Here is a 107870-nt window from a genome sequence, read left to right as displayed (position 1 = left end):
AAGAGTCGGGTTTCCCGGCTCTTTTTTTTTAATTTTTGTTATGCCTCACAAAGTTCCCTGATTTTTACATTTAGATACACATTATTTCCATTTGTTACTCGATTACGAAGTTTGTAGCATCTTTAGGGTGGATTAACTGGCGAGTGAATGGAAAACTGCGTTCAGACACAGGAAGACACCAAACTTTCAGGAATAGTTCCGTAAAGAATTATTTATGGCAGTGGCAGGTGTCTAAATAACACCAATGAGGGTAATAATGATGAAACGCAACATTCTTGCAGTAGTAATCCCAGCTCTGTTAGTCGCAGGCGCAGCAAACGCCGCTGAAGTTTATAACAAAGATGGCAACAAGCTGGATCTGACGGGTAAAGTTACCGCTAAACACTATTTTTCTGATGACAGCTCAAACAATGGCGATAAAACTTACGCTCGTTTAGGCTTCAAAGGCGAAACTCAGATCACCAGCGAACTGACTGGCTATGGTCGTTTTGAATATGAATTCAGCGCACGTAACGCTGAAGCAGACGGCGGCAAAAGTGACAAAACTCGCTATGCTTTTGCTGGTCTGAAATTCGCTGATTACGGTTCTTTCGACTACGGTCGTAACCTCGGTATTGCATACGACTCACTGGCTTGGACCGACGTCCTGCCTGAATGGGGTGGCGATCAGTCTAACTCTGATAACTTCCTGACTGGCCGTTCTACTGGTGTTGCTACCTACCGTAATAAAAACTTCTTCGGTCTGGTTGATGGCTGGAACTTCGCTGTTCAATACCAAGGTAAAAACAGCAAAGACACCCTCAACAACCGTAGCGGAGCTAACAGTGTCGCTACTCAAAACGGTGACGGATGGGGTATTTCTTCTTCCTACGAATCTGATATCGGCTTAGGTGTTGTTGGTTCTTACGCAGCAGTTAACCGTACTGATGAACAGAATGCGTTTGCTTCTGGTCGTGGTAAAAAAGCTGAAGCATGGGGTACAGGTCTGAAATATGATGCTAACAGCATCTACTTGGCTGCTACCTACAATGAATTCCGCAATGTAAGCAATCTTAACAACCCAGGTAGCACGAATTTTGTTGCTACTGATACCGTGTTCGCTGACAAAACCAAAGTCTTTGAAGCTGTTGCCCAATACAATTTCGACTTCGGTCTGACTCCGTCGCTGGGCTACGTACAAGCTAAAGCTCAGGACGATGCTAACAATCGTAACGATTACATCACCAAATATGTTAGCTTGGGTGCGACTTATGCATTCAACAAAAACATGTCTGTTTACACTGAATACGATATCAACCTGATCAAATCTGATAATGTTTATGGCATCAGCGACGACGATAAAGTTGCTCTTGGTCTGACTTACCAGTTCTAAGTTGCCTCAGCATAACGTAACGAGTTAATCGTTCGTATTGCATGAAAAGACAGGGCTTCGGCTCTGTCTTTTTTATTGTGTGCTGAACAGCACCTTACGAGCCGTCGCCAGCAACGCAGAAAAACTCTGCCAACGTTTTTTTGTTTCTGCTTTACGCCACGCTGCGCCAATTATTCTCGCCTAACCAGTCTTTTATTTCGTCTCTCTCCTTCTCCCTGTTATTTCCCTTTCTTTTTGACATCAACGGTTGGCAAAGCCTTTTACTGACGGTACTCTGAGAATTCTTATTTCATCTCAGTTATGGAACATTCTGGCAATGTTTGAAAATATCTCTGCCGCACCGGCCGATCCTATTCTCGGGCTGACGGATCTTTTCCGCGCCGATGACCGCGCGAATAAAATCAATCTGGGTATTGGTGTCTATAAAGATGAAACCGGTAAAACTCCGGTTCTGACCAGCGTAAAAAAAGCAGAACACTATCTGCTGGAAAATGAAACCACCAAAAATTATCTGGGCATTGACGGTCTGCCAGCATTCGGTCAGTGCACGCAGGAGCTGTTGTTTGGCAAGCAGAATGCCATCATTGCAGACAAACGAGCCCGCACGGCGCAAACGCCGGGCGGAACCGGTGCGTTGCGTGTAGCCGCTGATTTCATTGCAAATCAAACGTCGGCAAAACGCATTTGGATCAGCAACCCAACCTGGCCAAATCACAACAACGTCTTCTCCGCTGTCGGTTTGGAAGTGTGCCAGTATGACTACTACGATGCCGCAAACCATGCGCTGGATTTTGATGGCCTGCTGAATAGCCTGAACGCTGCACAAGCGGGTGACGTGGTGCTGTTCCACGGCTGTTGCCATAACCCAACCGGTATCGACCCTACCGCTGAGCAGTGGGCTACGCTGGCCGAGCTGTCGGTAGCCAAAGGCTGGCTGCCGCTGTTTGACTTCGCCTATCAGGGCTTTGCCCGTGGGCTCGAAGAAGATGCGGAAGGCCTGCGTCTCTTTGCTGCAAAACACGATGAACTGATCGTTTGCAGCTCGTACTCTAAAAACTTCGGTTTGTACAATGAGCGCGTCGGTGCCTGCACGCTGGTTGCCGCTGATGCCGCAACGGCAGACAAAGCATTCAGCCAGGTGAAAGCCGCTATTCGCGCAAACTACTCCAACCCACCGTCACACGGCGCGACCGTTGTTGCGACCATTCTGGGCAACGACGCGCTTAAAACCATGTGGGAGCAGGAATTGACGGCGATGCGTGAGCGCATTCAGCGTATGCGTCAGCTGTTCGTGAACACCTTGCAGGAAAAAGGCGCGCAGCAGGATTTCTCCTTCATCATCGACCAGAATGGGATGTTCTCATTCAGCGGCTTGACCAAAGAGCAGGTTCTGCGTCTGCGTGACGAATTCGGCGTTTACGCGGTGAATTCTGGCCGAATCAACGTTGCAGGAATGACGCCAGAAAATATGGCTCCGCTCTGCGAAGCAATTGTTGCCGTACTCTGATTCTTCTGCAATCAAAAAAGCCGACATAAAATGTCGGCTTTTTTATTTCTGCGTTTCAAGTCTATAAAACACTACCAAATCGCGGCATCTTCACGCAGGAAAGGGTTGGTTTTGCGCTCATGTCCTAAGGTCGACATCGGGCCGTGTCCCGGGATAAACGTCACATCATCACCCAGCGGCAACAGTTTGTTTTTGATGGACGCAATCAATGCCTGATGATCTCCCTGTGGGAAATCGGTACGCCCTACGCCACCGTTAAAAATCACATCACCCACCTGCGCCAGACGCGATTCCGCATCAAAGAAAACAATGTGACCCGGAGTATGGCCTGGGCAATGGAAAACCGCTAGTGTCGTCTCACCCACGCTGACCTCATCACCTTCCTGTAGCCAACGCGATGGCGTCAGCGGCGCGCATTCTTCCAGACCAAACATCCGGCTCTGTGCCGGTAACCCTTCCAGCCAGAAAGCGTCTTCAATCTGCGGGCCAATAATTGCGACCTGATAGTGCTCGGCTAACTCCGCAGCCGCGCCAACATGATCCAGATGACCGTGCGTTAACAGAATCTGTTTAACCGAAATTCCTGCATCCGCGACGGCACGTTTGATTTTTTCTGCATCACCACCGGGATCGACAATCGCCGCTTCATTGGTTTTTTCGCACCATAACAACGTGCAGTTCTGGCTAAATGCCGTCACCGGGACAATTTGATATTTCATATCACTCCATGTTGAATAAACTGAGCGGCTCGCGATGTCTCAGCGAGCCGAATCAAAAAAGTGTCGTGCTGCGGTAGCAGATTACCAGGTGCGGACGGGGCCGGTATCGATGTGAACGAAATCGCTGCGTGGGTAGTAGCCAACGCCGCCGGCACGCATTTTCATCGCCGCTTTACGAATATTAGCGAGTTGAACGCCTTCAATGTGGAAATCCATCGCCTGCCCTTTCGTGTGGTAGCTCTGCTTTGCCACACCTCTGCTATGCGCGCGTAATTCATTATTCGTATCTATCGCGCGATAACCAGAAATCAGCTGTACGGGCTTGTTGGTGCCCAACATCACCTGTAAGCGATAGAGCTGATCGAAGAGTTGGGGATCAATCGTTTTGACTTTATTGGCGCGATAGTCGCGGAAAAAGTGATTCAGGCGGGAAAGTTCTGACTTGTTATACCGTTTGCCATCAAAGAATTCCGTTTTCAGCCGCTCTCCGGTATTCAGATTGTTCAGCGTCAAAATTCGTGGTCGGGGTGTAGATAACGTCGCAAATGCCTGACCGGGAAGCAGTGCGATACCCAACGCGGCACCACCCAGTGCAAGCCACTTACGGCGATGATTGTCAATGTGATCCATAGAACAAGTACCCTGGCTAAAGAACGGTATAAAAGGAGGCACAAAACGTGCCGCCTTGAACCTTAACTGCCAGAGAAAAGTGAGTCAACCCGCTTTGCTTACGGGTTTGCGGGAGATCGCATCGATCCCCCGCAAAACGATAAAATACCGATACCGCTAATGCTCGTGTTTTCAATACTTACTGAAGCAACAGCCCTGCTCTGGACAGCACTTTCGTCCCGGCACGAGCGGTGTCATCATAATTGTAAATATCTGTTCGGAACTGCGGTCTACCATCTTCCGCCACCCACGCGGTCAGGTAATAGAGGTTGACCGGAATCCGATGTTTCATTGACACAAAGGTGGTATTTCCCTGATCCAGCGTGGAAGAAATACGACTATTATTCCACCCCGCATCCTGCAATAACATGCTAGCCAGTTCCGATGCTTTATTAACCCGCACGCAGCCGGAGCTCAGCGCCCGGATATCACGCTGGAACAGATTGTGATTAGGCGTGTCGTGCAGATAAATTGCTTCTGAATTCGGCATATTGAATTTATAGCGTCCCAGCGAGTTATTCGCACCTGGGGCCTGACGCAGTCGATAAGGGAAGCGCTCTGCGGAAACCATCGGCCAATCGATCATGGAAGGATCGATCGCTTCAGCATCCTGACTCCAGCCGGACAACACCGTGTAGCCATGACGCTGTAGATAACCGGGGTCGCGTACGACTTTAGGAATGATGTCCTGCCGAGTCAGCGTCGTAGGAACATTCCACGGCGGATTGACCACCACGTTATACAGCGAGCTGCTCATCAATGGCGTTTTGCGTTTAGGCTGTCCAACAATGACGCGCGATGACAAGCGTTCAGCGCCATCCTGATAATAGATCAGTGAATAATTGGGGATGTTCACCATGATACCGGTGTGAACATTGTCCGGTAACAGACGCAGACGCTGGATATTCAGCGCCAGCAGCGTTGCGCGCATTTGCGGGGACACATTGAGCCAATCACGCGTACGCTTACCAATAACGCCATCATCCTCCAGCCCTTGCCAGTGCTGGAAGCGTTTAACCGCGTCAACCAGTTCGCCAGTATAACGATCGTCGATAGCACCGCCCTCGACCAGCGGAGCCTGCCCTGTTGTCGATACCGTCGTCGCGGCGGTATTTTCGTTAAATAGCGTAATGCTCTCCGTTGAAGACAGCATGCCAGTACGTTGCAGAATCTCACGCAGTACCGCCAGTTCACGACTCTGCTGTTCCGGACGCAGAGACTCCACCAGATTCAGGCTCGGCCACGGTCGATTGTCCGTCAGCATCGTCTTCAGCGCTTCATGCATTTTGGCGTATTGCGAATGCTGTGGTGCCAGCGAAACCACATAGGCCGCGCTGGTGCCGGATTTCACGGCCTGTTGCCATTGCGAAACGATATTGAGCGCCGGCGATTGCAGACGGTAAGGTACGCTGCTGTACAACCAGTCATTACCGCTACGCTCTACACCCGAGACGAACTGCAAATAGCCCAGCATCGCATCCGAGAGCACGGCATCGCGCGCAAATCCGGTCAATTGCGGATCGGTCAGCCAGGTTACCCACGTAGTGAACTGCGGCTGTACGCCCGCTATCGCTAATTCGGCCAGCTGTTGTTGAAACTGTTGAACCGCACGGTTATCTGCCCACATAGGTTGCATCTGATGCTGGGCATAAAGCGATGATAAATCAGAGAGATAATGTAACGTCATACCGTGCGGCAGCGCGGCCAGAAGCCCTGCACGGCTATTTTCTACAGACACCACGCCCGAGCTTTGCGATAAGCCGGATACCACCGTCGGAGATGCTGCCAGCACCGAAAACGAAGGAGACAGGCTTCCGACCCAAATACAACCCACGCGTAACAGCAGCCTGACCATTTTTCGTTTATGTAACAACAACATCCATTTATCCCCTGTACTCATTAATCACTATGCTTTCACGACAATCCACGCTGGATATGGAAATAACAAACCGAATTCGCTCGTATACGGTCATACTCGCGTAAGCACATTCTTTCACTTTGCTCGTGTAGAAAACGAGAAAGAATGAAATGTGATCGTTTTTATATCGCGCCCGTTATTACGGTACGCCACCTTGCAACATAAAACCGCAAATCCTTCTACGGCCTGCAATCGTTTTATCGTCAGTATATAAAGAGAAAAATATTTTTGCTTCTTCTTCTGGGTATTATCTTAATATTTGATGAACCTATTCGCCGTCAGCATTCTTTTTAAGCAACGCGTTACGAAAAAATAAAGCCGCTTAAAAAAGCGGCTTCAGACTGTTGACAAACCGATTTTCTGAACGAAAACGGGAGTAACGGAATAGAAGAGTAAAGCGTTTGCGCCAGGGATAGCGCAATTCGAGCGTACATGGATGTATTTACAGCGACTTTACGATCTATCCGTTACTCCCGCTCAACAGACTTTGTCAGCAACCTCAAGTCGCTTAAAAAAGCGGCCTTATCATTATAGGAGAACATAGCGGCAAAGTTTACAACGACCACCTTTACCGCTCCCCACTACGAGGCTTGCTCTTGCGTCTCTGGCGCTTCCGTTCCGAAACCGCGCAGCCCGACCACATGGACGTGCTCGTTGTTCTGGTAGACTTTACGCACCAGCTTATAGGTGGTTCCCTTCTCGGGACTGATATTTTCCGGTGCCGCGATGACCAACTGCATTTCCAGACGATCGCAGAGCTCGAACAGTGTCGCAATCGACTTAGCATCCAGACGTGCCGCCTCATCGAGGAAGAGCAGACGACATGGAATAATATCTTTGCCACGCAGGCGCTTAGACTCTTCTTCCCAGCTCTGCACCACCATGACCAGAATCGACATCCCAGTACCAATGGCTTCCCCGGTCGACAGCGCGCCACTTTCCGCCCGTAGCCAGCCATCCGCGCCACGGTTAACTTCAACTTCCATTTCAAGGTAGTTTCGGTAATCCAGCAGCTCTTCACCGATGGTTTGCGGCGTGCGCTGTCCCATATCAATTTCAGGATTCAGGCGCTGATACAGTTTTGCCAACGCTTCCGAGAAGGTCAGACGGTTGCTGTTAAACAGATCCTGATGCATTTCCTGCTGTTCGGACAACACGTTGAGCAACGTAGTATGCGTTTCGCGCACGTTGACGTTGAGACGAACGCTCTTCACCTGACCAAATGCGACCGCTTGCAGCCCTTGGTTCAGCATCCGAATGCGGTTCTGCTCGCGCTGGATCGTTTTACGAATGATGTTTGCCACGCTGCGTGAACTGATGGCCAGCATCTGCTCACGCGCCGTCAGCTCTTCTGTCAGACGGTTAAGCTCGATCTCCATCTGCTCAATCGCTTCTACCGGATCATCAGTGCGGATAATATCCTGACGGATACGCTCGCGCAGATGCTGGTAAACGGCGATATAAAACTGGATCTTGCGCTCAGGCCGCTTCGGATCTTCGGAAAGCCGCAGCACATCGCGCAAATGTTCGTTATCTGCAACCGCCAGACGCAGCGCACCCAGCGCTTTATCCGACATGGAACGCAGTTCATCGCCTTCCATATAAGCGAGTTCACGACGGTGCAGGCGACGCTCGACGCCGTTGTCTTTCACCAAACGCATGACCGCGCACCAGCCCGCTTTCGCCGTAACAACCTGCTCACGCATCTGATGGTAATCACGCTCCAGTTTGCGCAACTTCTTCTGCAAACTGTCCATTTCTGCTTCACAGAACGTAATCTGTTTTTCCAACTGATTCCGCCGCGAGCGGTTGGTGCTTAATGCCGCATGCAGCTCATCACGACGTTGACGGGCACGCGCTTCGGCATCAGCATCCGCACGGACGCCGATATCCTGAAGCTCTTGCGTCAGCTCCTTCAGCATGTCCTGCTTGGCATCGTAAGAACTTTTCAGCGATGCCTGAACCTGACTGTACTGCGTCAGCTGTGCCTGATGCTGGCGGAGCTGTTCACGCGCTTTTGTCCGTTCCGCTTCAGCCTGTTCCAAACGATGGCGCAGTTTGTCATTTAAGCCCGCATTTTCACCCAACATTCCGGCCGAATCGGCATAGCTGAAGTGCGCGCGACGCTGTACAACTTCGGTCAACGCAAACGCCTGCTGTTTTGCCTGCCGCTGTGCGTTCTGTGCCTGCGTATAATCTTCCTGCAACTGCTCATGCTGCTGCGGGTCATTTTGCAGGACAGAAACCAATGGTTCCAGCTTAGCCAGCGTTGCACCATGCTGCTGAATGAAACGAGCAGACTCTTCGGTTTCATCCAGCTCTGCACGAATCTCTTCCACGCGATCCTGCAATGTTTCATCGCAAAGCAGGCTAATTCGCGGAATCAGTTTATTCAGCTGTGCGCTAGCTTCTTTCGCCTGATCGTACTGCTGACGCTGCTGTTGGTTTTCGCCATCAAAGCTCGCCATCGCCCGATCCAGCTCGCCACGACGGGAACTGAGGGTACGGATTTCCGCTTCGGGATCATCATCAAAAACGACAGCCAGATGCGTACCGATAAAGCGGCTGAACGACTGGTGCAGGCGCTGTGTTTTCTGCACGTCGAATGACAGCGTCGCGTACTGTTCGGCCAGCGCTTCACGCTCATCACGCAGGCTTTCCAGACGCATTTCCCGCGCAGCACGGCCAAACAACGGCACTTCAGGGAAACGCGAATAACGCCACTGACGCTCCGCGACTTTCACCACGACGGCACGTTCCAGCTCTTCAACGGCAAATACGCTGTCATCAAACGACTGCGGATCCCCCTCGATCAGATACAGGTCTTCCGGGCAGTCTTCCAGACCGGCAAGCTGATCGCGTACCAGAGAAAGATCGGACACCACAATGGCATGGCGGGAGGGACCATACAACGCGGAGAAGTACGGCGCATCATCCAACGTCACGTCATCATAAATCTCAGACAGCAGCACGCCGCCAAAGCGTTCCGCCAGCGCATTCAGGCGCGGGTCTTCCGAACCGCCGGGCTGACTCAGGCGCTCAATCTGCGCTTCGATCTGCCGTTTACGCGCTGCGATGTCATCACGTTCAACCGTGGTTTCACGCTCACGCTCCAGCAACTGCTGCATGAATTCCGTCACCTGACGGCTATCTTCAAACGTTTCGCCGCTCTGCTCGCTCAGTTGCGTCAACATTTCCTGTGCAGCCAGCCAGACTGGCGCACGCGCCGTCAGCTTCTGAATGCGCTGTTGAGTCTGCTCCAGCTCCTGACGTAGCGCCATGCGACGCTCACCCGCTTCTGCCACCAGCGATGACAGCGTTTCGATGCGGGCATCAAGTTCTTGCTGGAGTGATTCCAGCGCTTCCGGTTGATAATCCTGACCGTTGCGTTTGCTGAAATCCTGCAATAATCGCTCGGCATCCTGCTGTTCGCGCAGGCGCTGTTCCAACTCAGACAGACGCATCCTCAGCGGCTGTACCCGCTCCGCCTGATAGCGTTGTGAAGCGCTATCGCGCAACAGGTCGCGGGCAACCTGCCAGGCTTCGTTGCGATTCACCGCACCGGCAATCTTGCTCACCAACTGATAGGCTTGTTCAAATTGACCGTGCGCCGCATCGGCCACGCTCAGTTTCTGCTCCAGCAGCATCAAAATTTCTGTCGCTTCCTGCTCTTTCGCCTGATAGCTGTCCAGCCACTCATCAGCATTTTCAGCCGTTAAATCTGGCAACTGACACAGCGACCGCGCGCGTTCCAGCGCCTGCTGAGCCTGCTGATACTGAATGGCGCGCGTCTGCTGCACGTCCAGTGCCTGCTGATAATCGGCAAGCTGGCTTTTCAGTTCATCCACTTCCAGCTCGGCAGCATCGGCGCGTTCTTCGTTTTCTGCCTGCTGCTCCCGCGCTTCTTCCACCACCTCGTTTTGTTCCTCGAGGCGATAGCTCAATTCTTCCAGGTCGGCGTTATAGCGCTCGATTTTTTCCTGCTGACGCATCGCGGTCTGCACCAGATTCAGGTGGTCGCTTGCTGCCTGATAATCCGTTTCCAGATCGCCTTCGGCACCACTTTGCTCCGCCAGCTCCCGCGCCATTTCTACATGACGATAGTGCTCACTCGACAGTTGCTTACGGCTGGAGAACAGGTCACGCCGCAGTTCCAACACCCCATCCAGATGAATACGACGCTCATTGGCGTGCCGCATGTAGTCGGCGGCAACATAGGAAGTCGCTTCAGAGATCAGGTGCTTAAACAAGTCGCGATCGGACTGGGTAACGCGAATCGCTTCCAGCGTCATGCGGTTTTCACGCAGCGCGGCTTCCATATCCTGAAACGCTTTCCGCACGCCGCTGTTTTCCGGCAGTAGGTAGTCACGCAGCGAGCGAGTAATCGCGCTGGAGATACCGCCGTACAGCGACGCTTCGATCAGACGATAGAACTTACTGCGATCGGAAGCAGAACGCAGGCGACGCGGCACCACGCCCAAATCAAACATCAGCGAGTGATAGTCGGTGATGGAGTTAAACTGCTTGAACTGAACACCTTCCATCTCCTCGACGCGCTCTTTCAGCTCTTGCAATGAGAGCACGCGGGCCTGACGATCGCCGACCATCTGCGTCAGAATTTGCGTCGGCTGTATCGCCGTCGGCAATCCCTGAATGGTGAAAGGCTTGATGTCAACTTTACGGTCGCGCCCTGCCACCTGCTGGAGACGAACCCCAACCAGCACGCGCTGATGACGCGAGTTAACGACATCCAGCGTGGAGTAGCAGACGCCGGCACGCAATTTACCGTGCAGACCTTTATCGCGTGAGCCGCTGGTGGCACCGGCTTCGGTGGTGTTCCTGAAGTGCAACAGCGTCAGGTCAGGGATCAGCGCCGTAATAAAGGCGGCCATCGTAGTGGATTTCCCGGCACCGTTACCGCCGGATAGCGTGGTAACCAGTTCATCCAGATCGAAGGTGCGGGCGAAAAAGCCGTTCCAGTTGACAAGCGTTAGTGAGCGAAATTTACCGCGTTCAATCATTCCTGTTCATCCTCAACACTTATTCATCCTCGCCCGTTTCTGGCGCGGTATCATCGGTGCGATCGTTATCGTCGCTGTCATCTTTCAGCGACAAACTACCTTCAACAGGCATCGCTTCACCATCGCGAATCATGCGTAGCTGTGCTTCGCGGGCATCATCGCCGCTGCGCACATCAGCTCCGAAGCGGAACACCGATTCAGTAATTCTGAATTTGCTGCTGTCATTGCCCATAAAGTAGATCATGCCTAACCGACGTAAGCGGTTGAGTGAGGTTCTGACTTTTTCCTGTAATTTTTGGCGATCCAGATCGGAGCCGGTAGAACGCTGGTTAACCAGCTTCAACAGCTTGCTTTCATCCGCCAGACTCAGTAGCTCTTCATACAACTCCTGCTGGCTGAAAATGCCTTCGTGCGCCAAACGCTCCGGACTCAGATAGAGATAGCAGAGAATTTTCCCTACCATCATATCCAGCTCAGACAATACCGAGCGCGAGATGAGCGTGGTAGAACGCGGACGCAGATAGAAAAATCCTTCCGGCGCGCGGATCAATTCCACGTTATAACGGCTGTAGAAGGCTTCCAGCACCTCCTGAAAATCCATCAAAAATACGTGGTTTTCCAGTTCTTCAATACCAATATGGCGACCAGCGCGCAATTGGCTGTCCAACGCAGGGAAGAGGTTATTCGACAGCGCGGTTGCCAGCTTCACTGGCATAAATTGTTCAATATTTGTCGATGACATGGGCCTGCACCTTGGCTCCGTAATCATTGATCGCCTGCCACAATGCAGGCAATCCGGTGAAATCTGTTTCGGCTACGCCCAGACGTACTGCCTGGTCGACCACGATTCGGGCAACATCAAAATGCCGCGAGCGAGGATGCTGCGCGAGGTACTCACGCATCACTTCACTCAAATTCAGTGGGATCTGTTGCGCTTTATATTTATGCAGCGCCTGCTCGACCAGCGCGATTAACTGCTCGCGCATTTCACTAAACTCTTCGTATTCCAGCTCCGGCGGCAGTTCACCGGTGACTTCTTCACTGCGCAGCGTCAGCTCTTCGTCACGCATATCCAGCAGACGATCCGCGTTGGCAAACGTCAGCGCCCAAGGGCTATCAAAATAGCTCTGCACCGACTGACGCAACCGCTGGGCAAAGACGCGGTTTTTATCCATATCAATCGCGGTACGGATAAACTTATGTACGTGGCGGTCATAACCAATCCACAGATCTATCGTCTGCTGTCCCCAGCTCACAATGCGATCGAGTTTGTTTTGCAGGTCAAACACCAGCTTGTCGACAAACTCCAGATTATGCGGATTATTCATAATCGCATCCTGAATGCTCAACAGGCTCGTCTGCAATTTGTCGCCAGCGGCTTCCAGCGTATCCTGCAACTCACGCAGCGTCGATGACGTTTCCGTCAGCAGTTGTTCACAGCTACTGATCGCTGCTCGCCAGTCCTGATTTAACAGCGCGGCGATATCGTCTTTAACACCCTGCTGCTGCTCATCCATTACGCGCTGTGACAGATCGATACTGTCAAAAATTTCTGCAACGGAGTATTTCAGCGGCGCAAAGACGTTGCGGTGCCAGTGAAACTCATCACCGTCTTCCTCCGCCGCATCAGCGGCACGGCTGAGCTCTTGCGCCACGATAGAGAGCTGCATAGAAAGGCGCAGCGTCGAGAACTCACGCTGCCGGATGTAATAATCGGTAATGCCAATCCCCAGCGGCGTCAGACGATAAATCGCATGACCTTCGGCCTGCTCGCTGGTAAAGCGGTTAAGCAAGCGCTGGCGCACCAGATCGTTAATCGCGTTATTGGCGCGAAGGGTAATGGTTTCGTTCGTCTGATCAAATCCCTGACTCACATGACGGAAGGCATCAATCAGCTCACCTTCACTCATTTCACCATCCATGCGTTCGCCGTTAAGCGTGGCAATCGCCATCAAAAACGCCAGGCGTTCGGTGGGGAGGGAAATGGAGAAATCGTTTTTTCGTGCCCAGGCGACCAGTTCGGGTACAGTCTGGGAAAAATCACTCATAATGCATCCTTTAAATGGGGTTTATGCGCCATGACATGGATATAACGGCCCAAACTCACAAAAGGCTCTTGCCGACAATACCGCTGTTCAATTTCCAGAATGTCGTCAAATTTCTCAACTTGCTGCTGTTTATTTTTCAAGTAGTCATGAAACACGCGCACGCCAGTTTTCCCGCTAATGGCCAGCCCCATCTCATCAAGCCAGCCGTACACGTCTTGCGGGTTCAGCGGGTGATCCGGCGAGAGCGAGCGCCGTTTACCCTTAGGCATCCCAGCCTGAACATAATCAAAGTTACCCACCACCATGTTACGCATCAACAGCCCATGATGGTTATAGAACATCAGGGACAATGCGCCCCCCAGTGACAGACAATCGTACAGTGTTTTCAGTACCTGCTGCGGTTGCGCGACCCACTCCAGCACCGCATGGAACAATATCAGATCGGCGGGGCTATCCATATGTTGCGCGATATCCTGTGCGGCACACTGCACAAAACGCATATTATGGGTAACGCCCTGCGCCGCTGCCGCATGTTTGGCGCGCTGAATCATCTCACCGGAGACATCGCACAACAATACCTGATGTCCTAAAGCTGCCAGACGACAGGCTATCTGCCCTTCACCGCCCCCCGCATCAAGGATACGCAAAGGCCGCGCTGGGAGCTGGGTCAAAAGATCGCTAAGATCCTGCCACAATACCGCCAGCCGAAGTCTCCCCTTCGTCGTGCCATAGATATTCTGAGCAAATTTTTCGGCGATATCGTTAAAATTGCGATCCTGCATCAGTCATTGTTCCGCATCATATAAACGGGGATCTCGTGCAGGACATGTCTGCGCGATGCGATTTTTTACAGCCTGCCATTTTGGCACAGGCTGGCTTAGAATAAATGGCCTTACCGCATGATATCTTCCCAAATGCGGTTTTTTCACTCAAAAGGAATGCAATTTTATGCTTTTCACACTCAAAAAGTTCGTCGGTGGCCTTCTTCAGCCCCTACCATTGCTATTGCTTCTGATGGGTGTTGGCCTGTTGCTGCTTTGGTTTACCCAGCGGCAGCGCACGGGAAAAGCGATAATAGTAGCCAGTTGGCTGATGCTTATTCTGCTCAGCTTGCAGCCTGTTGCCGATCGGTTGCTATTACCATTGGAATCACACTACCCAACTTGGCGACAAACGCCGCAGGCGAGCAAAGCCGACTATATTGTCGTGTTAGGCGGGGGATATACCTATAACGCGGAATGGGCACCCAGTTCTAATCTCATCAGCAACAGCCTCCCACGCGTCACGGAAGGTGTTCGCCTTTATCATGCCAATCCTGGCGCAAAGTTGATTTTTACCGGTGGAGCCGCACAGGGTAACCCTGTCAGCAGCGCGAAAACCGCGGCGCTGGTCGCCGAAAGTCTGGGCATTCCCCAGCAGGACATTATCATTCTGGATACGCCAAGGGATACGGAAGAGGAAGCGACAGAAACCGCTAAGATTGTTGGCGAACGCCCTTTCTTGCTGGTGACCTCGGCCAATCATTTGCCTCGCGCCATGCGATTTTTCCAAGCTCAAGGGCTAGCGCCGATTCCCGCGCCAGCCAATCAGATGGCGATAACCTCCGCGCTCAACCCGTGGGAAAAAGTGTTCCCTTCCGCTTACTATCTATCGCACAGCGAACGAGCCTGGTATGAAACGCTCGGTCGACTCTGGCAGGCACTGAAGGGAACCTCGGCAGCACCGCACGACGCGGAACATCCGCGGGCTCACTCAAGCCAGGGAGAGAGCTCTCGGGAAGCGACATCAAATAGCTGACGGTCTAGCTGTCCCGTGTGAATATAGCGGGATACGGCTTCCCAAATGACATAGAGCCAGCGCCGGTAGACAAAGGATTCAGATACCGGTGCCTGTTTCAGGTAGTGATAAAGCAGTTGCTCCGGCATGCCGGACTCACAAAGCCGGAAGAGTTCATACTCTCTCGGTGCCCACAACATCATTCCCGGATTGATCATTGCCAATAGCTGATCGCTACGCGCATCCTTCAACATACTGCGCAGCGACAAATTACCGTGTACCAACACACAGCCATCCTCAAAATCGTCAAACAGCATTTTTAAGCACTGGCGCGAGCGATACAGCACGCTCCGATCCTGCTGCGTAAGCTGCGACGCATTAACATTGAGCAACGTGGACCACAGGACTTCCAGACGCTGTTGATACCAACTGAACCAGTCATTGTCCTGCGTGCTGTCCACGGAACCGACGCAGCCGTGACTATCAATTCGGTGCCAGGCCAATACATTTTCAACAATTTGATCCATCAGCAGCGTCCAACGCTGGCCGTTTCGTGGCGGCGCTTCCACCGACACGCCGCGCAAGCGCTCAATCAGCAGCAGTTCCCGATAAGGCTGCTGTTGCGTCACGACCAATCCATAAACGGTTGGCAGACGCACGTCGCCCTCACGCGCCAGCATCGAAAGTTTGTAGGCTTCCTGCTGCGCCACGCCCTGACAAACATAACTTTTAGCCAACAAAGGAATGGCGTTGCCTTCTTTATCATACAAGGCATACAGATCCGCATACGGCTGCTCGCTTATGCGCTCAAGTCGGCTGAGGCTTTCCCCCAACACCGTACTGAGTTCCGATTTCAACTGTTCCATCAACGGCTATACCTCAGTTGAGCCAAATAGCTCCATTCACCATGATGCGACGAGCGGATGACAAATACTTCAACGCAGATCAAATAAAAGGGGATCAATGGCGGCAGAGATAACGCCCTGCTGGGATTGTTGCAGCGATACTCCCTACTCGTCAGCAGGGAATATCGGCGTGACAGGCTAGCGTGTTAACACGCTGCTCTTATTCGCGCTCAAAGGCACCCAGATCTGGGGCTGATCCTTTGTAAGGCAGTTTGACATCCCCACCCTTGTTGATCAGCGCACTGCCTGAAGCAAGACGCAGACTTTTCAGTACTGGCAAGCTGCCGTCAGCCTGACGCGGTGCGTCCCATCCGGTCACGGAAACGCTCTCGAAATCAGAATCTGATACCGCAATTTTCAGATCCCACGAGTTATAGCGCATGTTCGCGCCATCGGAGAACGACAGGTCTTTACCACCGTGAGAAACGTTGTTGCGCAGCGTACCCAGTCCAATCGCTTTTCCGTTTGCATCGATGCCGCGGATAGTAAAGTTCGGGTTATTTTTATAGCCCGTGTTGTTAAAGAAATCGTTCGCTACCGGATGGTGATTGGCATAAAAACCCGCTGCTTTATTTAAAAACGCCACCGAGTTACGCACGGTATGCTTCACCGCATTCGCCACATAAACACCACCGTAGCCACCGATTTTAAAACCGTTACCGTTACCCGCAGCCAGTGACTGTGTCGTCCCCGGTAAATAACCGTGCGACCAGGCCCAGGAATTTTCAATCAGCACCGGAGAATAAGCATTAATTAAATCGAAGCCATCATCCGAGTTTGACCACGCCCGGCAACCGCGGAAAATATTACCCGGTTGGTTAGCAGGGATATGCGCACCAAAGCCATCACCACTTTGGCCAGCACCATTAGAGGTCAGTGGATCGTAATTATGGTGAGAGTCACTATTCAATACCAGGTTATTCCCACCACGCTGGATGAACAGCCCCGTTCCCATGATATGGTGAATATTCAACTGCTCGAATATATTATTGCTGCCCCTTATCCACACGCCCCAGGATTCATGGTTAAGGTTATTACGCTGTGGGACACCGGTTATTTCCAGTCCTTTTACGGAAACCCAGTCTGCAACGACGTTGAACCCTTTGACCCGGCAATCGTCCTGCATCTGGCTGAAATCAAAAATCGGTACTTCCCCGCTAGATGCCCAATACTCAATGCGCTTACCTTCAGTACCACTCTTACTCAGCGTGATCGCATTCACTACATCAGTACGCGTCGTACAGACATTGAGCCCTTTGGTAAACACGTATTTACCACCACGGATCCACAGGCGGTCGCCAGGGTTTAATGTTTTCTGTGCGCGGTCGATTGTTTCCCAGGGGGAGTTTTTACTGCCGTTATTCGCGTCGTTGCCGTTGGGTGCCATGTAATAAACCGCCGCGCTGCTGCCTGCAGCGGCTCCCATTAACATACCGCCGAGAAAAATTTTTGCGATATAATGTTTAGCATTCATATCATTACCATCCTTAGTTGAAATAACAAAATCGCCATGCGAGAACATGGCGAATTGATAGTAACATTTAACTATGAAAATAAAAGTTCCACTCGCGACAAATCAATTCAGTATGGAAATAAGCCATCCATATAAATAAAGAGGCACAGCGTAATTTGAGAGTTTTTAAGAATAGTTATCTAAATAAGTGCTAAATAATTTAAAAGATAAAATAGCCTATTAAGAGAAACGTCATGGGGGAAAGGCTATTCCGACAAGAATAGACTCCCCCATGACGTGCTTATAACAGGCGGGTGTGGCAGGTGTTACTGACTCGCCATGACGTGCCGCACACGGGCCAGATCTTCTGGGGTATCCACGCCGACGCTAGGAATGGCTTTGGCGACCGCAACGTGAATCTTCTCGCCGTACCACAGCACGCGCAGTTGCTCCAGTAATTCGATTTGCTCCAGTTGGCTCGGTGCCCAACTGACATAACGACGTACAAAGCCCGCACGGTATGCATAGATACCGATATGGCGTAGGAAGTGATCGCCAATGGTTTCCTTAGACTGAGCAAAACGCTCTCTGTCCCAGGGAATCGTCGCACGGGAAAAATACAGCGCGTATCCTTCAGCGTCGGTAACGACTTTTACCGCATTCGGATTGAATGCTTCTTCACTGGTTTCAATCGGCACCGCCAGTGTCGCCATTCCTGCTTTACTGGCAGCGAGGTTTTCCGCCACCTGACGAATGATAACCGAAGGAATGAGCGGTTCATCGCCCTGAACGTTCACGATGATGTCATCATCGGTAAAACCGTAACGTTCAATGACTTCAGCCAAGCGCTCTGTACCAGAATTATGATCGGCGCGGGTCAGGCAGACTTCACCGCCCGCTTGCTGCACGGCCGCCTCGACGTCCGGATGATCGGTGGCCACAATAACGCGCTGCGCCCCCGATTCCAGCGCCCGTTCCATCACATGGACGACCATAGGTTTACCATTGATATCCGCCAGCGGTTTACCCGGCAGGCGGCTTGACGCAAAACGCGCAGGAATGATCACAGTAAAGGTCATTGTGTTATCTCATCAGCCCCGAGTTTACGCGCTTCGTTTTCCAGCAGCACAGGGATACCATCACGAACCGGATAGGCCAAACCATCGGCCTTGCATATCAGTTCCAGTTTCTCTTTATTAAAGTACAGCCGACCATTACAAACCGGACAGGCAACAATCTCAAGTAAACGGTGATCCATGCTTCCTCCATCTTTGACCGATCGATGACCGGCATGTTCTTTCTCGCTACAGCAGCGATCTAATAATAAGGTGATATCCACAAGGGATATCTGAAACCGTGATAGCAGACCAATTTATGCTCTGTTACCCGTATTCCGATTAAGCACATGTTCCAGTTTGTCGAGCAATTGCGTGCCGTAGGGCTCAGCCAGCACGGCATCGACGGGCAGATACCACCAGTTACTCTGAGCAAATGCCTTACATTTTACGGCATCTTTTTCCGTCATTAGCAGCGGCTGTGTCGCACCCTGAGTCAGCGAGTCGAGCTGTTCTGGCTGGTACGCTTGATGGTCAGCAAAGGCAACTTCACGTGCAATGCTAACACCAGCATCGCGCAGCGTAGCAAAAAAACGCGGAGGATGCCCGATGCCTGCCATCGCAACGACATCATGCAACTGGTTCAGCGGTCGTGACTCACCAGAAAGCAAGTTAACCGCCATACCCACCGTGAGTGTCATGCCTATCTCGTTTGTTCTCGGCGTCCCGCCGTTAACAATAACGGCATCCACCGATGCCAGACGGCTTTCTCTTTCCCGCATTGGGCCCGCAGGCAGCCACCATCCGTTGCCAAAACGCCGCATCCCGTCAATCACAACCAGTTCGATATCTCTTTCTAACGCATAGTGCTGCAATCCATCGTCGGTGATCACCATATCTAGCGTGTACTGTGCCAATAATGCGCTCACGGCATCCCGCCGACGGGGAGCGACCGCCACGGGCGCACCGGTACGCTGGAAAATCAGCACCGGTTCATCGCCAGCCTGCGCCGTCGTGACCGACTCATCCAGCAACAGCGGATAACGTTCAGCTTTCCCACCATAACCACGTGATACTACGCCGACACGATAACCTCTGCGTTGCAGTTGTTCGACGAGCCAAATGACGACCGGTGTTTTCCCATTGCCACCTGCCGTCAAATTCCCCACAACCACGACGGGCACGGGAGAACGCCAGCTTTTCCGCCATCCCCATCGATAGCTCTGGCGAATCAGAAACGTGATGAGTCCGTATAGCCACGAAAGCGGCAGCAGCAGCCAATAGAGCCGTGATTGCCCAGACCAGATACGTTCAATCATTCGCCAAACTGCATTCTATGTAACTGAGCGTAGGCACCGTTCTCCGCCAGTAGCGCAGCATGATTACCACGCTCAATGATTCTGCCGTCCTCAACCACCAGAATCTCATCCGCCTTTTCAATCGTGGAAAGGCGATGTGCAATCACCAACGCAGTACGATCTTTTTGCAGTTCGTCTAAGGCAGCCTGAATGGCACGTTCCGATTCCGTGTCCAGCGCCGACGTCGCTTCATCCAATATCAGGATCGGGCTATCCCGCAACAGCGCACGGGCAATTGCGATACGCTGGCGCTGCCCGCCGGAAAGCATCACGCCATTTTCACCAATGACCGTATCCAGACCGTGTTCCATCTTGTTGATGAAATCCATCGCATACGCCATTGTCGCCGCACGCTCAATTTCCTCGCGGCTATAGTGCTCATTGCGGGCATAGGCGATATTGTTTGCTATCGTGTCGTTGAACAGATGGACGTTTTGAGAAACCAGCGCCACCTGATTACGTAAGGAGGACAGGCGATACTCACGTAAATCGTGACCATCGAGCAGAATTTCACCGGATTGAATGTCGTAAAAACGCGTGATCAAACTGGCAATCGTTGATTTACCGGAACCCGAGCGACCAACCAACGCCACCGTTTTACCCACGGGGATATGCAGATTGATATTTCTCAGCGCTAGATTTTCTCTTCCAGGGTAAGCGAAATTTACCTGACGGAATTCGAGTTCACCTTTCGCACGTTCGATGTCGAGTTTGCCCGTGTCACGTTCCTGCTCCATATCCAGAATCGCAAACAGCGTCTGACACGCGGCCATACCGCGTTGGAATTGCGCATTGACGTTGGTCAGTGATTTTAACGGACGCATCAGTGCGATCATGGAAGAGAACACCACCGTGATCGTCCCCGCAGTTAGTGTTTCCATCACGCTGGGGAAACTGGCGGCATACAGTACAAAGGCCAACGCCAGCGAAGCAATCAACTGAATAATAGGATCGGAAATCGACGACGCGGACACCATTTTCATGCCCTGCTGACGCATCCGGTTGCTGACCTGATCAAAACGCTTGGTTTCTACTTCCTGACCACCAAACATCAGCACTTCTTTGTGGCCTTTAAGCATTTGCTCCGTGCTGGTGGTGACATGCCCCATCGTATCCTGCATATTTTTACTGATATTGCGGAAGCGTTTGGACACCATGCGCATGGCAATCGATACGATCGGCGCAATCACAATCAGAATGATGGACAGTTGCCAACTGTAGTAGAACATCAGAATAAACAGGCCGATAATTGAGGCCCCTTCTCTGACAACCGTAATCAACGCACCTGACGACGATGCCGCGACCTGCTCTGAATCGTAGGTGATGCGAGAAAGCAGCGTACCTGTTGACTGCTGATCGAAAAACGACACCGGCATACCCATAATATGGGAGAACAGGCGGCGGCGCATATTCATCACCACTTTGCCGGAGACCCAAGAAACGCAATAGCTGGAAACAAAACCTGATGCCCCTCTTACTAGCATCAACCCAATGACGACCAGCGGCATCCAGAGCAATACGGAACGTTCCGCTTTGCCAAACCCTTCATCCAACAAAGGTTTAAGCAGGGAGAGCATCAAGGTATCGCCGGCTGCGTTAATAATGAGTGCAATTGCAGCAGCAGCAAGCCCTGCCTTAAAAGGAGAGATCATCGGCCAGAGGCGACGAAAGGTCTGCCAGGTGGAGAGATCTTTATCATTCAGCATGTAGTAAACCTGAATCGGGAAGAAATAGCCGACCATTTTACTCATTATACCGCCCTACGCCAAACCACTGATGATACCAACGAGGCGATATGTGATCCCTGAACCGCAGAATGTGCCATGAATCGCTGAAAAAATGTGCACTTAACTGCCCGGATGACGCAGTATCCAGCCATGAGTAGCCATAGTGCCGATATCGTTCAACAACCTTTACTGAAGGCAGGCGCCACGGGTTATAACGTGCCGCAGAAGCCATAGCAAACTCGGCATTAACTGCACGAATAAAGGCAGGCGATGATGATGTCTTACTGCCATGGTGAGGGATTTGTAACAAATTCGCACGCAGGGCATGGCGATCTAACCTAATCAATGCCTTTTCCGCATCTGACTCCAGATCGCCTGTCAGTAAGATGCTGTATTTTCCATCATCAACGCGAATAACGCAGGAGTCGTTATTTTCCGCGCGTTCTACGAGCGCTAACGGCCACAGCACCGTAAACGTGAGATCCTGCCAACGCCAACGTTCGCCGCGTAAACAAGGACGATGATGCATCGCGTTGGTCGCGCTATATATCGTTGCTCTAGGGTAAGCCACCTGTAGCGTTTTCAGCCCCCCAATGTGATCCATATGGCTATGGCTCAGGATAATGTTTTCCACGTCAACGCCCCGCCATCGCAGGTAGGGTAGAATTTCTCGCGTCGCCATATCGCCTCCTTCCCAACGGTTTCCCGTGTCGTATAGCACCGCTTTCCCACGCTGCTCGATCACAATCGCCAGACCATGCCCGACATCCAACATGTCCACGCGCCAGTCCGGCTCATCAGTCTTTATGCGAAAAACCAGTAAAACCACAATCAGAGCACTGACACTCATCGGATAGACGCGCCACCAGCTAAAGCGCCATATCACAACCGCGCCCCAGCCCGCGACGCTCACAAGCAGCAGCGATGCATCAAGATATACCCACCCCGTCTGTAGATACGTCAGCGGAGCGAATACCACACGCAGCGAAATATCCGCCAGCCACCAGAGCATTTCACTCAGCGGCGCGAATGCCAGCGTGCTCAATGCCAGCAAAATGAGCGGCGTGGTAAGGAAGGACACCAAAGGCACAGCCCAAAGGTTTGCGGGCAGCGAAGTGATACTGAAACCGTGGAAAATATGAAGTTGCAAGGGCATCAATAGCAGCGTGATTCCCATTTGCAGGTGGATCCAGCGCAGCCAGAACCAACGCCGTCGGGTCTGTAGCCGATGAGGAAGCGGTGCCCACTGAAACCAGAAAATGAGCGATGCGACAGCGAGGCAAGATAGCCAAAAACTGTCTGACAGTACGCTCAATGGATCGCTGACCAGAATCAACGCGACACACCATAGCCAGACCTGCCAAGCTGAACCGTTGATGTTCCACACTTTTAGGCAAACCCATACGCTAAGCGCCAGAGCAGATCGTACCGCAGGCGGATTTCCCCCTGCCAGCCAGACATACCCCCAGGCAACCACAGCGCTCGTCAGTAATGGGAAACGATAGCCCATCCACTGCACGGGAAAGCCATACTGTAACGCCCGCGCCATTCCCCAACCAACCAGACCTGCAAGCACGATATGGAGGCCAGAGATCGCCATCAGGTGCATCGTCCCGGTATTCTGAAGTAGCGCCTTGAGCTCTGGGCTAACCGTTTTCATCTCACCAAACGTCAGCGCCAGTAAAATAGAACGCCACGCTAATCCCTGCACCTGCTGCTCCGCCTGTACAATCGTGCGCTGGCGAAAGTCACAATGGCTATCAACCGCCTTTGCCGTTATCACACGACCTGACAACGGTTGCCGTTTGGCTATCGCCCAGCGTTGGCTATCAAAACCGCCTTCATTTAGTCGACTGTGAATAGGTCGTAAACTGGTGGTAATTGCCCAACGTTGACCACCACACCAGTTTTCCATAGCCGGTGATAAGGTCAGTTGAGCATATAACGGAGGGAAGATCCGGCGCTGATTGATCTCTTCCAGCCGAACCGTGATCCCATCCTCATCCTGCTCATTGAATCGTATGCTGCTGATCGTCACGACAGCGTTAACCTTACCCTGCGTAACGCGCTCGATTTGTAACAGTAAAGTTTGAGCATTCAACAAGGCCCAGCAAAAACTCATGGCAACAAGCGCCACACAGCGTATCCCCGCGTGACGATATCCTACCAACATCACACAGGTGGATAGCCCAATGCCCCACCACAGCAGCATTTGCGTGGGAATCTGCGGTAAGAAAAGCAACGGCAAAATACCCAGCACGCTCGCCCAAGCCAGACTATTTACTGACATCATCCCTTTTACTGACATCGTCCTTTGCCATGACACAGCCTTCCCTCTTCCCTGTGGTTCGTCCTAGCATGTTGCAGTAACTCAAACTGATGCAATAGGACGAAAACTTCAGGTAGGGAAACGCTTCGCAAGAAAACGACTAAATTGCAAACAATGCCATTCAGCGTGCGAGCTGGATTCCAGTTTTTCAGGTGTTTGATACTGCGATAATTGACGGAAAATTGATTGCAAAGAAGGAAGTGAATAATGAGGCGATTAAAAAGAAAAAGGACCGCAGAAGCGATCCTTTTACAGGCGCTATTTACCGTAACGTTGGTTACAGTAAAAACGATGCGTCAGGTTACTTAACCTCGCCCATCGCTTTCAGCTTTTTAGACAGCTCACGGCGCTCTTTCGACAGATCGGCGTTTTTGATGATGTAGTCATCAACACGGTCTTCATAATCACCGCGCATGTTGGCGATGATATTTTGCACGTCTTCAATGGACATGCCAGGTTTAAGATATTCGCTCAGGTTGTCCAGCAGCAGGACGCGCTTCTGGTTATCACGAATTTTCTTTTCGTTGTCGACGATTTCACGCTGAAGTTTGTTTTTACGACGAAACATGCGCACGAATTCCAGCACATCCTGGAAACACGGCTTAGTGTCCTTATCCATCTTTTACCCTTACCTTAAGTCATACATAAATTCTTTATGTATTCACCATACAGGTTATACCCAGCGTCTTTCAAGCGGTGCTTACGCCCTTTGTGCTAACACCTCGCTAAGCGGATAATCTGTCATCGATAATATACCGCGATACACTGATTATGAACCTGCTCGATGGCCACTTCGGTATCGAAAATATCTTCCAACACCTCGGACACCATGATGTCTTCCGGTTTTCCCGTGTAGATGATCCGCCCTTTGCGCATCGCAATAATGTAATCCGAATAGGCGGAAGCAAAGTTGATATCGTGGATAACCAGCACAATGGTTTTGCCTAGTTCATCGGCCGCACGGCGAATCTGTTTCATCATCGCCACCGCGTGTTTCATATCCAGATTATTCAGCGGTTCATCCAACAACACGTATTCCGTATCCTGACACAACACCATCGCGACATAGGCTCGCTGGCGTTGGCCACCGGAAAGCTCATCTAAAAAGCGATCTTTCAATTCGGTCAGGTTGAGGAACGCCAGCGCGGCGCTGATGCGTTCACGATCGTCAGCATTCAGCCGCCCTTTGGTATAGGGATAGCGACCAAACCCCACCAGCTCCGCTACCGTTAAGCGGCTGGTAAACTGGTTTTCCTGCCGCAACACGGACAAACACGTCGCCAGCTTATCGCTTGGTGTGGTCATCACGTCCATGCCGTTGACTTTTACCTGTCCGCGATCCGCATCCAGCAGGCGACTGATGATGGACAACAATGTCGACTTCCCTGCCCCATTCGGGCCGATAATCGACGTGACGCCACCACGAGGCACCGTCGCGGTGACATTATCTAATACCTTAACGTTGTTATACGCTTTGGTTACATTGCCGATCTCAATCACACGGAAACCTTTTTCAGTAGCAACACAATAAACAGCGATCCACCCACAAATTCGATCACGACCGACAGCGCCCCAGACATATCCAGCAGATGCTCAAGTACCAGTTGTCCACCAACCAGTGAAATAACGCCCAGCAGGAAAGCGGCGGGCAGCAACAGGCGATGCTGGCTGGAACCAATCACTAAATAGGCTAGGTTCGCAACCATAAAGCCCAAAAAGGTGAGCGGGCCGACCAGCGCCGTTGAAATGGCAACCAGTACGGAAACCAGCAGCAGAATGATCGTGACGCTGCGTTTGTAGTCGATACCCAGGTTAATCGCGTTATTACGCCCCAGCGCCAGTACATCAAACCGAAAGCGCATACGCCAGATCACCACCGCGACCACCAGCGTAATTCCAACCGACAGTGCCACCAGTTCAGGCACGGTGCGGGTGAAGGTGGCAAACATCCGCCCCTGTAAGATGGCGAACTCACCGGGCGTCAGCAAACGCTGCATTAAGCCCGCCATGCTGCGAAACAACGTGCCGCAGATAATCCCGACCAGTAAAACCAGATGCAGGTTATTGCGACTGCCGGTAAACAGCCAGCGGTACAGCAGCGCGGAGAAGAGAATCAGCAGCAGCGTCTCAAGAACGAATTTGCCTTCAACGCCCAGCCCCGGAATACCGCTAATGCCGAAAACAAACACCAGCGAGGACTGAATCAGGATAAACAGGGCTTCAAACCCCATAATCGACGGCGTCAGTACCCGGTTATTCGTCACCGTTTGGAACAGCACCGTCGACGCACTGGCAGCAAACGCCACCAGCAGCATCGTCGTCAGCATCAGCCCGCGGTGCGTCAAAATGTAGCGCAGGTTGCTGCCTAGATTGATGGTCATAAACAGCACGATCACCACGACAGCCGTAACAGCCAGCCACATCAACCGCTGCGTCGGCGATAACCCCGCACGTTTTTCGCTGACGGTTCCGGTCAGCACCGTATTACGTTCATTGACTGACATGGCGTTTCTGGCTTAGCAATAAGAGAAGGAAAACGGCAGCGCCAATGACGCCAAGAATCACGCTCACCGGAATCTCGAAAGGATAGCGAATCACGCGGCTGATAATATCGCAGCACAGCACCAGACCGCCGCCGAGCAGACACACCCACGGGATGGTTTTGCGCACATTGTCGCCCATCATCATGCTGATCAGGTTCGGCACGATCAGCCCGATAAACGGTAAGCTACCAACTACCACGACCACTACGCCGCTGACGATGGCGATAATGCTCAGCCCCATCAGCATCACCTGCCGATAGTTAAGGCCGACATTGACGGAGAACTCGCGCCCCATGCCTGCGACCGTGAAGCGGTCAGCGATCCAGCAGGCTACCAGCGTTAACGCACCAACCAGCCAGAGCAGCTCGTAACGCCCCTGCAAGACACCGGAGAAATCGCCCGATTCCCAACTGCCAAGCGCCTGTAGTAGATCAAAATACATCGCGCCAAACGTGGTGATTGAACTGATAACCGCACCCAGCATAATGCCAACCAGCGGCACCACCAGCGCGGATTTCAGCACAATTCGCTGTAGCAGCATCATGAACAGGAAGGTACCGGCTAAAGCGAACAGGCTCGCTACCACCATCTTGGTGAAAATCGTCGCACCGGGCACGGCGATCATCACCACCAGCAAACCTAAGCTAGCCGACTGTGTTGTCCCCGCCAGAGACGGTTCAACAAAACGGTTTTGCGTCAGCAACTGCATGATGAGGCCAGCCACACTCATGGCGCTGCCTGCCAGCAGCAAAGCTAGCGTGCGGGGAACGCGGCTGATAAAGAAAATATCGCGCATTTCTGGGTCGTTCCACACAGCCTGCATATTCAGTTGCCCTGCCCCAACAAACAGGCTGACAACGATCATGCAGGCCAGAAAAACCAGACCCAGCGAAGAGTAAAAAGACTTCATTGATTCTGCCGTAACCTGCCGTTATTGCTTATCTAACGCGTCACTGACGGTACTCACGAGGTTTTTATAGCTTTGCAGCCCCCCAGCGATATACAGCGATGCAGAATCCAGGTAGATCACGCGATTATTTTTCCAGGCGTTGGTTTTGTGAATCAGCGGATTATCCAGCACCTGCTGGGCTGATTCTCCACCCGGGCGACCAATCGCACTGTCACGATCGAGAATGAACAGCCATTCTGGGTTCACGCTCAGTAAGAATTCTGAGGTCACCACGTTGCCATGACGCCCAGACTCAGGGAACTCAGTCGCGGGTTTAAAACCCAGCTCATCAAACACGAAGCCGAAACGCGATTGAGGGCCGTAGGCAGACATTTTGCCGCCGCTGACCATCAGAACCAGCGCATTACCTGCATTTTCTGTTTTAGCGCGCGTTTGGGCGATCTGATGTTTGAAATTATCAATCTGTTTCTTCGCGTCATCTTCTTTACCGAAGATGGTGCCCAGTTGCTCGATGCGCTGGATAAAGCTCGTCATAAACTGGTGCTCATCCACATCCATCGAGATCGTCGGTGCAATACCGCTCAGCTTTTCGTAGGCGTCGCGCGTACGTCCACCGGCAATAATCAGATCGGGCTTCGCGCTGCTGAGCGCTTCATAGGCAGGTTCAAACAGCGTCCCGGCGTTCAGGTAAGTATCGCTGTTGTATTTTGATAAAAACGCGGGCAGCGGCGTGCTGCTTTTTGGTACACCGGCAATCCCTTCAACCTTCAACGCATCCAGCGTATCCAATGAGGCAGGATCAAACACCATCACTTTCTTCGGCGGCTGTGGAACCTGAGTGGTGCCCTGCGCATGCTCAATGCTGACCGTGTGGCTTCCTTCTGAAGACGATGCCTGCTGATCGCAGCCGGCCAGAACAAACATAGATGCCAATAACGTCGCCTTCACTGCAAACGCTGCATTCAATCGCACCGCATTTAACCGCATAAGTGTGTTCTCCATTTCGCTGTTTGTTGCCGAATGCCACCCCGCAGCGGACGCTACGCGGCAATAAAGAATTTAATTATCATTCGCATTAAAACGAAAATTGTAACCGAATGGACACAGTCATGCCTAGCGATTCTGTCTACCCTCCTATTGATGTAAGTCAGGGAAGTGGTGCAAATCAGGAAAGCGCCACAGAAAAGTTGATTCAATGGTATCCTTGCGGTTTTCCAGATTGTTTTGCCTGATTTCAGGCTCAGCGCGCACACGTAGCTAACTGCATATATGGCCGAGAAAACACAACCCACTTTTTTCATACATGACTACGAGACGTTCGGTAAACATCCAGCGTGCGATCGCCCTGCGCAGTTTGCGGGTGTCCGTACCGATATGGACTTCAATATTATCGGTGAGCCGCTAGTCATTTATTGTCGTCCGGCGGATGATTACCTGCCGGAACCAGAAGCGGTGATGATCACCGGAATTACGCCACAGGTTGCGCTGGCAAAAGGCGTCAATGAGGCGGAGTTCGCTCGTCAGATCCACGACGCGTTCAGCGTGCCCGGCACCTGTATTATGGGCTACAACAATATTCGCTTTGATGATGAAGTCAGCCGCAATATTTTCTATCGCAACTTCTACGATCCTTACGCCTACAGCTGGCAAAACGGCAATTCCCGCTGGGATTTGCTGGATGCGTTACGCGCCTGCTATGCCCTGCGACCTGAAGGCATCGTGTGGCCGGAAAACGATGACGGCTTGCCCAGTTTCCGCCTTGAACATCTGACGAAAGCCAACGGTATTTCGCACGAGCAGGCGCATGATGCGATGTCCGACGTTTATGCCACCATCGCTATGGCGAAGCTGTTCAAGCAGGCGCAGCCTAAACTGTTTGAGTATCTGTTCCCGCTACGTAACAAAAACAAAATTTCCGCGCTGATTGATATCCCGCAAATGAAGCCGCTCGTTCACGTGTCGGGCATGTTTGGCGCGGCGAGGAGCAACACCAGTTGGGTTGTTCCACTCGCCTGGCATCCGGACAACCGTAATGCGGTCATCATGTGCGATTTGGCGGGCGATATGACGCCGCTGCTGGAGCTCGACAGCACAGCCTTGCGTGAACGGTTATACACCCGCCGGGATGCGCTGGAGGCGGATCAGAGTGCCGTTCCACTCAAGCTGGTGCACATCAATAAATGTCCGGTCTTAGCACCAGCCAATACCTTACGACCGGAAGATGCGGAAAGATTAGGCATTGATCGTCAACGCTGTCTGGACAATCTCGCACTGCTGCGTAGCAACGCGAGCGTCAGGGAAAAAGTGGTGGAGCTGTTTGCGGAAGCCCCCGCGTTCACCGCATCTGATGATGTCGATTTACGGCTTTATGATGGCTTCTTTGGCGATGCTGACCGTATGGCGATGAAGATTATTCAGGAGACTGCCCCGCAAAACCTGCCCGCACTGGATCTCACGTTTGCCGATAATCGTCTGGAACCGCTGCTCTTCCGCTATCGCGCCCGCAATTTCCCCGGCACGCTGGACGACCGCGAACAGCAGCGTTGGTTGCAGCATCGGCGTGCGGTCTTTACGCCGGAGCGCTTGCAGGACTATCTGTCAGAACTCAGCAATCTGTATCAACTGCACGAAGACGATAAAGAGAAGATGGCACAGCTAAAAGCGCTGTACGCCTATGCGCAGGAGCTAGTGGGCTAAGATAGCCGCTTAAAGCCATAAAAAAGCGGAGCACAGTGGCTCCGCTTTTCTCTTTTTGGCGTGTCGTCGGTTTAACTTTAAACCGGTTCTTCGCTACATTGCGGTACTGGCTGACGGAAACTGCGTGTCACAAACGCCAGATAGAGCAATCCAATCGTTGCCCACACCAGACCCAGCGTCATCGAGCTCGCTTCCAGGTTCACCCACAGCGCCCCTACCGTTAGAGCACCCAGCACGGGCAGTACGAGGAAGTTAATGGTGTCTTTCACGGTACGGTTACGGCGTTCACGAATATAGAACTGTGAAATGACCGACAGGTTCACGAACGTAAACGCCACCAGCGCACCGAAGTTGATCAGCGCCGTCGCCGTCACCAGATCGAACGACACCGCAGACAGTGCAATGGCGCCAACCAGCAAGACGTTCAAAGACGGCGTACGCCATTTCGGGTGGATATAGCCGAAGAAGCGCTCAGGAAATACGCCATCACGCCCCATGACATACATCAGGCGAGACACACCTGCATGTGCCGCCATACCGGATGCCAGTACGGTGACGCAGGAGAACACCAGAATAACGGACTGGAAGAATTTACCCGCAACATACAGCATGATTTCCGGCTGAGACGCATCCGGCTCTTTAAAGCGCGAAATATCCGGAAAATACAGTTGCAGGAAGTACGCCACGGCAACAAAAATCACCCCGCCGATCAGCGCCGTCAGGAAGATGGCTTTTGGAATCACCCGACCTGCATCCTGCGTTTCTTCCGACAGCGAGCTGATGCCGTCAAAACCGAGAAACGAGAAACAGAGAATGGTTGCTCCAGTGATCATCGGCACCACGTGGGCGTTCTCAGACCAGAACGGACGCGTACTGGTCAGCGTACCGGCCCCTTCGCCCAGATAAACACCGTGAATCACCAGACCGAGGAATACCGCCATGATCGCAACCTGCACCACCACGATAATGGCGTTCAGGTTAGCAACCAGACTGATACCACGCAGGTTAAACAGCGTCATCAAGCCGACCAGCGCCGCCACAAAAATCCATGACGGTACACCGGGGAAGATCGCTTCCAGATAGATTTTCGCCAGCAGGATGTTGATCATCGGCATGAACAGATAGTCCAGCAGTGACGACCAGCCGACCATAAACCCGACGTGCGGGCTGATCGCTTTTTGCGCGTAGGTATAAGCAGAACCCGCAGACGGGAAACGTTTTACCAGTTTGCCATAGCTCAGCGCCGTGAACAGAATGGCGACCAGCGCAAACGCATAGGCCGTTGCCACATGGCCGTCGGTCAGGCCAGACACGATACCGAAGGTATCAAAAATGGTCATCGGCTGCATGTACGCCAGCCCCATCATAACGACAGGCCACAGCGTGAGCGTTCTTTTTAACTGAGCACGTTTTGCGCCAGCATTAGGCAGCTGAGAATCAAGCGACATGACGCACACCTCCGTTCATCACGGCAGGAGCATACGCACCGAAAACAAATGAATGGATACAGGACTCGCCTGAATCACGATGAGAAGAGGTGGCTGTAACAGCACCAGAGATAACTTGCGACTGCGTCGCGCCATAACCAATACCTTTGCAGCACAAACCGGCGGGCACCGGTGCGAAACGTGTTAATTGCCCCATTTTTCCTTTCCTCACTGTGCTCACAGGCACACACAAAATTATCTATCCGGATCGTTGTCCGGCCTCTTTGGTTGAAGACCCTATACCCAGCAAACCTGAGCCACAGAGAAAGGTAAGAAACCACACCAATCCCCCTGTAACCTGAAGGTTGACGAGCATAAATGTAAAAAAATAACCGACGCTATTAGACGTCGGTTATTTGCAAGGCGCGTATTCTGCACCACTCGATCTCATCTGACAAGGCTCTGAGAACGTTGGAAACCATTTATTTATCCCCACCCTTCTTCGAGAAGCCTGTACGTCGGCTTTTCGCATGACTTATGGGTAATAAGTAGGATAAATAAGCGAATACTCGTTATAAAAACGTTGCTGTTATGTGTGAAGCCCACATAAAAAGTGGTGCTTAAAAATTACCACTCCTGGAATCGCTTTTTCTTTTCATTTTGTAATCTTTCCAACTCAAAAATCACCTGCTGAAGATCCCGTTCCTGCGATGCGTTCAGTGAAGGAAACTTGAAGCTCAAACGCTGCGTCAACTTCACTTCACCTTTGTTATCGACGATCTTCACCATTGCCTGACCGACGAACTGCAAATCAACACAGAAAAAACCGTGGTCAGCCAGATCCATCTCCACGCTCTTAATGATATCGCCTTCGGTCAACAGCCCCGTGGTATCACGGTCGGTATACAGGCTCAATCCTCCCAGAGAAAGATCTTTGATGGTGAACAGGAAAATGCTCTCATCCGGTAGTTCGCCACGGCACGTCAATGGCGGCCACAGCGGCGTATTGATGCGGAAATAGGTTCTACGCTGGATGAGATAAAGCAGTTCAGGAATCTGCGCGCTAAAGGCTGGCAGCCCGTCGTAGTCCACCGTTTTTGCAATTTCGGCATTAAATTCGACTTTTGCCCCTGCGGGTTCAGCGACAAAAGACAGTGCACCTGCATACAGCGCGCGGTTATTCTCACGCTCAATGCCGCCTAAATCGAAGACAAACAGGTTGTTGTCGGGTACAACGTCAAGAATTTTACTGATAAACTGTCCATGAGGATGGTGAACCATCAGAGACGTAGCATTCTTCTTTAATTCGCGCAGCGTTGCACAGATGGCCAGTTTGTTGCGCTTAACAAACTGCTCTTTCAAATTTTCATCCACCGCTTTCATCCCCACCATTATTTACATGGACTATGTGTCAATGGTTTATATTGATGCACGCCTCTTCGTTATCTTTCAAGTCCCATGTGTGCCAACACGATGCCACCGCACTGGCTGCATATTGAAAACGATTACTCGGAGTCCCTGAAATAGCACGATACATACCCTAAATAATTCGAGTTACAGGAGGGTGGCAAGCAAAGAACACATTCGTCGAGAATGAATTTAACCAGCCAGCACAGAGGCAACTCGAAGTATGAGGGGTATAGTTAGTGAAAACTATATCGGCAATTTTCTCAATAAATTTAGTGGAACAAGAGGAAAAGTGTTAAGGCGCAGTCAAATAATGAATCGCATCGCTGCCAGCGCCTTTTATCGCACCTGTTCGTTTGCTATTCTGCAGGGTAGTGATACAGCAGCCAGGTTAAGGCCAGTAGATCGGCGCTGCCGCCTGGGCTAAGGTTTCTGGCAATCAGCGCGTCGTCCATCTCTCTTAGCGCCTGACGATCCAGCGGACCTGTCAGCAATCTCCGTGCGTAATCTTGCACAAACGCTAATCCGTCCATGCCACCGCGTGAAACGACATTGGTGTCCGGATTGTGGGCCATCAACACCAGCAGCGTCCGTAACAGCGCGGTTTCGTCATCCTCTCCGGCGGCAATAGCCTGAGTCAGGGCGGGCAACGCGTACTGGCATACGGTATTGAACCCACTGGCAGCCTCTCCCCTCGCCCCCGTCAGTCCATGACGCTGATAAAGATGTTCACCCGCCGTCGCTGCACCAGAACATGCCGCTAGCTCATTACGCACCAGATCGTGACACATGGCAGCGACGCTATCGCATAGACTGCGCTGCGTTACACGCTCTCCCCGTCCTGCCAGCCAACCGGCGGCGGTACACAATAGGCCAAATGCGAAAATCCCACCTTTATGGGTATTCACGCCTTTCGTCGCCGACAGCATCGCCTGTTCACAGGCGATGCCGATAGGCCGAACCTGAAACAGCAGTTGCGCTAGCGGTACGCTGGCGTGTTGATAACCCGCCTCGGTAAAATGCCGGAACCAGGGAGAGATCGCCTGAATGCTGGTCTGAAACAGCGCAACATCCATATCGCGGTGAGATCCGTTATTGGCGCGATCCACCAGTCCGGGCTTCGGCGTCAGCATGACTTCCATCGTCAGCGCATTGGCCACCCGTCGGTCGATATCGGGTAACGCGCCGCGTTCCCCGATATCGACGATTGCGAAACGGGATACTGCGGCCGACAGGATACCGTCAGGCTGGCGTAAAGTAGGCATGAACCTTTTCCTCAATGTGCTCAAGCAGCTCAGGCAGTGAATGGCGACGCGAACGGCTACAGGCGTGTGCCATCTGGTCGCACAATAGGCAGGTGCGCCCGCTGTGCGCCAACATCGACCGGCCAATCGATCCGTCTTCTGGGCTGAAGATGTCGAAATCCCATAGCCGCCCCAGCTCATGGCTATCTTCCAGCGCAATAGTCGCAGCCTTCACGGACAGCGCATCTTTGGTGATCGACCATAGCCCTTCTGCGCCTGTTGCCAGCCAAAGTGTTTGCTGCTCCAGCACCGTCCATCCCCGCTTCTGACACAGCAAGGCAAACGATTTGATAGCTTCGGCCATCACCTGCCGATAGCCTTCGCTATCTTTTATCGGCCCTGGCGTGACCAGCGTCAGCGACACCAACGTCACACCGTGGCGGGCAAGCCACTCTTGTTGGCGAACTGCGCGGCGTTCCTTCGCCGCGAGTAAGGTTTCCAGCGAGATGGAAACAGCATTTGTCATCGTCGATTCCCTCATGCGTTTACCGCTTATTCGTCGGCTTCCTTCACCTGACGAACAACGTCAATTACGCTGCCATCGCGATAGCGAATAACGCCGACGATGCGATCGTGAAACTCGATAGCGCGTGGTTCACCCACCAGCGCAATCGCACGCTCATACAGCGCCTCAATCGTCATCACCGTCAGCCCCGCCTGTTTCAGGCGTTCAGCAACCTCAGGTCGCGCGGGGTTGACGGCAATGCCGTGATCGGTCACCAGTACGTCAATACTTTCTCCCGGTGTAACCCGCGTCGTCACCTGACGCACCACGGTCGGGATGCGGCTACGAATCAACGGCGCAACAACGATGGTCAGGTTCGCTGCCGTCGCGACGTCACAGTGTCCACCGGACGCACCACGCATCACGCCATCGGAGCCGGTGATGACGTTGACATTAAAGTCGGTGTCAATTTCCAGCGCGCTGAGAATCACCATATCCAGTTGATCGCAGCAAGCCGCTTTAGAACTCGGATTGGCATAAACGTTAGTGGAAATCTCGACATGATTCGGGTTCTTTGCCAGCGATGCAGCCGCATTGGCATCGAAACACTGGGTATCGATCAGCTTTTCGATCAGCCCTTTTTCGTGCAGATCGACAATCCCGCCCGTGATGCCGCCGAGGGCGAAGCGTGCCACGATGTTCTGCTGGCGCATTTTATCTTCGAGGAAACGCGTACAGGCCGTCGAGGCCGCGCCGGAGCCGGTCTGGATCGAGAAACCATTTTTGAAATAACCGGCATGTTCAATCACGTCTGCCGCGGAACGGGCAATTAGCAGCTCACGCGGGTTGCTGGTGACGCGCGCCGCGCCTACGCTAATTTTGGCCGGATCGCCGACTTCATCCACCTGAACGATGTAATCCACCTGATCCTGCACAATGCTGGCCGGCATGTTCGGGAACGGCACCAGTGCCTCAGTCAACAGCACTACTTTTCGAGCAAACTGCGCATCGACCATCGCATAGCCCAGTGAGCCGCAACTGGATTTCCCAGTGGTGCCGTTGGCGTTGCCAAATTCATCGCTGCACGGTACCCCGAGGAAAGCGACATCGATATTCAGTTCACCGCTTTGCAGCAAATGGACGCGCCCCCCGTGAGAATGAATCTGTACCGGTTCTTTCATTAATCCATGAGAAATCGCATCGGCCAGCTTGCCACGCATCCCCGAAGTGTAAATCCGGCTGATCACGCCCGCTTTAATGTGGTCGATCAGCGACGCGTTACAGCTCATCAGCGAGCTGGATGCCAATGTCAGATCGCGAAAACCCATTCGTGCCAGCGTATCAATCACCCGATTAATGACTTTATCGCCTTCGCGGAAATGGTGGTGGAAAGAGATCGTCATCCCGTCTTTCAGTCCGCTGTGACGAATCGCCTCTTCCAGATCGGCGCACAGTTTGCGTTCATGTTTTTGTGCGACATCATTCAGCCACGGCGTATGTTGATTCGCATTGACGAAGGGTTGCAGATGGCTTTTTTCTGGGTACTGCTTTTGCAGTGCTTCAATAAAATGACTCATTGTCTAATCCTGTGATTCCTGAGAGCGGCAATTGCGGTGCAATCACGCAATAGCTATTTGCGAACGCCGGAGGCCTGAGCACGTTCCAGCACTCTTCTGGCGTGGTCGATAATCGGCCCGTCGATCATTTTCCCGTTCAGGGAAATGACGCCCAGACCAGCACGTTCACCCTCTTCAGCGGCTTTGATCACCAGATGGGAATAGTCCACTTCGTCCTGTGTCGGGGCATAAGCGTTGTGTAACAGCTCAATCTGGCGCGGGTTAATCAGGGATTTACCGTTGAAGCCCAGCTTACGGATCAGATCGACCTCTTTCAGGAAGCCTGCATCGTCATTGACATTGGGATAGACCACGTCGAAGGCGTCGATACCGGCAGCACGAGCGGCATGCAACACGGCGCAACGGGCATAAAACAGCTCCGTGCCGTCACCGCGTTCCGTCTGCATATCCATCACGTAGTCGAACGCCGCCAGCGCTATCCCGATCATGCGCTCGGAAGAGCGTGCAATCGCGACGGCGTTAATGACGCCGACCGCAGACTCAATCGCAGCCATGATGCGCGTAGAACCGACTTCACGCCCGCAGGCCTTTTCGATACGAACCAGATGGTGCTCCAGCTCATCGACATCGTCGGTGGAATCGGTTTTCGGCAGACGGATCACATCCGCACCGCCGCGCACGGCGGCTTCCAGATCCAGCAGGCCAAACGGCGTACTGAGCTGGTTAATACGCACGACGGTTTCAATATCACGGTACATCGGGTGTTGGAGCGCATGGAAAACCAGCAGGCGTGCGGTATCTTTCTCGCGCAGGGAAACGGCATCTTCCAGATCGAACATGATGGAGTCAGGCTTATAGATAAACGCATTAGACAGCATGGCGGCGTTCGCGCCCGGGAGGAACAACATACTGCGGCGAAGCTTATTCATTACAATTTCTCCCATTCAATCTGCTGTCCGTCTGCGGCGCGCAGTACCGCGCTTTGCACGCGAGCACGGATGACACAATCCAGCGCGCCTTTGTCATCCACAATGATCGTCCCTTCCTGTACGCCCAGTTCTTTCAGCGTGTCATTCACGACCTGTTTGATTTGGTGACCGAACTGTTTCATGACTTCGCTGTTAATGACCACGGTGAGTTTCCCGTCAGCCGGTGCCACTTTGACCAGCAAATCACTGGATTCAAAGGTGCCTGCTAAGGACTCCTTAACAATCTTCATAGACTTATCCTGATTAATTTTAATTACGCGTATTCGGGTTCGTAGTAGCGCTGTAAATGCGCAAAAGTTGAGGCTGGCACGATGTCCTGAATACGGCTGTACTGCCGAAGCTTGAGTAATTTCCTGACTTCCGAAGCGGAAATAGCCAGTCCTGAGGTTTGCCGTTTACGTTCAATTTCAACCACGCTTAGCGCTGGGGAAGAGACCGTCTGGTCTTTCTCCAGCCAATAGTGCATGTCCTGGTTGTACTGATACGTCACCGGGCAAAAGGGTTCGGTGCCGACGAAACGCTGGGTAATGCCGAGCGCTGACGCGATATATTTCCTGAAAATGAGTAAATCCAGCGCCGCATGGGCACGGGTGATGAGTTTCTCTTCCTTCAGGAAATAGCCGGGAAAGGTCGCCTTAGAGATCATGTAGTTCGAGCCGGCATGTACCGTCACATTGCGGATGTGTTCCACGCCGCGCTGCACCATCTCCAGGCGCTCGCTAAACGGGAAAAAGGACACGTCTTCCCGCACCACGAAGACGTGCAGCCAGTCACACGACTGTGCCGCATGCTCGGCCAGATAGCGGTGACCCAGCGTGAAAGGGTTCGCGTTCATCACAATCGCGCCGACCTTTTTATCTGTCCGCGTCGCAAGCGGTTCAGGGTACGCAAAAGCCGCCAAAGACTGGCAATACTGCTGGATGCCAATCGGCGTGTTTTCCATCAGCACTGCGTTATCCTGATAACACACCAGCGGATAGAAACCACATCCGCGAAAGATGTCGACATTTTCCGGTCGGGTATAGAGAAACAGGTGGAAGTGGCCGCGCTGCGCCGCCTGCTGCATCACTTCATTCACCACCTGCACGCCCAGATTGAGGTGTCTGAATTCAGGATCGACCGCAACGCACTTTATGGTGTTGGCGGCCAACCCCGCGCAGGCAATCAGCCGCCCGCCCCGTTTGCCCACCACCACGATGTCAATATCGTCATCCATGCCGAGCTGGCAGTGTGCGAGGAACTGGCGCACCGCGTTCCTCTCCTGCTCCCGAAGGCGCACATCCAGCGTGTCAAAAAAGACGGAATCATTGGCATACATCACGGTTCTTCCTGCAACTCGAATTATTTAGGCAATCTATTGCAAGCTGCCGGTTTAGCGCCGGCAGCCTGGTACTTACACGGCTATTCAGTGCGCGACGGCTTCAGCGGCTGCCGGAACCGATTTCACCGGCACAGCCGCATCCACGATCGTGTTACGCAAATGGCCAATGTTTTCGATTTCAACTTCAATACAGTCACCCGCTTTCATAAACAGCGGTGGATTGCGTTTTTTACCCACGCCGCCAGGTGAACCAGTAATGATTACGTCGCCGGCACTCAGCTCGGTGAAGGTGCTGATGTATTCAATCAATTCTGCCACTTTGTGGATCATGCTGCTGGTATTGTCGTCCTGCACCATGCGGCCATTCAGATACGTGCGGATTGCCAGCACATGCGGATCGGGAATTTCATCCGTGGTGGTCAGATAGGGGCCAAACGCACCGGTTTTCTGCCAGTTCTTACCTGCGGTAAACCAACTGTGCTGCCAGTCACGCGCAGAGCCGTCCATGTAGCAGCTGTAGCCTGCAACATGAGAGAGCGCGACATCCTGAGCAATATTCTGTCCACCTTTACCGATAACGACCGCCAGCTCGCCTTCATAATCGAACTCGCGGGAGTAATGCGGTTTGATCACTGGCGTCGCGTGTCCGGTTTGCGAATCCGCAAAACGCACAAATAATGTTGGCGCGGGATTCTCTTCATTAAATTCCTGACGCTTAGCGGCGTAATTCATCCCCACGCACAGGATTTTCCCTGGTGCGGTAATAACCGGTAAGAACGTCACATCCGCGACCGGAATATCCGGCGTACTCATACTGAATTCGTGTGCCACGTGTAACGCATTCTGCGCCAGCAGTGCTTTCAGATCGGGATAGCGGTGGCCAATTTTACCGCCGAGATCGATTAATCCCGTTGGCGTATAAATGCCGTAACTGTTCTTACCGTTATAACGATAGCTTGCAAGTTTCATAATATTTCCTATGCAAAATAAACCCACGCGCAGTGGCAGTTTTTATTCTGTTAACTCAGCTCATTCTTCAACGTAATACTTATTTAACTCAGCGACTTTTTATTTTCTGAATGACATCAGACTAAAAAGTTGGCGAGCACGAGCAGTGAAATCGATACGTTAATCGCACCGCCGATACGCGTAGCAATCTGCGCGAATGGCATCAGCACCATACGATTACCTGCCGTCAGAATGGCGACGTCACCGGTACCCCCCTGTCCGCTCTGGCAGCAGGAAATAATGGCAACATCAATCGGATGCATACCGATTTTTCTACCCACAAAGAAACCGGTCGCGACCAGCGTCACCACAGTAGAAATAATCACCAGTAGGTTTTGAATCGTAAACGCGTTCACCAGTTCCTGCCACGGCGTAATCGCCACGCCAACGGCAAACAGAATCGGATACGTCACAGAGGTCTGGAAGAATTTGTAAACGACCTGAGAACCTTCCAGCATTTTCGGTGAAACACCGTGAGCCAGCTTCACCAGCACCGCCGCGAACAACATGCCAACGGGTGCAGGCAGGCCAATGACTTTGTGACCAAGCATACCCACCATGTACAGCAGGATTGCCAGCAGCGCGCCAGAGGCAATCGTCGTGACATCGGCTTTTCCGCTAAAAGCGGAAGCTGGTGTACTGCCTGCGCCGCCACTCAGGTTATTGTCTTTATTCGGCATCAGTTCGCCTTCACCAGTCAGGTGTGGATAGCGTTTACCCAACTGATTCAGCACACCGGCAAGGATGATCGCGGTCAAGCTGCCCAGCATGACGATAGGCAAGACGCGCCCCAGCGCAACGCCCTGATCCATATGCAGAATCGTGGCATAGCCGATAGACAATGGGATAGCACCTTCACCCACCCCACCCGCCATAATCGGCAGAATCAGGAAGAAGAAGATTTGGAACGGATCCAGGCCGAGCGCAATCCCTACGCCCATGCCCACCAGCATGCCGGCGACTTCACCGCACAACATAGGAAAGAAAATACGCAGGAAGCCCTGAATCAGCGTCTGCCGATTCATACTCATGATGCTGCCGACAATAATGCAGCAGATATAGAGATACAGGATGTTGGTGCTTTTATAGAATTTGGTCGTGGATTCAACGACAACGTCCGGCAGCAGGCCATAATGCACCATCGCCGAAGGGATAAAGGTCGCGCAGATTGCCGCCGCCCCCATCTTGCCGATAATCGGCAGACGTTTACCAAACTCGCCGCAGGCAAACCCGAAGAACGCCAGCGTCGCCACCATCACGACGATGTCGCTCGGCAGCTTACCGCTCAGGCAGTCGATGCCGATTAATACTCCCGCCAATACAAAGAGTGGCACAGGGATAATACCTACTTTATAGGTATCCAGAACGTGCCACCATTTTTCCTTTAATGAGGCCTTCCCAGCCGCCTCATTATTTACCACAATATATGAATCATCAGTCGTGCTCATAACTCTGTCCCCGTTTTATTTTGTCCGCGAATGATAGGGGGCGGTTACTTATTATTATGTGATTCTCTTCAAATTAAAAAACGAGTTTTAAAGGCGTTTATGGTTTTTATGGTTTATATTAAAAAATCGTTTACTACGCAGGCAGTTAGATGATTTTACGCTCAGAATAAATTTTACGGTTTCTATGGAGTTTATGGTTTTTATTTCCTAAAAATAACTATGTTGATAAAACGTAATTAAGTTGTTTACTAAAGAAAACAGAGTCGTTTAATTTTATCTATTTATTACCCTCATCATATTGGTAACAACATATTTAAACGTGTTATTGCTCACAAGTTTTTTCCTCTCAGCCCATTCTTATTACCATTCGTGATAAATTCATCAGCTATTTTTCGTTCACCAGCAGGCTACCGCACATCATGAGAGTGAGACTTTCCTTTCATATCAAATTATTTATCTATTTGATTGTCTTCTTCTCTTCGTTACTTCTGATGACGGGTATTTATTACTATCACGATATCGATAAGCAGTTGTATTCCGAGCTGGGTACACGAGCACAGGTACAGGCCAGAGAAATCGCCATCATCCCGTCCCTGATTGAGTCGGTGAAGCATAAAGACACCAGGCAGATCAGCACGCTCGTTCAGCAATTGAAGCTACGCAGCGACGCCAGCTATATCGTGATCGGCGATGATCAGGCACATCACCTGTTTCATTCTGAAGATGCCAGTCTTGTCGGCACGCAGATGGTGGGCGGTGATAACGTTGAGGTGCTCGCCGGGAAAAGCACTATCACCGTGCGCCGGGGCGGCATTGGCATTTCTCTACGCAGCAAAGCGCCGATCGTGGCTGATGGTCAGGTTATTGGCATTGTCTCCGTCGGCTATCTGAAAACCCATATCGATAATCTGACGTTCAGTAAACTGGCGCATATCCTGCTGGCGATTCTGGCGATGTTTGTCGCGCTGTTTCTCTTTTCCTGGTGGTTCTCACGGAATCTGAAGAAACAGATGTTTGGCCTCGAACCTCTTGAGATTCGTATGCTAGTCAGGCAGCAGAAGGCGCTGCTCGAATCGATCTACGAAGGGGTAATCGCGATCGATAAGCAGCACCGTATTGCTGCCATTAACCATGCCGCCAAAGAAATCCTCGGGCTGAACGAACCGTCTTATCTGTTGCGCGGCAAGCCGATTGATACGGTCATTAAACCCGTACCCTTTTTCTCCGGCGAGGCCATGTGGAACAGCGACACCCACGATGAAATCTGCCGTTTTAACCACGCGACCGTGATTGCCAGCCGAGTGCGGATCATGCTGGAAGATGAGCTTCAGGGCTGGGTCATCAGTTTCCGCGGTAAAAACGATATCCATACGCTTAGCATGCAACTCAGTCAGGTGAAGCGTTACGCGAATAGTCTGCGCATTTTGCGCCATGAACAGTTGAACTGGACAGCGACGCTGGCCGGGCTGCTACACCTAAAACGCTATGACGAAGCCATCAAATATATTGAAGCGCAGTCCGAAAGCGCACAGGTGGTGCTGGATTTTGTTTCGCGCCGCTTCTGTTCACCCGCGCTGTGCGGGCTGCTGCTGGGCAAGTACGCGACGGCACGGGAAAAAGGCATTGAGATTGTTTTCGACCCACGCTGCCAGCTCACCCACATTCCCCCCACGCTGAGCGAAACGGAGCTGATGTCCATCATTGGTAATTTGCTGGATAACGCGATGGAAGCCACATTAGCCACCACCGCGCCACATTATCCTGTCGAGGTGTATATCTATAACAGCGAACAAGAGCTGGTCATTGAAGTCGCCGATCAGGGAACAGGTATCGATCCGGCCATTGCCGACAGCCTGTTTGAAATGGGCGTGACCAGCAAAACACAGGGCGATCACGGGCTGGGGCTACATCTGGTCGCCAGCTACGTCAATCAGGCTCAGGGAATGATCGAAGTCTCGGCCAACCAGCCGAATGGCAGCATATTTTCCCTATTTATTCCGATGTCCCCCCAATAATTTAAGCAGCGCGTAGTGAACAACGCACAGGCCGCTTGAGGTATAGCGGACACACTATTTTATAATTCAGAGACTAACAGGGATTCACACCATGCAGCACACTGAACATTTCGATGTCTTAATCGTTGAAGATGAAAGTAAGCTGGCAACTATTCATGCTGAATTTATTGAGAAACATTTCAATCTGCGTGTCATCGGGATTGCCGCTACGCTTTTTGAAGCCAAAAAGCTCCTTCAGCAGCACAGGCCGCGCCTGATCCTGCTGGATAACTACTTGCCTGATGGCGAAGGGGTTTCGCTGATTGAAAGCCAACTGCTCAAAGGGATGGATTGTTCCGTCATCTTTATTACCGCCGCCAGCGATATGAATACCTGTGCTCAGGCGATTCGTTGCGGGGCCTTTGACTACATTATCAAACCGCTTTCCTACCCACGGCTGCGATCTTCACTAGAGCGATTCATTCAATTCGTGAAAACGCAGCACACCTACAAAATTGTCGATCAGCAGAACGTCGATATTCTCTATCAATTGCAATCATCCGGCACAGCCACCTCCTCGTCAGCAAAAGGTATTGAAGAGAACACGCTGGGGCTGATCAAGCAGATTTTTGCCAACGATGACGGCGAGACACTCTATTCTGTCGATGATATCGTCGAAAAAACCGGACTCAGTAAAACGACCGCCCGACGTTATCTGGAGTTCTGCGTTGAAAACCAACTCCTCGACATCGAAATGCGTTACGGCAAGATTGGCCACCCACGCCGGCTGTATCGCACAAAAAACACCCACTAGCCCCCCTATCCTATGGCGGAGAAGTGAGCCGTCATAGGGTATTCAGCACAGCCAGACGACTGAGTGCGATAAAAGTTGAGATAAAAAATCCGATAACGTCATTGACTAATCGGGATATTTCATCCGTATTAAGTCAAAATTCAACCACTCATTATTTTCATCCTATTTATATTTCAATACATGTCTACATTAACTCATTCCTACTCAAGTTTTTAAAAATTAAAAAAATAATCACAACTTTCTGCGCTTATTCTTATAACAATTAACGTAATACAGATTGGTAATTCAACCGGTGCCCGCTGTGCAGTTGTCCAACAATAAGAGAGAGACCTCACAAATTATTATTAGCTTCTTCGCTGATACTAAAAAAAACCACTATAAATCCGATAAGCACTATGGGTCATATCGTTATTGATTGTTACCGATAACAGCAATTCATCCCCGGAGAGACGTCATGTTCTTAGCCAAAAAAATCAGAAATCTTAAAATATCCCAAAAGCTGTATCTTGGGTTTGGGGTGATCCTGCTACTGGTCATCATTGCATCACTACTGAGTGCAGGTCGCTTCAGAGAAATTCGTGATATTTATGAGAAAACCAACCTTATTTACAACATCAACATAGAAGTCTTTCAGGCCAAAATAAATCGCCTGAAGTATTTTTATTCGTATGAAGAGAAGTCGCGTGAAACCATGGCGGGCTTCGTTAAACATGCTTCAGAGTTAACCACTGAAGCGAAAACGCTCACATGGAGTCCCGAAGGCGCTCCCCTCGTCAACGATCTCGGCCAGAACCTGACCGAATTCCAGAACGCGATCGCTGAGATGGGGAAAGCCACGCAGCGCGTGGTAGAAAATCGCGACAAAATCAGCGCCGCCAACGGGCAAAACATTACCGCGGATTTTTACGCCAAACTGCGCCAGCAACCTGCTGATAGCGCAACGCAATATCGGGCTGAAGATTTGGCAGCACAGGTTTCAGAACTCAAGCAGTTATCCTATGAGTTGCAGCTTAAGCAAAATGCCGATGCCGCGACGAAGCTCGATGAGGCTTTTGGTCGCTTTGACAGCAGCTACCAGGCCGCCACTGCGGCACTGACGCCTGAACAACAGGTCGCCGCAGAGGGGCTGCGAAGCTATGTCACCCTCTATAAAAAGCTCAACGCTGATTACTTCCAGAGCGTCAACAATCTGAAAAAAGCCGAAGATGGCGTGAAGGTCGGCGGGGATAAAAGCAGCGCTTCTATTAAAGCGCTTATCGCTATCGTCAAAGAGAAGAATGACGCACTGGCATACGGTTCCGCTACCATCACGATGATCATTGGCCTCATCGCCGTCGTGATCGGCATTATCATTTCGCTGCTGATTACCCGCCAAATCACCCGCCCCGTGATTCATAACCTTTCTCTGGCGGAAAAAATCGCCGCAGGCGATTTGACGTCAACAATCGTGGCTGACCGCGATGATGAGCTGGGTCAGCTAACCGCCGCCATGGGAAGAATGAACGAGAAGCTGCGCCATATGATCAGCGATGTGCGTGATAGCGTGGACAGCGTGTCCACCTCTGCGGCCAAGATTGCCGCGGGTAACAGCGACCTCTCCTCGCGCACCGAGCAGCAGTCTGCCGCCGTGGTAGAAACCGCCGCCAGCATGGAAGAACTGACATCGACCGTGAAAAATAATGCCGAAAACGCCAAACAAGCGAGCCAAATCAGTACCGAAGCCTCGCAAAATGCGTACAAAGGCGGCGAAGTGGTTCGGGATGTAGTGGATACGATGTCAGGCATTTCAGACAGCTCACGGAAGATTGCCGACATCACTGCCGTTATCAACAGCATTGCTTTCCAGACCAATATTCTGGCGCTCAACGCCGCGGTAGAGGCCGCACGCGCCGGTGAGCAAGGTCGCGGATTCGCCGTGGTTGCCAGCGAGGTGCGGACACTTTCTCAACGCACATCGCAAGCGGCAAAAGAAATCGCCAGCCTGATATCTGAATCGGTGTCACGTATTAATGTAGGAACACAACTGGTGGCCAATGCGGGAACGGCGATGGATCAGATTGTCTCCTCTGTCTCGCGGGTTAACGACATCATGGGGGAAATTGCCTCCGCCTCCGATGAGCAAAGCCGTGGCATTGAGCAAATTTCCCGCGCCATTAGCGAGCTGGACACCACCACACAGCAGAATGCCGCGCTGGTAATGGAATCCTCAATCTCCGCTAACTCGCTGGAAGAACAGTCTGCGATACTGGAAAGTATGGTCGCGAACTTCCGCCTGTCCGACCACGAGGGACGCAAACCCAAAGCCAATCTCTCCGGTTTGCCGCCACAGCAGAAACGCCTGCCGCCTGCATCAAAACAATCGCAGGATTCAGGCTGGACCACCTTCTAACGCTCGCTCCTTCAGCCCTGATATGACGTCAGGGCTGAATTCAACGATAAATAAATCATTAAATAATCAGTAAATTACGTTATTTTGGACGTATTTCCATAAAATGCTATGCATTTGCACAATCGACATTGATAGCCATCACAAAATGTTATTATCCCCGACTTCGGCACTAACATCGCGATAAGAAAATCCGATAACTCATAGTAGTTATGAAATGAAACAGCAGTGAGAAATGAAATCGTGCTTAGAAACAACATTGTCGTTAACAGTGAAATAATCGTTAGCAATAAAACCGTAGTCATTATTACTAAAATCGTCCTACATGGAGAGTTATAATGCAGAGTCTTGCCAGTCGAATCCGTAACACAAAAATCGCACATAAACTGTATGCGGGATTTGGCATTATTTTATTACTCGTGATTGTTGCCTCATCGCTTAGTACAAAAAGATTTAAAGACATCAAAGACATCTATGAGAAAACCAATCTTATTTACAGCATCAACATTGAGGTGTTTCAGGCAAAAATAAATCGTGTTAAATATTTCTACGCCCCAGATGAGAAGACAAAAGATATTCTGGCAAAATTTGTTAAAAGCGCGACGGACTTAACAGACAGTGCAAAAACGCTGGCCTGGAGCGCCGATGAATTAGGCCACATCAACAGCTTAAAAGAAAACTTAGAAGGCTTTCAGACATCGGTATCCGCAATGTCTGTTGCAACACAAAAAGCGGTTGCTATTCAGGGAAAAATAAATCAACTCCATGCACAAGCCACGCTGGAACCTGTTGCACAGACCATTCATAGCACCAGTTCATTCCCCGATAACGATGCCTATTACGCGATGAGCAGACTGGCTTTCTTGTTAAGTGAAGTGCAAAAGCTGAGTTATGAGCTGCAAATAACAAAAGATGAGAAAACAATCACTGCACTGAATAACCGTTATGCGGAAACGGAATCCGCCTATCAGGCCTTACCGATTTTACCTGCCGATCTGAAAGGTCAGGCTGACGCATTACGCAATTACATCAAACAATATCAACAGATTAACGCAGACTATTACACCGCTTTCGATGACGTGAAAAAAGCAGAATATCTGGTCATGAGAGCAGGAACGAAAAGCAGTGCCGACATCAACGCACTGACGGCCATTATCAAAGCGAAAAACGATGAGCTGGCCTATCACTCCGCCACCATTACCATGATTATCGGTCTCATCGCCGTCATCATCGGTATCATTATTTCGATCTACATCACCCGGATTATTACCCGCCCCATCATCCATAACCTGTCGCTGGCGGAACGTATTGCCAGTGGCGATCTCACCACCTCGATTCAAACCGATCGCCACGATGAACTGGGGCGGCTTACCCACGCAATGGGGACGATGAATGAACAGCTACGCCACGTTATCTCCGAAGTGCGGGACAGCGTCGGTAGCGTCAGCCAGTCGGCAAGCAAAATTGCCACAGGCAATAGCGATCTGTCTTCACGTACCGAGCAGCAGTCGGCCGCCGTAGTTGAAACCGCGGCTAGCATGGAAGAACTGACGTCAACGGTGAAAAACAACGCCGACAACGCCAAGCATGCTAGCCAAATCGCTGCCGATGCCTCCAAGAATGCGCTGAAAGGTGGTGAGGTCGTGAAACAGGTGGTGACAACAATGGACAATATCGCGGCCAGCTCCAAAAAAATCGCTGATATCACCAGCGTCATCAACAGTATTGCCTTCCAGACTAACATTCTGGCGCTGAACGCCGCAGTAGAAGCCGCACGCGCCGGTGAACAAGGGCGCGGTTTTGCCGTGGTGGCAGGCGAAGTCCGCAATTTGGCACAACGCAGTGCGCAGGCAGCCAAAGACATCGCAGCGTTGATTTCAGAATCGGTCGAACGCACCAATGCGGGTAGCCATCTTGTGGCCGTTGCCGGAGATACGATGGAACAAATCGTCGATTCCGTTTCCCGCGTGAACGACATCATGGGGGAAATTTCCTCTGCTTCTGAGGAACAGAGCCGAGGTATTGGGCAAATCGCGCAGGCGATCGGCGAGTTGGATACCACCACGCAGCAGAACGCGTCGCTGGTGATGGAATCGTCCATTGCCGCCAATTCGCTGGAAGAACAGGCCGTGCTGTTAGAGAAATTGCTTGAGCACTTCCGCGTGTCCCAATCTGACAACCACGCGGGTTCACGCGCCTTATCCTCTACGCCGCGACACGCGCTGCCAAAACGTGTGTCAACGGCAGACCAAAAAACCGCATCGTCTGAAAGCGACTGGACGTCGTTTTAACGCTTCACGCTCGGATGGCCTCATGCGCATCCGAGCGGATCAAAATCCCTGTCGCGGTATTAAAAAATCCTGGCAAACAAAGCCGCACGGATTGCGGTTAGCGCGACAAGCCCTCGTTCAACGGCATCGTTGAGGGATTAGGGTATTGATACTCAAACCCGAGTTCATGGCAGATACGCTGTCCATCAACAATCTTCCCCTGATCGCTGTCGGTGACAGGAGCAAACTGCGGCGGAGACAGGTGCAATCTGCGCGCCTGTTCAGGGTAAAAGTCCTGTCTGGCCGGATGTTCTGGCGCACATAGATTATAGATATGCCCACCGTTCGGAAGCTTAAGCAACAGCAGGATCGCCGCCAGCACATCTTCCTGATGCACCAGATTCACACCATGGTTACCGCGCGGTAGATTGGTTTTGCCAGCAAGAAAACGACCAGGATGGCGTTCACCGCCGACCAGCCCCGCAAGACGCAAGATATCCACCGAAGTATCAGGTAGATGCTGCAACCACTGTTCGAGGGACACCAGCGTTTTCCCTGCGACCGTCGTCGGCTGTAGCGGCGAGTTTTCCCTTGCTGTACCGCTGCTATCGCCATAAACCGAAGTTGAGCTGGTGAAGATAATACGCGGAACATGAAACACACGCGCCATATTCACCAGTTGCTGTACCGCTTGCGCATACCCTTCGCCCCCCTCCGCCGTTCGGCTGGCGGGCAATGTCACGATTAGCACGTCAACCTGTAATAGCGCGCTAAGCTCATCAGCGTCACATTCCAGTTCCGGCGTCAGAGCCAGTTGATAGCACTCAATCCCGCTCATACGCGCGGCTTCCACGCCATCCTGAGTGGTTTTCGTCCCTGTCACGTGGTAACCGTGCCCATTCAGCGCCAGAGCCAGCGGCATCCCCAGCCAGCCCAATCCAACAATCGATACTTTTTTCATCAGCCGTTCTCCCCTGCAAGGAGCCTGTTAATTAACATCACGCACCACCCACAGAGTAAACGGCTTTCATGCCCACCGCTACAGAACCTGCCCGATTTTAGCCGCGCTTTCGGTCTATCTTTGGCCGATATCTTGTGCAATTAGGCAGACACATCACGCAACCAAAACGAACTTTCCCACATCTGCTAAAAAAATGTTGCACAACAACCCGAATATGGTTTAGGTTATTCGACAGAAATCGTTACTAATTTAATAAATACTGACACAACAAAGAGACACTTTATGACACGCGTTCTGTTTAACCACCATCATCACCATCATCCTGATTAGTCTTTCGGGCAGGTGGTGCTGGAAGACGTTAAGATCTTCCAGTGGCGCAGAACACAAAGAGAGCCCTCGGAAGATCATCTTCCGAGGGTTTTTTTATGCACGCTCTATTTCCAAAAATTTAAATTTGACAGGTTAATGAGGTTTCCATGCTGGATAAAACACGTTTACGGATAGCAATGCAGAAGTCAGGCCGCCTGAGCGACGATTCACGCGAACTGCTGGCACGCTGCGGGATAAAAATCAACTTACAGCAACAGCGCCTGATCGCGTTCGCAGAAAACATGCCGATTGATATCCTGCGCGTACGCGATGACGATATCCCCGGTCTGGTCATGGATGGCGTGGTCGATCTGGGCATCATCGGCGAAAACGTGTTGGAAGAAGAGCTGTTAAACCGTCGCGCACAGGGCGAAGATCCGCGTTACTTCACGCTGCGCCGTCTGGATTTCGGCGGCTGCCGCCTGTCACTGGCGATGCCGCTGGACGAAGCCTACACCGGTCCTGAATGTCTGCAAAATAAACGTATCGCCACCTCTTATCCTCACCTGCTCAAACAATATCTCGACAGACAATCTGTCAATTTCAAATCCTGTCTGCTCAACGGTTCCGTCGAAGTCGCACCGCGCGCCGGTCTGGCTGATGCCATCTGTGATTTGGTATCAACCGGTGCCACGCTGGAAGCCAACGGCCTGCGCGAAGTCGAAGTGATTTACCGTTCCAAAGCCTGCCTGATTCAGCGCGACGGCGAGATGCCAGAAGAGAAACAGTGGCTGATCGATAAACTGTTGACCCGTATGCAAGGCGTGATTCAGGCGCGTGAATCGAAATACATCATGCTGCACGCGCCTAGCGAACGTCTGGACGAAATCATTGCCCTGTTGCCTGGTGCCGAGCGCCCGACCATTCTGCCACTGGCCGGCGATCAACGTCGTGTTGCCATGCACATGGTCAGCAGCGAAACGCTGTTCTGGGAAACGATGGAAAAGCTGAAATCATTGGGTGCCAGCTCTATTCTGGTCCTGCCTATTGAAAAAATGATGGAGTGATGACGATGGCTGATAACACCAACAGCACTGGCAGCTTCAGCACGCTCGTTGACTGGCAGCGCTGTTCAGCGGAAGAGCAGCGTCAGCTACTCACTCGTCCGGCAATCTCTGCGTCAGACCGTATTACCGCCATCGTGAGCGATATTCTGGCAAACGTCAAAAGCCGTGGTGATAGCGCGTTACGTGACTACAGCGCGCAGTTTGATAAGGTTCAGGTGAATGCGATTCGCGTTACTGAGTCTGAGATCGCCGCTGCCTCCGCTCGTCTGGGCGATGACGTCAAACAGGCGATGGCGGTCGCTGTGCGTAATATCGAGACATTCCACAATGCGCAAAAACTGCCGATTGTCGATATCGAAACACAGCCAGGCGTGCGTTGCCAGCAGCTCACTCGTCCTATCGCGACTGTCGGGCTGTATATTCCAGGAGGTTCTGCCCCACTGCCGTCAACCGTGCTGATGTTGGGAACACCTTCGCGCATCGCTGGCTGTGGTCGTGTCGTCCTGTGCTCACCGCCGCCGATTGCCGATGAAATCCTGTATGCCGCACAGCTGTGCGGCATTAAAGAAGTCTTTCAGCTCGGTGGTGCGCAAGCGATTGCTGCGATGGCATTTGGCACCGAGAGCGTGCCGAAAGTGGATAAAATTTTTGGCCCCGGCAACGCCTATGTGACGGAAGCCAAGCGTCAAGTTAGCCAGCAGCTTGATGGCGCGGCCATTGATATGCCCGCGGGGCCATCCGAAGTTCTGGTGATCGCCGACAGCGGCGCGACGCCTGCGTTTGTCGCCTCCGACCTGTTATCACAGGCAGAGCACGGCCCCGACTCACAGGTCATTCTACTCACGCCAGACGCAGCAATGGCCAAAGCTGTAGCAGACGCCGTTGCAGAGCAGCTCACGCAGCTGTCCCGTGCGGACATCGCGCGTCAGGCGCTTGCCAGCAGCCGCGTCATCGTCGCGCGTGATTTAGCGCAATGCATTGAAATCAGCAATCAATATGGCCCAGAGCACCTGATCATCCAGACACGCGACGCCGAGTCACTGGTTGATAGCATCACCAGTGCGGGTTCAGTCTTCCTTGGCGACTGGTCGCCGGAATCCGCTGGCGACTACGCCTCCGGTACTAATCACGTTCTGCCGACTTATGGCTATACCTCAACTTATTCAAGTCTGGGTCTGGCCGATTTCCAGAAGCGCATGACCGTACAGCAGCTCACGCCGCAGGGGTTACTGCAACTGGCACCGACCATAGAAACATTGGCACAGGCCGAACAACTGACTGCCCACAAAAACGCCGTGACCCTGCGTGTTGCAGCACTGAAGGAGCAAGCATGAGCAGCATTGAAGAACTGGCACGTGCCAACGTCCGTGCGTTGACCCCCTACCAATCTGCCCGCCGTCTGGGCGGTAACGGCGATGTCTGGTTGAACGCCAATGAATATCCTGAAGCACCAGAATTTCAATTAACGCTGCAAACGCTGAACCGCTACCCGGAGTGTCAGCCGGTCACGGTGATCAACCGTTACGCTGAATATGCTGGCGTAACGCCGGAGCAGGTTCTGGTTAGCCGCGGTGCCGACGAAGGTATCGAACTGCTGATCCGCGCGTTCTGCGAACCGGGGAAAGATGCCATCCTGTTCTGTCCGCCAACCTACGGTATGTACGCCGTCAGCGCTGAGACGTTTGGCGTGGAACGTCGCACCGTAGCCAGTAAATCAGACTGGCAGTTGGATCTCGATGCGATTGAAGCACAGCTAGACGGCACCAAAGTCATTTACGTGTGTAGCCCGAACAACCCGACTGGCAACCTGATTGCACGGGAGGATTTACGTCAGTTGCTCACAATTGCACAGGGCAAAGCGTTGGTCGTTATCGATGAAGCCTACATCGAGTTCTGTCCGCAAGCGTCCACCGCAGTCTGGCTGGCTGAGTTTCCTCATTTGGTGATTCTGCGTACCCTGTCAAAAGCCTTTTCACTCGCGGGGCTGCGCTGTGGCTTCACGCTGGCGAACCCTGAAGTGATTCAGCTTCTGCTGAAGGTGATTGCCCCTTATCCGCTCTCTACTCCGGTGGCTGATATCGCCGCGCAGGCGCTGAGTCACGAAGGGATCGCCAAAATGAAGGTGAATGTTGAGGAAATTACCTCCGCTCGCCGCTGGCTGAGCGATGCCTTAAAAGACATTCCCTGCGTTGAAGAAATCTTCCCCAGCGAGAGCAACTATTTGCTGGTGCGCTTTACCGCTTCCCCTTCTGTATTTAAAACGTTGTGGGATCAGGGCATTATTCTGCGTGACCAAAATAAGCAACCGAGCCTCGCAGGCTGTTTGCGCATTACTATCGGCAACCGCTACGAATGTGAACGCGTTGTTGCTGCATTACAATCATTGCCGGGCATCAACGCTTAATTTTAAGGAGCTCACGTGGGCCAGAAATACCTCTTTATCGACCGTGACGGAACATTGATTGCTGAACCGCCTGAGGATTTTCAGGTTGACCGTCTGGATAAACTGGCGCTGGAACCAGATGTCATCCCTTCGCTGCTGGCACTGCAAAAAGCGGGCTATACGCTGGTGATGATCACCAATCAGGATGGCCTGGGAACCGATAGTTTTCCGCAGGAAACCTTCGATCCACCGCACAACCTGATGATGCAGATTCTGACATCGCAGGGCATCCAGTTTGAGCACGTGTTGATTTGCCCGCATCTGCCGGCGGATAACTGCACCTGCCGCAAACCCAAGACTGAACTGGTCACTGCCTATTTGAATAATGGCCTGATGGATGTGGCAAATAGCTACGTCATCGGCGATCGCCAGACCGATATTCAACTAGCACAAAATATGGGCATCACCGGCCTGCTCTACCAACGCAGTGGACTGAACTGGCAAGCCATTACCAACCAATTGACCAAGCGCGACCGTCATGCACACGTCAACCGCGTCACGCGTGAAACTGCGATTGATGTGAACGTCTGGCTGGATCAAGAAGGCGGCAGCAAAATCAACACTGGCGTCGGCTTCTTCGATCACATGCTGGATCAAATCGCCACCCACGGCGGGTTCCGCATGAACATTGAAGTGAAAGGCGACCTGTACATTGACGATCACCACACGGTGGAAGATACCGGTCTGGCACTGGGTGAAGCCCTAAACAAAGCGCTGGGCGACAAACGCGGCATTGGCCGTTTTGGCTTCGTTCTGCCGATGGATGAGTGTCTGGCACGCTGTGCGCTGGATATTTCAGGCCGTCCGCATCTGGAATACAAAGCGGAATTCAGCTACCAGCGCGTCGGCGATCTGAGTACAGAAATGGTCGAACACTTCTTCCGCTCACTGTCTTATTCCATGGCCTGTACGCTGCACCTGAAAACCAAAGGGCGCAACGATCATCACCGTGTGGAAAGCCTGTTCAAAGTCTTCGGACGCACGCTGCGTCAGGCCATTCGCGTCGAGGGTGACACGCTGCCGAGCTCGAAAGGAGTGCTCTGATGAAGGTCGTCATTCTTGATACTGGCTGCGCGAACCTCTCTTCGGTGACCTACGCCGTGCAGCGGTTGGGGTATACGCCCGTTGTGAGCCGTGAGGCCGAGATTGTCCTGCAAGCGGACAAGCTGTTTCTGCCGGGTGTTGGCACCGCGCAGGCCGCGATGAATCAACTGGAAGATCGCGACCTAATTGCGTTGATCAAGGCCTGTACCCAGCCCGTTCTCGGCATTTGTCTCGGCATGCAGTTGCTGGGCACAAACAGCGACGAAAACGGTGGCATCCCCACGCTGGGGATTGTCGACACGCCAGTGAAGAAGATGGTTGACCACGGCTTACCGCTGCCGCATATGGGCTGGAACCAGGTCATTCCGAAGGCCGGACATCGTTTGTTCCGTGATATCGATGACGGCGCCTATTTCTATTTCGTTCACAGCTATGCCATGCCGGTCTGCGAAAACACGATTGCACAAGCCAACTATGGCGAAGCCTTCACCGCTGCTCTGGAAAAAGATAACTTCTTTGGCGTACAGTTCCACCCTGAGCGTTCGGGTGCTGCGGGCGCGCAGCTGCTGAAAAACTTTCTGGAGATGTAGAACGTCATGATTATTCCCGCTTTAGATCTGATTGATGGACAGGTTGTCCGTCTGCATCAGGGTGATTATGGCCAACAGCGCCAGTACGGCAGCGATCCGCTTCCCCGTTTGCAGGATTACCAGCAACAAGGGGCTGGCGTGCTGCATTTGGTGGATTTGACCGGTGCAAAAGATCCTTCTGCTCGCCAAATCCCCTTGTTAACCACGCTGTTGGCAGGCGTTAGCGTACCGGTTCAAATCGGTGGCGGTATCCGCACCGAACAGGACGTGGAAGCGTTATTAAAAGCCGGTGCCAGCCGCGTCGTTATCGGCTCCACCGCGGTTAAGCAGCCGGAGTTCGTTCAGCAATGGTTCACCCGCTACGGCGCAGAAGCGCTGGTGCTGGCACTGGACGTGCGTATCGACACCAACGGCACGAAGTTCGTCGCCATCAGCGGCTGGCAGGAAGATTCAGACGCCACGCTTGAACAGGTCGTCGAACAATATCTGCCGTTCGGTCTGAAACATGTATTGTGCACTGACATTTCCCGTGACGGTACACTGAGCGGTTCCAACGTCGAACTCTATCGTGAAATCTGTCAGCGCTATCCACAGATTGCCTTTCAGGCATCCGGCGGCATCGGTAATCTGACGGATATCGCCAATTTACGCGGCAGCGGTGTGCAGGGTGTGATCGTAGGTCGTGCACTGCTGGAAGGTAAATTCAACGTCGCGGAGGCTATTTCATGCTGGCAAAACGGATAATTCCCTGTCTGGACGTGCGTAACGGTCAGGTCGTCAAAGGCATACAGTTCCGCAACCACGAAATCATCGGCGACATCGTCCCGCTGGCGCAGCGCTATGCGCAGGAAGGGGCCGATGAGTTAGTCTTTTATGATATCACCGCCTCTTCCGACGGCCGTGTGGTCGATAAAAGCTGGGTATCCCGCGTCGCGGAAGTGATTGATATTCCTTTCTGTGTAGCGGGCGGTATTAAAAGCGTGGAAGAAGCCGGTCAAATCCTCTCTTTCGGCGCGGATAAAATCTCCATCAACTCACCGGCACTGGCCGACCCTGAGCTGATTACTCGCCTGGCCGATCGTTATGGCGTGCAGTGCATCGTCGTTGGGATTGATACCTGGCACGATGCGGCGACGGGCCGCTACCATGTCAATCAGTACACCGGCGATGAAACGCGCACCAAAGTCACCACCTGGGAAACGCTGGATTGGGTGGTAGAAGTGCAAAAGCGCGGCGCGGGTGAGATTGTCCTGAACATGATGAATCAGGACGGCGTGCGTAACGGCTACGATTTACATCAGTTAAATCTGGTGCGTAATGTCTGTCATGTCCCGCTTATTGCTTCCGGCGGCGCAGGCACCATGGAACATTTTCTGGATGCATTCCAAACCGCCCACGTTGATGGCGCGCTGGCAGCATCGGTGTTTCACAAGCAAATTATTAATATTGGCGAACTGAAACAATATCTTAAGCAACAGGATGTGGAGATTCGAGTGTGTTAAGCGAAGCAGTTTTTCTAAACGACGAACAACGAAACCAGCTCGATTGGGAAAAAACGGACGGTATGCTGCCAGTTGTCGTGCAACATGCCGTCTCCGGTGAAGTGTTGATGCTGGGCTACATGAATCAGGATGCCTTAAAGACCACCGAAGAAAGCGGCAAAGTTACGTTTTTCTCACGTACCAAGCAGCGTCTGTGGACGAAAGGCGAATCTTCCGGCCATTTCCTCAATGTCGTCTCTATCACGCCAGACTGCGATAACGACACGCTGCTGATTCTGGTTAACCCAATCGGGCCAACCTGTCATCTGGGCACCAGCAGTTGCTTCTCGCCTGCTGCCAGCGACTGGACGTTCCTCTATCAATTAGAGCAACTGCTGGCCGAGCGTAAACATGCTGATCCGGATAGTTCTTACACCGCGCGTCTGTATGCCAGCGGCACCAAGCGCATTGCGCAGAAAGTCGGTGAGGAAGGATTAGAAGCCGCATTAGCCGCTACGGTACACGATCGCGAAGAACTCACCAATGAAGCCGCAGATTTAATGTACCACCTGCTGGTACTGTTGCAGGATCAGGATTTAGATCTGGCGACCATCATCAATCGCCTCAAGGCGCGTCACAATAAGTAAGCCAGTTCCCCGCGTTATCGCTTGCTGATAACGCGGGGCTTTATGATGGCAACATCGCCGTGTTAGCTTGAGTACACCTTACGCCCCCCTTTCCAGGTTTCCAGAACCGGAATATCACGCATACCTTTCACAGGATTATTTTTATCTGCTGAATCATAGGTCAGCGGGGAATCTGCCAGAATAATAAAATCAGCACATTTACCAGCGACCAACGATCCGACCCATTGATCTGCATGACACTGCCAGGCGGCATCATAAGTTGCGGCTTTAAGCGCTGCGAAACGGGAAATCCGCTCTTGCTCGTGCAACACAGCAGGAGTCACCTGTTGAGGTGCGCCTTCCATAACACGAGAAATCGCCTGTTCCATCATGCGCAGCGGGCCAAGCGGTGTAACACCATTATCGCTGTGTAGCGTAATCCTCATCCCGTGATTGATCGCGGATTGGCAGCGATCAAGGTGATTAGCGCGATCCTCTCCCAGAATGGTTTGCTGGAATGCCCAGCCCCAATACCCCACATGACCAATTAAGAAACTGGGGGAAATACCGAGCTGTTTCATTTCCACAAGATGATCGTCAGTGAGCAGGGATGCATGTTCCAAACGATCCCGCCGCAGTTCGTAAGTATCTGATGTCACGCCAGCCAGTTTAAAAGACGCTAAGGTCAGCCTGATGGCTTCATCGCCATTCGTATGAATCATCAATGACCAGTTTTTATCTACAACGTTCTGCACCAGCGTATTGATATTAGTGGATGGGTCAAAGTTGAAGGCACCGACATTATCCACGCTCGGCGTTTTTTCATAGAGGTGATTACAGCAGTACGGGGTGGATTGATACCCCGTCAGCCCTTGGTTTGAACCATCTGAAATAACCTTGATATACGGCAAGTGAAAGTGTTCATCTCCATACCCCGGAGAGTAATAATTCACCACTTTATTTTCAAAATCCTCACTACTCGTAACAATCAGCGCACCGCCTATCCGCACCGGACAAATCGAAAGATGAGCCCATTTGTCAAGAAAACCAACTTGATCGAAGCCAGGCTTATCGCCTTTTGGTTCAACACCCGCATCGAGCATATAAGTCACGCCACGTTTACTCGCCAAAGCAAACAGTTTGCTCATCGATGCAATGAGCTTTACCGCCAATTCCGTTTTAGGGTAGCTACTGACCATGACATTTAGCACTGGCTGGATACCAACTATTTCTTTAAGGATACCGTTTTCGCTGATAGGTGGGACAAGGGGTGGTTTATCTGCATAATAGTCTTTAACACACTTAATCGCTGCATGATTGATATAAGCAAGATGCATCGAGGCATTGAGGACAAATACCGGTTGGAGTGTCGTGATTTTATCGAGAGCATCAGCATCAAATGCCTTATTTCCCTCACCAAACAGCGATGGATCAGCACCAAATCCGATAAGCCATTTATCGGATTTATGCGGTAACGCCTTCTCCTGTAGATGGGATATCACCCAGCTACGGTTATAACTTTTGCGTAATTTTTGCTCTTCAAATGGGCTAACATCATTACCAATACCAGAAAGCATCGCGGAGCTAGTGATGTGGACATGCGGCTCAATCAACCCCGGTAACAGCGTTTGTTTGCCTGATAATTGATGCTCAGACGTGTTTTTCGGCATTTTGGCTTTCACATCCTGATACGAACCCGTCGCAACCACCAGTCCGCCATGAATGCCCATGGCCTCAACTGCAACTTCCTTCCCATCCTCTAACGTCAGAATAGCTTCTCCAGGGCTCCCATCCTTATTTGGTGCGGAACGGAATAGCTTCGTTTCAATATGTAGACTGTTCTCCCCCTCAGGGATCTCAACTGGCGTATCGGGGAAAAATGATTTCCACAGAGGGCTACAGCAGGAACAGCTTATGCTACCGGAATGGCCACACGCTTCACTCATACACTTTCCTTATTTAGAGGTAACGCATTAGAAATGTTAATGTACCGAATAAAAAATAGGCAATGAAATTAGAAGCGTCAACGTCCAAGCAGTTGAAAATCAAAAATTCATATTTCGTGTGCTGGCGATCACTTAGAAACGTGAAGGGCAAAAAGGAAGCGTATTACGTGGGATCGCATTCTGATGAGTAATCAGCTCGAAGCATCAATAGTGGGAAGTTTGGAGAGAACAAGAGCGATAAATGTAAAAAAGCACCCGAGATGGGTGCTTTTATAAGGCTGGTATTTAAGACTAACAATTAGCCGTAAATATTAGCGCGGTCGCGGAGTTCCTTGCCCGGTTTAAAGTGAGGGACGTACTTACCTTCCAGCTCAACTTTGTCACCCGTTTTCGGATTACGACCTACACGCGGTGCACGGTAGTGAAGTGAAAAACTGCCAAACCCACGGATTTCAATACGGTCGCCTTCGGCTAGCGTAGAAGCCATTTGTTCAAGCATTTCTTTCACTGCATCCTCAACCACTTTGGCTGGGATATGAGATTGCTGTCCAGCAAGCCTTTCAATAAGTTCAGACTTGGTCATAGCTCCTCCAAGTGCGGTTATCAATAACCAGGATAACTGACTACCGTTACAAGAATGAGCAACTTACGTTGCTCATTCCACCGTAGTGATTACTCGCCTTTAGCTGCTTTGAACGCTTCTGCCATCGCGCTGGAGAAATTGTTTTCTTCCGGCTTGTTGTTAACAGTTGCGATTGCATCTTTCTCGTCAGCTTCGTCTTTCGCACGAACAGACAGGCTAACAACGCGGTTTTTACGATCAACACCGGTGTATTTCGCTTCAACGCTGTCGCCAACGCTCAGTACCAGAGTTGCATCTTCAACACGGTCACGTGAAGCGTCAGAAGCACGCAGATAGCCTTCAACACCGTCTGCTAATTCAACTGTAGCACCTTTGGCGTCAACTGCTGTAACTTTACCAGTAACAATAGCACCTTTCTTGTTAACAGACAGGTAGTTATTGAACGGGTCTTCAGCCAGTTGTTTCACGCCCAGGGAGATACGCTCGCGCTCTGCGTCAACCTGCAGAACAACAGCGGCGATTTCATCACCTTTCTTGAATTCGCGAACGGCTTCTTCGCCAGCCACGTTCCAGGAGATGTCGGACAGGTGCACCAGACCGTCGATGCCGCCATCCAGACCGATGAAGATACCAAAGTCAGTGATAGACTTGATTTTACCTTCAACGCGGTCGCCCTTGTTGTGGGTTTCTGCGAACAGCTGCCATGGGTTAGATTTACACTGTTTCAGGCCCAGAGAGATACGACGACGTTCTTCGTCGATGTCCAGAACCATCACTTCCACTACATCACCAACGTTAACAACTTTGGATGGGTGGATGTTTTTGTTGGTCCAATCCATTTCAGAAACGTGTACCAGACCTTCAACGCCTTCTTCGATTTCAACGAAGCAGCCGTAGTCAGTCAGGTTGGTCACGCGGCCAGTCAGACGCGTGCTTTCTGGGTAACGCTTAGCGATAGCGACCCATGGATCTTCGCCCAGCTGTTTCAGACCCAGAGACACACGGGTACGCTCGCGGTCGAACTTCAGCACTTTAACAGTGATTTCGTCGCCCACATTGACGATTTCGCTTGGGTGTTTAACACGTTTCCAAGCCATATCAGTGATATGCAGCAGGCCATCAACGCCGCCCAGATCAACGAATGCACCGTAGTCAGTAAGGTTCTTAACGATACCTTTAACTTCCATGCCTTCCTGCAGGTTTTCCAGCAGTTGATCGCGCTCAGCGCTGTTTTCAGATTCGATAACTGCACGGCGGGAAACAACAACGTTGTTGCGTTTCTGATCCAGCTTGATAACTTTGAACTCAAGCTCTTTGCCTTCCAGATGCAGCGTATCGCGAACCGGACGAACGTCTACCAGAGAACCTGGCAGGAACGCACGAATGCCGTTCAGCTCAACAGTGAAACCGCCTTTAACTTTACCGTTGATAATACCGGTAACCGTTGCAGCTTCTTCGTAGGCTTTTTCCAGCGTCAGCCATGCTTCATGACGTTTAGCTTTTTCGCGAGAAAGCAGCGTTTCACCGAAGCCATCTTCGATAGCGTCCAGAGCAACGTCAACTTCATCACCAACCTGAATTTCCAGTTCGCCCTGTGCGTTCTTGAATTGCTCTACCGGAATGGCAGATTCAGATTTCAGACCGGCGTCAACCAGTACGACATCTTTATCAATAGCAACAACAACACCACGTACGATGGAGCCAGGACGGGTTTCGATTTCTTTCAGGGATTCTTCAAAGAGTTGAGCAAAAGATTCAGTCATGTTTGATAATCTTAAGGGTTTCAATTTAACGTCCATCTGGCATCCTGCTCGATGGGGTTGTTTAACATGCCCCGCTGTGCATCCTTACAGCGAGGTAAAAATTTAGTTTTTTGTGCTTACGCTAAAATTTCGCGGGCATAAGCCAACGCGCGCGCTATCACTTCATCGATCGTCATTTCCGTTGAATCCAGCACCAACGCATCGGCAGCAGGCACTAACGGCGCAACGGGGCGGCTGCGATCGCGCTCATCCCGTTCTTTTATCTCAGACAAAAGACGTTCAAAGTTAACATTAAAGCCCTTCCCCTGCAACTGTAGCATGCGACGTTGTGCACGTTCTTCCGCACTGGCATCCAAAAAAATCTTCACTGGCGCATCAGGAAAGACGACCGTTCCCATATCTCGGCCATCAGCAATCAACCCCGGAGCCTCGCGAAATGCGCGCTGCCGACGTAACAATGCTTCACGAACACGAGGGAAAGCCGCGGCCTGAGACGCCGTGTTGCCTACCGCTTCAGTACGAATTTCATGGCTAACGTCTTCACCTTCCAGGATGACTTTCAACTGCCCGTCTTCTGCAACAAAGCGCACATCAAGATGAGAGGCTAACGGAACCAGCGCGTCTTCCGAGCCGATATCCACATGGTGGTGCAATGCCGCCAGTGCCAAAACACGATAGATAGCCCCCGAGTCCAGCAGGTTCCATTGTAAAGCTTCAGCCAATGCCTTACACAACGTACCTTTGCCTGCGCCGCTCGGTCCGTCAACCGTAATTACCGGTGCCATCACCGTCATTTCTCTCTCCTTTAATACTGGGAAGTTCCGCTTATGCCGTTTTATGGCGTCACGGAGCCTCATTATACGCATCAATACAGAGAAAGGTTACCCCAATGCCGGAATGGCGGGAAAAATAAGGCATTCTCTGAACGCAATGCGCAGTTTCAGAAGAAAAGTTGAGCGTAGCTTGGGGAAAATCGATAGAGGAAAAAGGCACGGAAGCCGTGCCTTAGAGAGGAATCAAGCCAACTCGCTGAGACGTGCCAGTTGTTCAAAGTAGTCAGGGAAGGTTTTAGCCGTACATTTCGGATCCAGAATCGTAACTGGCGTATCCGATAGCGCGACCAGCGAGAAACACATCGCCATACGGTGATCGTTGTACGTGCCGATTTCTGCCACTTTCAGCTTAGTCGGCGGCGTAATACGAATGTAGTCATTACCCTCTTCCACTTCCGCACCCACTTTACGCAGTTCAATCGCCATTGCCGCCAGACGATCGGTTTCTTTCACGCGCCAGTTGTAGATATTACGCAGCGTAGTGGTGCCACCTTGAGCGAAAAGCGCCGCCGTCGCGATAGTCATCGCAGCATCAGGAATGTGATTCATATCCATGTCGATCGCGCGCAGTTCACCGCGTTCGCATTCAATATAATCCTCACCCCAACGCACGGTGGCACCCATTTTTTCCAGCACATCGGCAAAGCGAATGTCGCCCTGTACGCTATTACGGCCTACGCCAGTCACACGCACCACACCGCCTTTAATCGCCGCCGCGGCCAGGAAGTAAGAAGCCGATGACGCATCGCCTTCCACGAGATAATCCCCTGGAGAACGATACTGCTGGCGACCCGTCACGAAAAATCGTTGATAGTTCTCGTTACGCACTTCAATACCAAACGCTTTCATCATATGCAGCGTGATATCGATATACGGCTTGGAAACCAAGTCGCCCTGAATGCTGATTTGCGTATCCTGCTCGGCCAGAGGCGCAGTCATCAACAGCGCCGTCAGGAACTGGCTTGATACGCTGCCATCTACGCTGATTTCGCCGCCCTGAAAACCACCGTGCAGACGAAGCGGTGGGTAATTTTCCTGTTCCAGATAGTCAATTTTCGCCCCGCCCTGACGCAGCGCATCGACCAGATGCCCGATTGGGCGCTCTTTCATCCGCGGTTCGCCTGTCAGCACAATATCGCCATCGGTCAGACACAGCGCGGCAGCCAGTGGACGCATCGCAGTACCGGCATTCCCTAAAAACAGTTCCAGCGGTTGCGATGCCGTAAACGCCCCACCCAGACCGGTAATCTCACACTCCGTCCGGTCAGACGACAGGTGGTAGTCCACTCCCAATGCCGTTAGAGCGGTAAGCATATGGCGGACATCGTCACTGTCTAACAGGTTAGTCAGCCGGGTCTTTCCTTCAGCCAAGGCCGCCAGCAACAGCGCACGGTTAGAGACACTTTTTGAGCCAGGAAGGTTAAGGGTACCGTTAATCAGTTTGATGGGTTGTAGCGTCAGGGATTCCTGCATGTAAAGCCTATTCTTTCAACGTGGACATAAAAACCCCGGAAAGTCCGGGGCTTAACAAAATGTATCGAGGGGCGGTCTTAATCAACCGTGGCGACGAGCGAAGTCAGCCATAAATTCCGTCAGCGCTTTCACGCCTTCCAACGGCATCGCATTGTAGATAGAGGCACGCATGCCGCCTACTACGCGATGGCCTTTCAGCGCGTGCAGACCTGCAGCGACGGATTCTTCCAGGAAGACTTTATCCAGCGCAGAATCCGCCAGCAGGAATGGCACATTCATGCGAGAACGGTTCGCTACCGCGACGTCATTACGATAGAAATCGTTACCGTCAATCGCGCTATACAACAGATCGGCTTTCTCCTGGTTACGTTTTTCCATTTCAGCCAGACCGCCGTACTCTTTCAGCCATTTGAAGACCATGCCGGACAGGTACCAGGCAAAGGTCGGTGGCGTATTGAACATGGAGTCATTGTCCGCCAGAACCTGGTAATCCAGAATCGATGGCAGCTCACGGCGCGCCTTGCCCAGCAAATCTTCACGTACGATAACCAGCGTCAGGCCGGCAGGGCCGATATTTTTCTGCGCACCGGCATAGATCACGCCGTAACGGCTGACATCAATACGACGAGACAGGATGCTGGAAGAATAGTCGGCGACCACAATTTTATCGCCAAAGTCCGGCTCTTCTTCGATCGCAATACCGTCGATGGTTTCATTCGGGCAGTAATGCACAAACGCCGCGTCATCAGACAATTTCCATTCACGCATCGGCTTAATGCCGCGCAGCTCGCCCACACGCGTTTTCACGTCAATCACGTTAGGCGTGCAGTATTTTTCTGCTTCATTGATTGCGCTGTGCGCCCAATACCCGCCGTCGATGTAGTCGGCCGTTGAGCGTTCGCCCAGAAGATTTAACGGCACTGCGGCGAATTGCGCACGAGCACCGCCGTGGCAAAAGAGCACTTTGTAGTTGGAGGGGATTTTCAGCAAATCACGCAGATCCTGTTCGGATTCAGCGGCAACCTGCATAAACTCTTTACTGCGGTGGCTGATTTCCATAACCGATGTGCCCAAGCCATTCCAATTACACAATTCCTGTTCAGCACGACGCAGTACTTCAACCGGCAGCATTGCTGGACCAGCGCTAAAATTAAAAATCTGAGTCATTTCCCCTCACCACACCTGAAAAATAGCGGCTTTTTTTATCACCGTTGTTACAAATACCATTTTTATAAACCTGACGGTTATAAAAATACCGCTGTTACAAGATAGTAGTTATAACGGAACGACCGCCATAACCACACTACTTTTACCCTGCTATCGGTTTTATCACTCGTCCATCGCGGCTGCAACGCTTATTGCGCTTTCATTATGCAAAACGGCACGTTACGCCGTCTGTTCTTTTTCACTGTTGCCGATCGGTTATGAATAAATAGAGTCTGAACAGAAAAATCCGTATCATGCCGCTTCCGCTAATCTCGATAAGAGTGAACACCATGACTCAAACGTTTATCCCAGGCAAAGACGCCGCCCTGGAAGATTCCATCGCCCGTTTTCAACAACAGCTCCAGGACCTGGGGTTTAACATCGAAGAAGCGTCATGGCTGAACCCGGTGCCAAACGTCTGGTCTGTCCATATTCGAGACCGCGATTGCCCGCTCTGCTTCACTAACGGTAAAGGTGCCAGTAAGAAAGCGGCGCTGGCCTCTGCGTTAGGTGAGTATTTCGAACGTCTGTCCACCAACTATTTCTTTGCTGACTTCTATCTCGGCAAAAGCATCGCTAACGGCGATTTCGTTCACTACCCGAATGAAAAATGGTTCCCTATTCCAGAAGATGATGTGTTGCCGGAAGGGATTCTGGACGCTCGTCTGCACCAGTTTTACGATCCTGAGCAGGAACTGAGCGCCAGCGATCTGATCGATCTGCAATCCGGCAATGCCGACAGAGGCATTTGCGCGCTGCCATTTACGCGCCAGTCCGATCAGCAAACCGTTTATATCCCGATGAACATCATCGGTAACCTGTACGTTTCTAACGGGATGTCCGCAGGTAACACCGCCAACGAAGCCCGCGTTCAGGGGCTGTCTGAAGTGTTTGAGCGCAGCATCAAAAACCGCATCATTGCCGAATCCATCAGCCTGCCAGAAATTCCGCAAGAGGTGCTGAACCGCTACCCTGGCGTGGTCGAAGCGATTGCAACGCTGGAAAAAGAAGGTTTCCCGATTTTCTCTTACGATGCCTCACTGGGCGGGAAATATCCGGTCATCTGCGTGGTGCTGTTTAACCCAGCTAACGGCACCTGCTTTGCCTCCTTCGGCGCACACCCTGACTTCGGCGTGGCGCTGGAGCGTACCGTCACCGAACTGCTGCAAGGTCGCGGCCTGAAAGATCTGGACGTGTTCACGCCGCCGACGTTCGATGATGAGGAAGTGGCCGAGCACGCCAATCTGGAAACCCACTTTATCGATTCCAGCGGTCTGATCTCCTGGGATATGTTCAAGAAAGAAGCGGATTATGAATTTGCCGACTGGAGCTTTAAAGGGTCGACGGAAGAAGAATTCGCTACGTTGATGGCGATCTTCAAGCAGGAAGATAAAGAAGTCTACATTGCTGACTATGAGCATCTGTCTGTTTATGCCTGCCGCATCATCGTGCCGGGAATGTCAGACATCTACCCTGCCGACGATCTGTTGTTAGCCAATAACAGCATGGGTGCTCACCTGCGTGACACGCTGCTGGCGCTGCCTGACAGTAAATGGAAACAAGAAGACTATCTGGCGCTGTTGCAACAGTTGGATGACGAAGGGCTGGATGACTTCACCCGCGTACGCGAGCTGCTCGGCATTGCCACCGGCAAAGATAATGGCTGGTTTACACTGCGCGTTGGCGAACTAAAAGCCATGCTGGCATTGGCCGGCGGCGATCTGGATCAGGCGTTAAGCTGGACAGAGTGGACGCAGGACTTCAACGACTCCGTCTTTACGGCACAGCGCAGCAACTACTACCGTTGCCTGCAAACGCTGCTATTACTGGCGCAAGAGCCTGAGCGCAATCCGGCAGAATATTACGATGCCTTTACCAAAATGTACGGCAGTGAGACCGTCGATGCTGCTAGCGCTGCTGTTGCTGGCGAAGCGTGCTTCTATGGTCTGTTTGCTGTCGATGACACCTTTACTTCTCTACCTGCACACCAGTCGCTGCTGGCAGCCTATGAAAAACTGCAACAGGCGAAACGTCGTTATTGGCAAGCAAAATAATGGCTGACTGATTCAGTCAGTGGGCGTCTTATATTGATGGTTCGCGCTATTGCAAATAGCAATCTGCCTGTAGCCACCCTAAATAGCCCTTTATCTTAAAGGGCTATTTTATTATCCAAAGGGCAATATTTATTATTCGTAATGCATAACCAGAACATTGTTATTAAATGGTGAAGCTTTAATTAAATTACATCGATAAGGTGGTACTGAAATTCTACAAAACGTGATTTTTATTAACGCTAAATCGGTAGGTTTAACGTATACCATTCAACTCTTTTTGTAAAATTTAAAATATTTTTTTATTATTAAATTCAATGCATTACCCACTAAATCACCCTATTCCATCCTACTTGCTGACCTGTTAATTTCTTGCAATATGATCCACGTCAAATTTTACCGCATACTGCTTTGTTAGTATCTCAATGCTGATAATTTTTAAGAGAGAGTTAGTGTGAAAGCTGACAACCCCTTTACTCTATTACTCCCGGCCGCGATGGCAAAAGTTGCTGAAGACGCCGGAGTCTATAAAGCTACGAAACAACCGTGTACGACGTTTTATTTAGCGATCACTGCGGGTGTGTTTATTTCGATCGCCTTCGTCTTTTATATTACGGCCACCACAGGAACCGCAACGATCCCTTTCGGTATCGCAAAGTTGATCGGTGGTATCTGTTTCTCCCTTGGCCTTATGTTGGTGGTCGTCTGCGGTGCGGACTTGTTTACCTCAACCGTTCTCATCGTGATTGCCAAAGCCAGTGGACGTATTACCTGGAAACAACTAGCCTTGAACTGGGCTAATGTTTATGTCGGTAACCTGATTGGCGCGCTTTTCTTCGTTGGACTTATTTGGTTCTCGGGAGAGCATATGGTCGCAAACGGTGCGTGGGGTCTGAACGTCCTGCAAACCGCTGAACACAAACTTGAACACACGTTTATTGAAGCATTGTGTCTGGGGATTCTGGCCAACTTGCTGGTTTGTCTGGCCGTGTGGATGAGCTATTCCGGCCATACGCTTACAGACAAAATGTTTGCCATGATTTTGCCTGTCGCCATGTTCGTTTCCAGCGGTTTTGAACACAGTATCGCTAACATGTTCATGATTCCTATGGGCATCGTTATCAAACATTTTGCGGCCCCGGAATTCTGGAATGCCATTGGCATGGGGCCGTCTCAGTTTGAACATTTAACCGTTAGCCACTTCATTACCGATAACCTGATTCCCGTCACTCTGGGGAATATCATCGGCGGCGGCGTAATGGTCGGTTTGACATATTGGGTAATTTATTTGCGCGGTGGAGACAAGCACTAAGGTGCAATCGGCCGCAACGTCGGGTTTTAAGAAATCCATATCAAAGGTAGGTGTAAAATGACCGAGCTGAATGAAAAATTGGCCAATGCATGGCAAGGCTTTAGCAAAGGTGAATGGCAGGATAACGTCAACGTTCGTGACTTTATCCAGAAAAACTACACGCCGTATGAAGGTGATGAGTCTTTCCTGGCTGGCGCAACCAAAGCGACCTCAGCGCTGTGGGACAGCGTCATGGAAGGCATCAAACAGGAAAACCGTACTCACGCACCTGTTGATTTTGATACCAATGTTGCTGCAACTATCACGTCTCACGACGCGGGATACATCAACAAAAGTCTGGAAAAAATCGTTGGTCTGCAAACCGACGCTCCGCTGAAACGTGCGTTAATTCCGTTCGGCGGCATCAAAATGGTTGAAGGTTCATGCAAAGTTTATGGTCGTGAACTGGATCCTCAACTGAAAAAAATCTTCACCGAATACCGCAAAACACATAACCAAGGCGTGTTCGATGTTTACACCCCAGACATCCTGCGTTGTCGTAAATCAGGCGTTCTGACTGGTCTGCCAGATGCCTACGGCCGTGGCCGTATCATCGGTGACTACCGTCGCGTTGCGCTGTACGGTATCGACTACCTGATGAAAGACAAGTTTGCTCAGTTCACGTCTCTGCAATCCAAACTGGAAAACGGCGAAGATCTGGAAGCAACAATCCGTCTGCGTGAAGAAATTGCCGATCAGCATCATGCACTGAGCCAAATTAAAGAAATGGCCGCTAAATATGGCTGTGACATTTCTGGCCCAGCAGCAACAGCTCAGGAAGCAGTGCAGTGGACTTACTTCGGCTATCTGGCTGCGGTGAAATCACAGAATGGTGCAGCCATGTCCTTCGGACGTGTGTCCACTTTCCTGGATATCTACCTTGAGCGCGATCTGAAAGCAGGCAAAATCACTGAGGAAGAAGCTCAGGAAATGATTGACCACCTGGTCATGAAACTACGTATGGTGCGTTTCCTGCGTACGCCTGAGTATGATGAACTGTTCTCTGGTGACCCAATCTGGGCAACAGAATCTCTGGCGGGTATGGGTCTGGATGGTCGTACACTGGTGAGCAAAACCAGCTTCCGCTTCCTGAACACCTTGTACACCATGGGTCCATCTCCAGAACCAAACATGACCATTCTGTGGTCTGAAAAACTGCCACAAAGCTTCAAAAACTATGCGGCTAAAGTCTCCATCGATACCTCTTCTCTGCAATACGAGAATGACGATTTGATGCGCCCTGACTTTAACAACGATGACTACGCGATTGCTTGTTGCGTAAGCCCAATGATCGTTGGTAAGCAAATGCAGTTCTTCGGTGCTCGTGCAAACCTGGCGAAAACCATGCTGTACGCGATTAACGGCGGCGTGGACGAAAAACTGAAAATGCAGGTTGGTCCGAAATCAGAACCGATCAAAGGCGACGTTCTGGACTTCGACGAAGTGATGGAGCGTATGGATCACTTCATGGATTGGCTGGCGAAACAATACGTCACCGCTCTGAACATCATTCACTACATGCATGACAAATACAGCTACGAAGCGTCGCTGATGGCACTGCATGACCGTGACGTGTTCCGTACTATGGCGTGTGGTATCGCGGGTTTGTCTGTTGCTGCTGACTCCCTGTCTGCCATCAAATATGCCAAAGTTAAGCCGATTCGTGATGAAGATGGTCTGGCTATCGACTTTGATATCGAAGGCGAATATCCGCAGTTCGGTAACAACGATGCCCGCGTAGACGAATTGGCTTGTGACCTGGTTGAACGTTTCATGAAGAAAATTCAGAAACTGAATACCTACCGTGGTGCAACACCAACCCAGTCTGTTCTGACCATCACCTCTAACGTGGTATATGGTAAGAAAACGGGTAACACGCCAGACGGTCGCCGTGCAGGTGCGCCATTCGGACCCGGTGCTAACCCAATGCACGGTCGTGATCAGAAAGGCGCCGTGGCTTCTCTGACTTCCGTTGCTAAACTGCCGTTTGCTTACGCGAAAGATGGTATTTCTTATACCTTCTCCATCGTCCCTAACGCGTTAGGTAAAGATGACAATGTGCGTAAAGCTAACCTTGCCGGCCTGATGGATGGTTACTTCCACCACGAAGCCAGCATCGAAGGCGGTCAGCACCTGAACGTCAACGTCATGAACCGTGAAATGCTGCTTGATGCGATGGAAAACCCAGAGAAATATCCGCAGTTGACCATCCGTGTATCTGGCTACGCAGTGCGTTTCAACTCACTGACGAAAGAACAGCAACAAGACGTCATCACCCGTACTTTCACACAGTCAATCTAATTTCCATGGCTGTCTGAAAAGGCGTAAAATAAAGGCTCCACGTCAGTGGGGCCTTTTTCTCGCCCTCACTTGTCGTTCAGGGTGTTAGCCTGTTTTGCCAGCCCGCTATGTTGTCCTCATCGTGTGGATGGCTCGCAAAACAGATTCGACGCAGCATCTGTCACACGGTGTTTTTCTGTCAGTAATTCCTGTCAGAGCGATACTTGCTTTCTTATGACTGCGCTCATAAAGACCGCTATTGTTCGGTCAAATTTGGAGAAAACCTCGCAATGTCACTAATCGGTCGCATCCACTCCTTTGAATCCTGTGGCACCGTCGATGGCCCAGGCATCCGTTTCATCATCTTCTTTCAGGGCTGCCTGATGCGCTGCCTGTATTGCCATAACCGTGATACCTGGGATACGCACGGCGGTAAAGAAGTGACGGTTGAAGAACTCATGAAAGAAGTCGTGACCTACCGCCACTTTATGAATGCATCCGGCGGCGGCGTAACGGCATCCGGCGGCGAGGCTATTCTTCAGGCCGAATTTGTGCGCGACTGGTTCCGTGCCTGCAAGGCAGAAGGCATCAATACCTGTCTGGACACCAATGGGTTCGTACGTCGTTACGACCCCGTCATTGACGAGCTATTGGACGTCAGCGATTTAGTGATGCTCGACCTGAAACAAATGAACGACGACATACACCAGAATTTAGTTGGCGTATCTAATCATCGTACTCTGGATTTCGCTCGCTATCTGGCAAAGCGCAACCAACGTACCTGGATACGTTATGTGGTCGTTCCAGGCTGGTCTGACGATGATGCGTCCGCACACAAGCTGGGCGAATTCACCAAAGATATGACGAACATCGAGAAAATTGAGCTTCTCCCCTACCATGAGCTTGGGAAACACAAGTGGATCGCAATGGGTGAAGAGTACAAATTAGACGGCGTTAAACCGCCGAAGGCCGATACGATGGATCGCGTTAAATCGATTCTTGAAAGCTACGGTCACAAGGTCATGTACTAACCTCTGACGTTTTCTGAAAAATAGCGCGCTCAGGGCGCGCTATTTGCATTTTAGCGGGTAGATATCACAGCAGTGTTAATACGCTACGCTAAGCCAAAGTCCCTGCCGCCTTGATTTTCACTTGCACCGCATTCCCCGGCAGATACGCTAACGGGATTTCCTGATAATCAATAATTTCAACGCTGCCTGCCCTAGCGCCCATCTCTTCGGCAAGCAAAATGGTTTGCTGCTGCAGTTCGCTTTTTATCTTTTCACGATCGTTATCCGGCATTTTAACCACACGTTCGATCTGTGCGCCAACCGCTCCCAACGCCACACCCACCGCATTGGCCGCATCAAAATTCTGCGGACGCATGACCTGGCTGACACCGGATAAAACATCAGGCAGCAAAATACTGCCGCCGCCTACAAGCACTGCGGGAATAGCCGCACTTGACGATTTAATCCGATCGATAGCACTTTCCACTTTATCAATCATCTGACGATAAGCCTGCTGGCAAAATGCATTATCCAGTTCGGGCAGCGGATGAGGAAGAGCCATAACCCATCGTTCACGATGAAGTTGCAGCATGATATCGCTGAGCGTTAACGTCTCTCCGCCAAAGCTGACGCCCTGTTCAAGTAGGCGATAGCCGACACTATCCGGCCCAAGGGTAAGTTCTCCATCCTGAGACTGCCGCACGCAGGTTCCACCGCCAATGCCGATAGAAATAATGTCTGGCATTCTGAAATTCGTCCGCACATCGCCGACTTCAACGGCGATTGCTGACTCACGCGGGAAGCCATTCACCAGGACGCCAATATCCGTTGTCGTGCCGCCGACATCGATAATCAGCGCATTATCTAGCCCAGAAAGGTGGCATGCCCCACGAATCGAGTTCGTTGGTCCACAGGCCATCGTCAAAATGGGATATTGCTTCACCATGCTCTCGGACATCAATGTGCCATCGTTTTGCCCGAAGAACGGCGTAACGTTGATACCGTGCCGAACTAGCGCTTGCGTAAAGCCGTTAACAAAACGGTTCGCGGTACTTTGCAACGATGCATTCAGGATGGCCGCGTTTTCCCTTTCCAGTAATCCCGTGCTGCCTATCCGGTGAGATAACGACAGGGGGACATCAGGTAATGCCGCATTCACCCACTGTGCAACCTGCAGTTCCTGCTCATTATTTACGGGAGAAAATACGCCACAGATAGCCACGCTATCGACATGCCCGCGCATCCTGTCACAAACCGCCAGCACTTCATCCTGCAGTACGGGATGAATCTCTCGGCCATCAAACTCATAGCCGCCATGAATCTGATAGAAATGCTCGCCTAACGCCCTTTGCCACTCGTCATCCCACCCACACAGCGGTGGGACGCTATCGCTACTTGGCAGGCTCAGGCGCAGTAACCCGACGCGATCCAGCCCTTTCCGCTCAACAATCGCATTGGTACATTGGGTTGTGCCCAACATCGCATAGCGAATATGCTGCGGTGCGATGCCAGACTGCGCCAATACCTCCGCAATCACCCGTTCTATGCCGCTGTGGATATCCAGGCTGGTAGGAAATTTAGCCGTCGCAACGCAACGCAAGTTCGCATCTAAAATTGCCGCATCCGTGTTGGTGCCGCCGACATCAATCCCGAGTCGGTAATCATTTTTATGTAACATCGGGAAAGCCTCAGCGATTCGCAAGCCGTTCTATCGGTACATACTGCACCGGATAACCGAAATACTCCGGCCCCGCAACGTCAATCCCTTTTGGCGTTCGCCACTTGTCATTGCACGGATAGGCAATCACATCAACTCGCTGCCCATAACGTAAATGTTCCGTGATGATCGGACGTCCGGTTTCACTATCTACTATGGAGATTAAATCAGGCACAACGGCCAGCAGATTATCCTGCGTAGGTTCTGTTGTCTGTGAAGAACGATAAGCCAGCAGGAGCTCATTCTGGAAAAGCACCGTAAACGATTCGCCTTTGTCGCTTCCCATGCCATCCAGCACGACTTTGCCCCGAGCAAAACCGCCCGTTGTGCGCCGTGCTACATCAACAATTTTGCCAGAAGCAACAATATGACCATTCAAGACCGTCAGTAGGGACTGTACCGGATGACTGCCTGACTGATGAGCCTGACGCAGTGTTCTCCCGATATCCTGCGCCAGCGTTAGCGTACCTTTGATAGCGCTACGCTTAAGTTGGCTACCACGTAAGGGGTAATCGCACATCGCGCAGGCGGCTCCCATTTGTTCCGAGATCATTCTGGCTAAACGTTCAGACCACATACCGTCAATAGGATTTAAGGTAACAGTGTTTCCCTTTTCATCGGCTAACGTATTGGGTGCAGAGGGTAAACCATCGAGAAAAAAGGTCACCATCTGCGCTTCGGGGAAAGCTCTCCCCATCGCGTCACAGTCGATAACAGGTAGCCCTTTTGCAGCCGCAACGACAAACGGCATTAGCGAATTGATACCGCCAATTTCGATGGGAAAGGTCGCCGTAATAGGTCGCTCAAGCGCCTTTTCCATCGCGTCAAATGCACGCACGAATTGGCTCGCTGACATGATCTTTTCTACAACAACCGTCGTTGCACCGATCATGCTGCAAGGAACAAATATATCGTCATCTTTAATTTCATCTAAACTGAATATAGGTACCTTATCCGCATTTTTTAATGCGTGTTTTGCCATTAAAGAACCTACATACGGATCACCGCCGCCTCCTGTACCGAGAACAGCGGCCCCTAGTGCTATATCATCAATTGTTTGTGCATTAATATAACGAGACATACCCTACCCAAGATCTCGTGTTATCTGTGTAACACGATCAATCTGCCAATTGAGGAAAAATTTTATGTATGCCGATATACATCGCCATACTGACAATTACGCCATCCAGGGCAGAGATCGAGCTTATCGTAAATAAATCGAAAAAATCGGGGGAGGTCAACAGGCTCACAATACTACCGAGTGACCAAGATATAGCCGCCGCCATATTTAAGAATGATGCCTCTGATACATTTTTCTGCAAACGAGAGGACTTAATAAAATAATATTCGACGAGATAGACACCTGCGATAGGAGAAATCAGTACCCCGAGTAGTGACAAAAATTGAGTAAAGTTATTAATCATGCCGTTGTAGGCTAACAGCAAACCGACAATAGCCATTAGCACAACTAATACTGGCCGAGATAGCGTACGAATAACAACAGATAGCCCCAATGATGCAGAGACTAGGTTGGTACTATTGGTCGTCCATTGTGCAAAAATAAGTACCACAATCGCAGACATACCCAAACCGATACTGAAGAAAACTTCAACGAGATCCTCTGTACCAACCAGATGAGTAAGAATGAGTGCAACTACTATCGTTGAGCTATTGCCTAAAAAGAATCCTAAACCAGCGCCGAGAAGCGCATCTTTGCGTGTTTTGGCATAGCGGGCAATATCTGGTGACATCACGGCAGAGACTATCCAGATAGAAACAACGTAAGAGATAGCACTTCCCATGCTAATTGGTGCTTTAATTATCGGAATTGGTATTTCGGGATGATTACTTGCGGCTAAAACTAAACCTGTAATTATCAATATCAGCATTAATGGCACGCTGAATATACTCAGTTTGCCCAAGGCCCTGACACCCCAAATAGCGGTAGAGGTCATCAACACCATACCGAAGACCAAAATAGGGAAACGTCCAGGTTCTAATTGATAATGTAGCAATGCTTTTTGCAGCATTACGCCAAAAAAATCGAGTTGAAAAGCAAACCAGCCAATCAATGATACAGCAGAGAAAATGCCAATTATCTTTCCACCAAAACGCCCAAAAACGGAGATACTGAGTAGCGTTGTTGATAATCCGCATCCATAGCCGACATTAGCACATAATGCTGCCAACACACCTAAAAAGGCAGAACCGATAAGCGTGGCACTAACTGCCTGAGAAAAAGGTAACCCGCCACTTAAGAAAGCACCAAGAAATAGGCCTGAAATGTCAATTCCCATTGCCAGCCATATTAAAGCGATAACGTACCAGCTTTTTCTGGCTTCAGCAGGAACACGTTCGTATTCGTAATCATAAATTTGCCGTCCCTGTTGTTCTTTTTCAGGTACAGCATTCCCTTGAGACATAACCCCTCCATTAAATAAGCAACAAATAATTATTGTATCATTGTGATATTTTATAGAGGTTGCCTGGCGGCGTATAGAACAATGGTGTCGTCAGCAAGCTAACAACACCATTATGCTTTATGAGAGACCCTGATGTGACGCATAAAACCACGGTTTTTTGTGGCGACCACATCAGTGATGTGGCGTAACAATAAGATAAATGGGTTTCATATCGATTAATACAGATATATTTTGATGTTAACATTCAGATATGTGATGTATGCGAAGGACATGCTATGCGCCTAGATAAACTGGAGATTCGCTGGTTAAAGCTTTTTTGTAAAATTGTTGAAAAACAAGGCATTACTAACGCACAAACCGCCACAGGCTTAAGCCAGCCCGTGTTGAGTCACTATCTGTCTCGTCTGGAAGATACGCTCGGGCTAGTCTTGTGCGAACGTGGCCGTGGAGGATTTGCTCTCACAACCGAAGGTGAGGTCGTCTATCAGGAAGCTAAATCGGTTATTGCCACACTGGATGACTTTGCAAATCGATTAGCAAGGATCAAGCATCAGCTCATTGGTGAAGCTCGTATTGGCTGTTTGGATAACACGGTCACTCACCCTGCTAAAGTTATCTCCAACGCGATTGGGAAACTGTATGTCCAAAGCCCTGACGTTGCCGTTGAGCTGGAAATCGGTGATTACACTCCGCTGATGGAACGTTTGAAAAATGGACATATCGACATTGTTCTGAGCGTTTTACCGGATGATGTCCCACCAGACATCTATTTTCAGCCTGTTTTTGTTGAAAAAAGCTATTTTTATTCCACATCGGGAAATGCGGCAAGAATAGAAAAAGAATGGCGTGACGGAACGCTTAACCCGAACAGATTGCTCATTGGCGGTCATGCATTACACGAGATTAGTAAACAGTTAGGCCCGGTAGCAAAGAAAGGCTTGCAAAATACCGCATGGAACGTAGAGGGCAGTTTACTGCTCTTATTGGCTGGCACACATATTGGTTTTCTTCCCGATCACTATGCCGCCAAATGGGTTGAGAATGGGCAACTCACAGCAATTTCACCGGAAAAACTCATGCTAACCAGCATATTTTATCTGGTGCGAAACGCGAAACAGCGCCTTAGCCCAGTGGCCGAAGCGCTGTGGAATAACATGGTAGAAGCTGGGCAAAGTTCGCTGGCCAGCCTCGATGCCGTTAGCTCAAGCAGCAGCTAATGGCGTTGGGTGGTGATCAGCCTTTCTGAGCAACATCATCAGGTAGATCATGGCAACAACCGCGATCAGCACAAACAGCAATCGATCGGAGTAGCTCTGCATCAATACCGCAGCAACGCTTGGTCCGCACAGGCTGCCAAGCGTATAGCTGAGGAGCAACGCCTGATTCATCGCGACCAGTTCGTCAGGGCGCACTTTTTCACATGCCCAAGACATAGCAACGGGATACAGCGTAAACCCTGCGCACCCCAGCAGGAACAGCGATGGTGCCATGGCATAGTGGCTAATGCTTAACATAGCAATACAGCCAATAATCACCACAAAGACTAATACCCGCAGAACCAGCAATCGGCCATAACGATCGGCCATACGTCCAACAGGCCATTGCCCAATAATCCCGGAGCTGATCAGCAGCGCCATCCAGTATCCAACCTGCGCATCATTCATTCCCTGATGGGAGAGATATAGCGGCATCAGACCATACAGCGATCCTAAAATTGCACCGGAAATAATACAGCCGTGTACGCCTAAACGAGCACTGCGGTACGTCAGCATTTTCCACATGTTGACATGTTTTTCTTGCTGCTCTGGCGGCGTAGGGAGACGAGTAAACAGCAGCGGTAATACCGCCAAAATAACTAACGCGACCATCCACGGCAGCACGTTCAGCAATGCGCTCGGCAATATACCAAGCAGGAGCTGTCCCACTACGCTGCCTAGGTAATAAGCAATCATATAGGCAGCCAGCAGTTGCCCTCTCTGCATCGGTGTTCCGCTACATAGTAAAGCGCTTTCAACCACGACCCAGATTAGTGCACAGCCGATTCCGGCAAGGAAACGCCAGAACAACCAACTGCTGATATCCGCAGAAATACCGAGGCCAACGATCGCGATACCAAATAATAAAGCCGCGAAATAATAGCTACGGTTAAATCCATAAAGTTTGATTAACTTACCGGCTAATAACGTACCAACTAGATTGCCGCCGAAGTAGGATGACCCAACAAGGCCAACCTGCCAGACAGGAAGAGATTGATAACTCAGCCACAGTGGTACCAAAGTATTTAATACCGCAATACAAACCGTCAGCAGCAAAAGTCCGCAGAGCAATAACAGCACTGGGCGGGAATAAGCAGACATAGCGAAGTGGATAACCAAACAACCGGAGAAGAGTGAGCGCATCATGCCACTGCATATATAAAAGTCAATCTAGGCAAAAAGTGCTAAAAGTCCTTTCCCAAATTATGGATTGAAAGAATTCATCAACATCTACAGCAAGGACGTCACGCTTAAAAACAGAAAGAAGCTACTCTACTGATTTTAAATCAGTTTTAGCTTTAAAGTTAAGTCGCTCGGGTTGTTTAAGATAGATAAGCTATTTTTACGATGAAAAAATATTACCGAACAGGAAGCGTAAAAAAGCGCCTTTAAACAGGCGCTTTTTTCAGGTCATCGAAGATTAGCCAATAAATTCCAGTCCGCCCATATACGGACGCAACACTTCTGGAACTTCAATACGGCCATCAGCCTGCTGGTAGTTTTCCAGAACGGCGACCAATGTACGACCGACTGCCAGACCAGAACCGTTCAGCGTATGCACCAGTCGAGTCTTCTTGTCGGACTTGCTACGGCAGCGAGCCTGCATACGACGCGCCTGAAAATCCCACATGTTTGAGCAAGAGGAGATTTCGCGGTACGTATCCTGCGCAGGCAGCCAGACTTCCAGATCGTAAGTTTTGGTGGAGCCAAAGCCCATATCACCCGTACACAGCAAGACCTTACGATACGGTAATTTCAGCAGTTGCAGCACGGTTTCAGCGTGAGTCGTCAATTCTTCCAGCGCCTGCATGGAATCTTCAGGACGGACGATTTGTACCAGTTCAACCTTGTCAAACTGGTGCATACGAATCAACCCACGCGTATCACGACCATACGAACCCGCTTCTGAACGGAAGCACGGCGTGTGTGCAGTCATTTTCAACGGTAAGGATTCTTCATCCAGAATTTCGTCACGCACCAGATTGGTCAACGGAACTTCGGCCGTCGGGATCAATGCGTACTGGCTGCTATCTGCTTCTTCGCTTAACGGATTGGTGTGAAACAAATCTTCACCAAACTTAGGCAATTGGCCTGTACCGTATAGCGTGGCATGGTTGACCAGATACGGAACATACGCTTCCTGATAGCCATGCTGCTGTGTGTGCAAATCCAGCATGAACTGGGCAAGCGCACGGTGCAGACGGGCAATCTGTCCTTTCATCACGACAAAACGCGCACCGGTTAATTTTACTGCAGCGGCAAAATCCAGCCCAGCAGCCATCTCTCCGAGTTCAACATGATCGCGTACGGGGAAATCGTACTTGCGTGGCTCACCCCAGCGAGCCACTTCCTGGTTCTGCGTGTCGTCCTTTCCAAGCGGCACAGAGTCGTCCGGCAGGTTCGGGATCGTTAACGCCAGATCGCGAATTTCATTCTGCAACTGATCCAGCTCGGCTTTCGCGGCATCCAGTTTTTCGCCTAATGTGTTAACTTCACGACGCAAAGGCTCGATATCTTCACCGCGTGCTTTCGCTGCACCAATCTCTTTCGATCGGGAGTTACGCTCTGCCTGCAGGTTTTCAGTTTCTACCTGCAATACTTTACGACGTTCTTCCTGCTTACGCAGGGTCTCAACATCCAGCTTAAAGCCTCTGCGAGCCAGTAACTTTTCGGCGACTGCGTCTAGCTCATTGCGCAGTAAATTGGGATCGAGCATGCTAATCCTGTGCTTATGATTATCAAATGAAATGGTGGCGTACACGGCGCGCTACGCGGCCGGTTTCAGAAAATACCGCAATAACCTTACCGCAACGCTTAGTTCAACGGTAGCGTTTTGTCGGGCTATTTTGATCCTGAGTGGCAAGCCAGGCGAGCTTTTCACCAATTTTGCCCTCAAGGCCGCGTGGGGTTGGCGCGTAATAGTGCGTATCGGCCATTTCCGGCGGAAAATAGCTCTCGCCAGCGGCATAGGCATTAGGTTCATTGTGTGCGTACCGATACTCTGCGCCGAGCCCCATTTCTTTCATCAACCGAGTAGGCGCATTGCGCAAATGCTCGGGAACATCATAGTCTGGCTTCTCGCGCGCATCCTGCATCGCGGCTTTAAATGCGCTATACACGGCGTTACTTTTAGGAGCGCAGGCCAGATAAACAATCGCCTGAGCAATGGCGCGCTCCCCTTCTGCGGGGCCGATACGAGTGAAGCAATCCCAGGCGGAGATAGCCACCTGCATCGCACGCGGGTCGGCGTTGCCAACATCCTCCGATGCAATTGCCAACAGCCGTCGGGCAACATACAGCGGGTCGCCACCGGCGGTAATGATTCTGGCGTACCAATAAAGCGCCGCGTCCGGCGAGGAGCCTCTTACCGATTTATGCAACGCCGAAATCAGGTCGTAATAGCGGTCGCCTTTGTTATCAAAGCGAGCACTACGCTCACCAGCGATTTCGTTGAGAAGTGCAGGCGTCAGAACACGCATGCCCTGCGCGCCGATTTCCGCCATGTCGGCCATCATTTCCAGACTATTCAGCGCACGTCTGGCATCGCCGTTGACCAATTCAGCCAGCATTCGCGCAGTTTCGGCAGGCAGAACAATATTCTGTCCGCCGTACCCACGCTCGCTATCGCTCATTGCCTGCTGCAAGACCTGCTCGATATCTTCCGCCGTCAGCGCTTTTAGCAAATAGACGCGGGCGCGAGATAACAACGCGGAATTGAGTTCGAAAGAGGGGTTTTCGGTTGTCGCACCAATGAAGGTGATCGTTCCATCTTCGATATGTGGCAGAAATGCATCCTGCTGACTTTTGTTGAAACGATGGACTTCATCGACAAACAAAATAGTGCGACGCCCCGCATTGCGATTTTGTCGAGCACGCTCAATCGCTTCACGAATTTCTTTGATGCCGGACGTCACGGCAGAAATACGTTCAACATCCGCCTGCCCGTAATGCCCAATCAGTTCTGCCAGCGTGGTTTTTCCCGTTCCTGGCGGCCCCCAGAGAATCATTGAGTGCAACTGCCCTGCCTCAATAGCTCGTGGCAGAGGCTTACCAGCTCCTAACAGGTGCTGTTGACCGATATACTGTGCCAACGTCGCGGGCCGCATACGCGCGGCCAGCGGTTGGAATTCATTATGGGAAAAATCAAGGGACAGATTGCTCACTCTGGCCTCACTGACGCTGGTCATCCAGCGTGACGCCTTTCGGCGGTGTGAACGTGAATTGTGCGGCATCAACAGCGCCGTTTTGCTGATTTTTCAGCACATAAGTGCTCCGCTGACCGTCTTGTTCCGTCGCGGTAAACTGTTTGATTGTGCCGCTTGTCGTCACATTAATCGCAAACTGCTTCAGATTACCGCTCGCTGACTTCGGCGTAAGTTCAAAATCATCACCTTTCTGGCGCACATCGTATTTATTCCAGTCGCTGGTGTCGTTACGCGTGATCAGAATAAACGGCGTATTGCCTGTTGCATCTTTAAGCCAGGTTGCCGTGACTTGTTCAACAAACGGATTGTAGAACCAAAGCGTTTTGCCATCAGAAATCAACGCACTTTCGTCAGGTGATGTGGTTTTCCAGTTAAATAGGTTAGGACGTTTCAACCACAGTTCGCCTTCCCCTTCCTGTACCGCTGCGCCGTCAGCGCTGGTGACTTTCTGGCTGAAATTGGCGTGGAAACTGCTGACTTTATTGAGGCGACCCTGCAAATCTTTTGCCGCATCCGCATAGACAGCGGTTGAGGTAACACCTGCAATCAGGCAACTGATAGCTAACCACTTTTTCATACGCATAATCCTTTGAATTTCTTGATATAACGAACCTTCATCTATCGAGGTCAGACGCTTTACATAGCGCCTATGTTCTTTACAGATCGGTGTTATTCGTCGAGCTACATTATCTATAGATCTATGTTATCTGAACCCAGTCGAACGGTGATAGGTGAATTATCTGCTTATTGCTGCTTTTACGCTTCTTTGCATAAGGGCTGCTTAAGCAGCCCTTAGTAGATGACGTCAATCAATACTGCATTTTCATTCCATCGATGGCGGTGCCAATACCTCACGGTTACCATTGTGTCCTGGAGCGCTGACAATACCCTGCGCCTCCATTTGTTCAACAATTCGCGCAGCGCGGTTATAGCCGATTCTGAACTGACGCTGTACGCCAGAGATTGATGCCCGACGCTTATCGACCACAAACTCTACAGCCTGATCGAACAGCGGATCGAGTTCTTCATCGCCATCAAGACCGAGGCTTCCGCCTTCAGCATCATCGCCACCGCTGACAATATTATCGATATATTGAGGGCGACCGCGCGCTTTCCAGTCCTGAACGACAGCGTGAACTTCCTCATCACGCACAAAAGCGCCATGAACACGGACAGGTATCGAGGAGTTAGGTGCCATATACAGCATATCCCCCATCCCTAATAGCGACTCTGCGCCCGCTTGATCGAGGATTGTGCGTGAGTCGATCTTACTGGAAACGGTAAACGCGATACGCGTCGGAATGTTCGCTTTGATCAATCCGGTGATAACATCAACCGAAGGACGCTGCGTCGCCAGCACCAAGTGAATCCCCGCTGCACGCGCTTTTTGCGCCAGTCGGGCAATCAGTTCTTCCACTTTCTTACCCACTGCCATCATCAGGTCAGCAAATTCATCCACCATAACAACAATATACGGCAGTTTTTCCAGCACTGGCGGCGTCATATCCATGCTGTCACTTGGCTTCCAGAACGGATCGGGGATCGGTCGCCCCATCGCATTTGCCGTCATCACCCGTTCGTTGTATCCCGCCAGATTACGCACGCCAAGCGCCGACATCAGCTTGTAGCGACGTTCCATTTCACCGACACACCAGCGCAGCGCATTAGCCGCATCCTTCATGTCAGTGACAACTTCCGTCAGCAAATGCGGAATGCCTTCGTACACCGAGAGTTCCAGCATTTTCGGATCGATCATGATAAAGCGTACGTCTTCCGGCGTGGCTTTATACAACATACTGATGATCATGGCGTTGACGCCGACCGATTTACCCGACCCCGTTGTACCCGCAACCAGCAGGTGTGGCATTTTCGCTAAATCTGCAACGACAGGTTTGCCCGCAATATCTTTACCTAACACAATCGACAACGGCGATGGATTATCACGGAACTGATCGCAATCCAGCACTTCTCGCAGATAAACCGTTTGGCGATGCGCATTAGGCAACTCCAGCCCGACATAAGGTCGGCCGGGAATAACCTCAACAATACGCACCGCGACAACTGACAGTGAACGCGCTAAATCGCGCGACAGATTCGAGATACGTGCCGCTTTAACACCCGGTGCCAGATCCAATTCAAACCGTGTGATCACCGGTCCAGGAGAATGATCGACCACATCGGCTTTTACTCGGAAATCAGCCAGACGCGCTTCAATCAGTCGCGCCGTCTGTTCCAGTGCAAAATTATCAACAGGCGCTTCACTAGCCGGCGGTGGCGTCAACAAATCCAACGTTGGCAGCGGCGTAGTCGGCTTCTGCAGCGGTTGTTCATTACGCATCAGGAACGGGTGAATCAAGCCATCCATTGCCGGATGATGCGTTGGTGTTGCGACCGTTTCCTGTTTCGCCACCTCAACAGGTGCTGATGTTGGTTGCGCTGGCTGACTAAACATCAACCGGTTGTGCTCATCCTCATCGTCCTCATTTTCACCAGCATGCATCGGCGGAAGCTCAGGTTCAGAACGGTAAGATGGCGGTGTATACATGGACTCACTGAACGGAGTCGGTTCAGGCTCACGCTCATTCTCCGCGCTAAACGGCGAGAATGAAAAAGCGTTATGCGATGTGACAGGATTTGGCTGAACCGGTGCACTGACCACAGGCGGGGCTATCGGATGAGGGATTTCCTCATCGCGCTGCAATACGCTGGCATCATAACGCGACTGCTGCTGTGCCGCGAAATCTCTGGCTAGCTGCGCTTGCAGAAGCGCGTCTTCATCGTCTTCCTGTAACGGGTATTCCTCTCCGTAACGCTGGCGTTGCTGATCCAGATACGCTTGCTGCAATGCGGCTTCCTGCTGGGCGATATCATCCGGTGTCTCTTCTTGATACACGTCATTCGCCATTTCCGCTTCTTCGCCACCCTTTTGCGCCTGCAGCCTTGCTTGCTCTTCAGCTAGCCGCTGCGACGGCAGTTTGATTCCGTATGATGCCAGCTCGCGGCGAGTGGGGATACGTACAGGATTAGGACGCGGCAGTTCAGGTCCTACGCCGCGTTTAATCTGCGGGTTATCATCCCCATCGGCACTGAACGCCGGCATAAAGGTGTTATTCGCGTCGAAATCCGTATCGCGTGCCGGTTGTGGCGGCTCAGCAAACGGTTGAGCCACAGGTGCCGGAACAACCGGTGGGACGGCACTCTCTTCGTAACTCTTTCCGTAAGGTGTATACGCACTGCTATGGCGTTCAGGCGAGCTTGCGATCTCTGGCATTGCCGCTGGCGTTTCAGGGATTTCAAACGAATACAGCGGCGGATTTAGCGACGGCGTCGAATCAATCGCAGATGGCGTAACAGGCGGCACAATGCCAGCCGATGAAGCAGAGAATGCAGATCCTGGTAATGCTGAATCAGACACTGCCACATCAGACAATCTTGATCCTGCCACCGGCGTTTCAGCGGAGAGAGCCGGTGGTGTCGCTATTGGTCCGTTCTCAGCTAACAGTGATGGCACGTCTATCTTATTGTCTGCCGTCGTGTCGTTTACTGCATCAGCCACGGGAGGCGCAGAAAACAGGACGTCATCGTCATCACGCTGTTGTGTTACGGTCTCACCCGACGCCTCATCGTGACGCAGATTAAGCGCATCGCGCTCATCCTCTTCACGATCGTGTTCTTCGCGGTAGTCCTCGTCGCGGCGTGAACGGTTTGACATAAACGTCAAACAACCCAAAACACCCGCGCCAATTTTTTCAGCAATCGTTAACCATGACCAGCCGGTAAACAGTGTTAACCCTGCCCCCCACACGCACAGCAGAATCAGCGTTGCGCCCATACTGTTGAAACGTGGAAGCATTGAGCTGCTCAACAGGCTTCCCAACACACCACCGGAAGCAAAATAGTAGAGATCGTCAATATTCAACGCAGCCAAACCGCAAGAGGTCAGGATCAGCGCCAATGTCCCAATCAGGCGAAGTGAAAAGGTAAAGTAGTCAATAGTCTGGTTGTTATCACGCTGGCGGAAAGCAACCCAGCACAGGGATAACATAATCGGTGGAATAGCGTAGGCCAGCACACCAAAAATGAAGAACAGCGTATCCGCTAGCCATGCACCTGCTACACCACCAAGGTTGTGAATCGGTTCATGCCATGCAGTCTGTGACCAACTGGGGTCGGAGGGGCTGAAACTGAGTAGTGCGACACAAAGATAAACCGCAAAAAGTGCCACAACGATTAAAATCGCTTCAAGCAAACGACGTGTTCCACTGAGCTTTTTCAGGGTAACGTCTTTATCTTCTGTATATTCCTGGCTCAAGAGTCTCTCCAGGGGCCTGTAAGGTTTATGACAAAGCGCCGAGAAAACCCGGCGCTGGAACTGTATAAATTCACAGGAGTGTAGCTGAATTTATCGGGTTTTGCACCCACACGTTTATCGCGTCTTAATAACCAGACGGTTGCTTTGCTTCACTTCTTCCATCACCACGTAGGTACGGGTGTCGTTTACGCCCGGCAAACGCAGCAGCGTTTCACCCAGGAGCTTACGGTAAGCGGACATGTCTGGCACACGCGTTTTCAACAGGTAGTCAAAATCACCAGAAACCAGATGACATTCCTGAATTTCTTCCAGTTTTTGCACCGCAGCATTGAACTGTTCAAATACATCAGGCGCGCCGCGGTTTAGCGTTATTTCAACAAAAACCAGCAGTGATGCATCCAGATAATGTGGGTTTAGCAGCGCTGTGTAGCCGTTAATGAAGCCCTGTCTTTCCAGACGACGTACACGTTCCAGACAAGGCGTTGGTGACAGCCCAACACGTTTGGAAAGCTCGACATTGGAAATACGTCCATCTTTTTGCAATTCGTTCAGGATGTTACGATCAATACGATCGAGATCTTTGCCTGGCCGTTTTTTAGTGTCTACCATTATTATTGTCTCTCTTCACTTTTCCCTGCACCCGCTTTACTCCGATAGACCTCATGTATCAGAGCTACCCCTAAAGAAGACACGCTGCCTATTTTGTATATCAACAGTCATTAACTTCTCGTTCTCGCTCCACGTATTGCTCACCCGCGAAAAGACCATCACGTCATATCCGTGGCCCAAAGGCCTACTACCTGCGCAAAAACGAATAAAAAGCCGAGCTTTTAACTGTTCACATACAAAAAATTTCCTCTTACCTAGATGTTTTCGCAAATGCACAGCCGATTGTCAAAGTAAAACAACGAAAATCAGAAGAAACTGCCAGATTGGATAAGCCAGAGCCATTATCCGAGGTGACTTCAATCATTTTACTTATTAATGTGGCTGATTTTTCAGCGATTTGTCATCTTCATCGTCATTAACGATTAAACAAATAGCCAGCAACTTTTCTGCATACTTTTTTTACTCTTGTAATTTCCTTACAATCATTCGCATTGTCCGTGGTAGAGACTGTTCGTAGTAAGGAAGCGGGTTTGTTGTAGAAACCGTTATATGAACATGATCCGCCGTCATGAAATGAGGAAAGCATGGGTACTGTTAAACATCACAAGTTATTGATTCTGGGTTCAGGCCCGGCTGGCTACACTGCCGCTGTTTATGCTGCACGGGCGAATTTACAGCCAGTATTAATCACGGGTATGGAAAAAGGCGGTCAGTTGACGACCACGACCGAAGTAGAAAATTGGCCGGGTGATGCCGATGATTTAACTGGCCCGCTGTTGATGGAGCGTATGCATGCACACGCGACCAAATTCAATACCGAAGTGATCTTCGATCATATTGAACGTGTTGATTTACAGAACCGTCCCTTCCGTTTATTCGGCGATAGCGCCGAGTACACCTGTGACGCGCTGATCATTGCCACCGGGGCATCGGCTCGTTATCTCGGCCTGCCGTCTGAAGATGCGTTTAAAGGCAAAGGGGTTTCTGCCTGCGCAACCTGTGACGGGTTCTTCTACCGTAACCAGAAAGTCGCCGTCGTTGGCGGCGGGAATACAGCAGTAGAAGAAGCCTTATATTTGTCTAACATCGCTGCGGAAGTGCATTTGATCCACCGTCGCGAGACGTTCCGTTCAGAGAAAATTCTGATCGACCGCCTGATGGACAAAGTTAAAAACGGCAACATCATCCTGCATACCAACCGTACGCTGGACGAAGTGCTGGGCGATGACATGGGTGTAACCGGTGTCCGTATCCGCGATACGCAGAGCGATGCCGCAGAAGAACTGGAGCTGGCTGGCGTGTTTATCGCTATCGGCCATAGTCCGAATACCGCAGTATTCGGCGGTCAGTTGGAACTGGAAAACGGTTATATCAAAGTGCAGTCCGGTATTCACGGCAACGCGACACAGACCAGCATTCCTGGCGTCTTTGCCGCAGGTGACGTCATGGATCACATCTACCGTCAGGCCATTACCTCCGCGGGTACCGGCTGTATGGCGGCACTGGATGCTGAACGCTACCTTGACGGGCTGACAGTCAACAAGTAATTCGCTGCTGATAACGGAGCGGCAACAGCCGTTCCGTTTTCTTTATCTCTGGTTTGCCTTCCGCAACACAAAATTGATCGCCTCACCCATTTCCCCTCTCCTTTTCGTTTGCAGCGCGTCCCTGTCGCGGTAACATGGCGTCATTCTGCGTGATAGAAGATAATTTTGTTAACTAACAGTTACATGAGAGTTATTTTCTGTTAAGTCCATTTCTGCAATATAACGAACTGGTGCCTGATGAAAAAAACCAGACAGCAAGAACTGACCGCCTGGCTGAAACAACAGAGTAAGCTGGCGCAACGTTGGCTACGAATTTCACTCCTGCTTGGGTTCCTGAGCGGTGCGTTAATCGTGGCGCAAGCCTGGCTGTTAGCGACGCTACTTCATGCCTTGATCATTGAGCATGCGACTCGCGAATCGTTGCTCTCCCCTTTCCTGCTGCTGATTGCCACCTTTATTCTGCGCGCGCTCAACAGTGTGTTACGTGAACGTGTTGGTTTTCTTTGCGGACAAGCCGTTCGACAGCAAATTCGTAAGCAGGTACTGGATCGATTGCAACAGCTTGGCCCTGCCTGGGTACAGGGCAAACCCGCCGGCAGTTGGGCAACGATGATTCTTGAGCAAGTTGATGATATGCAGGATTATTACGCCCGCTACCTGCCGCAGATGTATCTTGCGGCGCTGATCCCACTGCTTATCTTAATCACGATCTTCCCGCTAAACTGGGCTGCTGGCCTGATTTTGTTTCTCACTGCCCCGCTCATCCCGCTTTTTATGGCGCTGGTTGGCATGGGCGCGGCGGATGCCAACCGACGTAACTTTCTGGCGCTGGCACGCCTGAGCGGACACTTCCTCGATCGCCTACGTGGGATGGAAACGCTACGTCTGTTCCATCGTGGTAAAGCTGAAACCGAACAAATTCGTCATGCTTCCGAAGATTTCCGTAGTCGCACGATGGAAGTGCTACGCATGGCGTTTCTCTCCTCGGGCGTACTGGAGTTTTTCGCTTCCATTTCGATTGCCGTTGTCGCCGTTTATTTCGGTTTCTCTTATCTCGGAGAGCTGGATTTTGGTCATTACGGCATGGGTGTGACGCTCTTCGCAGGCTTTCTCGTATTGATTCTAGCACCGGAATTCTTTCAGCCTTTACGCGATTTGGGCACCTTCTATCATGCCAAGGCTCAGGCTATCGGGGCAGCAGAATCACTGGTGACTTTTTTGTCAGAGGAAGGCGAAACCATCGGCGTTGGCACACACGAATTCAGCAGCAATACCGCCATTGCTATCCGAGCGGAAGATCTGGTTGTCCTCGCGCCGAATGGCACACCGCTGACCCAACCGTTGACGTTCGATATTCGCGCAGGTGAACGTATCGCGCTGGTCGGCCTCAGCGGAGCCGGGAAAAGCTCACTGCTTAATGTACTGCTGGGATTCCTACCCTATCGCGGTTCACTCACCGTCAACGGTCAGGCATTGAACACGCTGACGCCTGAATCATGGCGTAAACAGTTAAGCTGGGTCGGACAAAATCCCCACTTGCCGGAACAGACGCTACGCAGCAATATTCTGCTAGGTAATCCGCAGGCCAGTCCTTTGGAATTGCAATATGCGATTGAACACGCGTATGTACAGGAATTTTTACCGCAGCTCCTACAGGGGCTGGAAACGACCATAGGTGACGGTGCAGCGCGCCTCTCCGTCGGACAGGCACAGCGCATCGCCGTTGCCCGTGCGCTCATTCATCCTTGCAACTTACTGCTGTTGGATGAACCGTCAGCCAGCCTGGATGCCCATAGTGAGGAGTTGGTTATGACGGCGCTGAACGACGCGGCATGTTCACAGACCACGTTGCTGGTCACACATCAGCTCACCGAGATCGCCGAGTATGACACGATCTGGGTCATGGACGGCGGTCGGTTAGTTCAACAGGGTGACTATCAAACACTCCGAGCCGAAGCAGGTCCCTTCGCGACACTGCTGGCACAACGACAGGAGGCGCTGTAATGGCTCAGATGAAAACGATGCAGGTATTAAAACCGTTTCTCGCGCTTTATCGTCAGCACTTCTGGTATTTGAGTCTGGGCGTGGTATTGGCCATTGCAACGCTGCTGGCCAGCATTGGTCTACTCGCGCTATCCGGCTGGTTCTTGGCGGGTGCTGCGCTGGCAGGGATCGTCGGGCTGCTCACCTTTAACTATATGCTGCCCGCCGCTGGCGTGCGGGGCGCAGCGATTGCACGTACGGCCGGACGTTACGGGGAAAGAGTCGTCAGCCACGATGCCACCTTCCGCGTTTTGTTGCGCTTACGTGTTTTCACCTTTTCTCGCATTCTGCCGCTCTCTCCGGGGGGACTGGCACAATTTCGTCAGGCTGAACTGCTAAACCGGCTCGTAGCGGACGTCGATACGCTCGACCACCTCTATCTCCGCGTGATTTCACCCATCGTCAGCGCTTTTGCCGTTATTCTTATCGTTTGCTATGGCCTGAGTTTCATTGATGCCTCACTGGCTCTGACGCTGGGTACCATCATGCTGGTACTGCTGCTGTGCCTGCCTATTGTCTTTTATCGGGCGGGAAACGGCATCGGACAGGATTTGACCGCGCTGCGCGCACAATACCGCCTTCAGTTAACGACCTGGCTGCAAGGTCAGGCAGAACTCACCGTCTTTGGCGCACTCAGTCGCGTCCGTCAACAGTTGGCTCTAGTGGAAATTAACTGGCTACGCCGACAACGTCAGCAGGCCAACCTTACCGGTCTGTCTCAGGCAGTGATGATTTTATGCAGCGGGCTGACCGTTACCCTGATTCTGTGGCTGGCAGCGGATGGGGTTGGCGGTAATCCACAGCCCGGTGCGTTGATTGCACTATTCGTGTTCGCCTCACTTGCTGCTTTTGAAGCACTGGCTCCCGTCACGGTGGCCTTCCAGCATATGGGGCAAGTGATTGCCTCCGCCGCTCGAGTCGATCAAATCATTCGCCAGCCCGTTGACGTCACGTTCCCTGAGCATGGGCCAGAAACCTCACGCGAGGCGTCACTTGATGTCTCACATGTCGGTTTCACGTATCCCGGCCAGCCACAGCCCGTGTTGCAGAATATTACGCTTTCTATTCAACCGGGCGAGCATCTGGCGCTGCTGGGGCGTACCGGATGCGGGAAATCGACGCTATTGCAATTGCTGACTCGGGCATGGAATTGTGAATACGGAGAAATTACGCTGAATGGATATCCCCTTGCCGATTGGCGGGAAGACGATCTCCGCGCCATGATGAGCGTGGTGCCGCAACGCGTGCATATTTTCAGCGCAACGCTGCGTGATAACCTGCTGCTAGCCGCACCAGCCGCACGGGATGAAAAACTGGCTGAGGTCTTACAGCAGGTTGGGTTAGAAAAACTGCTAGAAAACGAAGGGCTGAATGCCTGGCTAGGAGAAGGCGGTAGACAACTGTCCGGTGGCGAGCAGCGCCGTATCGCGTTGGCACGTGCCTTATTGCACGACGCACCGCTTGTTCTCTTGGATGAACCGACTGAAGGGTTGGATGCAGAAACTGAAAAGCGTATTCTGCAACTGCTCCGTCGGCACTGTGCCGATAAAACGCTGATCGTCATCACTCACCGGCTATATGGTTTAGAATCGATGGATCGCATCTGTATTCTGGACGATGGCAAAGTGATCGAACAGGGGAGCCATCAGGACTTAATGGCACAACAAGGTCGTTATTGGCAGTTCCGCCAACACGTTTAGGGAAAACTCAGTTGAAACATAACGTTTGAAAAACATGCGTCTATACCAACTTTCGCTTCAATCGCTTCAGTTCCCTGATCCGAATCATGCGCTAGATGACCCCAACGGCCTGCTGGCCGTTGGCGGCGACCTCTCCGTTGCCCGCCTAAAAGCCGCTTACCGACAGGGCATTTTCCCCTGGTTCTCTCCCGGTGAGCCGATCTTATGGTGGTCTCCAAACCCGCGCGCGGTCCTGTTTCCTGGCGACTTGCATATCAGCCGCAGCATGAAAAAATTTCTGAAGCGCCATACGTTTCATGCCACGCTGAATCAGGCCTTTGATGATGTTATTCACGCCTGCGCCCATGAGCACCATGATGGCACCTGGATTACGCCGGACATTATCTCGGCTTATCGCCAGCTTCATCAGGCAGGAGAAGCACATTCTGTCGAAGTGTGGCAGAATGGCGCACTGGTTGGTGGGCTATATGGTATTAAGCAAGGACGATTATTTTGTGGCGAGTCGATGTTCAGCCGTATGGATAATGCGTCAAAATACGCGCTGCTGGCATTTCAACAGCATTTTATTCGTCACGGTGGTGAACTGATCGATTGTCAGGTGTTAAACGCCCATACGGCTTCTCTGGGCGTGAGTGAAATACCCCGCGATCGCTTTCTGCAACAACTTTCGCAGTGGCAGGATCTCACCGTCGATGACAGCTGTTGGCGACCACAACCGCTCGCCGAACCCGCAATTTGACAGAGAAATCGGGCAAATAACGCCCCAAACGTGAACGCTTCTTTACATAATGTCGGTTTTTCGGCATTATCTTGCGGTTAAAAAATAAAGGTAGTTAGACCTAGAGGATTCGATGGCCAAAGAAGACAATATTGAAATGCAAGGCACCGTGCTTGATACGCTGCCCAACACCATGTTCCGCGTTGAATTGGAAAACGGGCACGTGGTTACCGCTCATATCTCCGGTAAAATGCGTAAAAACTATATCCGCATCCTGACGGGTGACAAAGTCACTGTAGAATTAACCCCGTACGACCTGAGTAAAGGCCGCATTGTCTTCCGCAGCCGCTAACCGGTTCGCTCATCGCTAATCACAGCGATATATGAGGATGTGTCTCCCTCTCCAGCCCTTCCCTTCATGGCAAGGGCTTTTGTTTTTTTAAACAGTTTTGGGGAGATAGACTATTCAATACGGGCCAATAACGTAAAAAGGGATGCCTCAGCATCCCTCTTAGATAACACACGATATTGATTAATTAACGCTTTCTGCTTTTCGTTTCTGTGCGCTCTGGAAGCCGTACGTCAGTTGTTGCGTCTCTTTATCCAGTTCCACCGTAACAGAGCCACCGTCCACCAGCGAACCAAACAGCAGCTCGTTGGCCAGCGGCTTCTTCAGGCTTTCCTGCATCAGGCGTGCCATTGGTCGGGCACCCATCGCCTTGTCGTAGCCTTTCTCTGCCAGCCAGTCGCGCGCTTCATCGCTCACTTCCAGCGATACGCCTTTCGCATCCAACTGCGCCTGAAGCTCTACGATAAACTTATCGACAACCTGCTGAATGACGTCAGTCGACAGATGGTTGAACCAGATAATGCCATCCAGACGGTTGCGGAACTCAGGCGTAAACACCTTCTTAATCTCCTCCATCGCATCCGTGCTGTTGTCCTGATGGATGATACCGATGGATTTACGCTGTGTTTCCCGCACGCCTGCGTTGGTGGTCATGACGACAATGACATTGCGGAAATCCGCTTTACGACCGTTGTTGTCCGTCAGCGTACCGTTATCCATCACCTGCAACAGCAGGTTAAAGACGTCCGGATGCGCTTTTTCGATTTCATCCAACAGCAGCACCGCATGAGGATGCTTGATCACCGCATCCGTCAGCAGGCCGCCCTGATCGTAGCCCACATAACCCGGAGGCGCACCAATCAAACGGCTAACAGTATGGCGCTCCATGTATTCAGACATATCAAAGCGCAGCAGTTCGATATCCAGCGCTTTGGCCAGCTGTAACGTCACTTCCGTCTTACCGACGCCGGTAGGACCGGCAAACAGGAAGGAACCAACCGGTTTACGCTCCTGCCCCAACCCTGCACGACTCATCTTGATCGACTCAGACAACGCTTCGATTGCCTTGTCCTGCCCAAACACCAGCATTTTCAGGCGATCGCTGAGGTTTTTCAGCACATCACGATCGCTAGCAGAGACGGTTTTTTCTGGAATACGAGCAATACGAGCGACAACCGATTCGATGTCACTCACGTTGACCGTTTTCTTGCGCTTGCTGACAGGCATCAGACGACTGCGTGCACCCGCCTCATCGATCACATCGATGGCTTTATCTGGTAAATGACGGTCATTGATATATTTCACGGCCAGTTCTACCGCTGCGCGAACCGCTTTTGACGTATAGCGAACATCATGGTGAGCCTCATATTTCGGCTTCAGGCCATTAATGATTTGTACGGTTTCTTCTACGCTAGGTTCAGTGATATCGATTTTCTGGAAACGACGCGCCAGCGCCCGATCCTTTTCAAAGATATTGCTGAACTCCTGATAGGTGGTCGAGCCGATAACGCGAATCTTGCCGCTGGAAAGCAGCGGTTTAATCAGATTAGCCGCATCAACCTGACCGCCGGACGCTGCACCCGCGCCGATAATCGTGTGGATTTCATCAATGAACAGAATGCTGTTTTTATCCTGTTCCAACTGTTTCAGCAGCGCCTTGAAACGTTTTTCAAAGTCACCGCGGTATTTGGTGCCAGCCAGCAGCGCGCCGATGTCCAGCGAGTACAGCGTGCACTCCGCCATCACTTCCGGTACATCGCCCTGCACAATACGCCAGGCAAGTCCTTCAGCAATCGCCGTTTTACCGACACCAGATTCGCCGACCAGCAGCGGGTTATTTTTACGGCGACGGCACAATACCTGAATCGTACGCTCCAGTTCCTTATCCCGGCCAATGAGCGGATCGATACCGCCAACGCGAGCCAGTTGATTCAGATTGGTGGTGAAGTTTTCCATACGATCTTCCCCTCCTGCCTGTTCTTCATTGACGGGACTTTCAGGGTTCGGCGCCTGATCGGATTCTTCTTTGCGCGTGCCGTGGGAAATAAAGTTCACCACATCCAGACGACTGACATCATGCTTGCGCAGCAGGTAGGCAGCCTGAGATTCCTGTTCGCTAAAAATGGCGACCAAGACGTTGGCGCCGGACACTTCGCTACGGCCAGAGGACTGCACGTGGAAGACGGCACGCTGGAGTACGCGTTGGAAGCTAAGCGTGGGCTGAGTTTCGCGCTCGTCGTCACTCTGCGGTAATGTTGGTGTGGTTTGCTCAATGAACGCTTCCAGTTCCTGACGCAGCGCGGCTAAATCTACCGTGCAGGCTTCCAATGCTTCACGGGCGGCTGGGTTACTGAGCAGAGCCAACAGCAGATGTTCCACGGTCATAAACTCGTGTCGGTGCTCACGCGCTCTGGCGAAAGCCATGTTGAGACTGAGTTCCAGTTCTTGATTGAGCATAGGCACCTCTCCCAATAAATCGCCTGACTTCAGGCTTTTTCCAGCGTACAGAGCAACGGGTGCTCATTTTCTCTGGCATAACGATTAACTTGTACGACCTTGGTCTCAGCCACTTCAGCGCTGAATACGCCACAAATCGCTTTACCCTGGTAATGCACGGTTAACATAAGCTGTGTGGCACGTTCAATATCATAAGAAAAGAACTTTTGCAGAACGTCAATAACAAATTCCATCGGGGTGTAATCATCGTTATTCAACACCACGTTATACATGGAAGGCGGCTGCAATTTTTCTTTCTGTTTATCGGCGGTCAGGTTCTCAGATTGTGACCACGTACTGTTGTTTCCCATTCTCTATCCACATCATGTAACGAATATCGCAACTCACGACATTGGTCTGTTTATTCCTAATAGATCCGAGAAGCAGGAAGTAAGCGCCTGCGACTTGAAAGATGACGGGTATCTCTACATTTACAGTAGCACGTCTGCTTTTTATTTTACCACCTGAGGGATTAAATGGTTCCCGGAAAGCAAAATTCAAGGCCTGTAATCGATATCTTGGTGACACAACGCGATCGTGGGTTCATCAATAGCGTTATCTGCATCAAACTTTGACACACTGCCCTCCTCACCATGCGGTGGATCGCTTGACGCCGGGATCGATTTCACTAAAGTGTACGGATGAATTGATGGGGTTTTAATCAATTCGTATTCGTAGTAACCAAATAACCACACCTTACTGAAAAGAATACTCTTGCGAAGGATGTCAATGCATGGAGACAGGTACTGTTAAATGGTTCAATAATGCCAAAGGGTTTGGTTTTATCTGTCCAGAAGGGGGCGGTGACGATATCTTCGCGCACTACTCAACTATTCAAATGGATGGCTACCGGACTCTGAAAGCCGGACAGGTTGTCAGGTTTGATGTTCATCAAGGGCCGAAAGGCAATCATGCCTGTCTGATCGTCCCGCAAGTCGCCGAGGCCGCATCCTGACCCCTGCTACACCCTACATGTCTACTCAGAACACGCTACGCTAAACCGTAAAATGACTATAATGCGACAAATGCCGTTCGTTATATCGAACGGCATTTTTTTATTTGTATCCCCTAATCCGCCCGCCCGCGGGCCAGCCACAGCACGCGGGAAAACATGCTGCGAATAAGCGGTGGGATTGCCTCGCTGCCCATCGCTGCGGCTTCCATCGCGACTTCAATCGCCAGATCGGGCTTGGATGACCGGTGGATAGCCTTGATGATGATTTTATGCATCGAGAGTGGCACTTTTTCCGGCAACTGCGCGATGCGGTGATAAACGTGGCTGAATCCCTCACGATACATGTAGTGTTCCATGTCCGATGCGGGCAAGACGGTCAAATGATCGCGCTCGCTCTCATCCTGTACGGTTAACATGCTTTTCGCCGTCGCGGCATATTTTTTCCCCGCATCGTCGCCATCGACCAGCACATGCCATTCAATCCCCATACGACGTGCGAACCTCAGCAATGGTCGGAGCCCAGACTGAGCAAATTCAATCACTTTCACCCCTTCCGCCTCAAAATGATGCCCACATTGGCGCGCCAGTTCATTCAGCATCCACACTTCGGTTTCCCCTTCCACCAGCAGCCAGCAGCGGGCAAAGAGTGACGCAGGTCGATTCATACGAATATGAAACGCAATGCGTCGGCTATCTTCCGCACTCATACCCTGACGACCAATCCGGTATGTCGCCACCCGTGAGGATTCCCGCACCAGGCGGCACACCTGCTCCATCGGCACCAGCGACAGCAGTTCGCCTGAATTCGTTGTGGTGACCTTTTGGAGTGGTAACTGCACCAAAAGCCCCCAGGCGACGGATAGCATAATCGGGTGCAGCCGGGTTTCCGGGTCTTCAATCAGCAAGAGCGGACGCGCATGGGGATCCAAGGGCACCGACCCTTTCGCCTGTAACAGCGTAGAAAATAATTCCAGCAGGATAATCCGGCGACTGCGGCTATTGGGGTCGGCAATCAGGCGATTGATGTTATCCAGCGATCGCCACGATTTACCATTATGTGTTCGCGCATGCCGATGATGGCGCCGGTCATTACCCGTGGCGTTCTGCTCGGAAAAATAGTGCTCCAGCAGTTGCCGCATCGCCACCAGACCCTGACGCAGCTCTTTATCCGTCAGCTTCTGCGGATTTTGCACCAGCTCACGCATCAGTTGCTCGAACTGCTGAGCCAACTTTTCATTGCCGTTATCTAACGTCGCAGCCAGCGTCCCAGAACGCAAACGCCGCATAAAACGCGCATCACGCAGCCGCAGCACCGGATGCAGGCGGATAATTTCTCTGGCCAGTTCATCAATATCATCCAGTGGTATCGGGTGCCCGTCAGCGTCCAGAAAGCTACGCCAGGTGAAGACCGACTGGCTTTCGTCGACCTCACCTTCTAACCGATAAAAAACGCGGTATAGCGATGCTTCGCTCTCCACCCACACGGGGCTCAGCGAACGGTAGCGAGGGGATAAATGATGGCCAGGTGCCGTCTCGCAAAACGTGAAAATAACCTGAAGATGCTTTTCCCGACTATTTTCATCTCCCGGCGTGAAGTGAAAATCCTGCATATCAAAATGGTAAAGCGGCAACGTCGGTGCCAGCAGCAGCGAGAGCGCATCCAGCAGGCTTGATTTCCCCCAGGCGTTCTCACCAATCAGTACGTTGTTCTCGTCCAGCGTCAGCGACAGACGATTGATTCCCCGAAACCCAAGGATTTCAATACTTTCCAGATGCATCGTTCTCTCCTGTAGCTGCTGCCTGCGAGTTTCTGCTGAAAAAATGCTCAATGCATAGAATATCCTGCCAGACAGCACTTTACTCACTCCGATAATTTGTTTAATTTTAATAGATTATCGTTTTTCTTCCCGCCAAGTGTAGCCGATGAATCCCACGATGTTTGTTAATGACAATATTGTTAATGACGGTGTTGTCGACACACGGTTTATGTTTCTGCCGTCTTAACGTCTAGCACCATCGTACACGATTTCTTATTAAGCCTCGCGGCTCCCATATTGATGGCGTTATTTTCTTCATAAGCGCACACTGAACACCGTTTTCCCCCTCGTTTATGGGCTGTGATTGAGAGTGATTTTCATTGCCCATCACCAAACTTGCGCTAAATCAAATTTACCTAAAGTTGCAGTAAAAAAGCCTTTTTACCTGCCTCGGCTAACACTATGCTTTAAACAAGCATTTAAAATGCAACTTAAAAAAAGGAAGTCATTATGTTTTGTGTGCAATGTGAACAAACGATTCGTACCCCTGTTGGAAACGGCTGCTCTTACGCGCAGGGCATGTGCGGCAAAACCGCAGAAACCTCCGACCTGCAAGACCTGCTGGTCGCTGTGCTGCAAGGGCTTTCTGCCTGGGCGCTGAAAGCCCGTGAGTTGGATATCATCGATCACGATGTCGACAGCTTTGCGCCACGCGCCTTCTTCTCTACGTTGACCAACGTTAACTTCGATTCTCAGCGCATTATTGGCTACGCACAGGAAGCCATTACACTGCGCGAGTCATTGGCTGTTCGCTGCCGTCTGCACGATGCCACCGTAACCGTCGATCACCCAATGGCAGCCCTGCAACTGGCAGGTAACGATATTCCGACCTTACTGCAACAGGCAGCAGATTTTGCGCTGGACAGCGATAAAGCCAGCGTGGGTGACGACGTTCACGGCTTGCGCATGCTCAACCTTTACGGCCTGAAAGGTGCGGCAGCTTATATGGAGCACGCCCACGTTCTCGGTCAGTATGACAACGCGATCTATGCCGAATATCATGCTTTCATGGCATGGCTGGGCACACAGCCATCCGATGTTGACACCCTGCTGAACAACGCAATGGGCATCGGTAAAATGAACTTCAACGTTATGGCGATCCTTGACCATGGCGAGACCCATGCTTACGGCCATCCACAGCCGACCTCCGTTAACGTCCGCCCAATTGCGGGTAAAGCGATTCTGATTTCTGGTCATGACCTGAAAGATCTGCGCATGCTGCTGGAGCAAACCGAAGGCACCGGCGTAAATATTTATACCCACGGCGAAATGCTGCCTGCACACGGTTACCCAGAGTTGAAAAAATTCAAGCATCTGGCGGGTAACTACGGCAGCGGCTGGCAGAACCAGCAGACTGAGTTTGCCAAATTCCCTGGCGCAATCGTCATGACCTCCAACTGTATTATCGATCCAAACGTGGGCAACTACGGCGACCGCATCTGGACGCGTAGCATCGTAGGCTGGCCGGGCGTGAACCACCTAGAAGGCGACGATTTCAGCCCGGTTATCGAACAGGCACAGGGTCTGGCTGGTTTCCCATACAGCGAAATCGAGCACATGATCACCGTCGGATTTGGTCGTGAAACGCTGTTGAGCGCTGCGGATACCGTCATCGATCTGGTTGCACAGAAAAAACTGCGCCACGTCTTCCTGGTTGGCGGATGTGACGGTAGCCGTGAAGAACGTAGTTACTTCACGGACTTTACGCTGAACGTTCCACAAGACTGCCTGATCATGACGCTGGCCTGCGGTAAATACCGTTTCAACAAACTGGACTTCGGTACGCTGGAAGGCCTGCCGCGTCTGCTGGATGTCGGTCAATGTAATGACGCCTACGCGGCCATTATTCTGGCCGTTAAGCTGGCGGAGAAACTGGGCTGTGGCGTGAACGATCTGCCGCTGAGTCTGGTGCTGTCCTGGTTTGAACAGAAAGCGATTGTCATCCTGCTAACCCTGCTGTCCCTCGGCGTGAAGAATATCTACACCGGGCCAACGGCACCGGGCTTCCTGACGGACAACCTGCTTGCCATTCTGAACGACAAATTCGGTATGCGAGCGATTACCACCGTTGAACAGGATATGAACACCATTCTGGCCGCTTGATGAATCAATGCGGACGGAGGAGAGCGTTCCTCGTCATGCAGCGTGAGGCATTGATGCCTCACGCTAAGCCCACTGTCTTATGGGCCGCCATTTTTACACGCTTCACCGTACCCGTTTGTTATGGAGATTGATTATGACCATGCCCGCACTACAGATTGGGCCGACACCGCTGTGTTCTAACCGCATGCAGGTACATTCGATTACTCAGGAAACGCCTGATGTCTGGACGATTTCACTGGTTAATCATGATTTTTATCCGTATCAGCCGGGTCAGTATGCGTTAGTCAGCATTGCCAACAGCGCGGAGACGCTACGGGCTTATACGATTTCTTCTTCACCAGGCCTCAGCCGTTTTATTACCTTGACGGTAAGAAGACTGGACGACGGTGTCGGTTCCCGCTGGCTGACCCAAGCGCTGAAAGTCGGTGATTATCTGTGGCTGTCCGATGCACAGGGTGAGTTTACCTGCGCCAACGCGGTCAGCGATCGCTACCTGATGGCGGCGGCAGGCTGTGGCGTCACGCCGATTATGTCGATGTGCCGTTGGCTGCTGGCAAACAAACCGCAAACCGATATCCACGTTATTTTCAATGTGCGCAATCCGCTGCAGGTGATCTTCGCCAAAGAATGGCAGGATCTGGTACAGCGCTATCCGCAGCAGTTGCATCTAACGCTAATGGCAGAGTTTGACGCTGCGCCCAGTTTCCTCTCAGGACGCATCAGCGGCGACCTGCTGGTCGAACACGTACCGGATATCGCCAGCCGCACCGTGATGACCTGCGGCCCAGCACCGTACATGAACCAGATTGAAACCCTGAGTCAGCAGCTTGGCGTTGCCTCAAACCGCATCTTCAAAGAACAGTTCCGCCCGGCAAATGACGTGCTGGATGAAGATGCCGATCAGCTCACGCTAACCATCAGCCGTCCGCTGAAAAACCTGCGCGTTCCGGTAGGCATCAGTCTGCTGGCCGCACTGGAAGCCAATAAGGTACCGGTTGTCGCCGCCTGCCGCGCCGGTGTTTGCGGGAGCTGTAAAACCCGCGTGCTATCCGGTAATTACACCACCAGCAGTACCATGACGCTAACACCAGCCGAGATCGAACAGGGCTATGTTTTGGCCTGTAGTTGCCAGTTGCAAGGCGACACCGTTCTGGCCTGATACGCCCGCGTTTTACCCCCTTCTGCCCGTTAGCCTCGGCTATCGGGCAGGTAGGTCATGTTCAATGACGCTGGGTTTCAGGCGAGTATTAACGCCATAGTTTTCATCGCTTTTGCCCTTTCCCCATTCATCTTTTCCCCATTTGCCTTTTCCAGATTATAGTAAGCCATGGTTATATTTTGCTGTGGAGCCACTGGCACATGACATCCCCCTCAGCCCCGATCCTGATTCTGGGCGCAACTGGCTACATTGGCCGCCATTTAACCGAGCGCTTGAGCAAACAAGGCAACCGAGTCATCGCTGCCGGTCGGAATATCGAATCCCTCGCGTCACGGCATTGGCCGGGCGTCGACTGTCAACAGGTTGATCTCGCTAAGCCAGAAAGCCTGCCTGATGGCCTGTGGGGCGCGGAAACACTCTATTATCTGGTACACAGCATGGGCGACGGCGCGGACTTCGTCGCAAGAGAACGGATGACCGCCATGAACCTGCTGCTGGCACTGACTTCCAGCAACGTAAAACAGATTATTTATCTGGGGTCGCTTCAGGCAAAAAACGATACCTCACCGCACATGCAGGCACGCCAGATTACGGGAGATATTTTACGCAGCAGCGGTATTCCCGTCACAGAGCTGCGTGCAGGCATTATTATCGGTACCGGTTCGGCGGCGTTCGAAATCATGCGTGATATGGTCTATAACCTGCCGATACTGACACCGCCGCGCTGGGTGCGATCTAAATCGTCCCCTATTGCGCTGGAAAACCTGCTGGTGTATCTGATCGGCATCGCACAGCACCCTGCGACAGAAAACCGCATCATGGATGCCGCAGGCCCCGAATACATCAGCTACCAGACCATGTTCGAGCGTTTCATTCAGATCAGCGGCAAGCGCCGGTTGCTGATTCCCGTTCCCATGCCGACGCATCTGGTGTCTGTCTGGTTCTTGCATCTGGTGACCTCGGTTCCTCCCTCCATCGCCCGCGCCCTAATTCAGGGGCTAAAACACGACTTGCAGGCCGATGGCCGCGAATTGCAGGCATTAATCCCACAAACGCTGATGAGCTTTGATGACGCTGTCCGCCTCACGCTGCAAAGCGAAATGGAGAGCGTACAGCAGGCGGACTGGGGCGATGACTCCGAGGTTCGCGCGCGCTGGAAGCCGAATTATGGCTTTTACCCTAAACAGGCGGGCCATACGATGGAGACGCCCGCGTCCAGTCAGGCGCTCTGGCAGGTCATCCAGCAAGTCGGCGGGAAGGAAGGCTATTTTTACGCCAATACACTGTGGAACATCCGCGCCCGGCTGGACGATCTCTGTGGTAACGGCGTGACTTATGGACGCCCCGAGCGCCCGACGCTGGAAGTGGGCGACAAGATTGACGGCTGGAAGGTTATCTCGATCAAGCCACAGCGTCAGTTGGTGCTGCTATTCGGCATGAAAGCACCGGGGCTGGGGAAACTCAACTTTACTATCACGGACAAAGGCACTCACCGAACCGTGGACGTCCGCGCCCGCTGGCATCCTTCTGGGTTCAACGGGCTGGTCTACTGGTTCCTGATGATGCCTGCACATCTGTTTATCTTCCGTGGTATGGCGGCGCGTATTGCGAAAATGGCAGAAAAGGAAACGGTTTAGCGGCCGCCGTATTTCTCCAGCAGCGCGTCGACAAGCGCTTCACTCTGCGCATCGGGCTGGCCTTGATAGTTCTCAGGACGGAAATGCATCTGGAAAGCGGCAATCACCTGCCGCTTCTCACGCGCAGTCATCGTGTCCTGCACCGAGTAGCCATAACGCCCCAGCTTTTCCAGCAGAACCGCGTCATCCACTGGTTGCAACGGCAAACGTCCATTCAAATAGAACGCTACCCGCTGCGCATCCGGCCAGGCACCCACTCCCGCTTGCGCAAGCGCTTTCCAGGGGAAGAGCGGCCCAGGGTCTTGTTTGCGCTGTGGGGCGATATCGCTGTGCGCCACCACGTTCTGCGGCGCAATCTGATAGCGATCAACGATATCGCGGGCGATCGCGGTCACGAGCTGAATCTGCGAAGCGGTAAACGGTTCCCACGTATAGCCGGTTAGCGTCCGCTGATAGCCCGCGTTTTCGATCTCAATGCCAATCGACGAATTATTCAGCCGACTAAATCCACGCCAGCTACTGACTCCCGCATGCCAGGCAGCCTGAGATTCCGGCACCAGTTGCCAAGCAAGTGGCTTACCGTGCTGCAAAGGTGGGTGTGCTGGAACCAGATAATGCGCGCTGACGTGATCATCCGTCAGAATATTCAGCGAGGTGGCAAAGTCTTCCGCCGTATAATGAATCACTAAAAAGCGGATGCGAGACTCCTGAGCCCGCGACTGCAATGCGGTCTCCAGCACATAATTATTCTGTTCTTTCAACGAAGAGGCTGACTGGCAACCTGCCAACAGCCCCAGCACTATGCAGATCATCCATTTCAACATCGTTGTTCCATCGCTTTTTCACACCGTCTCTGGCAGCTTGAAGTATGACGAATATAAGCCACTAGCGGCGAACCTTTACTGCGGTGCCGCTAACGGTCACCATCAGCATGCTGCCGTCCTTCCCAACGGTTTCATAGTCAAGATCGATGCCTACCACGGCATTCGCTCCTAAATCTTCGGCTTGCTCCTGTAACTCTTTGAACGCAATCTGCCGCGCCTTACGCAGCTCTTTCTCATAGGCACCGGAACGGCCGCCGACGACATCGCGGATACTGGCAAAAAAGTCACGGAAGATGTTCGCGCCCAGAATGGCTTCGCCGGTCACGACGCCACAATATTCAGTAATGGTGAAGCCTTCCAGATTCGGCGTAGTGGATAATTGCATGTCGTCTCCTTTCACTGCTATTGGCTATATAGGGCGCGGCTCTGCTGGCCTCGCGATGAGAAAGCACGTGCTCAGCCGTAAGTCACTATTTTGTGCTATTATTTAACCAACAAATCGCTTATTGGCAAATTTTAACCCACGGTGATTGCATAACTATTCTGCCGACGTTAACATTCGCCGCATCAATGTCTATTCAATTCTTACGCATGAGTATTCAACTAAACGGCATTAACTGTTTCTACGGCACATACCAGGCGCTATTTGATATCACCCTCGATTGTCCTGTGGGTGAAACGTTGGTACTTCTTGGTCCCAGCGGTGCGGGAAAGAGCTCTCTGATACGCGTTCTTAATCTGTTGGAAATGCCACGTTCTGGCAAGCTTTCCATCGCCGGTAATCAGTTTGATTTTCAGCGCACGCCATCCGACAGCGCGATCCGTGAATTGCGTCAGAATGTCGGGATGGTGTTCCAGCAATATAATTTGTGGCCGCATCTGACCGTAGTACAGAACCTGATCGAAGCCCCTTGCCGCGTGCTGGGGCTGAGTAAGGAAGAAGCGAAAGCACGGGCAGATAAACTGCTGACGCGCCTGCGCCTCAATGACTTTGCCGATCGCTTCCCTCTTCATCTTTCTGGCGGACAGCAACAGCGTGTCGCAATTGCCCGTGCACTGATGATGGAGCCTCAGGTTCTCCTGTTTGATGAACCGACTGCTGCGTTGGATCCAGAAATTACCGCTCAGGTCGTCAACATCATCCGTGAATTGGCAGAAACTGGCATTACGCAGGTGATTGTGACCCACGAAGTTGAATTTGCCCGTAAAACGGCCAGCCGTGTGGTGTATATGGAAAATGGCCGCATCGTTGAACAAGGGGATGCGACGCACTTTACCCAGCCGCAGACGCCTGAATTCGCTGGTTACTTGTCACATTGATTACTATCAGGAAAATGATAATGAAAAAATTGATTGTTGCAGCCTTATTCGCCGTGGGTGCCGCCTCTGCTAACGCCGCAGATACCATCCGTTTCGCAACCGAAGCCTCCTACCCTCCGTTCGAATTTGTTGATGCCAATAACCAGATTCAAGGTTTTGATATCGATCTGGCCAATGCACTGTGTAAAGAAATGCAGGCAACCTGCACGTTCAGCAATCAGGCTTTCGACAGCCTGATCCCCGGCCTGAAATTCCGTCGTTTTGAAGCCGTCATCGCGGGAATGGACATTACTCCTGAGCGTCAGCAGCAGGTGTCATTCACCCAGCCTTACTATGACAACTCCGCTCAGTTTATTGCTCAGAAAGGGAAAGTGGCCGATATCGCCGCGCTGACGGGCAAACGCGTTGGCGTACAGAATGGCACCACCCACCAGAAATACCTGATGGAAAAGCATAGCGATATCAAAACCGTGCCATACGACAGCTACCAGAATGCCGTGCTGGATCTGAAAAATGGTCGTCTGGATGCCGTGTTCGGTGACACCGCTGTGGTTAACGAATGGCTGAAGCAGAACGATGCGCTGGCAACCGTGGGTCAGAAAGTGACGGATAAAGGTTATTTCGGTATCGGTCTGGGCATCGCCGTGCGCCAGAACAACGATGAGCTGCTGAAAAAGTTCGACACTGCGCTCAACAAAATCAAGCAGGATGGCACTTACGAGACCATCTACAAAAAATGGTTCCAGCAGTAATCTGACGCTCAATGATTGAATTTCAACCTCTTGCAAGCGCCGCCGGGATGACCGTCGGCCTTGCCGTTTGTGCACTGGTGCTCGGCCTCGTGCTGGCGATGCTGTTTGCCGTTTGGGAAACTGTCCGCTGGAAAGCCGTTAGCTGGACGGGAACCGCTGTCGTGACGCTGCTGCGCGGCCTGCCAGAAATTCTGGTCGTGCTGTTCATCTATTTCGGCTCTTCTCAGTTGCTGATGATGCTGGCAGACGGATTTACCCTGAATCTCTTTATCGTGCAGATTCCGGTAAAACTGGATATCGGCATGTTTGAAATCAGCCCCTTCCTGTGCGGCGTGATTGCGCTGGCGCTGCTGTATGCCGCCTACGCATCCCAAACGCTGCGCGGTGCGCTGAAAGCTGTCCCGCAAGGGCAATGGGAATCGGGTCAGGCGCTGGGACTCAGTAAAGCCGCGATCTTTTTCCGTCTGATCATGCCGCAGATGTGGCGTCACGCCCTACCGGGATTAGGCAATCAGTGGCTGGTATTGCTGAAAGATACCGCGCTGGTGTCGCTGATCAGCGTGAACGATTTGATGCTGCAAACCAAAAGTATTGCGACACGGACGCAGGAGCCATTCACCTGGTACGTTGTCGCGGCGGCGATCTATTTGATTATTACGTTGTTAAGTCAGTACGTGATGAAACGCATTGAACTGCGTACCACGCGTTTTGAGCGGAGGCCTTCCTGATGCTCGCTTATTTACCTGAGCTTGTAAAAGGCCTGCACACTAGCCTGACCTTAACGGCGGTCTCCATCGTCGTGGCGCTGGTGTTATCGCTGCTGCTGACTGTGGTGCTGACGCTCAAAACGCCGGTCATCTCGCTATTGGCGAAAGGCTACATTACGCTGTTTACCGGTACGCCGCTGCTGGTGCAAATCTTCCTGATTTACTACGGGCCCGGACAGTTTACCTCTATCCAGCAAATCCCCTGGCTATGGAATCTGCTTTCACAACCGTGGCTGTGTGCGATGGTGGCACTGGCGCTAAATAGCGCGGCTTATACTACGCAACTGTTCTATGGTGCGGTAAAAGCGATTCCCGCCGGACAGTGGCAATCCTGTGCCGCGTTGGGTATGGATCAGAAGCAGACATTACGTATTTTGCTGCCATTTGCGTTTAAACGTGCGCTGTCTTCTTATTCAAATGAAGTGGTGCTGGTGTTTAAGAGTACCTCACTGGCTTACACCATCACGCTGATGGAAGTGATGGGCTACAGCCAACTGATGTACGGCCGGACGTATGATGTGATGGTGTTTGGTGCCGCTGGGATTATCTACCTGTGCGTCAACGGGTTACTGACACTACTGATGCGCTGGGTTGAACGGCGCTCGCTGGCATTCGAACGCCGCAATTAATGCTTATTGCATGTATCCACTTAGAAAGCAGGCTTTGATAGCCTGCTTTTTTATGGCGTGCCATCCCTGGCCGCCCCCCTTACGGGCCATTGCTGACGCAACGTTAAAAATTTCTCCCGGAAATTTTTTATGGCCTGCTGACGTAAAAACATGCAATAAATCGACTTATTAATCATTTTAATTGCATATAAATTCAATCAGTGGCATGGTAATCGCCATGACGTCGGAACCCTTCCGCGCAGTTATATAAGAAAAACAGACAGGAGTAGGTAATGAAAAAATTAGTGCTCGCCACGTTACTGGCAGGAATCACCTTCAGCGCCACCGCCGCAGACACCATCCGTTTTGCATCATCAGCTACCTACCCGCCATTTGAGTCACTGGATGCCAGCAACGAAATCGTCGGTTTCGATATGGATCTGGCGAAAGCGTTGTGTAAGCAAATGCAGGCGACCTGTACGTTCACCAATCAGGCGTTTGACAGCCTGATCCCTGCGCTGAAATTCCGTCGCTATGACGCCGTGATTTCTGGTATGGACATCACGCCAGAGCGCAGCAAGCAGGTCGCGTTCACGCAGCCTTACTATGCCAACTCCGCCGTGGTTATCGCGCAAAAAGGGAAATTCAGCGACTTTGCCGCGATGAAGGGCAAACGCATTGGTATGGAAAATGGCACGACGCACCAGAAGTACATGCATGATAAGCACCCGGAAGTGCAAACCGTCTCTTATGACAGCTACCAGAACGCGGTTCTGGATCTGAAAAATGGCCGTATTGATGGCGTATTCGGTGATACCGCTGTCGTCAACGAGTGGATCAAGGCGAGCCCTGAACTGGCAACGGTTGGCGAACATGTGACTGACGCAGAATACTTCGGCACCGGACTGGGCATCGCCGTTCGTCCTGATGACAAGGCGCTGTTGGAGAAACTGAATAAAGCGTTGGACGCCATCAAAGCGGACGGCACTTATAAAACCATCAACGACAAGTGGTTCCCGCAATAACGTTCGATCTGCGCGGTGTGAATGCACCGCGTTACGATGTCGATAAAGTGCGTAGCGCGGTGATAATGGATAGATCGTAAAGACGCTGTAAATACATCCCTTGTATCTTGAACC

General features: G+C 51.6%; 87 protein-coding genes and 1 other annotated feature. Of the genes, 36 read left to right on the top strand and 51 right to left on the bottom strand.

Features of this window, described 5'->3' with window-relative positions:
- The first annotated feature begins 256 nt into the window (after positions 1-256).
- The gene (locus H0248_RS15650) at positions 257-1372 is read left to right on the top strand and encodes a porin (RefSeq protein ID WP_284070765.1); all 1116 of its coding nucleotides are present in this window, start codon (positions 257-259) and stop codon (positions 1370-1372) included.
- A gap of 316 nt (positions 1373-1688) precedes the next feature.
- Positions 1689-2879, top strand: coding sequence for an amino acid aminotransferase (locus H0248_RS15645; RefSeq protein WP_039500745.1), 1191 nt, complete (start codon positions 1689-1691; stop codon positions 2877-2879).
- 71 nt (positions 2880-2950) lie between these two features.
- On the opposite strand, the gene H0248_RS15640 is transcribed toward H0248_RS15645, so the two are convergent.
- From H0248_RS15640 to cmoM, 7 genes are all read right to left on the bottom strand, one after another.
- Entirely contained in the window at positions 2951-3598 is a 648-nt protein-coding gene (locus H0248_RS15640; RefSeq protein WP_014915118.1) for an MBL fold metallo-hydrolase, read from the bottom strand.
- Positions 3599-3679: 81 nt separating this feature from the next.
- Entirely contained in the window at positions 3680-4228 is a 549-nt protein-coding gene (locus H0248_RS15635; RefSeq protein WP_010277035.1) for a YcbK family protein, read from the bottom strand.
- Positions 4229-4406: 178 nt separating this feature from the next.
- Positions 4407-6146 carry a L,D-transpeptidase gene (gene ldtD / locus H0248_RS15630; RefSeq protein ID WP_180786595.1) on the bottom strand — a complete coding sequence of 580 codons (1740 nt, stop codon included), beginning with the start codon at positions 6144-6146 and terminating at the stop codon, positions 4407-4409.
- 620 nt (positions 6147-6766) lie between these two features.
- Positions 6767-11206 carry a chromosome partition protein MukB gene (gene mukB, locus H0248_RS15625; RefSeq protein WP_039500738.1) on the bottom strand — a complete coding sequence of 1480 codons (4440 nt, stop codon included), beginning with the start codon at positions 11204-11206 and terminating at the stop codon, positions 6767-6769.
- Positions 11207-11225: 19 nt separating this feature from the next.
- Positions 11226-11948 (bottom strand): chromosome partition protein MukE, encoded by a 723-nt coding sequence (mukE, locus tag H0248_RS15620; protein ID WP_180786594.1) that lies wholly within the window; start codon positions 11946-11948, stop codon positions 11226-11228.
- On the bottom strand, positions 11929-13254 hold the full coding sequence (gene mukF / locus H0248_RS15615) for a chromosome partition protein MukF (RefSeq protein WP_180786593.1): 1326 nt from the start codon (positions 13252-13254) through the stop codon (positions 11929-11931). The genes mukE and mukF overlap by 20 nt, the downstream gene beginning before the upstream one ends.
- A complete protein-coding gene (gene cmoM / locus H0248_RS15610) occupies positions 13251-14036 on the bottom strand; it encodes a tRNA uridine 5-oxyacetic acid(34) methyltransferase CmoM (RefSeq protein WP_180786592.1) in 786 nt (261 codons plus the stop codon). The genes mukF and cmoM overlap by 4 nt, the downstream gene beginning before the upstream one ends.
- A gap of 166 nt (positions 14037-14202) precedes the next feature.
- On the opposite strand from cmoM, the gene elyC reads away from it, so the two are divergent.
- Positions 14203-15051, top strand: coding sequence for an envelope biogenesis factor ElyC (gene elyC / locus H0248_RS15605; protein WP_180786591.1), 849 nt, complete (start codon positions 14203-14205; stop codon positions 15049-15051).
- Here elyC and H0248_RS15600 read toward each other — a convergent pair.
- The 12 genes from H0248_RS15600 to H0248_RS15545 all read right to left on the bottom strand — a co-directional run bounded on the left by H0248_RS15600 (position 15003) and on the right by H0248_RS15545 (position 28276).
- The gene (locus tag H0248_RS15600; protein ID WP_180786590.1) at positions 15003-15896 is read right to left on the bottom strand and encodes a YcbJ family phosphotransferase; all 894 of its coding nucleotides are present in this window, start codon (positions 15894-15896) and stop codon (positions 15003-15005) included. The two genes, elyC and H0248_RS15600, sit on opposite strands and share 49 nt — an antisense overlap.
- A 199-nt stretch (positions 15897-16095) precedes the next feature.
- Positions 16096-17409, bottom strand: coding sequence for a pectate lyase PelN (gene pelN, locus H0248_RS15595; protein WP_180786589.1), 1314 nt, complete (start codon positions 17407-17409; stop codon positions 16096-16098).
- 305 nt (positions 17410-17714) lie between these two features.
- Positions 17715-18467, bottom strand: a complete 753-nt coding sequence (gene kdsB, locus H0248_RS15590) for a 3-deoxy-manno-octulosonate cytidylyltransferase (RefSeq protein ID WP_102116294.1) — start codon at positions 18465-18467, stop codon at positions 17715-17717.
- Complete coding sequence (locus H0248_RS15585) at positions 18464-18646, bottom strand: Trm112 family protein (RefSeq protein WP_011094100.1); 183 nt, start codon at positions 18644-18646, stop codon at positions 18464-18466. Before H0248_RS15585 ends, kdsB begins: the two co-directional genes overlap by 4 nt.
- Positions 18647-18760: 114 nt before the next feature.
- Positions 18761-19762, bottom strand: a complete 1002-nt coding sequence (gene lpxK, locus H0248_RS15580; RefSeq protein WP_180786588.1) for a tetraacyldisaccharide 4'-kinase — start codon at positions 19760-19762, stop codon at positions 18761-18763.
- Positions 19759-21507, bottom strand: a complete 1749-nt coding sequence (msbA, locus tag H0248_RS15575) for a lipid A ABC transporter ATP-binding protein/permease MsbA (RefSeq protein ID WP_180786600.1) — start codon at positions 21505-21507, stop codon at positions 19759-19761. The genes lpxK and msbA overlap by 4 nt, the downstream gene beginning before the upstream one ends.
- A gap of 37 nt (positions 21508-21544) precedes the next feature.
- Entirely contained in the window at positions 21545-23818 is a 2274-nt protein-coding gene (locus H0248_RS15570; RefSeq protein WP_180786599.1) for a ComEC family protein, read from the bottom strand.
- A gap of 340 nt (positions 23819-24158) precedes the next feature.
- Positions 24159-24476 (bottom strand): PTS system regulator TmaR, encoded by a 318-nt coding sequence (gene tmaR / locus H0248_RS15565; protein WP_005967626.1) that lies wholly within the window; start codon positions 24474-24476, stop codon positions 24159-24161.
- Positions 24477-24598: 122 nt separating this feature from the next.
- Complete coding sequence (locus tag H0248_RS15560; protein ID WP_180786587.1) at positions 24599-25357, bottom strand: iron ABC transporter ATP-binding protein; 759 nt, start codon at positions 25355-25357, stop codon at positions 24599-24601.
- Positions 25354-26361, bottom strand: a complete 1008-nt coding sequence (locus H0248_RS15555) for an iron chelate uptake ABC transporter family permease subunit (RefSeq protein WP_180786586.1) — start codon at positions 26359-26361, stop codon at positions 25354-25356. Before H0248_RS15555 ends, H0248_RS15560 begins: the two co-directional genes overlap by 4 nt.
- On the bottom strand, positions 26348-27310 hold the full coding sequence (locus H0248_RS15550; protein ID WP_180786585.1) for an ABC transporter permease: 963 nt from the start codon (positions 27308-27310) through the stop codon (positions 26348-26350). The genes H0248_RS15555 and H0248_RS15550 overlap by 14 nt, the downstream gene beginning before the upstream one ends.
- 21 nt (positions 27311-27331) lie before the next feature.
- Positions 27332-28276 carry a siderophore ABC transporter substrate-binding protein gene (locus H0248_RS15545; protein ID WP_374705277.1) on the bottom strand — a complete coding sequence of 315 codons (945 nt, stop codon included), beginning with the start codon at positions 28274-28276 and terminating at the stop codon, positions 27332-27334.
- A gap of 303 nt (positions 28277-28579) precedes the next feature.
- Between H0248_RS15545 and sbcB the strand changes: the two genes are divergently transcribed.
- Complete coding sequence (gene sbcB, locus H0248_RS15540) at positions 28580-30007, top strand: exodeoxyribonuclease I (RefSeq protein ID WP_180786583.1); 1428 nt, start codon at positions 28580-28582, stop codon at positions 30005-30007.
- A 77-nt stretch (positions 30008-30084) separates the two neighbouring features.
- On the opposite strand, the gene H0248_RS15535 is transcribed toward sbcB, so the two are convergent.
- From H0248_RS15535 to H0248_RS15485, 11 genes are all read right to left on the bottom strand, one after another.
- Positions 30085-31455, bottom strand: coding sequence for an APC family permease (locus H0248_RS15535; RefSeq protein WP_180786582.1), 1371 nt, complete (start codon positions 31453-31455; stop codon positions 30085-30087).
- Positions 31445-31651 carry a hypothetical protein gene (locus tag H0248_RS15530; protein ID WP_095994372.1) on the bottom strand — a complete coding sequence of 69 codons (207 nt, stop codon included), beginning with the start codon at positions 31649-31651 and terminating at the stop codon, positions 31445-31447. Before H0248_RS15530 ends, H0248_RS15535 begins: the two co-directional genes overlap by 11 nt.
- 410 nt (positions 31652-32061) lie before the next feature.
- Positions 32062-32817 (bottom strand): flagellar brake protein, encoded by a 756-nt coding sequence (locus H0248_RS15525; RefSeq protein ID WP_180786581.1) that lies wholly within the window; start codon positions 32815-32817, stop codon positions 32062-32064.
- A 383-nt stretch (positions 32818-33200) separates the two neighbouring features.
- Positions 33201-34106 carry a triphosphoribosyl-dephospho-CoA synthase CitG gene (gene citG / locus H0248_RS15520; RefSeq protein ID WP_180786580.1) on the bottom strand — a complete coding sequence of 302 codons (906 nt, stop codon included), beginning with the start codon at positions 34104-34106 and terminating at the stop codon, positions 33201-33203.
- The gene (gene citX, locus H0248_RS15515; RefSeq protein WP_180786579.1) at positions 34084-34611 is read right to left on the bottom strand and encodes a citrate lyase holo-[acyl-carrier protein] synthase; all 528 of its coding nucleotides are present in this window, start codon (positions 34609-34611) and stop codon (positions 34084-34086) included. The genes citG and citX overlap by 23 nt, the downstream gene beginning before the upstream one ends.
- 26 nt (positions 34612-34637) lie before the next feature.
- Entirely contained in the window at positions 34638-36167 is a 1530-nt protein-coding gene (gene citF / locus H0248_RS15510) for a citrate lyase subunit alpha (RefSeq protein ID WP_180786578.1), read from the bottom strand.
- 53 nt (positions 36168-36220) lie between these two features.
- The gene (citE, locus tag H0248_RS15505; protein WP_014915099.1) at positions 36221-37096 is read right to left on the bottom strand and encodes a citrate (pro-3S)-lyase subunit beta; all 876 of its coding nucleotides are present in this window, start codon (positions 37094-37096) and stop codon (positions 36221-36223) included.
- On the bottom strand, positions 37096-37386 hold the full coding sequence (gene citD, locus H0248_RS15500; protein WP_010277114.1) for a citrate lyase acyl carrier protein: 291 nt from the start codon (positions 37384-37386) through the stop codon (positions 37096-37098). Before citD ends, citE begins: the two co-directional genes overlap by 1 nt.
- Positions 37387-37409: 23 nt before the next feature.
- Positions 37410-38474: a [citrate (pro-3S)-lyase] ligase gene (citC, locus tag H0248_RS15495; protein WP_180786598.1), complete on the bottom strand. Its 1065-nt coding sequence runs from the start codon at positions 38472-38474 to the stop codon at positions 37410-37412.
- 87 nt (positions 38475-38561) lie between these two features.
- Positions 38562-39446 carry a fumarylacetoacetate hydrolase family protein gene (locus tag H0248_RS15490; protein WP_180786577.1) on the bottom strand — a complete coding sequence of 295 codons (885 nt, stop codon included), beginning with the start codon at positions 39444-39446 and terminating at the stop codon, positions 38562-38564.
- A 116-nt stretch (positions 39447-39562) separates the two neighbouring features.
- The gene (locus H0248_RS15485) at positions 39563-40933 is read right to left on the bottom strand and encodes a 2-hydroxycarboxylate transporter family protein (RefSeq protein ID WP_180786576.1); all 1371 of its coding nucleotides are present in this window, start codon (positions 40931-40933) and stop codon (positions 39563-39565) included.
- A gap of 419 nt (positions 40934-41352) precedes the next feature.
- On the opposite strand from H0248_RS15485, the gene H0248_RS15480 reads away from it, so the two are divergent.
- The 4 genes from H0248_RS15480 to H0248_RS15465 all read left to right on the top strand — a co-directional run bounded on the left by H0248_RS15480 (position 41353) and on the right by H0248_RS15465 (position 48418).
- Positions 41353-42948: an ATP-binding protein gene (locus H0248_RS15480; protein ID WP_039514631.1), complete on the top strand. Its 1596-nt coding sequence runs from the start codon at positions 41353-41355 to the stop codon at positions 42946-42948.
- Between the two features lie 91 nt (positions 42949-43039).
- Positions 43040-43741, top strand: a complete 702-nt coding sequence (locus H0248_RS15475; protein WP_180786575.1) for a response regulator — start codon at positions 43040-43042, stop codon at positions 43739-43741.
- Between the two features lie 454 nt (positions 43742-44195).
- Complete coding sequence (locus tag H0248_RS15470) at positions 44196-46130, top strand: methyl-accepting chemotaxis protein (RefSeq protein WP_180786574.1); 1935 nt, start codon at positions 44196-44198, stop codon at positions 46128-46130.
- A 335-nt stretch (positions 46131-46465) separates the two neighbouring features.
- Positions 46466-48418: a methyl-accepting chemotaxis protein gene (locus tag H0248_RS15465; protein ID WP_180786573.1), complete on the top strand. Its 1953-nt coding sequence runs from the start codon at positions 46466-46468 to the stop codon at positions 48416-48418.
- A 97-nt stretch (positions 48419-48515) separates the two neighbouring features.
- Here the strand turns inward: H0248_RS15465 and H0248_RS15460 are convergent, their stop codons facing one another.
- Entirely contained in the window at positions 48516-49358 is an 843-nt protein-coding gene (locus H0248_RS15460) for an SDR family oxidoreductase (RefSeq protein ID WP_180786572.1), read from the bottom strand.
- Between the two features lie 282 nt (positions 49359-49640).
- Between H0248_RS15460 and hisL the strand changes: the two genes are divergently transcribed.
- The 9 genes from hisL to hisIE all read left to right on the top strand — a co-directional run bounded on the left by hisL (position 49641) and on the right by hisIE (position 56939).
- Positions 49641-49688, top strand: coding sequence for a his operon leader peptide (gene hisL, locus H0248_RS15455; protein ID WP_106389040.1), 48 nt, complete (start codon positions 49641-49643; stop codon positions 49686-49688).
- Positions 49664-49785, top strand: a sequence feature (His leader region). It overlaps the preceding gene by 25 nt.
- 49 nt (positions 49786-49834) lie before the next feature.
- Positions 49835-50734 carry an ATP phosphoribosyltransferase gene (hisG, locus tag H0248_RS15450; RefSeq protein WP_180786571.1) on the top strand — a complete coding sequence of 300 codons (900 nt, stop codon included), beginning with the start codon at positions 49835-49837 and terminating at the stop codon, positions 50732-50734.
- A 5-nt stretch (positions 50735-50739) separates the two neighbouring features.
- On the top strand, positions 50740-52068 hold the full coding sequence (gene hisD / locus H0248_RS15445) for a histidinol dehydrogenase (RefSeq protein WP_180786570.1): 1329 nt from the start codon (positions 50740-50742) through the stop codon (positions 52066-52068).
- The gene (gene hisC / locus H0248_RS15440; protein WP_180786569.1) at positions 52065-53138 is read left to right on the top strand and encodes a histidinol-phosphate transaminase; all 1074 of its coding nucleotides are present in this window, start codon (positions 52065-52067) and stop codon (positions 53136-53138) included. The genes hisD and hisC overlap by 4 nt, the downstream gene beginning before the upstream one ends.
- A gap of 15 nt (positions 53139-53153) precedes the next feature.
- Positions 53154-54221 (top strand): bifunctional histidinol-phosphatase/imidazoleglycerol-phosphate dehydratase HisB, encoded by a 1068-nt coding sequence (hisB, locus tag H0248_RS15435; protein WP_180786568.1) that lies wholly within the window; start codon positions 53154-53156, stop codon positions 54219-54221.
- Complete coding sequence (gene hisH / locus H0248_RS15430) at positions 54221-54811, top strand: imidazole glycerol phosphate synthase subunit HisH (RefSeq protein WP_180786567.1); 591 nt, start codon at positions 54221-54223, stop codon at positions 54809-54811. The genes hisB and hisH overlap by 1 nt, the downstream gene beginning before the upstream one ends.
- A 6-nt stretch (positions 54812-54817) precedes the next feature.
- A complete protein-coding gene (hisA, locus tag H0248_RS15425; RefSeq protein WP_180786566.1) occupies positions 54818-55555 on the top strand; it encodes a 1-(5-phosphoribosyl)-5-[(5-phosphoribosylamino)methylideneamino]imidazole-4-carboxamide isomerase in 738 nt (245 codons plus the stop codon).
- Complete coding sequence (hisF, locus tag H0248_RS15420; RefSeq protein ID WP_180786565.1) at positions 55537-56313, top strand: imidazole glycerol phosphate synthase subunit HisF; 777 nt, start codon at positions 55537-55539, stop codon at positions 56311-56313. The genes hisA and hisF overlap by 19 nt, the downstream gene beginning before the upstream one ends.
- Positions 56307-56939, top strand: a complete 633-nt coding sequence (gene hisIE, locus H0248_RS15415; RefSeq protein WP_180786564.1) for a bifunctional phosphoribosyl-AMP cyclohydrolase/phosphoribosyl-ATP diphosphatase HisIE — start codon at positions 56307-56309, stop codon at positions 56937-56939. Before hisF ends, hisIE begins: the two co-directional genes overlap by 7 nt.
- 62 nt (positions 56940-57001) lie before the next feature.
- Here the strand turns inward: hisIE and H0248_RS15410 are convergent, their stop codons facing one another.
- The 6 genes from H0248_RS15410 to serC form a co-directional block, all read right to left on the bottom strand.
- On the bottom strand, positions 57002-58864 hold the full coding sequence (locus H0248_RS15410; RefSeq protein ID WP_180786563.1) for an amidohydrolase: 1863 nt from the start codon (positions 58862-58864) through the stop codon (positions 57002-57004).
- A gap of 298 nt (positions 58865-59162) precedes the next feature.
- A complete protein-coding gene (ihfB, locus tag H0248_RS15405; protein ID WP_005967571.1) occupies positions 59163-59447 on the bottom strand; it encodes an integration host factor subunit beta in 285 nt (94 codons plus the stop codon).
- Positions 59448-59536: 89 nt separating this feature from the next.
- Positions 59537-61210 carry a 30S ribosomal protein S1 gene (gene rpsA / locus H0248_RS15400; RefSeq protein ID WP_010277167.1) on the bottom strand — a complete coding sequence of 558 codons (1674 nt, stop codon included), beginning with the start codon at positions 61208-61210 and terminating at the stop codon, positions 59537-59539.
- Between the two features lie 116 nt (positions 61211-61326).
- Positions 61327-62004 carry a (d)CMP kinase gene (cmk, locus tag H0248_RS15395; protein WP_010277170.1) on the bottom strand — a complete coding sequence of 226 codons (678 nt, stop codon included), beginning with the start codon at positions 62002-62004 and terminating at the stop codon, positions 61327-61329.
- A gap of 222 nt (positions 62005-62226) precedes the next feature.
- Complete coding sequence (gene aroA, locus H0248_RS15390; RefSeq protein ID WP_180786562.1) at positions 62227-63516, bottom strand: 3-phosphoshikimate 1-carboxyvinyltransferase; 1290 nt, start codon at positions 63514-63516, stop codon at positions 62227-62229.
- An 81-nt stretch (positions 63517-63597) separates the two neighbouring features.
- The gene (gene serC, locus H0248_RS15385) at positions 63598-64683 is read right to left on the bottom strand and encodes a 3-phosphoserine/phosphohydroxythreonine transaminase (RefSeq protein WP_039286967.1); all 1086 of its coding nucleotides are present in this window, start codon (positions 64681-64683) and stop codon (positions 63598-63600) included.
- A gap of 329 nt (positions 64684-65012) precedes the next feature.
- Here serC and ycaO point away from each other — a divergent pair, with 329 nt between their 5' ends.
- From ycaO to pflA, 4 genes are all read left to right on the top strand, one after another.
- On the top strand, positions 65013-66776 hold the full coding sequence (ycaO, locus tag H0248_RS15380) for a 30S ribosomal protein S12 methylthiotransferase accessory factor YcaO (protein ID WP_180786561.1): 1764 nt from the start codon (positions 65013-65015) through the stop codon (positions 66774-66776).
- Between the two features lie 451 nt (positions 66777-67227).
- A complete protein-coding gene (gene focA / locus H0248_RS15375; RefSeq protein ID WP_180786560.1) occupies positions 67228-68085 on the top strand; it encodes a formate transporter FocA in 858 nt (285 codons plus the stop codon).
- Between the two features lie 57 nt (positions 68086-68142).
- On the top strand, positions 68143-70425 hold the full coding sequence (gene pflB / locus H0248_RS15370; protein ID WP_180786559.1) for a formate C-acetyltransferase: 2283 nt from the start codon (positions 68143-68145) through the stop codon (positions 70423-70425).
- Between the two features lie 269 nt (positions 70426-70694).
- A complete protein-coding gene (pflA, locus tag H0248_RS15365; RefSeq protein ID WP_010277183.1) occupies positions 70695-71435 on the top strand; it encodes a pyruvate formate lyase 1-activating protein in 741 nt (246 codons plus the stop codon).
- Positions 71436-71523: 88 nt separating this feature from the next.
- On the opposite strand, the gene H0248_RS15360 is transcribed toward pflA, so the two are convergent.
- Genes H0248_RS15360 through H0248_RS15350 form a run of 3 tightly spaced genes read right to left on the bottom strand, consistent with a single transcriptional unit; the run spans position 71524 to position 75554 of the window.
- Positions 71524-73092, bottom strand: coding sequence for a hydantoinase/oxoprolinase family protein (locus H0248_RS15360; RefSeq protein ID WP_180786558.1), 1569 nt, complete (start codon positions 73090-73092; stop codon positions 71524-71526).
- Between the two features lie 10 nt (positions 73093-73102).
- Positions 73103-74212 carry a DUF917 domain-containing protein gene (locus tag H0248_RS15355; RefSeq protein ID WP_180786557.1) on the bottom strand — a complete coding sequence of 370 codons (1110 nt, stop codon included), beginning with the start codon at positions 74210-74212 and terminating at the stop codon, positions 73103-73105.
- Between the two features lie 37 nt (positions 74213-74249).
- Positions 74250-75554, bottom strand: a complete 1305-nt coding sequence (locus H0248_RS15350) for a cytosine permease (protein ID WP_180786556.1) — start codon at positions 75552-75554, stop codon at positions 74250-74252.
- A 275-nt stretch (positions 75555-75829) separates the two neighbouring features.
- Here H0248_RS15350 and H0248_RS15345 point away from each other — a divergent pair, with 275 nt between their 5' ends.
- Entirely contained in the window at positions 75830-76771 is a 942-nt protein-coding gene (locus H0248_RS15345) for a LysR family transcriptional regulator (RefSeq protein ID WP_180786555.1), read from the top strand.
- Here H0248_RS15345 and H0248_RS15340 read toward each other — a convergent pair.
- From H0248_RS15340 to lrp, 6 genes are all read right to left on the bottom strand, one after another.
- Positions 76757-77911 carry an MFS transporter gene (locus H0248_RS15340; RefSeq protein ID WP_180786597.1) on the bottom strand — a complete coding sequence of 385 codons (1155 nt, stop codon included), beginning with the start codon at positions 77909-77911 and terminating at the stop codon, positions 76757-76759. The genes H0248_RS15345 and H0248_RS15340 overlap by 15 nt on opposite strands.
- 319 nt (positions 77912-78230) lie before the next feature.
- Positions 78231-79526: a serine--tRNA ligase gene (gene serS, locus H0248_RS15335; protein WP_180786554.1), complete on the bottom strand. Its 1296-nt coding sequence runs from the start codon at positions 79524-79526 to the stop codon at positions 78231-78233.
- A 103-nt stretch (positions 79527-79629) separates the two neighbouring features.
- On the bottom strand, positions 79630-80973 hold the full coding sequence (locus H0248_RS15330) for a replication-associated recombination protein A (protein WP_180786596.1): 1344 nt from the start codon (positions 80971-80973) through the stop codon (positions 79630-79632).
- A 7-nt stretch (positions 80974-80980) separates the two neighbouring features.
- Entirely contained in the window at positions 80981-81592 is a 612-nt protein-coding gene (lolA, locus tag H0248_RS15325) for an outer membrane lipoprotein chaperone LolA (RefSeq protein ID WP_102116253.1), read from the bottom strand.
- 246 nt (positions 81593-81838) lie between these two features.
- Positions 81839-85327, bottom strand: coding sequence for a DNA translocase FtsK 4TM domain-containing protein (locus tag H0248_RS15320; RefSeq protein ID WP_180786553.1), 3489 nt, complete (start codon positions 85325-85327; stop codon positions 81839-81841).
- A gap of 114 nt (positions 85328-85441) precedes the next feature.
- Complete coding sequence (gene lrp, locus H0248_RS15315) at positions 85442-85936, bottom strand: leucine-responsive transcriptional regulator Lrp (RefSeq protein WP_010277211.1); 495 nt, start codon at positions 85934-85936, stop codon at positions 85442-85444.
- A gap of 584 nt (positions 85937-86520) precedes the next feature.
- Between lrp and trxB the strand changes: the two genes are divergently transcribed.
- The 5 genes from trxB (at position 86521) to infA (ending at position 92296) form a co-directional block, all read left to right on the top strand.
- Complete coding sequence (gene trxB / locus H0248_RS15310; RefSeq protein ID WP_010277214.1) at positions 86521-87483, top strand: thioredoxin-disulfide reductase; 963 nt, start codon at positions 86521-86523, stop codon at positions 87481-87483.
- Between the two features lie 237 nt (positions 87484-87720).
- Positions 87721-89487 carry a heme ABC transporter permease/ATP-binding protein CydD gene (cydD, locus tag H0248_RS15305; RefSeq protein ID WP_180786552.1) on the top strand — a complete coding sequence of 589 codons (1767 nt, stop codon included), beginning with the start codon at positions 87721-87723 and terminating at the stop codon, positions 89485-89487.
- Positions 89487-91226: a heme ABC transporter ATP-binding protein/permease CydC gene (gene cydC / locus H0248_RS15300; RefSeq protein ID WP_180786551.1), complete on the top strand. Its 1740-nt coding sequence runs from the start codon at positions 89487-89489 to the stop codon at positions 91224-91226. Before cydD ends, cydC begins: the two co-directional genes overlap by 1 nt.
- A gap of 34 nt (positions 91227-91260) precedes the next feature.
- Positions 91261-91965, top strand: a complete 705-nt coding sequence (gene aat / locus H0248_RS15295) for a leucyl/phenylalanyl-tRNA--protein transferase (protein WP_180786550.1) — start codon at positions 91261-91263, stop codon at positions 91963-91965.
- Between the two features lie 112 nt (positions 91966-92077).
- The gene (gene infA / locus H0248_RS15290) at positions 92078-92296 is read left to right on the top strand and encodes a translation initiation factor IF-1 (RefSeq protein ID WP_002211347.1); all 219 of its coding nucleotides are present in this window, start codon (positions 92078-92080) and stop codon (positions 92294-92296) included.
- Between the two features lie 180 nt (positions 92297-92476).
- Here infA and clpA read toward each other — a convergent pair whose 3' ends face one another.
- Together clpA and clpS are read right to left on the bottom strand one after the other, a co-directional pair.
- Entirely contained in the window at positions 92477-94750 is a 2274-nt protein-coding gene (gene clpA, locus H0248_RS15285; protein ID WP_180786549.1) for an ATP-dependent Clp protease ATP-binding subunit ClpA, read from the bottom strand.
- 29 nt (positions 94751-94779) lie between these two features.
- Complete coding sequence (gene clpS / locus H0248_RS15280) at positions 94780-95100, bottom strand: ATP-dependent Clp protease adapter ClpS (protein WP_005967385.1); 321 nt, start codon at positions 95098-95100, stop codon at positions 94780-94782.
- A gap of 422 nt (positions 95101-95522) precedes the next feature.
- On the opposite strand from clpS, the gene cspD reads away from it, so the two are divergent.
- Positions 95523-95744, top strand: coding sequence for a cold shock-like protein CspD (gene cspD, locus H0248_RS15275; protein WP_010277240.1), 222 nt, complete (start codon positions 95523-95525; stop codon positions 95742-95744).
- Positions 95745-95857: 113 nt separating this feature from the next.
- On the opposite strand, the gene H0248_RS15270 is transcribed toward cspD, so the two are convergent.
- Positions 95858-97522: an ATP-dependent endonuclease gene (locus tag H0248_RS15270; protein WP_180786548.1), complete on the bottom strand. Its 1665-nt coding sequence runs from the start codon at positions 97520-97522 to the stop codon at positions 95858-95860.
- Between the two features lie 489 nt (positions 97523-98011).
- Between H0248_RS15270 and hcp the strand changes: the two genes are divergently transcribed.
- The 3 genes from hcp to H0248_RS15255 all read left to right on the top strand — a co-directional run bounded on the left by hcp (position 98012) and on the right by H0248_RS15255 (position 102460).
- On the top strand, positions 98012-99664 hold the full coding sequence (gene hcp, locus H0248_RS15265; protein ID WP_039287019.1) for a hydroxylamine reductase: 1653 nt from the start codon (positions 98012-98014) through the stop codon (positions 99662-99664).
- A 133-nt stretch (positions 99665-99797) separates the two neighbouring features.
- Positions 99798-100823 (top strand): NADH oxidoreductase, encoded by a 1026-nt coding sequence (hcr, locus tag H0248_RS15260; protein WP_180786547.1) that lies wholly within the window; start codon positions 99798-99800, stop codon positions 100821-100823.
- Positions 100824-101023: 200 nt separating this feature from the next.
- Positions 101024-102460, top strand: a complete 1437-nt coding sequence (locus H0248_RS15255; RefSeq protein WP_180786546.1) for a DUF2867 domain-containing protein — start codon at positions 101024-101026, stop codon at positions 102458-102460.
- Here H0248_RS15255 and H0248_RS15250 read toward each other — a convergent pair.
- Positions 102457-103284 (bottom strand): N-acetylmuramoyl-L-alanine amidase, encoded by an 828-nt coding sequence (locus H0248_RS15250; protein WP_180786545.1) that lies wholly within the window; start codon positions 103282-103284, stop codon positions 102457-102459. The two genes, H0248_RS15255 and H0248_RS15250, sit on opposite strands and share 4 nt — an antisense overlap.
- 61 nt (positions 103285-103345) lie before the next feature.
- Entirely contained in the window at positions 103346-103669 is a 324-nt protein-coding gene (locus tag H0248_RS15245) for a heavy metal-binding domain-containing protein (protein WP_014915058.1), read from the bottom strand.
- 206 nt (positions 103670-103875) lie between these two features.
- Between H0248_RS15245 and artP the strand changes: the two genes are divergently transcribed.
- The 5 genes from artP (at position 103876) to artJ (H0248_RS15220) (ending at position 107756) form a co-directional block, all read left to right on the top strand.
- The gene (artP, locus tag H0248_RS15240; RefSeq protein WP_308415666.1) at positions 103876-104604 is read left to right on the top strand and encodes an arginine ABC transporter ATP-binding protein ArtP; all 729 of its coding nucleotides are present in this window, start codon (positions 103876-103878) and stop codon (positions 104602-104604) included.
- Positions 104605-104624: 20 nt separating this feature from the next.
- Positions 104625-105356, top strand: a complete 732-nt coding sequence (gene artJ / locus H0248_RS15235) for an arginine ABC transporter substrate-binding protein (protein WP_039472655.1) — start codon at positions 104625-104627, stop codon at positions 105354-105356.
- A gap of 11 nt (positions 105357-105367) precedes the next feature.
- A complete protein-coding gene (gene artQ / locus H0248_RS15230) occupies positions 105368-106084 on the top strand; it encodes an arginine ABC transporter permease ArtQ (RefSeq protein ID WP_180786543.1) in 717 nt (238 codons plus the stop codon).
- Positions 106084-106752 carry an arginine ABC transporter permease ArtM gene (artM, locus tag H0248_RS15225; RefSeq protein ID WP_010277266.1) on the top strand — a complete coding sequence of 223 codons (669 nt, stop codon included), beginning with the start codon at positions 106084-106086 and terminating at the stop codon, positions 106750-106752. The genes artQ and artM overlap by 1 nt, the downstream gene beginning before the upstream one ends.
- A 272-nt stretch (positions 106753-107024) precedes the next feature.
- Complete coding sequence (gene artJ, locus H0248_RS15220) at positions 107025-107756, top strand: arginine ABC transporter substrate-binding protein (RefSeq protein ID WP_180786542.1); 732 nt, start codon at positions 107025-107027, stop codon at positions 107754-107756.
- Positions 107757-107870: the final 114 nt, after the last annotated feature.

The organism is Pectobacterium brasiliense (assembly GCF_013449685.1).
GTDB lineage: Bacteria > Pseudomonadota > Gammaproteobacteria > Enterobacterales > Enterobacteriaceae > Pectobacterium > Pectobacterium brasiliense_A.
The sequence above is the reverse complement of the archived record's forward strand: the minus strand, read 5'-3'. Positions and strand labels throughout refer to the sequence as shown.

What these genes read in the sequence shown, in the direction of transcription:
- H0248_RS15650 (WP_284070765.1), top strand. Translation starts at nt 257, where the DNA reads ATGATGAAACGCAACATTCTTGCAGTAGTAATCCCAGCTCTGTTAGTC.
- H0248_RS15645 (WP_039500745.1), top strand. Translation starts at nt 1,689, where the DNA reads ATGTTTGAAAATATCTCTGCCGCACCGGCCGATCCTATTCTCGGGCTG.
- H0248_RS15640 (WP_014915118.1), bottom strand. Translation starts at nt 3,598, where the DNA reads ATGAAATATCAAATTGTCCCGGTGACGGCATTTAGCCAGAACTGCACG.
- H0248_RS15635 (WP_010277035.1), bottom strand. Translation starts at nt 4,228, where the DNA reads ATGGATCACATTGACAATCATCGCCGTAAGTGGCTTGCACTGGGTGGT.
- ldtD (WP_180786595.1), bottom strand. Translation starts at nt 6,146, where the DNA reads ATGTTGTTGTTACATAAACGAAAAATGGTCAGGCTGCTGTTACGCGTG.
- mukB (WP_039500738.1), bottom strand. Translation starts at nt 11,206, where the DNA reads ATGATTGAACGCGGTAAATTTCGCTCACTAACGCTTGTCAACTGGAAC.
- mukE (WP_180786594.1), bottom strand. Translation starts at nt 11,948, where the DNA reads ATGTCATCGACAAATATTGAACAATTTATGCCAGTGAAGCTGGCAACC.
- mukF (WP_180786593.1), bottom strand. Translation starts at nt 13,254, where the DNA reads ATGAGTGATTTTTCCCAGACTGTACCCGAACTGGTCGCCTGGGCACGA.
- cmoM (WP_180786592.1), bottom strand. Translation starts at nt 14,036, where the DNA reads ATGCAGGATCGCAATTTTAACGATATCGCCGAAAAATTTGCTCAGAAT.
- elyC (WP_180786591.1), top strand. Translation starts at nt 14,203, where the DNA reads ATGCTTTTCACACTCAAAAAGTTCGTCGGTGGCCTTCTTCAGCCCCTA.
- H0248_RS15600 (WP_180786590.1), bottom strand. Translation starts at nt 15,896, where the DNA reads ATGGAACAGTTGAAATCGGAACTCAGTACGGTGTTGGGGGAAAGCCTC.
- pelN (WP_180786589.1), bottom strand. Translation starts at nt 17,409, where the DNA reads ATGAATGCTAAACATTATATCGCAAAAATTTTTCTCGGCGGTATGTTA.
- kdsB (WP_102116294.1), bottom strand. Translation starts at nt 18,467, where the DNA reads ATGACCTTTACTGTGATCATTCCTGCGCGTTTTGCGTCAAGCCGCCTG.
- H0248_RS15585 (WP_011094100.1), bottom strand. Translation starts at nt 18,646, where the DNA reads ATGGATCACCGTTTACTTGAGATTGTTGCCTGTCCGGTTTGTAATGGT.
- lpxK (WP_180786588.1), bottom strand. Translation starts at nt 19,762, where the DNA reads ATGATTGAACGTATCTGGTCTGGGCAATCACGGCTCTATTGGCTGCTG.
- msbA (WP_180786600.1), bottom strand. Translation starts at nt 21,507, where the DNA reads ATGCTGAATGATAAAGATCTCTCCACCTGGCAGACCTTTCGTCGCCTC.
- H0248_RS15570 (WP_180786599.1), bottom strand. Translation starts at nt 23,818, where the DNA reads ATGTCAGTAAATAGTCTGGCTTGGGCGAGCGTGCTGGGTATTTTGCCG.
- tmaR (WP_005967626.1), bottom strand. Translation starts at nt 24,476, where the DNA reads ATGGATAAGGACACTAAGCCGTGTTTCCAGGATGTGCTGGAATTCGTG.
- H0248_RS15555 (WP_180786586.1), bottom strand. Translation starts at nt 26,361, where the DNA reads ATGTCAGTCAATGAACGTAATACGGTGCTGACCGGAACCGTCAGCGAA.
- H0248_RS15550 (WP_180786585.1), bottom strand. Translation starts at nt 27,310, where the DNA reads ATGAAGTCTTTTTACTCTTCGCTGGGTCTGGTTTTTCTGGCCTGCATG.
- sbcB (WP_180786583.1), top strand. Translation starts at nt 28,580, where the DNA reads ATGGCCGAGAAAACACAACCCACTTTTTTCATACATGACTACGAGACG.
- H0248_RS15535 (WP_180786582.1), bottom strand. Translation starts at nt 31,455, where the DNA reads ATGTCGCTTGATTCTCAGCTGCCTAATGCTGGCGCAAAACGTGCTCAG.
- H0248_RS15530 (WP_095994372.1), bottom strand. Translation starts at nt 31,651, where the DNA reads ATGGGGCAATTAACACGTTTCGCACCGGTGCCCGCCGGTTTGTGCTGC.
- H0248_RS15525 (WP_180786581.1), bottom strand. Translation starts at nt 32,817, where the DNA reads ATGAAAGCGGTGGATGAAAATTTGAAAGAGCAGTTTGTTAAGCGCAAC.
- citG (WP_180786580.1), bottom strand. Translation starts at nt 34,106, where the DNA reads ATGCCTACTTTACGCCAGCCTGACGGTATCCTGTCGGCCGCAGTATCC.
- citX (WP_180786579.1), bottom strand. Translation starts at nt 34,611, where the DNA reads ATGACAAATGCTGTTTCCATCTCGCTGGAAACCTTACTCGCGGCGAAG.
- citF (WP_180786578.1), bottom strand. Translation starts at nt 36,167, where the DNA reads ATGAGTCATTTTATTGAAGCACTGCAAAAGCAGTACCCAGAAAAAAGC.
- citE (WP_014915099.1), bottom strand. Translation starts at nt 37,096, where the DNA reads ATGAATAAGCTTCGCCGCAGTATGTTGTTCCTCCCGGGCGCGAACGCC.
- citD (WP_010277114.1), bottom strand. Translation starts at nt 37,386, where the DNA reads ATGAAGATTGTTAAGGAGTCCTTAGCAGGCACCTTTGAATCCAGTGAT.
- citC (WP_180786598.1), bottom strand. Translation starts at nt 38,474, where the DNA reads ATGTATGCCAATGATTCCGTCTTTTTTGACACGCTGGATGTGCGCCTT.
- H0248_RS15490 (WP_180786577.1), bottom strand. Translation starts at nt 39,446, where the DNA reads ATGAAACTTGCAAGCTATCGTTATAACGGTAAGAACAGTTACGGCATT.
- H0248_RS15485 (WP_180786576.1), bottom strand. Translation starts at nt 40,933, where the DNA reads ATGAGCACGACTGATGATTCATATATTGTGGTAAATAATGAGGCGGCT.
- H0248_RS15480 (WP_039514631.1), top strand. Translation starts at nt 41,353, where the DNA reads ATGAGAGTGAGACTTTCCTTTCATATCAAATTATTTATCTATTTGATT.
- H0248_RS15475 (WP_180786575.1), top strand. Translation starts at nt 43,040, where the DNA reads ATGCAGCACACTGAACATTTCGATGTCTTAATCGTTGAAGATGAAAGT.
- H0248_RS15470 (WP_180786574.1), top strand. Translation starts at nt 44,196, where the DNA reads ATGTTCTTAGCCAAAAAAATCAGAAATCTTAAAATATCCCAAAAGCTG.
- H0248_RS15465 (WP_180786573.1), top strand. Translation starts at nt 46,466, where the DNA reads ATGCAGAGTCTTGCCAGTCGAATCCGTAACACAAAAATCGCACATAAA.
- H0248_RS15460 (WP_180786572.1), bottom strand. Translation starts at nt 49,358, where the DNA reads ATGAAAAAAGTATCGATTGTTGGATTGGGCTGGCTGGGGATGCCGCTG.
- hisG (WP_180786571.1), top strand. Translation starts at nt 49,835, where the DNA reads ATGCTGGATAAAACACGTTTACGGATAGCAATGCAGAAGTCAGGCCGC.
- hisD (WP_180786570.1), top strand. Translation starts at nt 50,740, where the DNA reads ATGGCTGATAACACCAACAGCACTGGCAGCTTCAGCACGCTCGTTGAC.
- hisC (WP_180786569.1), top strand. Translation starts at nt 52,065, where the DNA reads ATGAGCAGCATTGAAGAACTGGCACGTGCCAACGTCCGTGCGTTGACC.
- hisH (WP_180786567.1), top strand. Translation starts at nt 54,221, where the DNA reads ATGAAGGTCGTCATTCTTGATACTGGCTGCGCGAACCTCTCTTCGGTG.
- hisA (WP_180786566.1), top strand. Translation starts at nt 54,818, where the DNA reads ATGATTATTCCCGCTTTAGATCTGATTGATGGACAGGTTGTCCGTCTG.
- hisF (WP_180786565.1), top strand. Translation starts at nt 55,537, where the DNA reads ATGCTGGCAAAACGGATAATTCCCTGTCTGGACGTGCGTAACGGTCAG.
- H0248_RS15410 (WP_180786563.1), bottom strand. Translation starts at nt 58,864, where the DNA reads ATGAGTGAAGCGTGTGGCCATTCCGGTAGCATAAGCTGTTCCTGCTGT.
- ihfB (WP_005967571.1), bottom strand. Translation starts at nt 59,447, where the DNA reads ATGACCAAGTCTGAACTTATTGAAAGGCTTGCTGGACAGCAATCTCAT.
- rpsA (WP_010277167.1), bottom strand. Translation starts at nt 61,210, where the DNA reads ATGACTGAATCTTTTGCTCAACTCTTTGAAGAATCCCTGAAAGAAATC.
- cmk (WP_010277170.1), bottom strand. Translation starts at nt 62,004, where the DNA reads ATGACGGTGATGGCACCGGTAATTACGGTTGACGGACCGAGCGGCGCA.
- aroA (WP_180786562.1), bottom strand. Translation starts at nt 63,516, where the DNA reads ATGCAGGAATCCCTGACGCTACAACCCATCAAACTGATTAACGGTACC.
- serC (WP_039286967.1), bottom strand. Translation starts at nt 64,683, where the DNA reads ATGACTCAGATTTTTAATTTTAGCGCTGGTCCAGCAATGCTGCCGGTT.
- ycaO (WP_180786561.1), top strand. Translation starts at nt 65,013, where the DNA reads ATGACTCAAACGTTTATCCCAGGCAAAGACGCCGCCCTGGAAGATTCC.
- pflB (WP_180786559.1), top strand. Translation starts at nt 68,143, where the DNA reads ATGACCGAGCTGAATGAAAAATTGGCCAATGCATGGCAAGGCTTTAGC.
- pflA (WP_010277183.1), top strand. Translation starts at nt 70,695, where the DNA reads ATGTCACTAATCGGTCGCATCCACTCCTTTGAATCCTGTGGCACCGTC.
- H0248_RS15360 (WP_180786558.1), bottom strand. Translation starts at nt 73,092, where the DNA reads ATGTTACATAAAAATGATTACCGACTCGGGATTGATGTCGGCGGCACC.
- H0248_RS15355 (WP_180786557.1), bottom strand. Translation starts at nt 74,212, where the DNA reads ATGTCTCGTTATATTAATGCACAAACAATTGATGATATAGCACTAGGG.
- H0248_RS15350 (WP_180786556.1), bottom strand. Translation starts at nt 75,554, where the DNA reads ATGTCTCAAGGGAATGCTGTACCTGAAAAAGAACAACAGGGACGGCAA.
- H0248_RS15345 (WP_180786555.1), top strand. Translation starts at nt 75,830, where the DNA reads ATGCGCCTAGATAAACTGGAGATTCGCTGGTTAAAGCTTTTTTGTAAA.
- H0248_RS15340 (WP_180786597.1), bottom strand. Translation starts at nt 77,911, where the DNA reads ATGTCTGCTTATTCCCGCCCAGTGCTGTTATTGCTCTGCGGACTTTTG.
- serS (WP_180786554.1), bottom strand. Translation starts at nt 79,526, where the DNA reads ATGCTCGATCCCAATTTACTGCGCAATGAGCTAGACGCAGTCGCCGAA.
- lolA (WP_102116253.1), bottom strand. Translation starts at nt 81,592, where the DNA reads ATGAAAAAGTGGTTAGCTATCAGTTGCCTGATTGCAGGTGTTACCTCA.
- lrp (WP_010277211.1), bottom strand. Translation starts at nt 85,936, where the DNA reads ATGGTAGACACTAAAAAACGGCCAGGCAAAGATCTCGATCGTATTGAT.
- trxB (WP_010277214.1), top strand. Translation starts at nt 86,521, where the DNA reads ATGGGTACTGTTAAACATCACAAGTTATTGATTCTGGGTTCAGGCCCG.
- cydD (WP_180786552.1), top strand. Translation starts at nt 87,721, where the DNA reads ATGAAAAAAACCAGACAGCAAGAACTGACCGCCTGGCTGAAACAACAG.
- cydC (WP_180786551.1), top strand. Translation starts at nt 89,487, where the DNA reads ATGGCTCAGATGAAAACGATGCAGGTATTAAAACCGTTTCTCGCGCTT.
- aat (WP_180786550.1), top strand. Translation starts at nt 91,261, where the DNA reads ATGCGTCTATACCAACTTTCGCTTCAATCGCTTCAGTTCCCTGATCCG.
- infA (WP_002211347.1), top strand. Translation starts at nt 92,078, where the DNA reads ATGGCCAAAGAAGACAATATTGAAATGCAAGGCACCGTGCTTGATACG.
- clpA (WP_180786549.1), bottom strand. Translation starts at nt 94,750, where the DNA reads ATGCTCAATCAAGAACTGGAACTCAGTCTCAACATGGCTTTCGCCAGA.
- clpS (WP_005967385.1), bottom strand. Translation starts at nt 95,100, where the DNA reads ATGGGAAACAACAGTACGTGGTCACAATCTGAGAACCTGACCGCCGAT.
- cspD (WP_010277240.1), top strand. Translation starts at nt 95,523, where the DNA reads ATGGAGACAGGTACTGTTAAATGGTTCAATAATGCCAAAGGGTTTGGT.
- H0248_RS15270 (WP_180786548.1), bottom strand. Translation starts at nt 97,522, where the DNA reads ATGCATCTGGAAAGTATTGAAATCCTTGGGTTTCGGGGAATCAATCGT.
- hcp (WP_039287019.1), top strand. Translation starts at nt 98,012, where the DNA reads ATGTTTTGTGTGCAATGTGAACAAACGATTCGTACCCCTGTTGGAAAC.
- hcr (WP_180786547.1), top strand. Translation starts at nt 99,798, where the DNA reads ATGACCATGCCCGCACTACAGATTGGGCCGACACCGCTGTGTTCTAAC.
- H0248_RS15255 (WP_180786546.1), top strand. Translation starts at nt 101,024, where the DNA reads ATGACATCCCCCTCAGCCCCGATCCTGATTCTGGGCGCAACTGGCTAC.
- H0248_RS15250 (WP_180786545.1), bottom strand. Translation starts at nt 103,284, where the DNA reads ATGTTGAAATGGATGATCTGCATAGTGCTGGGGCTGTTGGCAGGTTGC.
- H0248_RS15245 (WP_014915058.1), bottom strand. Translation starts at nt 103,669, where the DNA reads ATGCAATTATCCACTACGCCGAATCTGGAAGGCTTCACCATTACTGAA.
- artP (WP_308415666.1), top strand. Translation starts at nt 103,876, where the DNA reads ATGAGTATTCAACTAAACGGCATTAACTGTTTCTACGGCACATACCAG.
- artJ (WP_039472655.1), top strand. Translation starts at nt 104,625, where the DNA reads ATGAAAAAATTGATTGTTGCAGCCTTATTCGCCGTGGGTGCCGCCTCT.
- artQ (WP_180786543.1), top strand. Translation starts at nt 105,368, where the DNA reads ATGATTGAATTTCAACCTCTTGCAAGCGCCGCCGGGATGACCGTCGGC.
- artM (WP_010277266.1), top strand. Translation starts at nt 106,084, where the DNA reads ATGCTCGCTTATTTACCTGAGCTTGTAAAAGGCCTGCACACTAGCCTG.
- artJ (WP_180786542.1), top strand. Translation starts at nt 107,025, where the DNA reads ATGAAAAAATTAGTGCTCGCCACGTTACTGGCAGGAATCACCTTCAGC.